Genomic DNA, 111,893 nt, shown 5'->3' with positions numbered 1-111,893 from the left:
GCAATCATTGAACTGGTTTCACGCTAGGGTTGGAAAACGCCAAAAACAAGGACAATCCTGCCTTTCCGCAGCCTGAACGGCGTCGTTTCGCCCCGCAGCGCGCCAAGTTTGCGTCTGTTAAGCTCGAATCAGAGGATTTTGCCGTGACAAATCCGTTAGGGCAGGTTGTCCCGAATCACTGCGATGCTCTCGCCGGAGCCCAGTTCGCCGACCGCTATGTGCTGGTCACTGAAGGTCTTTCTTTAACCGCACTCGGCGCGGCGGAACGCGCCTTGGGGCGAACACCGCCCTGGATCGGCAGGCTCATGGCGCTGCGCAACCTGGCCGTCAGGCCGTTCCGGCTGAAGACGGGCCTGGAAGCTGCGGTGTTGCCGTCGGGCCGGATCGGGATATTTCCGCTCATCAGCCAGTTTCCCGGCAAGGTTGTGCTTGGCCTCGACGACCGACATCTCGATTTCCGGGTCCTGGTCGAAGTCAGGGATCTCGGCATGGGCCGGCAGGAAGTGGCCGCGACGACGATCGTCAAGACGCACAATTGGCTCGGTCGCGCCTATCTCGCGATCATCATGCCGTTTCACCGGATCGTCGTTCCGGCGATGCTGGCCCAGATCAGATAAGGTTACAGGCCTACAGGCGTGACGGTGTAACCGGCCTTGCGGAAATCCTCGACGAGGCCTTCGGGACCGGGAAGGTGGAGGGCGCCGACCGCCATGAAGACGTTGCCCCTGGCAAGGATCGGTTCGGCATGCTCGACCATCACCTTGTTGCGGCTGGTGATCATGGTTTCCTCGAACGCCGCATAGCCCGCGGGGTCGTCCGTGCCATCGGGCATGGCCACGCGAAACAGCGGCCAGAACATGCCGGTGTCGCCGCGCTGGTAGAGCACGATCATGGTTTCGTTGATGTCGTTGATCTTATCGCCGAGCTTCAGCGTGTCGACGAGACCCTTCATGTGAAACGCCAGCGGCAGCGAGGCCATGGCCCGCAGCTGGCTTTCAGCCGTCTCCAATCCTTCCACCGGCTTGCCGGAAGCCTTCGCACCTTGGGCCAGCCTGACATCGAGCACCGGGGCGCCGCCTGACTGGCGGGCCAGCTCGCAGGCCGGCAGTGCCATCATGGCCGAGAGCATCCACGGCTTCATCTTGGCAACCGTTGCCGGAGGAATGCCGCGTGCGTCGAGCGCGGCGTTCATGGCCGCCGCATCGTCGGGCGACAGCAGCGACGCCAGCGTCGTCGAATCAGTGAACATCATCAGGTCCGGCTCCTGGAGCATCGCGACCATCATCTTCTGCTTGTCGAGCACGTCGGTGGTTTCGATGACGATGGTGCCGGCGGCGTCATAGGCTTTCTGCGCGTCGGGAGGCAGCGTGGTGACACGCGGGTCGGTCATATGCATGGTGCCGAACAGGAAGGACGGCTTCTCGCCGGGCTTTTCCAGCTTCCACAACAGGCCCTTGCCGTTCGGTGTCGCTGCGGCTTCCGCTTCGATCTTGCGGTAGGTCGCCGGATCGTTCTTCTGCAAGGCCGACAGCATGTCGGCGCCGGTGCAGGTCGGGATTCCGGCATGCGCCTTGCCGGCCGCGAACAGCAGCACGGCGAGGAACGACAGGAAGAACAGAACATTGAGTGCGACGAGCAGCTTCAGCGACACGGAAGCTGCACGGTCGGCGATGGCGATGACGCGTTTCATGGTTCTGTCTTCATGTTTGACCATGATCTTTTCCGAAAACCGGGTCCCACTTTTCGGGATCATGGTCAGTTCTAGAACCGAAAAGCGGCAAAACGGTTAATTGGTACTGCGAAATTGAAGGGTTCATGCCCGTGGATGGGCTGATTCGTAGATTTCGAGCAGCCTCGCGGTGTCGACGCCGGTGTAGATCTGCGTCGTCGACAGGCTGGCGTGGCCGAGCAGTTCCTGGATGGTGCGCAAGTCACCGCCGCGGCCGAGCAGATGCGTGGCGAAGGAATGGCGCAGCGCATGCGGCGTCGCGGTATCGGGCAGGTTGAGCGCCGAGCGCAGTTTGGCCATGTCGCGCTGGACGATGGCCGGGTTGAGCGGGCCGCCACGGGCGCCGCGAAACAGCAGGCCCTTGGGGTCGAGATGGTAGGGGCAGAGCCGGCGATATTCGGCGATCGCCCTGAGCGCCACCGGCAGCACCGGCACCAGGCGCGTCTTGCCGCCCTTGCCGGTGACGCGCAGCACCGTGTCGTCCGCCGACGCCAGATCGGCGCCCGCCAGACCGAGCGCCTCGGAAATGCGCAGGCCGGAGCCGTAGAGCAGTGTCAGCACAGCGGCGTTGCGGGCCGCGATCCAGGGTTCTTCCGCCAATTGGCCTTCGATGGAAACGATATGCTTGGCGTCGCTCGCCGTCAGCGGCTTGGGCAGCGATTTGGGCTGGCGCGGTGCGCGCAGGGCTGCCGCACCCGCCGCATTGGCAAGGCCGCGCCGCTCGAGGAAACGCAGCAGCGAGCGGATGCCGGCGAGACCCCGGCCCAGGGTGCGGGCACCGGCGCCGGCATTGCGCCGCGCAGCGAGGAAGCCGCGCAGGTCGGCCGGGCGCAGATCGGCGATGTCCGAAATGCCGGGCGAGCCGCCGCAATGGCCGGTGAGGAAATGCAGGAACTGGCGCGTGTCGCGCTCATAGGCTTCCACCGTCTTAGGCGACAGCCGACGTTCTCGCGCCAGCATCTTCAGCCAGCTTTCACGCGCCGCCTGGAGATCGGGTTTAGCCGGGATGAGGAATTCCTGCATGGCGTCTGATCCAGTTCGCCGCCATTTTCTCGCAGGCAGGTTAGAAAGCGGTGAAGAGTCCGTCATTGAAAAGATGGCCGGCTGGGGCTAGGAGATCGTCGATTGGCGGCAAGTCACAAACCTTGGTGATTGGCTGAAATCTGCGCAGTCGCTTCGCGCCTGCTCCGCCCGTGGATGACGAAGGTAAAAGCGCCATGAGCAAGCCCCAGAACCCTGTCCAGATGGCCGTGATCGGCGCCGCCCATGGCATCAAGGGCGAATTGCGGGTGAAGACCTTCACCGGTGAACCGCTGGCGCTGGCCGACTACGGCCCGCTCTACGCCCGTGACGGCCGCGCCTTCCAGATCATCGACATCAGGCCCGCCAACACCGTCGTCGTGGTCCGCTTCAAGGGCGTTGCCGACCGCAACGCGGCCGAGGCGCTGGCCGGCACGGAGCTGTTCGTCGACCGTTCGATGCTGCCGGACGACGGCGAGGAAGACGAGTTCTACCATGCCGACCTCGTCGGCCTCGAAGTCCGCGACGACACGGGTGCCGTGCTTGGCAAGGTGGTCGCGGTGCACAATTTCGGCGGCGGCGACATTCTCGACGTGACGCTGGGCGGGCGCAAGGGCGTGCTGATCCCGTTCACACAGGCTGCCGTGCCACAAGTGTCGATCGCGGAGGGTTTCGTCCGCGTCGACCCGGCGGCGGCCGGACTTGTCGAGGACGAGGATGGCGACGGCCCGCGAGAGGAAGACTTCGATCCGAAGGGCAGGCCGCGCGGACCGAGCGATGCCGGGGGCAATCGGTGAGTTTTTCCGCTTCGGTGCTGACGCTTTACCCCGAGATGTTTCCCGGCGCGCTCGGCCTGTCGTTGGCCGGCCGGGCGCTCGAGGCCGGCACGTGGTCGCTGGAGGCGATCCAGATCCGTGACTTCGCCACCGACCGTCATCGCACCGTCGACGACACGCCAGCCGGCGGCGGCGCCGGCATGGTGATGCGCGCCGACGTGCTGGCGAAAGCCATGGACCACACGTCGCCGCCGGGCGACGCGCGGCCACGGCTGTTGATGAGCCCGCGCGGCAAACCGCTGACTCAGGCCCGCGTGCGCGAACTGGCCGCAGGACCGGGCGCGGTCATCGTCTGCGGCCGTTTCGAGGGCGTCGACCAGCGGGTGATCGACGCGCGGGGATTGGAGGAAGTCTCGATCGGCGACTACATCCTCTCGGGCGGCGAGCCGGCAGCGCTCGTTCTGCTCGATGCGGTGGTGCGGTTATTGCCGGGCGTGATGGGTAACGCGGTGTCGGGCGAGGAAGAAAGCTTTGAGAACGACCTGCTCGAACATCCGCACTATACGCGGCCGCAGGAGTTCGAGGGCCGCGAGATTCCCGAGGTGCTGATCTCGGGCAATCACAAGAAGATCGCCGCATGGCGGCGGGCGCAGTCGGAAGCGCTGACGAAAGAGCGGCGTCCTGATTTGTTGGGCGCCGCCGCTCAGCCTTTCCAAAAGTAATAGAAAGCCAGAAACAGGCCGACGGCGACGACGAAGCCGCGCACCGCGTTTTGCGGCACGCGCTTGGCGATCCAGACGCCGGCATAGCCGCCGAGCGCGCCGCCCGGGATCATGATGATCGCCTGCGGCCAGGCGACGACACCGCCCGAGACGAAGACGACGATCGCGACAGCGGCGATGACCATGGCCAGCATGTTCTTCAACGCGTTCAGCCGGTGATAGTCGCCGGCTTGGGTGAGGCCGAGCGTCGCCAGCATCATCACGCCCATGCCTGCGCCGAAGAAGCCGCCATAGATGGCGGTGAGAAACTGCGCCAGGGAGCCGGCGAGCGAGCCCACCGCCGCTTCATAGCCGGGCTTCGGCACCGGTTTCAGCCAGGGGCCGGCGGCGAACAGGGCTGTCGCGGCCAAGAGCAGCCACGGCACCAGAGCGCGAAACGAGGGATTGTCGAGCGCCAAAAGGATCAGAGCGCCGGCCAGTGCGCCCACGGCCGAGATCAGACACAGCATCAGCGCGCCGCGCCAGAAATGCCTGATATCGGCCGAGTAGGCGAGGGTCGAGGTGATGTAGCCTGGAAATTGCGTCACCGAGGAGGTGGCGTTGGCGACGATCGGCGGCAGGCCGACCAACGTCATGGCGCCGAATGTGATGAAGGTGCCGCCACCGGCGACCGCATTGGCGGCGCCTGACAGAAAGCCCGCCAGAAAGAGCAGGATGGCATCGAAGACAGACATGAATTGCGGCCGCTCAAAACTGTGTTATTTCAGGCTTAGAAAGCCTGAACGACCGGCGCAACCCGGCACGGCAGGATTACGATGGTGCCATGCGAGCAGAAAATGCGCTGCCAAGGCGTGACAAAGCGGCGAAATAGCTGTATGTGCCCGCCCGTACCGGCCAGAAAGAATCTGCCGGACCCGTCAACAATGACGGTGTAGTCGCCCCTGCCTGATGTTTCAAAGACAAATCTCTTGGAGACAAAGGGCATAGCCAAGCGGTCAATGGAACTGCAAGGCGAGTGTCGGACGCTCTGACTGTCGGAAGAACAAGAAGTGGACTTTTGAGATGGATATTCTCCGTCAGCTCGAGGCCGAACAGGCCGCCAAGATCGAAGCCAAGCGCAAGCTTCCCGAATTCCAGCCCGGCGACACCGTGCGCGTCCAGGTCCGCGTGACCGAAGGCACCCGCACCCGCGTCCAGGCCTATGAGGGCGTCGTCATCGCCCGCGCAGGCGCCGGCTTCCAGGAGAACTTCACGGTTCGCAAGATTTCCTACGGCGAAGGCGTCGAGCGCGTGTTCCCGGTCTACTCGCCGATGGTTGAAGGCGTTGAAATCGTTCGCCGCGGCAAGGTGCGTCGCGCCAAGCTCTACTACCTGCGCGATCGTCGCGGCAAATCGGCCCGTATTTCGGAAAACACCGGCGTGCGCGCCCGCAAGCTGAACGACGAGGAGCGCGATGCTCTGAACGCCGAGAAGGCCCGCATCGAGGCCGAGAAGGTGGCAGCCGCCGAGGCCCTGGCCGTCGAGAAGGCCGCTCAGGACGCCGCCGAGAAGAAGGCCGCCGCCGAGGCAGCTGAAGCCGCAAAGGCAGCCGAAGCAGCCACCGCCGAATAAGTTTTTCGGCGAGCAAGTTTGAAAAGGCGGCTTCGGCCGCCTTTTTTCGTTTCCGGGGGCTGGCTGGCGGAAAAGTCGGCGGTTGACTCGATTTACATCGTGTACTAAACAATCGTGCACGATTTAAATGGAGAAATGAAATGCCTGCATTGTATTCTACCCAAGCCCGCGCCGTCGGCGGCCGCGCCGGCCATGTCCAGAGCGATGATGGCTTGCTCAGCCTCGATCTTGCCATGCCCAAGGAGCTTGGCGGCAAAGGTGGCGCCACCAATCCCGAACAGCTTTTCGCCGCCGGCTATGCCGCCTGCTTCGAAAGCGCCATGCGCTTCATCGCCGGCAAGCAGAAACTGCCGCTGCAGGATGCCTCGGTGACGGCAAATGTCAGCCTGCACAGCAATGCGCAGGGCGGATTTGTGCTCGGCGTTTCGCTGGCAGCGGAAACAAAAGGTCTTGATCAGGCGGCGGCGGAAGCGCTTGTATCGGCGGCGCACCAGGTTTGCCCCTATTCCAACGCCATCAAGGGCAACATCGAGGTGGCGCTTTCGGCTAAGGCGCTTCCGGCAAAGGCAGCATGAACACAAAACAGACGGACGATACCACGCAGGCCTCGGCGGATTTCGCCGGGGTGCCGAAACTCGACGACCAAATCTGCTTCGCCCTCTATTCGGCTAGCGGGCTGATGACACGGCTCTACCGGCCGTTGCTCGAACCGCTCGGCCTCACCTATCCGCAATATCTGGCGATGATGGCGCTGTGGGAGCGAGCGCCACGCACGGTGGGTGGGCTCGGCGAGGTGCTGGGTCTCGATTCGGCGACGCTGACACCCCTGCTCAAACGGCTGGAGGCGGGCGGCTTCATCACCCGCCGGCGCGACGCTGCCGACGAGCGCCGGGTGCTTCTGGAGCTGACAGCCAAGGGACAGTCGCTACGCGGGCCCGCCAAAGACGTTGCTGTCCAGATACTCTGCCAATTTCCCCGCCTCAGCGCGGTCGAACTGGATGGCCTGCACCGCATCCTGGCCAAGCTCATTGCTGGGCTGCGCGAGACGGACGCCAAGGCACCGGCGGCTGACTGACCGCCGGCCAAGGCACGGATCTCCCGGAATCTTCCGATCGAGAGCATTGGAATCCGATTTCGCCCCAGGCGACACGGCAGAGCGTCTTGCATGACGCTTGCGGAAAGCTAAAGTCGGCGCCGGATTTTCCTGCAAGCCCGGCCATGCCCGGGTCATCAATTCCCGGGGGGTGTGTCATGACCAAATCGAAACTGCTGCTGGCGGGCCTGCTTGCCCTCGTCCTGGCACCCGTTGCCGCCTTCGCGCAGGCGCTGCCCGACCTCGGCGGCAAGAAGGTGGTGGTTGTGACCGAAAACGCCTATCCGCCGCTGCAGTTCATCGATGCCAAGACCGGCAAACAGATCGGCTGGGAATATGACGCGATGAACGAGATCGCCAAGCGGCTCAATTTCACGGTCGAGTACCAGAACACTTCCTGGGACGCGATGATCCAGGCGGTTTCCGACAACCAGTACAACATTGGCATGACCGGCATCACCATCAAGGACGACCGCAAGGAGAAGGTCGATTTCTCCGACCCCTATATGCGCTCGGAACAGTTCATGCTGGTGCGCGGCGATGAGAGCCGCTTCACCGACGCCAAGACCTTCGGCGCCTTCAAGGACGGGCTGGTCGGCGCGCAGGCCGGCACCACGCCCTTCTACACCGCCGTCTACAGCGTGCTCGACGGCAATGAGCAGAACCCGCGCATCAAACTGTTCGAGACGTTCGGCGCGACCGTGCAGGCACTGAAATCAGGCGACGTCGATGTTGTTTTGACCGATGGCACCGCCGGCAAAGGCTATGTCGACGCCTCCGAGGGCAAATTGAAGCTGATCGGGGGGCCGCTCGGTACCGAGGATTTTGGGTTTATCTTTCCGAAGGGTTCGTACCTGGTGAAGCCGGTCAACGCGGCCATCGCGGCGCTGAAGGCCGACGGCACCCTCGATGCGCTCAACAAGAAATGGTTTCTTGATTACAAGATGGGGCAGTAGTTCGCTGAACCTCACGCAGACACGGCGCTTGAACACCCCCCTCTGCCCTGCCGGGCATCTCCCCCGCAAGGGGGGAGATCAGCTGTCCGCCCTGCCTTCGCGTACCTCCAGCATTGAAGAAAAGGCGCGGGCATTGAAGCTGCCAATCTCCCTCCTTGCGGGGGAGATGGCCGGCAGGCCAGAGGGGGGTGCCTTGGCGCAATCCTTCTGATGCAGGTCCCTTGCTCTTCCTCCAAAGCCGACTTCCCCTGGTGGCTCGTCGTTGCCGTAACCCTCGCGATCGCGGTGGCCGTCTTCGTCGCCACCAGCAACCTCTACACCCAGGTGTTCGCCACGGTCGCCAAGGGCATCGGCGTCACCATCTTCGTCACCGTGATTGCCTTCGTGCTGGCTTCGGCCATGGGTCTCGGCATCGCGCTGATGGGAATGTCCGGCTCGCGCTGGCTGCGCCAGATCGCGCGCTTTTATGTCGAGATCATCCGCGGCGTGCCGATCCTGGTGCTGTTGTTCTGGATCGCCTTTGCCGGTGCACCGGCCTTCGTCGCGGCTTGGAACGCGCTGACCGCGCCGCTGCAAAGTGCGGGCCTGTTCGGCGAGCTTTTGGTGCGCGACGTGTCGCTGCTCTGGCGCGCCATCATGGCGCTGACCATCGGCTATTCGGCTTTCATCTCGGAGGTTTTCCGGGCCGGCATCCAGTCGGTGGAGAAGGGCCAGATCGAGGCGGCGAAGGCGCTTGGGCTGACCCGCGCTCAGCGCTTCCGGCTGATCGTGTTCCCACAGGCAATCCGCACCATCCTGCCGCCGCTCGGCAATGATTTCGTCGCGCTGGTCAAGGATTCCTCGCTGGTCTCGGTGCTCGGCGTTGCCGACATCACGCAGATGGGCAAGGTCTACGCCGCCGGCTCCTTTCGCTTCTTCGAGACCTATTCGATAACGGCCTACATCTATCTCATCCTGACCGTCGGCCTGTCGCTGGCGCTCAGGGCGCTGGAGCGGCGGCTGCGCCGCCAGCACGAGGAATAGTTTTTCGGCCAAGGCAGCGCTACGATCCCCGAGCATTCCCGTTAAGGAGGTCCCCATGATCGTCGACAAAGCCAATGCAGCGCTGGATTCCGTCTACACGGCCGACACGCCGGAAGCGCTTGAGGAGGCCTATGCCGCGTGGGCTGCGACCTATGACAGCGAGACCGCCTCGCTCGGCTACCTCCTGCCTTTCCTGATCACCGCCTGGGTGGCGCGTCATGTGCCGGCGGGCGATGGCCCCTTGCTCGATGCCGGCTGCGGCACTGGCCTGTCGGGACCGTCGCTGAAGGCGCTCGGTTACCGCGACATTGCGGGGCTCGACCTCTCGCACGATATGCTGAAGATCGCCGGCAGCCGCAATGCCTACAGCGACCTGAAGCAGGCAATGCTGGGCGGTCCGCTACCGTGGCCGGACGGGTATTTCCGCGCCTTCTTCTCGACCGGCGTGTTCACCATCAGCCATGCGCCGGCATCCGGCCTGCACGAGTTGGTGCGCATCACCCGCAAGGGTGGCCATGCCATCTTCACCGTGCGTGACCAGGTGTTCGAAAGTGGCGGCTTTCAAGCCGTGTTCGATGAACTGGAGCAAGCTGGGAAATGGCGACCGGTCGAGGAAAGCCCGTGGTTCCGCTGCTATGCGATCGCCGAGCCCGAAGCGCTGGTGAAGACGTTTGTGTTTGAAGTGGTTTGAGCGGAGAGGTTTGGGTTCTGCGAAGACACGCCGCAATTGCCGAAAACCCAAAACATTGGTATGAGCCACGCCATGGAAGAGCTTTTTGGCGATCCGGCCTACAAGGGGTTCGTGCTGCAGGACAGGAAACGCCTGCCGTCGCGCTTTTTCGCGCGCGTGTCCGGGGCGCTGACCAGCCGACTATCCTAGGCCGACCTGTCCAGGTCGTTTTCACCGGGCCGGAGGTCCGGCACCTGCTCTTTCCCATTCTCATATCGACGGATTTACGCACATGAGCGCACCGCGCACCCTCTACGACAAGATTTTCGACGACCATGTCGTCGACCGCCAGGACGACGGCACCTGCCTGCTCTACATCGACCGCCACCTGGTCCATGAAGTGACCAGCCCGCAGGCCTTCGAAGGCCTGCGCATGACCGGTCGTAAAGTCCGGCATCCGGAAAAGACGCTGGCCGTGGTCGATCACAATGTCTCGACCTCACCCGAGCGCAAGTTCGGCATCAAGAACGAGGAAAGCCGTATCCAGGTCGAGGCGCTGGCCAAGAACGCCAGGGATTTCGGCGTCGAATATTATTCCGAGAACGATATTCGCCAGGGCATCGTCCACATCATCGGTCCGGAGCAGGGCTTTACTCTGCCCGGCATGACCATCGTCTGCGGCGACAGCCACACCTCGACGCATGGCGCTTTCGGCGCGCTGGCGCATGGCATCGGCACGTCCGAGGTCGAGCATGTTCTGGCGACACAGACGCTGATCCAGCGCAAGGCCAAGAACATGCTGGTGCGCGTTGACGGCCAGCTGCCGCAGGGCGTCACCGCCAAGGACATCATCCTCGCTATCATCGGCGAGATCGGCACCGCCGGCGGCACCGGCTATGTCATCGAATATGCCGGCGAGGCGATCCGTGCGCTGTCGATGGAAGGCCGCATGACGATCTGCAACATGTCGATCGAAGGCGGTGCGCGCGCCGGCCTTATCGCCGCCGACGAGACGACCTTCGCCTATGTCAAGGACAAGCCGCGCGCGCCGAAGGGCGCGTCCTGGGATGCGGCGCTCGAATACTGGAAGACGCTGCAGTCCGACGAAGGCGCGCATTTCGACAAGGTGATCGTGCTCGACGCGGCCAAGCTGCCGCCGATCGTCTCCTGGGGCTCCTCGCCCGAGGATGTGGTGTCGGTGCAAGGCATCGTGCCGAACCCGGACGACATCGCCGATGAAAACAAGCGCACCTCCAAGCAGCGCGCGCTCGACTATATGGGGCTGACGCCGGGCACCAAGATCACCGACATCACGCTCGATCGCGTCTTCATCGGTTCCTGCACCAATGGCCGCATCGAGGATCTGCGCGCCGTCGCCAAGGTGGTCGAAGGCAAGACGGTCAGCCCGCATGTCGATGCGATGATCGTGCCGGGTTCCGGCCTGGTCAAGGAACAGGCGGAAGCCGAAGGTCTCGACAAGATCTTCCTCGCCGCCGGTTTCGACTGGCGCGAGCCGGGCTGCTCGATGTGCCTGGCGATGAACGACGACCGGCTGAAGCCGCATGAACGCTGCGCCTCCACCTCGAACCGCAATTTCGAGGGCCGGCAGGGTTTCAAGGGCCGCACCCATCTGGTTTCGCCGGCCATGGCGGCGGCGGCGGCGATCGCCGGCCACTTCGTCGACATACGCGAGTGGAAGTAACCCGGATTTGAACAGAACCCGAGCCGCGTGGGCTCGGGTTCAAAGCTTCCCGTCACGGCGGACGAGTTCGTGGAACTCCTCGCGGCGTCCCGGCTGTTCGGCGGCGACCACAAGCGCAAGCTGTTGTTCCTCGAAGAGCTTGAACCATTCGTCCCATTCGACGAGTTCATAGCCTCCCGCATTGAGCGGCCGTTCAGGCTGGTCCTGATCCTGATAGGCGTGCTGGCCGAAGACCAGCCTCAACATGGGCTGCGTCCCCGCCTCCGGCGATATGTCGACGATTGCGGGAAAGCCGGCGCGCCCGGCAGCCCATGAGCGGATCGCATCGTGGTCGGTCAGTGTGATCGTGTCGGCCATGGGTCGCTCCAGATTGTGAACGGAGGAACGCTGACTGGGGACTGCGGTTCCCTGACATTATTTTGAGGCGGCGGTCCTGCTTGCCGCATGGCTTAACCGCTTGTTTGGGCTTGCCCTCTAAGCTCTTCCCTGACGTAAGCCAGGGGAAGTCACAGTCGGTTGGACACGGGTCTGCTCATTGCGCTGCTCAACCCGACGATCGCGCTGGCGCTCGGCGCGGCGTTCCTTGTGCTATGGTCCTATCAGCGCCACCGCCCCTATCTGGCCGTTCTGGCGATCAGCTACAGTCTCTCGGCGGCTGGCTTCCTGCTCCAGTATTTCACCTTGCCCATCGGGATGCCGCTGACCAAGCTTACGTCGAACATCTGCTTCACCATCGCTGCCTGCTGCCTGTCCAGCGCCGTCATCCACCGTTATGGCCGCAAGGTGCCCTCTGTGGGAATCGCCGTGTTGGCGGGCGGCGGCCTGGCGTCGTTATGCTGGTTCCTGTTCGTCGCGCCGGATCTCACCTGGCGCATCCTGGCGATGAATTTCGCATTCGGCGGCATCAGCCTTCTGGTTGCCGCCGAACTGCGCCCGGTACGCAACAACGGCCCGACCGAAAAAATCCTGTTCGTGCTGTCGCTGCTGTCGGGCGTCAATTTCTTCGTGCGCACCCTTGCCGTCGTCATCGCGCATGGGCCCTTCGCCAGCTATGACGGGTTCTATGGCTCGTCCTACTGGACGACGGCGCTGCTGTCGCACGCTCTGCTCTCGCTGCTCATCGCGCTGTGCCTGTTTTCCGCCGCGGCACTCGACGTGTTGAAGGCATTGAAGACCGAGACCTATACCGACCCCCTGTCGGGCCTGCTCAACCGGCGTGGCTTCGAGGAGCGAGGCATGCTGCTCTTGCAGCACTGCGCCTCGGCCCGGTTCCCGGTCGCGCTAGTGCTGGCCGACCTCGATCATTTCAAGGCGCTCAACGATGTGCATGGGCATGGGGCGGGCGATCGGGTGATCGCCGACTTCGCCGCCAAGCTTCGGTCGGCGGCCGGCGCGCGCGGTGTTGCCGGGCGTATCGGCGGCGAGGAATTCGCGGTGCTGCTGCCCCTCAGCGATCTTGCGGCGGCGCGGCTGTTCGCCGAAGCGGTGCGCACCGTCTATTCGGCCGGCCATGTCGACGGGCTTCCCCAGGGAACGAAGGTGACGGCAAGCTTCGGCGTGGCGGCCCGCAGCGGTGGCGAGGCGCTGGAGCCGCTGATGCGCCGTGCCGACGATGCGCTCTACAAAGCCAAGAAGAACGGCCGCGACAGTGTACGCCTGTCCTATGAGCGGCCGGAAACGGCGTTCCTGCCGGAGCCGCTCAAGACCGGCTGAATCTGTCCGGCCGGGACGGCGTTAACGTCTTCTTCGCCCGTCGATGATTAGCTGTCGGCGCGGGTGCGGGAGAACATGAGCGGCGCCAACTTCATCCTGTTGATCAATCTGTCGGTTGCCGGCCTGCTGGCGGCATCCTTCATGGCGGTCGCCTTCCACGATGTCGGCCGGGCGCCGGCGCGCTGGCTGGCATTTGGCTATCTGCTGGGCATGGCCTATTCGGCCATCGAATTCTCCATTCCCGCTTTTGCCGACGCGCGGCTCCCGGTCGTTGCCGCCTTCGCGGTCTTCCTTGGCGCCACGCTTGCGTTCAATGGCGGGCTTGCCCGCAAATACGGCGTGGCGCCGCCCTGGAAGCCGATGCTGTTTTTCCTGTTGGCCACCACCATAGCCGTGTATTTCGTGCAGGACCTGCCTCGCCAGTCGCTCATCCGCATCATGGCTTACCAGCTTCCCTATGCGGTCATGCAGTTCGTCGGGCTGGCCATCGTCTGGTCATCGAGGCAAAAGCTTGCCCGTCTCGATCGCATATTGATGGCCGTGCTGGCGGCGAGCGGCCTCCAGTTTGCCTCCAAGCCGTTCATCGCGCATGCGCTCGGCGGCTGGGGCGCCAATCCGCAGGCCTATCTGCAAAGCAACTACGCGCTGGTGTCGCAATCGCTCGGCACTGTCTTTGCGCTGGCGCTGGCGCTGCTGATGCTGGCCATCCTGGTTCGCGACGTGCTTGCCGAAGTGACGTCGAAGTCGGAGACGGACACGCTTTCGCGCCTGCTCAACCGCGGCGGCTTCACCCGCCATGCCGAGCTGGCGGTGCTTGGCGCGATGCGGCAAGGCGTGCCGGTCGCGCTGGTCATTGCCGACCTCGATCATTTCAAGAGCGTCAACGACAGTTTCGGCCATGCGTCAGGCGACCGGGTGATCGAGATTTTTGCAGGCTTCCTGCGCGAAGCCGCCGCCGCGCATCACGTTGCCGGCCGCATCGGCGGCGAGGAGTTCGCCATCATCCTGCCGGGAACCAACCTTGCCGCGGCCCGGCTGTTCGCCGAGGGCACGCGCAGCGCCTTTGGCGGGCTGCCCATCGACGGGCTGCCGGCTGACAACCGCTGCACCGCGAGCTTCGGCGTCGCCGAACTTCATCCGAGCGAAGACTTTGCCGATCTGATGCGGCGCGCCGACCAGGCGCTCTATCAGGCGAAGAATGCCGGGCGCGATTGCGTGCGCGTCTCCGCCGGGCCTGCCGGCAATTGGTCGTCAGCCGGAATGGAAGCCAGAGCAATTTCAGGAAAAGTGTGAAACGGTTTTCCCGGGAAAAGCGCATGGCGCCTTCCCTTGGGAATTGCGTCCAGACAAAGAGTCTAGCGGCAGGGGCTGAGCTCGGGCATCTCGCCGTCGGAGAGACCGTACATATAGGAGCGGCCCTTCACCAGCACCGGCGGCCGGTAGCAATCGCTGTATCCGCTGATTTCGTCGGCTTCGTTCTCGTAGATCACCTTGGGCTGGCCGGCGCTGGTGTAGTCGGAAAGCTGCTTGGCCAGCCTGCCTTCGCCGACGATGATGCGCTTGTAGCCAGCGGCGCTGTCGACGACGAGGTTGCCGAAGGAATCGGCGTAGACGCGATCCTGATGCCGCGCGCCTGCAAGCGCTGGCGCTGCAAGGCCGACGGCCGACGCCGTCACGATGAGCGCCGCAAGGCGCGATCTGCCCGAATTCGAACGCATGGCGTCCTCCGTGTCTTGAGGGAAAGCCTCCTCGAATCAGAAATTAACGTTTTCTTAACCTTTGTTAAGAGGCCGGTGCGTTTGGCGGCAATGTCTCGGTAAACATGGTTAATATCCGTTAATATCCGACTGGATGGAAAACCCGTTGGCCATCATTCGGCCATGCTCGGCCGCACCATCGCGGCTGGTGTCCGTCTCGGCGTCGGGATGACCTTGATCTTGGCAAAGCATCGCGGCTGGTTTGCCGCGCGGGAGGACAGCATATGGCGCTACGCCGGCCGAATTGGGTGTCCGTTTTCCCGTTGCTCGGGATCGCCGCTGGCTGTGTGCCGCAGGACAGCGCGCCGAAGGCGGCCAATACCGTGGTCGTCTCACCTGCACCGGCTCAGCAGTCCGTCGCAGCCGCGGCGCCTCCGGCAGCTGCAACCAAGATCATCACCGACCTTACCGCGCCTCGGTCCGGCATAGGCGCGGCCACCTACAGATGCGGCAACAACGGTATGATTTCTATCCAAAATCTCGGTACATCGTTGCGTGTGGTCGGGTCCGACGGCGCGACCGAGGAGTTTGCGGCGTCGCCCGCCAACCAGAGCAGCCGCTACCAGGCGGTCACGCATGACGCAATCGTGATCGACGGACGCGAGGCGTTGGTGATGAAGAAGGGGTCGACGCCGCAGACCTGCAAACGCTGACGCCAATCTCAACACCGCTGGGCCCTTGGGTCAGACATGTTGCACTGCAGCGATATCGAGCCGGCTTCGGGCCTCCCGGCCTAATCGATTGAAGCCCAAGCCGGCCTTTTAGTCAGACTAAATTACGTTTTCGAAACGGTTTTCTGGCTTTGACGCGGTGCAAAAAGAGCATTAGAAACCGGCTGTCCGAAGTCGCAACCGGAAGCGGCAATGCCGCATTTCCACCTGAGGCTCCAGAGAGACGCCGAACTGGGGGAGCCATGAGCAAATCACCAGCCACCCGCGAATTTGTCAGACGTGAACGGCCGATTTCGCCGCACCTCACCGTGTACCGGCCGCCGATCACCATGACGATGTCGATCATTCACCGCATCACCGGTGGCGCGCTGTATTTCGGCACGCTGCTGGTCGCCCTGTGGCTGATGGCGGCGGCAAGCTCGCAGGCGACTTTCGATTGGGCCAATTGGGCCTTCGGCACCTGGCTCGGCCGGCTCATCCTGTTCGGCTACACCTGGGCGCTGATGCACCATATGCTGGGTGGCGTGCGCCATCTGGTCTGGGACACCGGCGCGGGTCTGGAGAAGCATACCGCCTCGAAGATCGCCTGGGCGACGCTGGCCGGCTCGATCCTGCTCACGCTGCTGATCTGGATCGCCGGCACCATAGCGCGGGGAGCCTGATCATGAGCGGCAAAAACACCGACATGCGCACGCCGCTGGCGAAGGTCCGCGGCCTCGGCTCCGCCCGCGAGGGCACCGGACATTTCTGGCGCCAGCGCCTGACCGCGATCGCCAACATCCCGCTGATCCTGTTCTTCGTCGGCTTCCTGATCGCGCTCAACGGCGCCGACTACGCACATGTGCGGGCAGCTCTTGCCAACCCGTTCGTGGCGCTAGTGATGGCCCTGGTGCTCATTTCCGGGCTTACCCATATGCGGCTCGGCATGCAGGCGATCATCGAGGATTACGTGCATGGCGAAGGCATGAAGCTGGCGCTGATCGCGCTCAATACATTTTTCACCATAGCGGTCGGCGTCGCCTCGATCTTCGCCCTGCTCAAGCTGGCATTCGGAGGCTGAGTTGGCCAAGGACGCGAAACAAGCCAACACGGCAGGCTATACCTTTGTCGACCACAAGTTCGACGTGGTGGTCGTTGGCGCCGGCGGCGCCGGCCTGCGCGCCACGCTCGGCATGGCCGAACAGGGCCTGCGCACCGCCTGCATCAGCAAGGTGTTCCCGACCCGCTCGCACACGGTGGCGGCGCAAGGCGGCATTGCCGCCTCGCTGTCCAACATGGGTCCCGATTCCTGGCAGTGGCACATGTACGACACCGTCAAGGGCTCGGACTGGCTGGGCGATGTCGACGCCATGGAATATCTGGTGCGCGAAGCGCCGGCCGCGGTCTACGAGCTCGAACATTACGGCGTGCCGTTTTCGCGCACCGAAGAGGGCAAGATCTACCAGCGGCCGTTCGGCGGCCACATGATGAACTATGGCGAAGGCCCGCCGGTGCAGCGCACCTGTGCCGCCGCCGACCGCACCGGCCATGCCATCCTGCACACGCTTTACGGCCAGTCGCTGAAGAACAACGCGCAGTTCTTCATCGAGTATTTCGCGCTCGACCTGATCATGGAGCCGGACGGCACCTGCACCGGCGTTCTTGCCTGGAACCTGGATGACGGCACCATCCACCGTTTCTCCGCCAAGATGGTGGTGCTGGCGACCGGCGGCTATGGCCGCACCTATTTCTCGGCCACCTCGGCACACACCTGCACCGGCGACGGCGGCGGCATGGCAGCGCGTGCCGGCTTTCCGCTGCAGGACATGGAGTTCGTGCAATTCCACCCGACCGGCATCTATGGCGCCGGCTGCCTGATCACCGAGGGTGCGCGCGGCGAGGGCGGCTATCTCGTCAATTCCGAAGGCGAGCGCTTCATGGAGCGCTATGCGCCGTCAGCCAAGGACCTTGCCTCGCGCGACGTCGTCTCGCGCTGCATGACGCTGGAGATCCGCGAGGGTCGCGGCGTCGGCAAGAACAAGGACCACATCTTCCTGCATCTCGACCATCTCGATCCCGCCGTCCTGCATGAGCGGCTGCCGGGCATTTCGGAATCGGCCAAGATCTTTGCCGGTGTCGACCTGACCAAGGAGCCGATCCCGGTGCTGCCCACGGTCCACTACAATATGGGCGGCGTGCCGACCAATTACTGGGGCGAGGTGCTCAATCCGACGGCGCTCAATCCAGACCAGGTGTCGCCCGGGTTGATGGCTGTCGGCGAAGCCGGCTGCGCCTCCGTGCATGGTGCCAATCGGCTCGGTTCGAATTCGCTGATCGATCTTGTGGTGTTCGGCCGCGCGGCCGCGATCCGCGCCGGCCAGGTCATCGACCGCAAGTCGGCGATCCCTTCGCCCAACGAAGCCTCGGTCGAAAAGATCATGGACCGCTTCGACCGGCTGCGCCACGCCAATGGCTCGACGCCGACGGCGGTGCTGCGTGAAAAGATGCAGAAGGCGATGCAGGAAGACGCGGCCGTATTCCGCACGCAGGAGTCCCTCGAAAGCGGCTGCAAGCGGGTTTCGCAGATCTGGGGCGAGTTGAAGGACATCAAAGTGTCCGACCGCTCGATGATCTGGAACTCCGATCTGGTCGAGACGCTGGAGCTGGAAAATCTGATGGCCAATGCCATCACCACGGTCTACAGCGCCGAGGCGCGCAAGGAGAGCCGTGGCGCGCACGCACGCGAGGACTTTTCGGCGCGCGACGACGCGGTCTGGCGCAAGCATACGCTGGCCAGGCTGAGCGAAGACGGCAAGGTGGCCCTCTCCTACCGGCCGGTGCACACCGAACCGCAGCTGGCTGAAAAGGACGGCGGCATCAGCCTCGCCAAGATCGCGCCCAAGGCCAGAGTGTATTGAGGATCGAACATGGTTGAACTCACGCTCCCGAAGAATTCGCAGATCAAGCCGGGCAAGACCTGGCCCAAGCCCGAGGGCGCCACCAATCTGCGGGAGTACCGCATCTACCGCTGGTCGCCGGACGATGACGAGAACCCGCGCATCGACACCTATTTCGTCGACATGGACGATTGCGGGCCGATGGTGCTCGACGCGCTGCTGTGGATCAAGAACAAGATCGACCCGACACTGACCTTGCGGCGTTCCTGCCGCGAAGGCATTTGCGGCTCCTGCGCCATGAACATCGACGGTTCCAACACGCTGGCCTGCACCAAGGGCTGCGACGACATTTCCGGCGCGGTAAAAGTCTACCCGCTGCCGCATATGCAGGTGGTCAAAGACCTTGTGCCGGACCTCACCAATTTCTACGCCCAGCACGCGTCGATCCAGCCCTGGCTGAAGACGGTATCGCCGGAGCCGGCCAAGGAGTGGCTGCAGAGCCATGAGGACCGCGAGAAGCTCGACGGGCTCTACGAATGCATATTGTGCGCCTGCTGCTCGACCTCGTGCCCGAGCTATTGGTGGAACGGCGACCGCTATCTCGGCCCGGCAACGCTCTTGCAGGCCTATCGCTGGCTGATCGATAGCCGCGACGAGGCCACCGGCGAGCGGCTCGACAACCTCGAAGATCCGTTCCGGCTCTATCGCTGCCACACCATCATGAACTGCGCGCAGACCTGCCCCAAGGGCCTCAACCCGGCCAAGGCGATCGCCGAGATCAAGAAGATGATGGTGGAGAGAAGGGTTTAGGCTGGCGGTCGGTTGCCGGCGAAAGCAAATCCAATGAGCGATGACCTTCCCACTCTCTCCCCCGTCGAAGCGCGCATACTCGGCTGCCTGATCGAGAAGAAGGAGCTGACGCCGGATGTCTATCCGCTGACGCTCAACGCAGCACTGGCCGCCGCCAACCAGAAGACGGCGCGCGAGCCGGTGATGGCGCTGGAGCAGACCGAGGTGCATCGGGGGCTGAAGCTGCTCGAACAAAAGGGGCTGGTGAGGCAGATGTTCGGTTCGCGTGTCGAGCGCTACGAGCATCAGATGGCGCAGCGCTTCTCGCTGACCACGCCGCAGACCGCTTTGATCGGCCTGCTGTTGCTGCGCGGGCCGCAGACGGCCCATGAATTGTCGGCGCGCACCGAGCGCATGGCACGGTTTTCGTCGATCGAAGATCTGCGCGCCGAACTCGACATGCTGATCGGACGTCGGCCGCCACTCATCGAGGAAATCCCGCGAGGACCGGGCCAGCGCGAGGACCGCTACGTGCATCTGCTGAGCGGCCCGGTGGACGTTGCCGCCCTTTCGGTGCAGCGAAGTGCATCGGCCCTGCCTGCTTCCGACCTGGAGGCGCGGTTGGAGGCACTGGAGCAGGAAGTCGCCGCACTGCGTGCTCGCCTGGACGCGCTGGGAGCATAGGCCGGCGCGCGCCTGGCGTTCGCGCCGGGTCTTTACACGGATGCAGCGCTTTCAGCCGAGCCGGGCATCAAGCGATACGTTTATGGCGCCGAGCGCCTTCGAGACCGGGCATCCGGCCTTGGCCTTTTCAGCCAACTCCCCAAATTTCGCCGCATCGATGCCAGGCACCTTGCCGACCACGGTGAGTGCGCTCCCGGTGATCCCCGTGCCGGGAACCAGCGTCACCACGGCCTTGGCGTCGAGTTCGGCGGCGGGGGTGCCGTTCTCGGCCAGGAAATGCGAAAACTGCATGGCAAAGCAGCCGGCGTGCGCGGCGGCGATCAGTTCTTCCGGATTGGTGCCGGATTTGCCGCTTTCGTCCTCGAAGCGTGCCTTGAACGAATAGGGCGTGCCTTTCAGGGTCCCGCTCTGGGTGTCGAGCGTGCCTGTGCCCCCTTTCAGATCGCCTTTCCAGATGGCGTTTGCGGTGCGGTCCATGAATTCCTCCTTGTTACAGCGGTGGCGCCGGCCAGGCGGCGTTCCTCCCAACTATAGCGCGGGCGCGAGGGAAGGCCACCGCGCTGTTTGCGCGCGCATGCAACGCCGGCGGACCGCGCCGAATCTTTTTTTGAAAAAATGTGCGTGGAAAAATGTCGACTTGCATCGGCCCCGACCGTCCTGCGGGGACCACGGATTCTCGTGGCGGATGGAGGTTCGGATGAACAATCTGTTTTCTGCCCATTGGACAAGCACCGGCCGAAGGGCTGATCTAGGGGAACGCGACCCGCTGCATGTGCCGCCCTCCGGCTTCGGCCGGCTGCTTGCGGCAATTGCCATTATCGGCATTGCGGTCAGCCTTCTCGACCATGTTGCTGCCGGCAAGGACTCAACCGATACCGTGATCGCCTATGGTTCGTCACAGCAAGGGAGCTGGAAATGAAATATGTCTGTCTGGTCTATGGCGAGGAAAACGACCTCCATGCCATGACGCCGGAGCGTCTGGCCAAGCTCGATGCCGATTCGATGGCTCATGACCGCTCATTGGATCAGCGTGGGATGCTGATCGTCGCACAGGCGCTCCAATCGGTGAAGACGTCGAAGACGCTGCGGCGACGCCAGGGCAAGCGGCTGATCACCGACGGCCCGTTCGCCGAAACCAAGGAGCAGTTGCTCGGCTTCGTCATGATCGAGGCGGACAATCTCGACCAGGCGCTGGAGATCGCTGGCGAGATCCCGCTGGCCGAAATAGGCACTATCGAGGTGCGGGCGATCTACGATGTGCCGGGGTCATAGCCCCCGCCATGTGCTACAGCCACGCGGAAACCAAGACATTCGACTGAACGATCGTCCTGGTTCATTTCGTGCGCAACTTTTGCGTGTTGAAGCAAGGCGAGAGTTCTCCTATCGTCGCCGGGGTTCTTGGGGATTTCGACATGCCTTTCCTGATTGCTATCCTTGGCGTGATGGGCGCGGCAGCGTTCTGGTGGTACCGGATGAAGGCGATGAACGACGCGGCTCGTGAGGTTGCGGACGTTGTCGGGCGCGTACAGGGCAACATCCGCCGCAAGAAGCTGCGCAAGCAGGCGGCGCTGTCGCCGCTGACGGCGATCGATGATCCGGTCGTAGCGGCAGCTACGCTGATCACATCGATCGTCTCCGAGGATGGGCCCATACTGCCGCAGCGCGAGGCCGTCATCCGCGCCGTGATTTCCGAGATCGCCGACAAGAAGAAAACGGACGAAGCGGTGGTCTACGCCAAATGGGCGGCGTCACAGATCGACGACACCACAATCGTCATCGACAAGCTGGCGCCGTTCCTGCGCGAGCGTCTGGATGTCGCCGAGCGAAACGATCTGCTGCAGATGGTCAACCGCGCCGCCCAGGGCGGCGAGAAACGCCTCGAAATATCCGACCAGAGGATATTGCGGCTGCGGCAAAAGCTGGGTTTTGAGGTCAATTGATCGCATACCTTGGCGATTGGCGGAAACGCCCATCGCTTTCGTCATCCTGGGGCGGAGCAAGGAGCGAAGCGACGCGGCGCAGACCCCGGGATCCATGCCGCGACTCAAACGCGTCACCACGGTGCAGAATTCTGCTCCGCTGCATTCTTCAGCCAAGGTCGCGGCATGGATCCTTGGGTCTTCGCTCCGCTTCGCGTCGCTACGCCCAAGGATGACGACGTTGGGGATGCTGGCGGCGGCTCAAATCGCCTCGCCCTTCAACAGTCTTGGCGTGCCGGCGGACAGTCCCGACGCCTGGCGGATGAAGAATTCCTTCAGGCGCGGCATGCGTTCGACGAGGCCGAGGCCGATGTCGCGGACGGTGCGCAGCGGGCCGATATCGTTGGAAAACAGCCGGTTCAGCGCGTCGGTGGTGACACCCATCTGCACCGTGTCGAAGCGGCGCCACTGCTGGTAGCGCTCGAGCACGTCGAGCGCGCCGATATCCTGGCCGAGCCGGTCGGCCTCGACAATCACCTCGGCAAGGGCTGCGACATCCTTGAAGCCGAGATTGAGGCCCTGGCCGGCGATCGGGTGGATGCCGTGGGCGGCATCGCCGGCGAGCGCGATGCGGGGTGCGACGAAGGCACGCGCAATGGTCAAGCCGAGCGGCCAGGCGCGCGGCTTATCGGCAACGCGGATCTCGCCAAGCTTCAGGCCAAAACGCTGCTCGAGCTCGTGTTCGAAGAGGAGATCGTCACCGGCCACCAGCTTCTCGGCATCGGGCGTACGTTCGACCCAGACGATCGACGAACGGTTGGTGCCGTCCTCACCGGGCTTGAGCGGCAATGTGGCGAAGGGGCCAGCCGGCAGGAAATGCTCTTCAGCGCGACCATTGTGCGGGCGTTCATGCGCCACGGTGCAGACGATGCCGGACTGGCCATATTCCCACTTCACCGTCTTGATGCCGGCCATGTCGCGCAGCTTCGAGTTGACGCCGTCGGCGGCGACCAGCAGCCGGGCCTTCAGCGTCGCGCCGTCGGCAAGATGCACGGTGATACCACTGCCGTTGGGTTCGAAACCCTGCACGGCGACGCCTTCGATGATGTCGATGCCGAGCTTTTCGGCGCTGGCCCGCAAGGCGCCGTTCAGCACCTTGTTGGCGACCATATGCGCAAAAGGCTCGCCCGGCGCCACTTCGCCGTCGAAGGTCAGGAAGACCGGACGCACCGGATCGGCGGTGCGCGAATCGGTGATAATCATCTCGGTGATCGCCTGCGCCTGGGGCACGATCTCGGCCCACACGCCGAGCTGGTCGAGCATGCGGCAGGCGGCGGCGGCAATGGCCGAGGCGCGGCCATCCCTTTGCCAGGCGCCGGCAGGTGCGGCATCGACGAGAGCGATGGCTAGACCCGGTCGCGCCTGCTTCAGCGATACGGCGGCGGCCAGGCCGACATAGCCGGCGCCGGCGACCAGGACATCGAGCCCAGATCTTGTTTTCGCGTTTGCCCCGGTTTTCGTGTCCGCCTTGCGTTCCATCATCTTCGCTCCTGCGCGCCGCCGGGCCCTGCACCCTTGACTGCCTGTCCGTCCTGTCGGAAACCGCCATAACACTTCTACGACGAGGGCGCGAAATATGACGGCAGCCATGGACGAGCTTCTCGGCATTCTCGACCTCGAGAAGCTGGAACACAATCTGTATCGTGGTCGCAGCCCGTTGCTCGACTGGCAGCGCGTGTTCGGCGGCCAGACCATCGCCCAGGCGCTCGTGGCGGCGCAGCGGACAGTGGATCCCGATCGGTACGTGCATTCGCTGCACGGCTATTTCATGCGGCCCGGCGACACCAAGGTGCCGATCGTCTACGAGGTCGACCGTATTCGCGACGGCGGCTCCTTCACCACGCGGCGCGTGGTGGCGGTCCAGCACGGCCAGGCGATCTTTTCGCTCGAAGCCTCGTTCCAGCAGGACGAGGTCGGTCTCGAGCACCAGGTGCCGATGCCGCAGGACGTTCCGGGGCCGGACACATTGCTGTCGCAACGCGAATTGCTGGGCAAATTCGGCGAGGCGGTGCCCGATGGCATCAAACGCTACTGGGAGCGCGACCGGCCGATCGAGATGAAACCGGTGATGCTGAAGCATTACACCAGCCGCGAAAAGCTGGAGCCGAAGCAGAATATCTGGATCCGCACCACCGGTCCGGTGCCGGCGGACCGCGCCATCCAGGCGGCGGTGCTCGCCTATCTCTCCGACATGACGCTGCTCGACACATCGACCTTCGCGCATGGCCGCGCCATTTTCGATCGCGATATCCAGGCGGCGAGCCTCGACCACGCCATGTGGTTTCATCGCAGCCATGCGCTCGACGACTGGATGCTCTATACGCAGGACAGCCCGTCGACACAGGGGTCGCGCGGCTTTACACGCGGGTCGCTATTTGCCCGCGACGGCACGCTGATCGCCTCGGTTGCGCAGGAAGGGCTGATCCGGCTCAAGCGACCGCCTGCAGAGTAGGCATTTTTCAAAATTTGCCCAATTTTTAAGCAGATGCATCGCCGCAGCTATCAACAGGTTGCGTCGGAACGCTCCTCAATCTCTTTGTTTACAATGGGTTAACACACTGCTTCCGCACTTGGCACGGAGCTTGAATCCTCGTGGGCACTCTCCGGCTTTTTAGGATCGGTGAAGGTGTGCAAACGCGGGGGACCGCAACAGCGAAGGGTGAAACCTTATGAAAATTGTGATGGCAATCATCAAGCCGTTCAAGCTCGACGAGGTACGCGAAGCGCTTACCGCCGTCGGCATCCAGGGCCTGACCGTCACCGAAGTCAAAGGCTACGGGCGTCAGAAAGGGCATACGGAGATCTATCGCGGGGCGGAATACGCGGTCAGCTTCCTGCCGAAGATCAAGATCGAAGTCGCGGTCAGTGCCGACATGGTCGACAAGGCCGTCGAAGCCATCACCGCAGCCGCCAAGACCGGCCAGATCGGCGACGGCAAGATCTTCGTTTTCGGCATCGATCAGGCGGTGCGCATCCGCACCGGCGAAACAGACACCGACGCGCTCTGAGCGGCGATCACGTATTCCAATGGAGAGTTCAATGAATATTCCTTCCACCTTGAAGTCAGCGGCGCGCTCCGCGCTGCTCGGCTCGTTCGCGCTCGGAGCATTGGGCACGGTCGCCGCATTCGCGCAGGAAGCGGCTCCCGCCGCGGCCGCAGCAGCGCCAGCTTTCACCGTCGACAAGGGCGACACCACGTGGATGATGGTTTCCACCGTTCTGGTGCTGTTGATGACGGTTCCCGGTCTTGCGCTTTTCTACGGCGGCCTGGTTCGCAGCAAGAACATGCTGTCGGTGCTGATGCAGGTCTTCACCATCACCAGCGTGGTCATGATCATCTGGGTTTTCTACGGCTACAGCCTCGCCTTCACCCCGGGCAACGCCTTCGTCGGCGGCCTTTCCAAGATGTTTCTCTCCGGCGTCGATGTGACGACCCTGTCGGAGACCTTCACCAAGGGTGTCGCCATTCCTGAACTGGTGTTCGTCGTCTTCCAGATGACCTTCGCCTGCATCACGCCGGCCCTGATCGTCGGCGCCTTCGCCGAACGCGTCAAATTCTCCGCTTTGATCCTTTTCGTCATCCTGTGGGTCACTTTCATCTACTTCCCGATCGCTCATATGGTCTGGTTCTGGGGCGGCCCGAGCGCTTATAGCGATCCGACGGGCCTCATCTTCAGCTTCGGCGCTATCGACTTCGCCGGCGGCACGGTCGTTCACATCAATGCGGGCATTGCCGGCCTCGTCGGCGCGCTCATGATCGGCAAGCGCAGCGGCTACAAGAAGGATCTCATGGCGCCGCACTCGATGACGCTGACCATGGTCGGTGCTTCGCTGCTGTGGGTCGGCTGGTTTGGCTTCAACGCCGGTTCGAACCTTGAAGCGAACGCCTATGCGGTGCTGGCCATGATCAATACCTTCGTCGCCACGGCGGCGGCGGCGGTCACCTGGATCGTGCTTGAATCGCTGCTGCGCGGCAAAGCCTCCATGCTTGGTGCTGTTTCGGGTGCGGTGACCGGCCTCGTCGCCGTCACGCCTGCTGCCGGCTTTGCCGGCCCGATGGGCGCCATCGTGCTCGGCATCGTCGCGACCTTCGTCTGCTACTTCTTCGTCTCGGTGGTGAAGAACGCGTTCGACTACGACGACAGCCTTGATGTCTTCGGCGTCCACTGCATCGGCGGCATCATCGGCGCGCTCGGCACAGGCATCCTGGTCAATCCTGCCCTCGGTGGCGCCGGCATTGTCGACTATTCGACGGCCGACTTTGCTGCCGGCTATGCCGGCACGGCCACACAACTCCTGGCGCAGGCCAAGGGTGTCCTGGTGACCCTGTTGTGGTCGGGTATCGGCAGCGCCATCCTCTACAAGATCGTCGACCTGATCATCGGCCTGCGTCCGACAGCCGACGCAGAGCGCGAAGGCCTCGACCTCACCTCGCATGGCGAAGCGGCCTATCACTCGTAAGCCCTGTGCGAGGCGGCCTCGGCCGCCCCGCATTCTCCCATCCCGTCGTGACGCTCCCGAAAGGAGTTCACGCATTGAGGCCCGGATCATGTCCGGGCCTCTTTTTTTGGCAAGCCGTTCCGGCAATGCCCGGCTTCACGCAATCACGTTCGGGTGATCAGGTTTTTTGAGGAAACAACGACCGCTCTGGTTCCGAACAGTGGAGGCGATCGTCGTTCTGACGCTCGTGCCAACAACAGGGAAGGAAACCATCTCATGAACCTCAAGAACATCTGCCTCGGAGCGCTTGCTCTTTCCATGATCGGCGGCGTGGCTTTTGCCGGTGCTCTGGATGAGCCCGACAACATGGCGCCGTTCTTCACGGACTCCGGCATGAAAACCATGAAGCCGATGGCGGATTTCAAGACAGCCTTCATGGCCATGCCGATGGAAAAGCAGGAAGCGATGAAGAAGGAATGCCAGGATGCGGCGATGAGCAAGCCGCATGCGGAATTCTGCGCCAATGTGCAGGCGCTCGGCGGCGCCAACTGATTTGCCGCGATCGGGCCGAGACCCGATCTTTGTTCCAGACGACCAATGGCGGGCTGCCAGCCCGCCATTGTGTCGTTCGATGGAAGCTCCATCGGCCCGTCGTCCATCATTGCCTCATACGGCTCAACCGGCGGTAACGAGGTTTGATCATCTCAACCTCTTATAGTTAATGCGCCTTTAACCTTCCCACCGATAGTCTGAGACCCGAATCTGCCGGAGTGCGCCACGCACCCGGCGAGTCCACGACAGACGGGGAAGAGCATGCGTTCAGGGGCTTCAGCACCGCTCGCGCTGGCCGATACGGGGCACGGCATCCAGGCGTTCGCACGGCGTCAGGTCGGGCGGCTGGTTGGCGTCGGCCTGTTCGCGCTGGCCGCCTTTGGCGTTGCCAGCCTTGCCACCTGGAATGTCGCCGATCCGAGTTTTTCCCACGCGACGAACAACACCGTCACCAATGCCATGGGCTATGCGGGTGCCGTGTTCTCCGACCTGGCCATGCAGTTCTTCGGCCTCGCCGCCGTCGCCGCCCTGGTTCCGACGGTCATCTGGGGATTCCTGCTGTTTTCCGCACGCGGCGTCGACAGGCTGCCCAAGCGCGGGTTGTCCTGGTTCGGCTTCGCGCTGCTGGCCGCTGCGATGGTCGGCTGCGTGGTGCCGCCCAAGACCTGGCCGCTGCCCACCGGCCTCGGCGGCGTGTTCGGCGACATGGTGCTGAAGATCCCCGGCGTCGTCATCGGCGGCTATCCGACCGGGCTGATCGCCAGCATCATCGCCATCCTGCTGGCCGCACCCGCGCTGTGGCTCTTTGCCCATGGCTCTGCGCTGATCGGACGCAAGAACGGCTTCGCCGTCATGGAGGACGAGCCCGCCGTTGATCCGCGCGAGGACGACCTTTTGTTCGACAATGACGAGGACGAAGGCGACGAGGGTATCCTGGCGCTCGGCGCCATCACCCATTGGTGGCTGTCGCTGCGCGCGTGGATGCACCGCCGTGCCTTGCGCCGCAGGCAGGAGCGGGACGAGTACGAGCCGGAGATGGAGCAGCGCTCCACAGCCTGGCGGCGCGCCGCCGAACGGGTCGAATCGGCGGAGTTTGCCGAGCAGCGGATGAGCCAGGATGGCCGCGCCCGCGTCGAACCCGAATTCTTCGCCGCCATGGTCAATGACCGCAGCGCCTCGCTCGACCCCGACGATGCCGATATCTTCGACGGCCGCTTCGACAATGCGGGCGAGGATGCCGATTTCGACGATGAGCCTGTCGTGCAACGCCGCGGCGCGCCGACCGCCAAGGTGCAGCCGTTCCGCTCCGACGCAGCCACCCGCGTCGAGGCGCCGGCGGCGCGCCCCGTGCCCGGCGCCCGCGTCCAGCGCGAGGCGCAGACATCGCTGATCGGCTCGGAAAAATTCGAAATGCCGTCGCTCCACTTCCTCTCCGAGCCGAAGAACGTGGTGCGCGACGCCAGCCTGTCCAAGGACGCGCTGGAACAGAACGCCCGCCTGCTCGAAGGCGTGCTGGAGGACTTCGGCGTCAAGGGCGAGATCATCGCCGTCCGTCCTGGCCCGGTGGTCACGCTCTATGAGCTCGAACCGGCGCCCGGCATCAAATCGTCACGCGTCATCGGCCTGTCCGACGACATCGCGCGCTCAATGAGCGCCATCGCCTGCCGCGTCGCGGTGGTGCCAGGCCGCAACGCCATCGGCATCGAACTGCCGAACGCCAAGCGCGAAACCGTCTATCTCAGAGAGATCCTGGCCAGCCGTGACTTCGAGACGACGAAGGCCAAGCTGGCGCTGGCGCTGGGCAAGACCATCAATGGCGAGGCGGTCATCGTCGACATTGCCAAGATGCCGCACGTGCTTGTCGCCGGCACCACCGGCTCGGGCAAGTCGGTCGCCATCAACACCATGATCCTGTCGCTGCTCTACCGGCTGACGCCGCAGGACTGCCGGCTGATCATGATCGATCCGAAAATGCTGGAACTCTCGGTCTATGACGGCATCCCGCATCTGCTCACGCCCGTCGTCACCGATCCGAAAAAGGCCGTGGTGGCGCTGAAATGGACCGTGCGCGAGATGGAGGACCGCTACCGCAAGATGTCCAAGGTCGGCGTGCGCAACATCGACGGCTTCAACGCCCGCGTCAGCCAGGCGGACAAGAAGGGCGAGAAGATCTCACGCACCGTGCAGACCGGCTTCGACCGCCAGACCGGCGAGGCGATCTACGAGACCGAGAACCTCGATCTCGAGCCGATGCCGTATATCGTCGTCATCATCGATGAGATGGCCGACCTGATGATGGTCGCCGGCAAGGACATCGAAGGTGCCGTGCAGCGCCTGGCGCAGATGGCGCGCGCCGCCGGCATCCATGTCATCATGGCGACGCAGCGGCCGTCGGTCGACGTCATCACCGGCACCATCAAGGCCAATTTCCCGACCCGCATCTCCTTCCAGGTGACGTCCAAGATCGACAGCCGCACCATTCTGGGTGAGCAGGGCGCCGAGCAGCTGCTCGGCATGGGCGACATGCTCTACATGGCCGGCGGCGGTCGTATCCAGCGCGTGCACGGCCCGTTCGTCGCCGATGAAGAGGTCGAGAAGATCGTCGCGCACCTGAAGCTGCAGGGCGTGCCGGAATATCTCGACGCCATCACCGAGGATGACGGCGAGGACGACGACGAGCCGTCGGGCAAGGGTGGGTCCGGTGGCGGCAACAGCAATTTCGAGGATTCCGACGATCCTTACGATCAGGCGGTCTCCGTGGTGCTGCGCGATGGCAAGGCCTCGACCAGCTATATCCAGCGCCGGCTGGGCATCGGCTACAACCGCGCCGCCTCGATCATCGAGAAGATGGAAAAGGAAGGTATCGTCGGCCCGGCCAACCATGCCGGCAAGCGCGAGATCCTGGTGCCGACCGAAGAGGACAAGTTCTGACCAGAAAGGCTGACCCTTGTGACATCCCGGTCCGGCAACCTTGAACCTTTCAAGGCGTTGAAGCGACCAAGGGACGCCTGACCCGCCAAATTTCAGCCTAACTGGGGGTCCAAGCACAGAACAACTCAGGAATCAGATGAGAGTGACCGACATGAAAAACGATCTTTCAGCGCTCAGCACATTTGCTCCATCCCGGCGTCAGTTGCTGGGCCTCGGCCTGGCGTTTGCGGGGGCGGCAGCCTTCAACGCGGTGCCCGGCTTCCAGGTGCTGGCTTCGGCGCAGGCGGCTGTGCCGACCGCTGCGCAGAAGATCGCCGACCACTTTTCATCGGTCAAATCAATGAGCGGCGAATTCGTGCAGTTCGGCCCCAAGGGCGAGCAGACCGGCGGCAAGTTCTTCCTTGAACGGCCAGGCAAGATCCGCTTCAACTATGACGGCTCTTCGAATTTCCGGGTGATTTCAGACGGCCAGTCGGTGGTCATCCTGAACAAGAGGCTCAACACGTCCGATCTCTATCCGTTGTCGAAGACGCCTCTGAAGCTGCTGCTCGACACCAGGATCGACCTCTCCGGCGACCGCGTCAAAAGCGTCAAGCAGGAGGATGACCTCACCACCATCCAGCTCGCCGACAAATCCGTATTCGGCAATTCGAAGATCACCATGATGTTCGATCCGAAAACCTTCGATTTGCGGCAGTGGACGATCACCGACGCGCAGGGCAAGGATACGACGGTGATGATCTTCAACACCAAGGAAGGCGTCAGCTTCGCGCCGGATACTTTCGCCATCGACTACACGGCGAACCGCGAGCTCAACACCAACAAGGCGCGCTAACCCAGTTGTTATAGCTGTGGAAAGCACCGGGGCCGCGCCTCGTCGGGCGTGGCCCGGCTTGTCTTTGCGGCCCGCGGCTGGCAATTTCCCGGGCTGACTCCGTCAAAAGGCGTCTTCCCCGCCGGAACCCATCGGTTCTGGTCGGCCGCACGCTGTCCTGGATTGCCAATGCCCTTCTCCATCGCCACCTGGAACATCAACTCCGTTCGCCTGCGCATGCCGATCGTCGAGCGCCTGCTCGTGGAGCAGGCCCCCGACGTGCTGTGCCTGCAGGAAACCAAGGTTCCCGACGACCTGTTTCCCGAAAAGGCTTTCCGCAAGCTCGGCTACGAACACATCGCCTTCCATGGCCAGAAGGGCTACCACGGCGTAGCAACCGTGGCGCGGCGGCCGATCGAATTGGTCGAAAAGCGACGCTTTTGCGAAATCGAGGATAGCCGGCACCTCTCGGTGAGGGTGCGGGCCGGCGGCAAGGCGATCCTGCTGCACAATTTCTACGTCCCCGCGGGCGGCGACGAACCGGATCCCGTCATCAACAGGAAGTTCAAGCACAAGCTCGATTTCGTTGCCGAGATGAATGCCATCCGGGCAGAACATGACGAGGTGTCCGGCTCGGTGCTGGTCGGCGACCTCAACATCGCCCCGCTCGAGCATGACGTCTGGTCGCACAAGCAATTGCTCAACGTGGTCAGCCACACGCCGGTCGAGACAGAAAATTTCGAGGCGATGCGGCGCGCCGGCAACTGGGTCGACCTGATGCGGCTCAACGTGCCGGATGAGCAGAAGCTCTACACCTGGTGGAGCTATCGCGCGCAGGATTGGGAGTTGTCCAATCGCGGCCGCCGCCTCGACCATGTCTGGTCGTCGCCGAACCTGGTGCCCAGCTTTTCCGGCTACGAGATCCTGCGTCTGGCGCGCGGCTGGGAGCGCCCGTCGGACCATGTGCCTGTCATCGCGCGGTTCGATCTGGACTAGTCTGGTCGAAAATGCCCGCGTGCGGCAGTCAGTCGGTAGAGGTGGAGTCGGCTGGATCCACCCACGGACGGCCCAATCGTGTCACCATCGCCGCGTACCCAACGGCACCTGCCGCCCAAAGGAAGATGCCAAGCTCTTTGACGACGTCTTCGGCGATGGCGGCCGCAGAACCAGGGGTAGGAAACAGCTCTCCGATCTGGTCAATCGATGCTGACATCGCGAGCAGGAAGCCTGCGGCCACAAAGACGATCGTGCCGTCGAATGTCTTTCGTCGCAGCCGAAAGAACCAGAACAACCCGGCGGCGGCGTAGACAATCATCGGAACGATCTCCGGTATCCCTACAATGGGCAGCACGTCCTCATGGATCAACAACAGGTCATCGAGGCCCAAGAACAGGGTGAGGCCGCCGAGAAACGTGCAATCCCATCGATGCGTGAGCAGGCCAGCAAACAGGGTCGCAGCGCCGGTGCCGATCCATAGCGAAGCACCCAGGGACGAAATCCACCCCGTATAGAAGCCGACTTCGGCGGCTGCAGATGGATCTCGATAAAAGATCCAAGCGTCCAGGCCACGAATTTGCGCGATGAACAGCGCGGCTAAGAGCATCGCAACATTAATCGCCGTCGCCGCCAGTACGACCAAGCGCCAGGCTATTATCCATTCGCCGCCATGCTTTGTGTTCAGCGCGTTGTTCTCTGGCATTGCAATTCTCATTGAGGACTGAGAGGAACTCCACTGGAACCAAAGTACGACAGCCGCCAGATCTGCCGCCGAGAACTCCGCCTGCATTGTGCCGGTGGTCACCATGGTTGCAGCGCTTCGCCCCACCGAAACCATTGTACCATGGCGTCGATGTTCAGGTGAGGCTGGCCTGCAAATGGCCGACCTGAATCTCAACGCGCTTCGAAGCGCGCCAAATGAATTCAAGTTCAAACGGCGCGCTTCAAGTCCTCATGCATGTCGTTATCGCGAAATTGCTGGACTGACAGGCCTGCGAGATCCGCAGATGGGGATGGTCGCGGCGGCGCGTCGCCAGCATCCGTTGCGCCGCTTCGATGATTGTCGACGCAGGGACATTGGCGACCAGGCCGGTCGGGCTTGCAAGACGGGATTCGATCACGTCCACGCAGTTCGAAAGCGGCCTCCAACGGGCCATGTTGGCGCCGCCACTGAGGATAACCATCGGCGTCATCACGGTTGCCATGAGATGTGCGGTACCGCCTTCGGCGCCGATGTAAAGATCGGCAAACTCGCCGAGCGCCAGCAAGATGTCACCGATATCGACACCCTCGATCGCGGCGGAATCGACAAGCCGCAGCTTCGGTACGCGCTGAGCCAGTTCAGCCATATCGGGACCATCGCCGGGAGTTTTCACATAGAGAAGGTCCGCCCCGTCGGCGATCAGGCCGTCGGCGATCGCGGCAACCTGATCCGCCGACATGCGCTTGCTGGCGCTGCCGTGCGCCGCGATAATGATCAACGGAGCATGCTTGCCGTCCGCAAGGTCCCTGGCCGCCGCTCGCGCGGCCGGGCCAGGCTCCAGCCGATGATCGAAAGGCAGCCGCTTGCCGGCAAGGCGTTCGATGAGGCGGTGGTAGCGCCAGGCATTGTGCCCGGGTCGTGCTTCAGGCCTTTGGCCCAGGCGCCAGGAAAGGGCGAAAGCCGGAAAGTTTGCCTCATAGGCGATGCCGCGGCCGAGCAGTGATGCCGAGGCTTGAAGCAGCCAACGCGCCGAGATGCGGAAATCGACCACGGCCAATCGCCCCTTGCCGTTGCGGTGACCGGCGATCAGGCGCGCCAGGGGCGTCCGCACATTGATCGCATCGACCAAATGGCCGGCATGGCGATTGAGGCTATGTTCAAGGGACGACGACCGGGTGGTTCCGTAGACGATGAAACTATCGGGGAATGCCGTTCTGGCGGCGCGCAAAGCCGGAATCCGGATTAATCCGTCGCCGAACGCGTCATTGCGGGAATACAAGATAATCGTCTCGTACCGCCCTGATGGCATGGCTCGCTCCCCCCAGGAGCCTGGTGGTGATGGCGCCTGCTGTGCCGGCCGCCTTCGAGGTGCTTTAGGATTTCACCTCATGCCTGTCAACGGACCCTTGCCCCTGGATCCGGGCGTCCGGATGAACGAACCTTGGCGATTCCCGCTCCGGCCGCAGTGCGCCACGATCAGGTCATCGCGGCCAATGTCGTTGAAAAGCGCTGCCGCGCTTCCGCCTTTGGCCGCGACACAACAGCTTCGCAGGCGGGCAGCCTTCAGCCGGAGAAGCGCGGCGCCAGTTCCTCGATGCGGCGGATCATCGCCTGAAATTCCTCCGAGATGCGCTGGTGGAGCTTGACCGCGATCTCGGGATATTCCTCCAGGATGCGGCGGAACATCTTGCGGCTGAGCCGCATCACTTCCGAATCGATCTCGGCCGAGGCGCTGGTCAACCGGTTGGTGTCGGCGATCAACGCCAGTTCGCTCAGGATCGTGCCGGGGCCTGCCGTGCCAATCGGGATGCGTTCACCACCCTGCTCCCGGTAGAGCACGATGCGCCCACTGACGACGATATAGGCGGAATCGGCCTCGTCGTCCTCGCGATAAAGCTTGTGGTTGGCAATCAGCCTGGTGTTCTCGGCGCCAAAGGCGAGCAGGCGCAATTGTTCCTGCGTGAAGCCCTCGAAGAGCCTCACGGCGGACAGGACGCGGATGTCGTCATCCAGCGCCATCTAGCTATGTCCCCGAACCGACAGTCCGACTCCTCCTCTGCGAGTTCGATCCAAACCACCCTCCAACTGGATCGTACCCGAAAGCGGCCCCGCCCGACCGCTCATTGGATAATGAAATGTTTAAGGAACCAGCTTGTAGCCGCCGCTTTCTGTCACAAGAATTTCCGCATTGGAAGGATCGCGCTCGATCTTCTGGCGCAGCCGGTAGACATGGGTTTCCAGCGTGTGCGTGGTGACACCGGAATTGTAGCCCCATACTTCCTCGAGCAGCACGTCGCGCGTCACCACCTTCTGGTCGGCGCGATAAAGATATTTGATGATCGAGGCTTCCTTCTCCGTCAGCCGCACCTTGCCGCCGCGCGGGTCAAGCAGCAGTTTCTGGCTGGGCTTGAAAGTATAGGGCCCGACCGAGAAGGTGGCGTCCTCGCTCTGCTCATGCTGGCGCAGCTGCGCCCGAATGCGTGCCAGCAGCACGGCAAAGCGGAACGGCTTCGTCACATAGTCGTTGGCGCCGGCCTCGAGCCCAAGAATCGTATCCGAATCGGTGTCGTGGCCGGTCAGCATGATGATGGGCGCCTTGTAGCCGCCCTTGCGCAGGATCTTCACCGCTTCGCGGCCATCCATGTCGGGCAGCCCGACGTCCATGATGAGCAGATCAATGAGGCCGCCGCGCGCTGCGGCGACACCTTTTGCCGCAGTCGATTCCTGCAGCACGTCGAATTCCTCGTAAAGGGATAATTGCTCGACCAGTGTGCCGCGCAGGTCATCATCATCGTCGACGATCAGTATGGTGCGTGAAGTCATGGATCAATCCGTTGTTTTGAAAAGAAAATTCAGTTGACCGCTGCCTGTTTATGCGGAAGCTGACCGGCGCAACAGCCGTTCACAGTGATTTGTTCCGTGGCACGATCATACAAGAAAAAACACGATCGCAATGCAGCCGGCGCAATTTTGCGAAAAGGGCTGCGTGTGATGACCGTGCGGGCCAGGCCTGGGCATCCAAGCCAGGGCCTGCTGCAGGCCGGGAAAACGGTGTTTGCCTGTGCGTTGGGGCGCGGTGGCATCTCGGCCGGCAAGCGCGAAGGCGATGGCGCCACGCCGCTGGCCGCGATGCGGATACTGTCGGGGTATTTCCGGGGAGATCAGTTCTCCAGCGGCCGCAGGACCCGTCTGGCGATGACGCCGATCGGGCCCGATCTGGGCTGGTGCGAAGTGCCTGACGACCGCAACTACAACAGGCCCGTCAAGATACCCTATGGCGCCAGCCACGAACGCATGCGGCGCGACGACCGGCTCTACGACGCCTGTCTTGTGCTCGACTGGAACCTGTCGCCGCGCCGGCGCGGGCGCGGCAGCGCCATCTTCTTCCATCTGGCGCGCCCCGGCTTCACGCCGACGCAAGGCTGTGTGGCTGTCACGGCTCGTACGATGGCGCGACTGCTGCCGCTGCTGTCGCACCGGACGGTGGTGAGGGTGGTAAGATAGTAGGGGAATAGGGGAGTAGGGGAGTAGGGGAGTAGGGACAGTCCCGGCGCAGCCTTAATTTTCCTATTCCCCTATTCCCCTATTCCCCTATTCCCCTATTCCCCTATTCCCCTATTCCCCTACGACCAGGTTTCTGCCAGCCGATGTCTAGCAGGCCCAGCCGGCCCAGTTCTCTGTCCATTGCGCGAGCGACGTCGCGACGCTCGCCGCCGATATCGCGCAGTTGGCGATCGGAGAGATCCTCGACGTCCTGGTAGGCAATGTCGCGGCGGGCGAGGCGTATCGCGATCCGGGCGTGACGCAGCCAGTCGAGGGTTTCGGCCAGCCAGGCCGGGCGGGGTGTCGATGAATTCAAAACGATGATGGACATGGTTATGATCCGTTGTCTCCGGATATCAAATCCGGCTTGATGATGTGTCGATGATGGGATCATGCCAGATTGAAATCCCTGCGAGAAACGAGTAGTTTTCTCTGGATCATCAAGTTTTATTTGAGGATAGGATGGCTCGTCTTCTGCCCGGGACTCGTGCCTTGAGGACGCTGGAAGCAGCGGCCCGGCACCTCAATTTCACCCGCGCCGCCGACGAGCTCGGCCTGACACCGGCCGCCGTCAGCCATCAGATCAAAGAAATCGAGGATCAACTCGGGCTGGTGCTGTTCACACGCACCAGCCGCACCATCCGGCTCACCGAGGCGGGGACGGTGCTGTTCGACGCCTCGGCCGACGCGCTCGACCTGCTTGGCCGGGCCGTTTCGCGGGCGCAAAAGCTGGCGCGCGGCACCGCCCTTTTGAAGGTAACGCTCGACGCGCAGTTCGCGTCAAAATGGCTGATGCGACGCGTCGACGATTTTCGCAAGCATCACCCCGATATCGAATTGCGATTCGACATTGCCTATGAAGTGCGGGATTTCGAACTCGATGACATCGATGTCGGCATCCGTTTCGGCGCCGGTAAATATCCGGGTCTTCGCACCCACCGGCTGTTCGACAACATCCTCATTCCGGTGTGCAGCCCGAGCCTGTTGACTTCCGGTCCGCCGCTGCGTGAGCCGCGCGACCTCTTCAATCACACGCTTGCGCATATCGAATGGTCGCGGCAAGGCGTGACATGGCCCAACTGGCGGATGTGGATGGCGGCGGCCGGCATCAATGATTTCGACGACAGCCGGACCGTCGTCTTCGGAAACTCCACGGATGCCGTCCAGGCAGCGCTCGACGGCAATGCCGTTGCGCTCGCCGATTTCGCCATGGTGGCGAACGACCTTTCCCTGGGCAGGCTGGTGCAGCCTTTCGAACTCGGCCTGCGGGTGGCGCCCGAGTTCGCCTACTTCCTGGTCTATCCCGAAAATACCGGCGACGATCCGCGCATCGTCGCCTTTCGCGAATGGATGCTCGAGGAAGTCGCCAAGACGCGGACCACGGACAAAGGGCAGTAGGGCAGTAGGGCAGTAGGGCAGTAGGGCAGTAGGGCAGTAGGGCAGTAGGGATTGCAGTCGGTGCCGTTTGCCCCTATTCCCCTACTGCCTTACTGCCCTACTCCCTTCTTGATCAGGTTGCCGCCGCGCCGAACCAGCCGATCACGGCGCCGATGATCAGCAGCACGCCGAGCCAGTGGCCGCCGTCGATGAGGGTCAGGTCCCAGCCGAAATTCTCGTAGCGATGGTTGACCGAGAGCGTCGTGGCGACGAAACCCAGCCAGAGCACAAAGCCAAAGACTAGTCCGGCGATCCATGTCGGCTCGCCGCCGGTCATCGCGCCGACGACCAGGGCCAATGTGGTGGCCATGACCAGTTCGGCGATGAAGCTGATGACGAAGGGCAGCGGCGATTTTTTCATCGTCGCCGGATCGAGCTTGGCGGCCTTCAGCCACGGCTTGCTCAGGCCCATGTACCAAGCGGCGCCGAACAGCCACGCGGCGATCGCGGCAGCGACTACCGCCAGCCAGTTCACTGCTGAAAAATCCATGAGCTCCCCCTCTGATTTGTATGTGATGGAACGCCTGTTCGGCGATCGCGTCAAGCGAACCGCCAGACCGTCGTGCGCTTGACCAGCGCATCCTCCAGCGCCCGCGTGACGGCCACCTCATAGACAGAAAGCGGCTCCAGCCCTGCCTTCGGCAGATACGACCGTCCGGGATCGCCGACGAGGATCTCGGCGCCGCGGGCCTTCAGCGTTGCGAACCATGGCATCAGCCGGTCCGCGAAAGATTTGTCGTAGAAAACATCACCGGCCAGGACCACGTCCCAACCTGCATCGGTGCCGATGCAATCCGTGCCGAGGAATTCGGTCCCGACACCGTTGATCTCGCTGTTGAGCCGGATCGCGGTGGCACAGAACGGATCGATGTCGGTTGCGATCACCTTGGCGGCACCTGCCTTGGCGGCAGCGATGGCGACGAGGCCGGAGCCGGAAGCGAAGTCGAGCACGCGCTTGCCCCGCACCGTGCCGGGATTGTCCAGGACATAGCGGGCAAGGCCCTGGCCGCCGGCCCAGGCAAAGGCCCAGAAAGGCGGTGGCAGGCCGATCTCGACCAGCTCATCCTCGGTCCGCTGCCACAAATCATGCGCTTCGTCGGCAAGATGAAGCAGGATCTCCGGCACGTGCGGCGGCGCCATCAGCGCCGTGTTGTCGAGAATGAATTGCCTCGCGCTGTTGGGCGTCAGCGCCGTCACGGAGCCGGCGTCAAGCCGCCCATGCGGCAGACTTCCTTCCATTCGGCCGGCGTCACCGGCTGCACGGAAAGCCGGCCGAGCCGCACCAGCGCCATGTCGGCAAGCCTGGGATTGGCCTTGACCTGTTCCAGCGTCGGCGGGTTCGGCACATCCCTTACGGCGCGGATGTCGACGCATTCCCAGCGCGGATCGTCCGAGGTGGTGTCGGGATGGGCAAGCGCGCAGACTTCAGCGATGCCGACGACGTTCAGCCCTTCGTTGGAATGGTAGAAGAAGCCGAGATCGCCGATCCGCATGGCCTTCATGTTGTTGCGCGCGGCGTAGTTGCGCACGCCGTCCCATTGCGTACCGGCCTTGCCCTTGGCCTTCAGCATCTCGAAGGAGAACTTGAATGGCTCGGATTTGAACAGCCAGTAGTTCATGTCTTTCTCCTCCTAGGAGTCGCGCGGCGACCGGGATTAACTAGCCGCCGGCTTGTTGAACGTCCAGTTCCACGGGCGGATTTCGACGCTTTCGAACAGCCCGGCCTTGGCGTAGGGGTCGGCCGCCGACAGAGCCTGCGCACCTGCCAGGTCGGGCGCTTCGACGACCACGAGGCTGCCATTGGGCTTGCCCTCGGCATCAAGGAACGGACCAGCGAAGGCCAGCTTCTTGTCGCCGTTCAACCCTTCGAGAAAGGCAATATGCTCGGGCCGCGTGTCGAGGCGCACCTGCAGGCTTCCGGGCTTGTCCTTGCAAATCACAGCAAACAGCATGGTTCTCTCTCCTGGTCTCGGGTTCAAGGTTGGGGATCAATCGTTGGTTTCGGTCTTCAGCGGCCGGGTCATCAAGGCCGTCACAGCCTGCCGGACGGTGATGGCACCGTCCAGTATGGCGGCGACAGCGGCAATGATCGGCGCGTCGATGTTGCGCTCGGTGGCGATGCGGGCAGCGATCGCCGCCGTCGGCACGCCTTCGGCGAGCGGCAATCCGGCAAGCGGCTTGCCTTGGCCGAGCGCCAGGCCATAGGCGAAATTGCGCGACTGGGTGGACGAGCAGGTCAGCAGCAGGTCGCCAAGGCCGGAAAGCCCCATCAGCGTTTCGGGCCTGGCGCCGAAGGCAGCGCCGATGCGGCGCAGCTCGACAAAGCCGCGCGTCACCATTGCGGCCTGGGCGCTGGCGCCGAGACCCGCGCCAGCGACAGCACCTGCGGCAATGGCGAAGACGTTCTTCAAGGCGCCGCCGATCTCGACGCCGATCAGGTCGTCGTTCGAATAGCAGCGTAGGTTTTCGGCGGAAAAGCGGGCGGCGAGATCGGCGGCCAATGCCTCGTCGCGGGCAGCGACCACAACGGCCGTCGGCAGGCCGCGGGCGACGTCGGTGGCGAAGCTCGGACCCGACAGAGCGGCAACCGGATTTAGCGGCAGGATTTCTTCGACGATCGCCGACAGCAAGGCGCCGGTCTCGCTTTCGATGCCCTTGGCACACAGAACCAGCGGGACACCGGCCGGCATCTGGTCCTTCGCTGCCGCCAGCGTAGTCCGCAGCGACTGGGCCGGCGTCACCGCCAGCACGCAGTCGGCACCGTCGAGCGCGGCCTGGATGTTGCTCGTCGCCACGATGCCGGGCTGGAGCGCAATGCCCGGCAGATAGCGTGGATTTTCGCCGCGGTCGATCGCGGCGACGGTCTCCGGGTCGCGCGCGTAAAGGCGGACGAAATGGCCGGCGCGCAGCATGGCCAAGGCCAAGGCAGTGCCCCAGGCCCCGCCGCCGAGCACGGCAACGCGCCAGCCGGTTGGCGCGGTGTCGTTGCCGCTTGCCAGCTCGTTCATGCCTTGGCTCCGCGCCGGCCGGAGCCGACCATCGGCGCCGAGATGCTGTCCAGCGGCCAGCGCGAGCGCGGCACGAAATCGAAGCCGTTCTCCTGCGCCATGCCGGCGCGCAGCCGCTCGATGCCGGCCCAGGCGATCATCGCCGCATTGTCGGTGCAAAGCTTCAGCGGTGGCGCAATGAAGGTGAAGCCGGTCTCGGCACAGAGCCGCTCCAGCATGATCTTGATCGTGCGGTTGGCGGCGACACCACCGGCAACGACGAGGGCCGGGTTTTTCGTGCCGGGAAATGTCTCGCGAAAGCGCGTCAGCGCGCGGGAGACACGGTCGGCCAGCGCATCGGCCACCGCTGCCTGGAACGAAGCGCAGATGTCGGCGACGTCCTGGTCGCTCAGCGGCGCAATGGCGCTCGCCGCCTGGCGCACGGCGGTCTTGAGGCCGGAGAAGGAGAAGTCGGGCTGGGCCGAGCCCTTCATCGGGCGCGGAAAGGCAAAGCGCGAGGCATTGCCGGCCTGTGCCGCCTTCTCGACATTCGGTCCGCCGGGATAGGCCAGGCCGAGCATCTTGGCCGTCTTGTCGAAGGCTTCGCCGAGCGCGTCGTCGATGGTCGTTGCCCAGCGCTGGTAGTCGCCGACGCCGCGCACGGCGACGATTTGCGTATGGCCGCCGGAGACCAGCAGCAAGAGATAGGGAAAGTCGAGCCCGTCGGTCAGCCTTGCGGTCAGCGCATGGCCTTCGAGGTGGTTGATGGCGATCAGCGGCTTGTTCGCCGCCGCGGCGATTGCCTTGGCGGTCATCAGCCCGACGATCAGCCCGCCGACCAGGCCGGGACCGGCGGTGGCGGCAATCGCGTCGATATCGGCGAGCGCCGTGCCCGAATCGGCAAGCGCTGCCTCGATGATGCCGTCCAGCGCCTCGACATGGGCACGCGCGGCGATTTCCGGCACGACACCGCCGAACGCGGCATGTTCCTCGATCTGGCTGAGCACGATGTTGGACAGGATTTTTGGCGCGGCGTCGCCGTCGATGGCCACCACGCTGGCGGCGGTCTCGTCACAACTCGTCTCTATGCCCAGCACGCGGATCAATTCGTCGCTGTCCCTAAAGATTGTATCATTGGGCTTTCCCCGTTAGGAGAACCCCGGAAAAGCCTCGCTTGCCGGGGGGTTATCACGGACTGCGCGCCATGCAAACAATCTTGAGAATCGGAACACGCGGCAGCCCGCTGGCGCTGGCACAGGCGCATGAAGCACAGGCGCGGCTGATGGCCGCGCATGGCATGCCGGCGGAGGCGTTCGAGGTGGTCGTCATCTCGACCAGCGGCGACCGCATCCAGGACCGGCCGCTGTCGGAAGCCGGCGGCAAGGGCCTGTTCACCAAGGAGATCGAGGAGGCGCTGCTGGCGGGCCGGATCGATATCGCCGTGCATTCGTCGAAGGACATGCCGACGCAACTGCCCGACGGTCTCGAACTCTCGGCCTTCCTGCCGCGCGAGGATGCACGCGACGCCTTTGTCGGCAAGGCGGCGAAGACGATCGCCGAACTGCCGCGCGGGGCGAAAGTCGGCTCGTCGTCGCTGCGGCGGCAAGCGCTGATCCGCCGGATGCGGCCGGATCTCGACGTGGTGATGTTCCGCGGCAATGTGCAGACGCGGCTGCGCAAGCTCGAAGAAGGCGTCGCCGCGGGCACGATCCTGGCCTATGCCGGGCTGAAGCGGCTTGGGCTCGAGCATGTCGTCACCGATCTGATACCGCTCGATGTCTTCCCGCCGGCGCCGGGGCAAGGCGCGATCTGCATCGAAACCCGTATCGGCGACCGCGATGTCGAAAAGATGCTGGCAGCCGTCCATGATGTGCCGACCGGCCAGGCGCTGGCCTGCGAGCGTGCCTTCCTGGCGGCGCTGGATGGCTCCTGCCGCACGCCGATCGCCGGCTATGCGGCGATCGCGGCCGGAAAGCTGTCTTTTGCCGGGCTGATCATCTCGCCCGACGGGACGCAATCGTACACGGTCGAGCTGCAGGGACCGGCGCAAGACGCCGCCAGCATCGGCGGTGAAGCAGCCCGGAGCGTGCGTGCCAAGGCCGGCGAAAAGTTCTTCGACGGCTGGCTCTGAAATGCTTCGCGTCCTGGTGACCAGGCCGGAACCGGGTGCTTCGCGCACTGCGCGTCGGCTTGAGGAGACGGGCTTTCAGCCGGTTCTTTTGCCCCTGACCGAAACAAAGGCGTTGCCTGTCGCCGCCGGACTGATCCCGGACAATGCCGTCGCGGTGGCCGTCACCAGCGCCAATGCCGTGCGCCATGCGCCGGAAGAAATCATCGCGACGCTCGCCGCCTTGCCTTGCCATGCGGTCGGCAAAAGGACGGCGCAAGCGGCGCGTCGAGCGGGGTTTTTGTCGGTCAGTGAAGGCCCGGGCGATGCGGAGGCGTTGGCCGACAGTCTCGCCGCCGATTTTTCTGGAAAGACGATTGTCTATCTCTGCGGGCGCGTGCGTTTTCCGGCGTTCGAACAGAGGCTCGTGACGGCGGGCGTTCGGGTCCACGCCGTCGAGACGTATGACACGCTGACAATGGGCTATCCGGACGAAGTCATCCTCGAACGCCTGTCCGGGCAACCTGCCGACGCGGTGTTGCTTTATTCAGCCAAGGCGGCGGCGGCGATGCAAATCCTGGCAAGACGGCCCGCTCTGCGCGGACTCTTCGAGAAAACATGGGTTTTTGCGCTTTCCACTCGCATCGCCGCAGCCTTCGACGGTGTCGCCAGTGAAAGGATCCGCATCGCCGCACAGCCTGACGAGGACGCATTGCTGGCGCTTTTGCAGGGGCCGCGCTGAGCCGCGTCATCACACCGCCCCTTTTCACCGCTTGGTGATGTGCTAGACCCTTTCTGAACCATCATGCGCCGCCAGGCGTTGAGACGAAGCGAATTGTGCGGAGCCCAGGCATGGTCAAGACGCCGAAGATGCGACACTCGAAAAGCCGCCGCGAGCCGGTGACCATCGATCTCGAGCCGGGCGCCGTCTCACGCATCGCCGACGAGGACGCCGCCAGGCAGGAGGCCCGGACAGACGAGGCGAAGGCCGAGGAAGCAGCGAACGCTTCGTTGCCTGAGGTTCCCGAAGAGCCGGTACACGCCGACCAGACCGATCTCGAGCCCTGGGAGCATACCGACGCCCGGGCCGAACCGGAGCAGCCGCCGGCAGCGGCGACAAAGCCCGCTAGGGAGGCCGAGATCCCCTATCCCGGATCGTCCGACGAGCCCGGATCGTCCGATGCGCCGGCCGGCAAGACCAAAGCCTATGACTACAGTTTCGAGGACGCATCGGTGAAGCGCACGCAGACCGACGGCAACAAGGCAAAACCCGAGACACGGGACGGGAAAATGGCGCCACCACCGGAAAAGCGCGGCGGCCTCAACGGCGTCGCCGCCGGCATCATCGGCGGCGTCATCGCGCTGGTCGGCGCCGGCGGGCTGCAATTTGCCGGCCTGCTCGGCGCGCCGGGTTCCGGTGCCGGCGTCTCGCTCGATAGCGTCAACGGCGACATCGCCTCGCTGAAGACCGAAATCGCCGGTTTGAAGGACGCCGGCGGCAACGGCGATGGAGCGGCGAAGATGGTCGGGCTGTCCTCGGGCCTTGAACAGGTCAAGGCCGATGTGGCGGCGCTGAAATCGGCTGTCGAGAAAGGTGGAGCAGGCGACGCGGCTGGGGTCGCCGCACTGGGCGACAAGGTCGCGCAGATCGAGACGGCGGTCGCCGCCCTCGGCAAGGCCGGCAGCTCGGCGCCGGTCGATCTCGGTCCGCTCAACGAGAAACTGGCAGGCCTCGACGCGCTGGTGAAGTCGGCCGGCGAGGCGGCGACGGCGCAGGAGGGCCGGCTGACAGCGCTGGAGCAGTCCGTGTCGCAGCTGTCCGGCAAGGTCGAGGCGGCGGCGGGACAGCCGAAGATCGCGCTTGCCATCGCGGCGTCCGCCTTGAAGGCGGCGCTGGAGCGTGGCGGGCCGTTTTCGGCCGAACTCGAAACCCTTGCAGCGATTTCGCCCGATGCGCCGCAGCTTGCGGCACTGCGCCCCTATGCCGAAAAGGGCGTTCCGACCCGCGCCGAGATCGCATCGCAGGCTGATGCCGCCGCCAATGCCATGGTCACAGCCGCGACGCCCGTCGATGAGAATGCCGGCTTCGTTCAGAGTCTTCTGTCGAGCGCCGAATCGCTGGTCAAGGTCAGGCCGATCGGCGCCGTCGAAGGCGCCGGCGCACCGGAAACCGTCGCGCGCGTGGAGGCGGCGGTCAACCAGGGCGACTACGCCAAGGCACTCAGCGAGTATGAAACGCTGCCCGAGGCCGCCAAGGCGGCTGGCGCCGACTTTGCCGGCAAGCTGAAGGCACGCATCGAGGTCGAAACCCAGGTCGATGCGCTGATCTCGGGCGCGATGAAGGCATGAGGGCAACACAATGATCCGCCTGCTCGCCTTCCTCATCGTCGTTTTCGCGCTCGGGCTGGGCTTTGCCTGGCTGGCCGACCGGCCGGGCGACATGGTCGTCACTTTCAACGGCTATCAATACCAGGTCAGCCTAATGGTGGCGGCGGTGGCCGTCGTTGCCGTGGTCGCCGCGGTGATGATCCTGTGGTGGCTGCTCAAGTCGCTGTGGAACAGTCCCTACACCATCTCGCGCTATTTCCGTGTCCGCCGCCGCGACCGTGGCTATCAGGCGCTGTCGACCGGCATGATTGCCGCCGGCGCCGGTGATGGCGCGCTGGCCCGCAAGAAGACCAAGGAAGCCGCTAAGCTGATCCGTTCCGACCAGGAGCCGCTGATCCACCTGCTGGAAGCACAGGCGTCGCTGCTCGAAGGTGATCATGAAGGCGCGCGGCAGAAGTTCGAAAGCATGCTCGACGATCCCGAGATGCGGCTGCTGGGCTTGCGCGGGCTTTATCTGGAAGCCGAACGGCTCGGCGACCGCAACGCCGCCCGACATTATGCCGGCCGTGCCGCGGTGATGGCGCCGCAGCTGGCCTGGGCGGCGGAATCGACGCTGGAAGAGCTGACCGCGCGCAGCGACTGGGACGGCGCCCTGAAACTGGTCGACGCGCAGAAATCGACACGGCAGATCGAACGCGATGCCGCCAACCGCCGCCGCGCCGTGCTGCTGACCGCCAAGGCGCAGGCGCTTGCCGACAGCGATCCCGCCGCCGCCAGGACGGCGGCGATCGAGGCCAACAAGCTCAGGCCGGACTTCGCGCCCGCCGCCGTTGCCGCCGCGGCCGCATTGTTCAAGCAGAACGATGTGCGCAAGGGCTCGAAGATACTCGAGGCGGCGTGGAAGGCCGAGCCGCATCCGGAGGTCGCCGAGCTCTATACCCATGCAAGGCTGGGCGACGCCGTGCTCGACCGCCTCAACCGGGCGAAGAAGCTGCAGGAAATGAAGAAGAACCACGCCGAGTCCTCGATGACGGTGGCGCGCGCCGCGCTCGACGCGCAGGATTATTCGACCGCCCGCCGCGAGGCCGAGGCGGCGATCCGGATGGACCGCCGCGAGGGCGCCTATCTGCTGCTCGCAGACATCGAGGAGGCCGAGACCGGCGATCAGGGCAAGGTGCGGCAGCTGCTGTCCAGGGCGGTGCGGGCGCCGCGCGATCCGGCCTGGGTCGCAGACGGCGTGGTATCGGAACGCTGGGCGCCGGTATCGCCGATCACCGGCCGGCTCGATGCCTTCGAGTGGCGCGCGCCGATGGAGCGTCTTGGCCAGTTGATCGACAGCCATGATGACATGCCAGCCGGTGCGGCGCCGGTCATCGAAGCATTGGCAAAGCCGACGAGCGAAAAAAGGCCGATCGAGGTGATCGATGATGCCGGCCCTGACATGTCGTCGAGCAAGGATGCCGAGCGCCACGAGGATCATGTCAGGCCGATCACGGCAGCGGCCTTCGCCGCGGTGCCGAGCGATGCCGAGGGTGTCGAGCCGGCCGAGGAGCTTGCGCGGTTGCCGGACGATCCCGGCGTCGATCCGGACGAGGAAGCGGAAAAATCGCCGCGCCGGTTTCGGTTGTTTTGAGTTGGGCCGGCCGTCAGGCCGTTGGGGTATGGATCTATGTTTGAACGCGTTCTGTCGTTTCTCAGGGATTTGCCGGCCGGTGCCGGCACGCGTGCCAGCACGGACGATCCGCGCATCGCCGCCTCGGCGCTGCTCTACCATGTGATGAATGCCGATGGCGTGCGCCAGGATGTCGAGTGGGAGCGGTTCAAGGCGGTGCTGGCGGAGAGCTATTCGATCAGCGGCGCCGAACTCGAAGCGCTTGCCGCCGCCGGCGAGCGGGCCGACAATGAGGCGATCGATCTCTATGCCTTCACCAGCGTCCTGAAGCGCCATCTCGATGCCGATGCGCGCAAGGCCTTCATCGGCCTGATGTGGGAAATCGTCTATGCCGACGGCGAGTTGCACGAGCTCGAGGACAACACCGTCTGGCGCGTCGCCGAGCTGATCGGCGTCGAACGCCATGATCGCGTCGAGGCGCGCCGCAAGGCGGCGGCGCACGCGCCGGGCGCCACCGGAACATCGAGCGACGAATAGGATCTTCGCTTCCCATGCCGCGCCAAACGAGTTCGAAGCCAAAGATCCTGATCGTGCTGCATCAGGAGAGTTCGAGCCCGGGACGTGTCGGACACATGTTGCTGGAAGAAGGGTTCGATCTCGATATCCGCCGGCCGCCGCTTGGCGACGCCTTGCCCGAAACACTGGACGACCACGCCGGCACGGTGGTGTTCGGCGGCCCGATGAGCGCCAATGACGAGGACGAGTTCGTTCGCCGCGAGACCAACTGGCTGGAAATACCGCTGAGGGAGAACCGGCCATGTCTCGGCATCTGTCTCGGCGCGCAGATGCTGGTCAACTGTCTCGGCGGTAAGGTCGAGGGTCACGGTGAAGGGCTGGTCGAGGTCGGCTGGTATCCCCTGAAGGCGACCGAAGCCGGCAAGCAACTGATGCACTGGCCGGAGATGGTCTACCAGTTCCACCGCGAGGGTTTTTCGCTGCCCAGGGACGCGACGCTGCTGGCGACCGCCGAAACCTATCCCAACCAGGCCTTCCGCTACGGCGACAATGCCTGGGGCATCCAGTTCCACGGCGAACTGACCAGGGTGATGATGCAGCGCTGGGTGGTGCGCGGCGCGCATCGCTTCGAATTGCCCGGCGCCCAGCCCGGCCGCGACCATCTCGGCGGCCGGCTGATCTGGGACATGCATCTCAAGCGCTGGCTGGACGAGTTCCTGCGGATGATTTTCGGCAAGCCGAGCGATAGCTAATGCATGTCGCCCAAAAGTGACCTCTGTGTTGGGAAGACGACATGCATAAAACAAAGATCTAAAGCGCGGCGCGTGAATCTGTTTCGACGCGACGCCTTTTAAGGTTCGAGCACCGGCCGCAGGAAGCTGCGCTCGTAGCTGAGAATGCTGCGATTGCGTTTTTCCATTTCAAACACTTCCTGGCATTCCGGGTCGGCAGCCATACGCTTGCGATAGTCCTCGTAGGCGGCGAGGCTCGGGAAGCTGAACATGGCAAAAGCGACATTGTTAGCCCCCTCGCTCGGAAGGAAATAGCCGTGATGGTTTCCGCCGAGGCGGTTGACCAGGCCTATCCAGCGACGGCCATAGTCTTCGAACTCGGCAAGCTTGTAGGGGTCGATGACATATTTCAGGTAGCAAGTGATCATGGGAGCTCCTGTGTATAGGCGAGGCATGTCGGCTGTCAGCCGTAAGAGATCAGTTGCGTCCGTTGAGGTGGCGCACCTTGCGCAGTTGCGGGAACAGCACCATCCACAGGCCCGCGACGGCGATGGCGCCGATGCCGCCGATCACCACGGCCGGCACCGTGCCGATCAGTGCGGCCATCGTGCCGGCGCGGAATTCGCCGACCTCGTTGGAGGCTCCGACAAAGACCTGGTTGACGGCGTTGACGCGGCCGCGCACCTCGTCGGGCGTCCACAGCTGGATCAGGGTCTCCCTGATGTAGACGCTGAACATATCGGTGGCGCCAAGGAAGACCAGCGCCACGATCGACAGCCAGGTGATGGTGGAAAGGCCGAACAGCACGGTGAAGGCGCCGAACGAGGCGGCGGCGGCCAGCATGATCATGCCCGCGTGGTTGCGGAGCGGATGCCCGGCCAGCCAGATGGCGACGCAAATGGCGCCGATGCTGGGCGCCGATCGCAGCAGGCCGAGACCCCAGGGGCCGAGCTGGAGGATGTCGCGCGCATAGACCGGCAGCAGCGCCGAGGCGCCGGACAGGAGCACGGCGAACAGATCGAGCGAGATGGCGCCGAGCACGATCTTCTCGCTCCAGATGTAGCTGAACCCGCCGAGCAGGTGCTGCATCGTCGGCTTGTCCGACTCGGTGCGCTGCGACGGCTTCGGGATGGTGAAGATCAGCAGCCCGGACACGAGCATCAGGACGGCCGCGGTTCCGTAGGCCGCTTCCGGCGACACGCCGTAGAGCAGGCCGCCGGCTACCGGGCCGACGATGGTCGCCGTCTGCCAGGCCGATGAATTCCAGGCGATGGCGTTGGCGAAATCCTGAGGCGGCACCAGATTGGCGAACAGCGAGGCGGAGGCCGGACCGAAAAAGGCGCGGGCGACGCCGAACATGGCCAGCACGCAGAAGATCGGCAGCGGCCCGCTGATGCCGCGCAGCGTCAGGAACAGCAGCGCCAGCGCGCACATCGCCTCCACCACGACCGCCAGCGCCATGATCAGGCGGCGGCCGAAGCGATCAGCGACGACGCCGGTGACCAGCACCAGAAGCAGCGACGGCAGGAACTGGACGATGCCGACAAGGCCGAGATCGAGCGGGTCGCGGGTCAAATCGTACATCTGCCAGCCGACCGCGACAGACACGATCATGGTGGCGAATGTGGTGAGGAAACGCGCCGCCCAATAGCTCAGGAAGGAGCGATGGCGAAACGCGGCATAGCGCTGGTCCGGCGATATCTGTTCTGCTGTCATGATTTAAGAGGCCCCGTTGCAGTGACGTCAGCTGGCGGGGCACTTCCACGATGGGCGCTGGTCCGGCTGGCGGAACTTTTTAGCTCAGTTCGCAGCGGATATGCGTCAAAATCAGTGCTGGATCAAGGAATTTTCAGCCCGTTTCATCGCCGGCACGCGGTAGTTACTGCCGCAGCGCGGCGGAGATGGCATCAAGGCCGCCGCGCAATTCGGCTTCCGTCGGCCAGCCAAAGCCGACGCGGAAGAAGCGCTTCTCCATCTCGAACCAGTGGCCGGGCCCGACATAGGTGCCATGGTTTTCCAGCAGGTTCACATAGAACCGGTCGAGGTCGAAGCCAGGTTTGACATCGAGGCGCGGGAAGCCGACGACGCCACCTTCGGGCCGCACCCAGTCGACCAGCGGTTCGCGATCGATCCAGGCCTGGACGATGTCGCGGCGCCCCGCCATTTCGGGCAGCAATGTCGCCAGGAAGACGTCCCGGCGTTCGAGCATGCCGCGGGCGATGCCTTCGTCGATGACGCTGCCGCAGATGCCGATCTGCTCCTTGGCGGCGAGGAATTTTTCCTGAAGCTCAGCGTCCCTGGTGATCAGCCAACCGATGCGGATACCGGGAATGCCGAAGGCCTTGGACAATGACGAGACGCTGATCGCCTTCGGGCTCAGCGAGGCAGCCGTCGGCAGCCGCCGGCCGTAGGAAAGGTCGCGATAGGTCTCGTCGACCAGCAGACGGCAGTTGCTGCTTTCGGCAAGCGCCACCAGGGCATCGAGTTCAGCTCGGCTCATCATCGTGCCGGTCGGGTTGTGCGGGCAGGTGACGCTGATCAGCTTCGTGTCCGGCCGCATCGCCGCCTTGACGCGCTCGACATCGATGGCGAAGCCTTCCTCGAAGGCCAGGTCGACAAAGCTGATGGCGCAGCCGATCGCCCTTGGGGTTTCGATGTTGGTGGCGTAGTTGGGCCTGATGACGACGATATGGTCATTGGCCGACAAAAGCGAGGTCGAGATGATGAACAGCGCACCCGCGGCACCGGCGGTGACCAGGACATCATCCGGCGAAATGCCGGCATCCTGCGCCGAGATCAGGGCACGCAACTGCTTGTCGCCGCGATGCTCGCCATAGAAAAGCGTGAGATCAGGCAGCGACAGGCCGATGTCGGAGAGCTTCTGGTCGGCGATCGAACTTTCCGAAAGATTGTAGCGGATACGGTCGTAGCCGTATTCTTCCGGCGCTTCTTTCTCGATCACCATCCTGGTGTAGTTCATGGCTCGCTCCCCAAGGCCCCGTCCGTCCATCCAAGCCATAAAAACATGAAGCCTGCCAAGGCGGATTCGCCGGCAGGCTTCTGTTCCAGTCGTCCTAACTGTTGGCGCAGGACTGAACTAGGTCTTTGCTTTAGGCAGGTCGTTGTCCCAAAACCGCTGCGCACTTTTGGGCGACATGCCTCAGGCCGAGGCCTTGGCCTTCCTGCCCTTGGCGGGTGCCTTCACGGGGGCCGCCTTGCGGCCGAGGCCGATCGATTTCGCCAGCAGCGAACGCGAGGCCGCGTAGTTGGGAGCGACCATCGGATAGTCCGACGGCAAGCCCCATTTGGCGCGATAGGCGTCCGGCGTCAGGCCGAAATGCACGCCCAGGTGACGCTTCAGCGATTTGAACTTCTTGCCGTCTTCGAGGCAGATGATGAAATCGGGCGTCACCGACTTCTTGGGGTTGACCGCCGGGACCAAGGGGGCAGCCACCGGGACCGCAGGCTTGCCGAGCCCGTTTATCGAGGCGCTGACGCTGGCGATGAGGTCGGCCAGGCCGGAGGCGGGCAAGCGGTTCTTCTCGACGTAAGCGGACACGATGTGAGCGGTCAGCTCGAGCAGATCGATGTCTTTACGGGCACTGTTGCTATCGTCGGTCACTCTATTTCTCCGTCTACAGCGAATGACCTGAAAATCGGATTCGACTTCCGGAAAGGATCATGCGCGAAATCAAAATGCTATGGCGTCCTTCGTGCGTCCACGGGACGAATGGCGTTGGTGTAGCGCGGAATTCCTAGTCGGCAAATCTGCGTATTGCAACGACTTGATGGCATATCACACGTTATTTTGAACAACTATATTAAACAATAACAGTATCAGACTATCAGCGCCTTGTCGCGCCACAAACGAAACCCGCCTTCGAAGGCGCGTGTGTTGTCGCCGCGCCTGGAGTCGGCGGGCAATTCATCGAGCTTGTCGACGTTGCCGCCGCCAATCACGACATAGTCCGGCTGCATGGCGGCACGGAGCCGGTCGACGACGTCGAAGACGTATTTGCGCCATTTCTTCTTGCCGCGCTTTTCCAGGCCGCGTTCGCCGACATAATCCTCGAAACTCCTGCCCTTCTTGTAGGGCAAATGCGCGAGTTCCATCGGTTGGGCGACGTTGTCGGCAATCATCGCCGCACCGAGACCGGTGCCGAGCCCGAGGAACAGCATACGCCCGCCCTCGTAGCTGCCGATGGCCTGCATCAGCGCATCATTGACCACTTTCACCGGTTTGCCGAACGCACCCGCAAAGTCGAATCCAGCCCAGCCCGTGCCGAGATTGGCGGGGTCGGCGAGCGGCCTGTTGTGGTTGACCGGGCCGGGATAGCCCATCGAGACGACGTCGTAGGACAGGCCTTCGGCGAGCTTGTTGACCGTATCGATCATCTGCCGCGGCGTCAGGTCGGGCCCCGAATCGGCGCGGCGCTCCGCGCCGCCGGCACTGGTGAGGATCTTGACGTGCGAGCCGCCGATGTCGATCGTGAGCACGATTTTTTCAGTGTCCGGCTTCTCGGTGCCCGATGCTGGTTGCTTCACTTTCTTGGCCATCGTGTGGTCCTCTCACTTCACCGGATCGATCCAGCCATTGGGCGGCCCGAACCCGGCCATGACGTCCGCGGGTCCCCATGTGAGCGGCTCGTAGAGATGCGGCGGCGTGGTGTCGCCAAGCACCGGACCGACGATGCGCCAGGCCAGTTCGCTGGCGTCCTGGCGGGTGAACAGCTGGCCGTTGCCGTTCATGGCATCACCGATCAGCCGCTCGTAGGGCGGCATGTCGCTTTTGCTGTCGTCGAGCGCCGTCAATTCCACCTGCTCGCCGATCATGTCGTCGCCCGGCGCCTTGCGCTGTGCTCCGATGGCGATCACCACCTGCGGGTCGATGCGGAAGCGGACGTAGTTCTGGTCGGCGGGCTTGATCGGATCGAAGACATCGAGCGGCGGCCGCTTCAGCCGCACCACCACTTCGGTGACGTGCACCGGCATGTTCTTGCCGGCGCGGATGAAAAACGGCACGTCCTGCCAGCGCCAGGTGTCGACGAAGAAACGCACCGCCGCGAAGGTCTCGACCGGCGAGTTCGGCGCCACGCCCGGTTCGGCGAGATAGCCGGTGAACTGGCCACGCACGACATCGTCTTTTGTCAGCGTCCTGATCGCGCGCAGCACTTGCACCTTCTCGTCGATCAGATCGTCGGCGGAACGGCCGACAGGCGGCTCCATGGCAAGCAGCAACAGGATGTTGAGCAGATGGTTCTCGATGACATCCCTGATGCAGCCGACATCGTCATAGAAACGGCCACGTCCCTCGACGCCGAAATCCTCGGCCATGGTGATCTGCACGCTTTCGACGTAGTTGCGGTTCCAGATCGGCTCGAGGAAGGAATTGGCGAAGCGGAAATAGAGCAGGTTCTGGATCGCTTCCTTGCCCAGATAATGGTCGATACGGAAGATCGACTGTTCGTCGAACACCAGATGCAGGACGCGGTTCAGCCAGCGCGCCGATTGCAGATCGTGACCGAAGGGCTTTTCCACCATCAGCCGCGCGCCATGCGCGGTGCCTGATTGCTCCAGCCCCTGGACGACGGTCTCGAACATGGTCGGCGGCACCGCCATGTAGTGCAGCGGCCGCTGTGCGGTGCCGAGCGCGCTCTTCAGTTTCTCGAACGTCGCTCCATCGCGGTAGTCGCCGCTGACGTAGCGCAGCAGCGAGGCGAATTTGGCGAACGCTTTTTCGTCGATCTTGCCGAGCGCATTGATGATGCCGTCGCGGGCGCGCGCCTGCAATTGCTTGAGGTCCCAGGCATCGAAGGCAACGCCGATCACCGGTTCGGTGAGCGTGCCCTTGGCGACCATCTGGTAAAGGGCTGGAAATATCTTCTTGTGGGCGAGGTCGCCGGTTGCCCCGAAGAGCACCAGCGTGTCGGATCGTTCCTGGCTCATGCGCGTGTCTTTCCCCGTGTCGTCACTTGCCGGCCTTCGGCTTCTCGACATGGCCGCCAAAGGCATAGCGCATGGCGGAGAGCAGCTTGTCGGCGAATTCGGATTCGCCCTGCGAGGAGAAGCGGTCGAACAGCGCCGAGGACAGCACCGGAGCCGGCACGCCGGTGTCGATCGCCGCCTTCAGCGTCCAGCGGCCTTCGCCGGAATCCGAGACGCGGCCGCCGAAATTCACCAGGCCCGGATCGCTTTTCAAGGCGCCGGCCGTCAGGTCGAGCAGCCAGGAGCCGATAACGCTGCCATGCCGCCAGACCTCGGCCACCTGGGGAAGGTCGATGTCGAACTGGTAGTATTGCGGGTTTTCCAGCGGACTGGTCTCGGCGTCCGCCGTCCGTTGCCGCTTGCCGGCATTGGCCGACTTCAGGATGTTCATGCCTTCGGCATAGGCGGCCATGACGCCATATTCGATGCCGTTGTGCACCATCTTGACGAAGTGGCCGGCGCCGCTCGGTCCGCAATGCAGATAGCCGAAGGGTGCAGTCCCGGCATCCCTGGGCGGATTGGAGCCGGCATCGGCGCCCGGTGCCAGCGTGGCGAAGATCGAATCGAGGTGCTGCACCGCCACGTCTGGACCGCCGATCATCAGGCAGTAGCCACGTTCCAGGCCCCAGACGCCGCCACTGGTGCCGACATCGACAAGATGGATACCCTTGCCGGCCAGTTTCGCGGCCTGGTCGACGGCGTCGTGGTAATAGGAATTGCCGCCGTCGATGACGATGTCGCCGGGCTCCATCAGGGCCGCCACCTGGTCGATGATCCTGCCGGTGATCGCCGCCGGCAGCATCAGCCACACACAGCGCGGCTTGGCCAGCTTGCCGACGAATTCTTCCATCGAGGCCGCCCCTGACGCGCCGTCGGTCACCAAGGCGGCGACGCTCGCCGGGTTGATGTCGTAGACGACGCATTCGTGGCCGTCGCGCATCAGGCGCCGGACCATGTTGGCGCCCATCCGGCCCAGTCCCATCATTCCGATCTGCATGGTTTCGTCCCTGTTTCCTAAGAGATTTGCGGGGTTTATCGAGGGAAGGTCTACTGGCTGTCCTGGTCGCCTGATATGACGGAGAAGTCGACATTCTCCCAATCGCCGGTCCCGGGCCAGAAAAAAGTGAAGATCAGCGTGCTTCCCTCGGAGAGGCTTGCCGCGGGCAGATCGGCAAGATGGATGCCGAAGGCGTTCTCCACCGTCTGGCTGTCATGGGCGGTTGCCCAGTTGTCAGTGCTCCAGTGGACTGTAGCCGGGTCCAACAATTCGACACGCAGCGTCTTGCCCTCCGGCATGGTGCGGATCTTGTTGTTGAACCGCCAGGTTCTGAACGGCGATACGGTCTTGTCTTCGATGTAGCGCTGGACGCCTTGCGACGGCATGTCGAAGACCGCGCCGTCGCGCAGGGAGCGCAGCAGCTTGATATGCTCCGAATGCGCCCAGACCAGCGGCATGGCGCTGCCCGAGGGGCGGCCGTGCAGCAGTTCGCGTTCCGGCAGATCGGCGCCGTCCCAGACCTGCTCCGGCAACAGGCCCCCCGATCCGGCCGAGCCTTCCAGCGCTGCCAGCAGGCTGGCTGCCTTTTCCCTGCGCCCCGCTGCCAGCTCATAGTGGGCGCGTTCGCCGGCCAGCAGCGGCCAGGGGCGACCCTGGCCGGTGCCATCGAAAGCTGCGCCGTCTTCGTGCTCGCCATAGCCGTCGCCGTTGTAGCGGTACCAGAGCGGCCCTTGCGGCAGATCGCAGCGCAATTGCGCGTCGATGACCTTGACCGTGTCTGTCATGCGCGGGTCGCCGGCTGCCCGCAGGCCGAAGCGCACCAGCGCCAGCGCGTCCGGGCTGACGATCTCCTTGGCGGGCCGATCCGTGTCGCCGGGCGGCCGGTTCTTGATCGGGACATAGCCGTCCTTCGGCGAACCGGCCTCGGCGCTATCGGGCGACGCGATGCGGACATAGTAACCGTCGACGCCGACTTGACTGCAGGTCGCCGTGCCGGTGACGTATGTCCAGCGCTCGACCTGGTCGTTCCAGACGTCTGATGTCTCGCGCAGATAGGTCGCGGCGTCTGTCTTGCCGCAGGCGTCGAGCAGGTCTGCCGCGGCAAGCAGTGCGGCGATTTCGACCGCCAGCGTGAACGGGCTGTAGCCGGCATCCTCTTCCCAGCGATCCTCGCCGGTGACGGGTCCGTTGCGCACGACATAGCCGGCGGCGCGCTCGATCATCGGCAGGAAGGTCATGAGCCTGGCGCGCGGCAAATGGCCGGCGCGGCGCAAAGCATCGGCCAGCAGCAGCGGAAAGGCGCATTCGTCCATCTGGATGCCGGGCCAATAGGCCGATCCGTCGAGCCAGGCGTTCTGCGGCCAATGGCCGTCCGGCTGCTGGATGGAGCTGAGGTAATCGAGGATTTGCAGGGCCGAGGCAGCATCGCCGGCAGCAAGAAAGCCGCCCGCCGTCTCGACCAGATCGCGCGGCCAGACCAGATGGTAGCCGCCGAGGTCGTCGTCACCCTTGTTGAAGCCCCACGGGATCGACAGGCTGGCGACCGCGGCGCCCGGTGTCGCGATCGACCGGTGCGTCGCCAGTACCGCGGTGCTGGTGCGATAGCTGTTGATACCCGATGATGCCGTGTGTCGATCTAGCGGCAGCAGGCCAGTCTGCCATTGGCGCCAGTTCTGGAGGTAGGATTTCGCCGCGGGTTCAAAACCCTGCTTCAGGCTGGCGAAAGCATGTTCCGCGGCCTCGTCTGAGGTCGCGCCGAACCCAAGCGCCAGCAAGGCCTTGGTCTCTGTGGCGGAAAAGCCGATCTCGCCCGTCAGCGCGACATTGCCGTCCTCGGCCCGTTGGTACGCAGCATCGAGCTCACCGGTGTTGTGGAGTTGCTGCCAACCGTCGGAAAAGCCGACATAGCCGGCCGAGCCGGTGCGCCAGGGCTGCGACGAGGCCAGCGCCAGGCAAGAGCCGCGCCCGGAGGCGAACAGCACGGGCTTTCCCTCGTGCTCGCCGACCCATGCGGTGTTGCCCATGCCGGCATTGACCAGATGCGGCGCCAGAAGCGCGTAGACGCGGTAGTCACCGGGCACCCCTTTCAGCGCCGTGAAGGTGATTTCCTGCAGCAGCGCCGGGCGCGCCGGGTCGGCGAGGATGCGCTTTTCGATCCGCCAGGCGCCGTCGCTCGCCGTGTTGACCAGCCGGTAGGCGGGCACGCCGTCCTCGAACGGTTCGATCGTATGCACGGCATCGCGTTTCTCTTCCGAGAAATAGCCGCCGGGACCGGTGACGATCAAGCCGAGGTCGCGGGTGCAGGCGCTGTCGACGCGCGGATAGTAGACTTCGTTGAGGATGCCGTGGCTGATCGTGAACCAGATCCGGCCGGCCGGCGAAAGCGACGTTCCGACGCCACTCTTGGCGCTTGATGTCCAGCGCGCCGGGATTCCCGGGGCGCCCGGAGCAACGTTTTGCGTCACTGGCATTCTGTTTCGGTCTCCTGGCCTCCTCCCTAGACCAGGACGCGAACCCTTTACAATCATTGCACCGCAAGTTGATCGGGCGGGCCAACGGCAGGGCAACGAACTCGGGCTGACGGGTTTCTTCGGAGCCTTCGCCCGCGCGTAGCTGACGAAGCATCAAACGAAAAACCCGCCTGTGCGGCGGGTCACTGGCGCAAATCAGCACCATCGACAAAAATGTACCATAGCTGAGGGCACGCAGTCAAGAAAAAATTCCTATACCGCCACAAGGCTGCCGACACCGCCGAGCTGTCGTCAGCTCTTTTGTCAAGCTGAGTGCGGGACCTATGGCCAACGGCGCCCTCGTTGACAGCGGTGGCGGCATGCGTCCACTATTTCGCGGCACGGGAGGATCGTGAAAACAATGGCGGAAGTGTCCCTGGTCCTGATCGACCGGCTGCTGGCGATATCGCGGGCGCTTGCCGGCCATATCGATCCCGGCACGGCGTTCCGCGCGACCGCCATCGAGATCGGCTCGCTCATTCCGCACGACCACATGGATCTGGCGGTGCTGTCGCATGACGGGCGCCGGCACGCCTGTTACGAAGCCGGCTTCCACACCAGCTGGAGCGAGCTTGCCCAGCATCCGCTGCCGACCGAAGTCAGCCCGATCCGCTCGGTGCTGTGGGGCGAAGTCCCCTATCTGCTCGCCGACGACGCGTTGAGCGACGAGCGGTTCCATTTCGCCACCGCTATCGACGGCCCGATCTTCGCCGCCAGGCTGCGCAGCCGCATCGTCGTGCCGCTCAGGGCGCGGGGCGGCATCATCGGCGCGCTCAACATCAGCCGGCACGAGGTCGACTGCTACACGCTTGCCGATGTCGCGGTCGCCCAGCAATGCGCCGACCTGATCGCGCCCTACATCTTCGCGCTGATCCAGACTGAGGAGGCGCGCCGCGCCATGCTGGCCGAGAGCGAGGCGCGCAACCGCGTCGAGCTGCTGCGCGTCGGCGCCTCGCAATTGACCGAAGGCATGGAGCGCGAACGCCGGCGCATGGCCATGGACCTGCATGACCAGACGCTTGCCGATCTCGCCCGCATCGCGCGCCAGCTTTCGGCGCTTCGCGGCCAGGGCGTGGCGCGGGCGGCACAGCTTGCCGATCTCGAAAAGGAGGTCGCCGGCTGCCTGACGGAACTGCGCCACATCGTCGACGACATGCGGCCGAGTGTGCTCGAACTGTTCGGCCTGCGCGACGCGGTCGAGGCGCATCTCAACCGCAGCGTCGCCAGGGCCAAGCCGCCGATCGCCGTGCGCATCGCCGACACCAGCGACGGTGGCGCCGACAGCCTGTCCGAGCCAGTGCGGACCGCGCTCTACCGGATCGTGCAGGAAGCGATCAACAATGCCGTGCGCCATGCCGCGCCGCACCGCATCGACGTGCTGCTGGCGTCGACCGCGAGCGTGCTGCGGGTGATCGTGACGGATGACGGCCAGGGCTGCGGCACCGTCGACCCGGCCGCGTATGGCGGCATCGGCCATATGCACACGCGGGCAGCCCTTATCGGGGCGCGGCTGCGTATCGGCCAGGCCGGCCGCAAGAACGGCGGCACCCGTGTCGTCGTCGAGATCGACCGCCAGCCGTCGCGAGACCTGGCGGCGGCTGCAGCGGTTCCTGGCGAGCTCGCCGTATCGGAGGCCATGTGATGCTTGTGATGATCGCCGAGAATGACGGGCTGCACCGTAGCTTCGCGCGGCGAACGGTGGAGCAGTTGTGGCCCGGCGACGTCGAGGTCATCGAAGCGAGTGACGGCGAGGACGCCATCAACCTGGCGGCCGAACGCGAGCCACTGCATGTCGTGCTCGATTTGCAGATGCCGAAGGCGACGGGAATCGAAGTTGCCAAGGCGATCTGGAACCGTCGCGCCGGCACGCACATCCTGTTCTGGTCGAATTTCGCCGACGAAGCCTATGTGCGCGGCGTGGCGCGCATCGTGCCGCCGGGCTCGGTCTATGGCTATGTGCTCAAATCGGCGACGGAGGAGGGCATGCGGTCCGCCCTGCGCGGGGTTTTCCGCGAAGGCCACTGCATCATCGACCGCGAGATCCGCGGCATCCAGCACCGCGTGCAGGACAAGTTCGAGGGCATCACCGACGGCGAATATGAGAGCCTGATCGACATCGCGCTCGGCCTGACCGACCGGGCGATCGCGGCGCGGCGCGGCCTGTCGATCCGTGGTGCGCAGAGCCGCATCAAGCACTGCTACGACAAGCTCGGCATCGTGCCGGCGGAGGACGGTGCCGGCGATGCTTCCGTGTTCAACTCGCGGACGCGGGCGATCTATCTCGCCATGGCGCGCGGCCTGATCAACATCGACGCACTGCGCCGCGAACAGGACCGGCTCGATGCCTGGCTGGCGGAGCACTGAAACAGCGGCGGCCACGCCCCGGAACTTCGGAAGGTCCGGCGCATTGCTAGTGAACGCCAACTCGATGCCTGCGGACCCGAAGTGCGACCCTCAATCACAGATTCATGGCACCTGGTGCGTGAAAGCATAGTCGGCTTCATCAACGATAATGCGCTTAGTCATGGTGCGGCGATGGCTTTCTATGCCACCACCTCGCTGGCGCCGATCTTGCTGATCGTGGTTGCGATTGCTGGACTCGTCTTCGGCCACGATGCCGCACAATTGGCCTTGTCCGCGCAGATATCAGGGCTGATGGGACCGGAAAGCGCCGATCTCCTGAAGACTGCGCTGGAAAGTGCATCCGACAGTCTGTACGGCACCTGGGCCGCGATCATAGGGCTGGTCACCTTGCTGGTGGCCGCGTCTGGTGTCTTCGGCGAAATGCAGCAGTCGTTGAACACAATCTGGAAGATCGAACCGCAAGGCAACTCCCTGTCGCGTCTGGTGCGGGCGCGGGCCGCCAGTCTGGGGTTGGTGGCCGCACTCGGGTTCCTGTTGCTGGTCTCTCTCATCGCAAGCGCCGCGATTTCGGCACTGGGCGCTTTCATCAACGCCTATCTGCCGTTCGGAACGATCATACTCAGCGGGATCAATGGCGTCGTTTCGTTTGCGCTTATCTCCGTGATGTTTGCCGCCATTTACAAGGTTTTACCCGATCGAACTTTGGAATGGCGCGATGTGGCAATTGGCGCTGTCGGGACCGCGGCCCTGTTCACATTGGGAAAATCGCTTATCGGCTGGTACATCGGCACCAGCGCGATTGCGTCTTCGTATGGCGCCGCCGGCGGCCTCCTCGTCATATTGCTCTGGGTTTACTACTCGTCGGAAATTTTCCTCCTCGGTGCCGAGTTCACGCGCGCCTATTCCGTTCGGCACGGCAGCCGGTCCGATCTGAACACCTTGGTTCACAGCCCTCAACCCACGCAGCAAGACCCATTTCGCGCAGGGCAAAAATCCAACGCTGCCGGCGTGGTCGTGCTTGTGGCGGTGGCTTGCGCGAGCGCAACCTTGACCGCGCTTTTGCGGCGTGTTCGCCGGCCCTGATCTGGCGTCGCCCTATTCTATGCTCGATAGGCAGGGCCGACTGTGCAAACGCACAGTCAGCCCTGCGCTTTGACCCGTATCGGCTCGTCGGGACCGCGCCTACGCTCTACTCCAACAAGAAGACTGTATCGGGAAGCGCTCATGCCATTCGTCACCATGCGGAGTAGCACGGCTGTTCGCGCCGGGAGCCGATGATGTCGGTGTCGGCGCGTGCGCGCCATTCCGGCTTCGACGACGTCGTCGGCGATGCGACCATTGAGACGCTGGCGAGCGGCTTCGGCTTCCTCGAAGGGCCGGTCTGGCACCCCTACGAAAAATGGCTGGTCTTCTCCGACATTCCGGAAAGCCGGATGTATCGCCGCAATGCCGAGGGCGAGATCGAGCTGTTCCGCGCGCCGAGCCACAAGGCCAATGGCAACACGCTGGACCGCCAGGGGCGGCTGGTCACCTGCGAGCATGCGACGAGCCGGGTGACCCGCGCCGAGCCCAACGGCAGCGCGACGGTGCTTGCCACGCACCATCAGGGCAAGCAGCTCAACAGCCCGAACGACATCGTCGTCGCCACCGGCGGATCTATCTACTTCACCGATCCGGGCTATGGCCGGAAGGAATTCTATGGCGTGCCACGCCCGCAGGACCTGCCGTTCCAGGGCGTCTACCGCATCGATGGCGACGGCGCCCGGCTGACATTGCTGGCCGACGATTTCGGGCAGCCGAACGGGCTGTGCTTTTCGCTGGACGAGTCGCGGCTGTTCATCAACGACACCGAACGCGGGCACATCAGGGTGTTCGGCGTGGAAGCCAATGGCGACCTCAATGGCGGCGCGGTGTGGGCAGTGACCGAGGGCGAGGGGCCGGGAGCGCCCGACGGCATGAAGATCGACAGCCGCGGCAATCTTTACTGCACCGGTCCCGGCGGCATCCACATTTTCGACGCGTCGGGCGCCATTCTTGGCGTCATCCGGACGCCCGAAGATTGCGCGAATTTCACCTTCGGTGACGACGATCTGCAAAGCCTCTACATCACGGCGTCGACGTCGCTGTACCGGCTCAGGGTGCGCGTGCCGGGATTGAGACTGTTTTGAGCTCGCGACAATCCGTGCTCAAATCAGAGTTGAGGCCGGGGTCAAAGCCGGTGGGAATGCAGCAGTCAACACATCTGGGAGGATAACGACATGAAGAAACTGTTCGTTCTGGGCGCTCTGGCGGCAATGCTCGCCTCGGGCACGGCGCTGGCCGACACCAGTGGCAAGAAAATCGCTTTTTCCAACAATTATGCCGGCAATTCCTGGCGGCAGGCGATGCTCGACAGCTATGGCATCGTCACCAAGAAGGCGGTCGCCGACAAGATCGTCGGCGCGGCCGACATCTTCACCACCGCCGACAAGGAGGTGCCGACGCAGGCAGCACAGGTGCAGAACCTGATCCTGCAGGGCTATGACGCAATCGTCATCAACGCCGCCTCGCCGGATGCGCTCAACGGCGCCATCAAGCAGGCCTGCGATGCCGGCATCGTCGTCGTCTCCTTCGACGGCACGGTGACCGAGCCTTGCGCCTACCGCGTCGTCGTCGACTTCAAGGACATGGGCAAGCAGGAAATCGAGCAGATGGCCAAATTCCAGCCCAAGGGCGGCAATCTTCTGGAAATCCGTGGGCTTGCCGGGACCTCGATCGACGATGCCATCCATGCCGGCATCCTCGAAGGCGTCGCCGCCCATCCCGAGTTCAAGATCGTGGGTTCGGTGACCGGCGACTGGGACCAGACGACGGCGCAAAAGGCGGTGGCGACCATCCTGCCGTCGCTGCCCGACATCGTCGGCGTCGTCGACCAGGGCGGTGACGGTTACGGTGCGGCCCAGGCCTTCGCCGCCGCCGGCAAGCCGCGTCCGACCATCATCATGGGCAACCGCCAGGACGAGCTGCAGTGGTGGAAGGAACAGAAGGACAAGGACGGCTACCAGACCTGGTCGGCCTCGATCGCGCCCGGCGTCTCGTCGCTCGCCTTCTGGGTGGCGCAGCAGGTGCTCGACGGCCGCACCGACATTCCGCACGATCTGCTGGTGCCGTACCTGGCCTTCACACAGGACGATTTCGAGGCCGAGCTGCCGAAGATCCCCAAGGGCGGCGTCGCCAGCCACGAATACACGCAGGAAGACGCGATCGCGGCCATTAAAGCCAACATCAAGTGAATGTCACGGCAGCGTTGCCGTCCGTATCGCCGAGCGGATATCGTTGAGCATGCCTGAAGGGAACGCTGACATCATCAGACTGAACGGCGCCGAAAAGCATTTCGGCGCCGTTCGCGCACTGGGCGGCGTCGATTTTCACGTCAGCCCCGGCGAGTGCGTCGGTCTCGTCGGCCATAATGGCGCCGGCAAATCGACGCTGATGCACATGGTGGCGGGCACGCTGGTGCCCGACAGCGGGCAGATCGGCGTGCATGGCGACACCGAGGACAACTACTCGGTGTCGCGCGCGCAGCAGCTCGGCATACGCTGCGTGTTCCAGGAACTGTCGCTGTGCCCCAATCTCAGCGTCGCCGAGAACACGCGCATCAACCACGCTTCGCTGCGCGGATTTGGCTGGCGGCGCAAGGCGGCCGAGTTGATCGCCGCCAAGCTCGACGAGATCTTTCCGGGCCACAGCATTTCGGCGGCGGACATCGTCGGCGACCTGTCGATCGGCCGGCGCCAGATGGTCGAGGTGGCGCGCGCCTTCACCGCCACTCAGGACCGGCTCGACCTCGTCATCCTCGACGAGCCGACCTCGTCGCTCGACGCGCATACGGCGGGCCAATTGCTGGCCTTCGTGCGCCGCTTCGTTGCCGGCGGTAAAAGCTGCATCCTGATCTCGCATGTGCTGGGCGAGGTGCTGCGCAACGCCGACCGCATCGTGGTGATGCGCGACGGCAAGGTGGTTGTCGCCGACGCCGCCAGCGCCTTCGACCGCGACCGGCTGGTGACGGCGATGGGCGGCGCGGAAGCGCGCCAGAAGATCGCGGCGCAAATCGCGGCTGCCAAGCCCGCCGCCAGTCCACTGCGGGTCCGGGCGCGGCCCGCTGCGCAGAAGGACGGCACCGACCTTGTCGCCTGTGCCGGGGAGATCATCGGCCTTGCCGGGCTGGCGGGACATGGCCAGACCGATCTGCTGCTGGCGATCTTCAGCGCGGCGTCGCGCGCCCGGACCGGTATCGAGGTGACGGCACCTGTGGCGCTGGTCGCCGGAGACCGTCAGTCGGACGGCATTTTTCCGCAATGGTCGATTGCTGAGAACATCGGCATCCGCTCGCTGGCGCGGCTGCGCAGCGGGCTGTTGATCTCGCCGCAGCGCGAGGCCGAGCTTGCTGCATTTTGGCAGAAGAAGATCGGCATCCGCACGCCTGATATGAACAACAACATCTTTTCACTGTCGGGCGGCAACCAGCAGAAGGCGCTGTTTGCGCGTGCGCTCGGCTCGGACGCGCAGATCGTACTGATGGACGACCCGATGCGCGGCGTCGATATCGGCACCAAGCTGGAGGTCTATGATCTCGTGCGCGAAGAGGCTGCCCGAGGCCGCACCTTCCTCTGGTACACCACGGAAACCGAAGAGCTCGACAATTGCGATCACATCTATGTCTTCAAGAACGGCCGCATCGTCGCCAATCTGCGCCGCGACGAGTTGACCGAAGAGAAGATCATCCAGTCCTCCTTCGGCGACGCGGCCTGAGATGACGACCGCCAGCCTCGACACCGCCGCCGGGACATCCGCCGAACGTGGCGCGCTGGCCCGTGCCCGCCTGCTGCGCGGGCTGCTGCCGGCGCTGTCGCTGGCGCTGGTGCTGCTCGCCATCGCCTGGCTCAACCCGCGCGCCATCAGCTATTTCGGCTTCAGCCTGATGCTGAACCTGGCAATCCCGATCGCGCTGGCGACGATCGCGCAGATGTTCGTCATCGCCGGAAACGAGCTCGACCTGTCGATAGGGACCTTTGTCGGCTTCGTCGGCTGCGTCACGGCGACCTGGCTGAAGGACGCGCCGCTCATCGGTGCCGTCATCCTGCTCGGATCGATCGGTGTCTATGCGCTGCTCGGCGCGCTGATCCATCTGCGCAATTTGCCTTCCATCGTGGTGACGCTCGGCATGAGCTTCGTCTGGCAGGGCCTCGCCATTCTCGTTTTGCCCAAACCCGGCGGCAAGGCGCCGGACTGGCTGCTCGGGCTGATGGCGTTCAAGCCGCCTTTCGTGCCGTTCCCGATCATCGCCGCGCTGCTGATCGGCCTCATCGTTCATTTTGGCCTGATGCGCACCTCCTACGGCGTGATCCTGCGCGGGTCCGGCGGCAATCCGGCGGCACTCGGGCGCGCCGGCTGGTCGCTGCTCAAGACCAAGATCGTGCTGTTTGCGCTCGCGGGTCTGTTCGGCGTGCTGTCCGGCATGGCGCTGATCGGCATCACCACCTCGGCCGATGCCAATATCGGCAATGGCTACACGCTGCTGGCGATCGCCGGCGTCATCCTCGGCGGCGGCGAATTCGTCGGCGGCCGCGTATCGCCGATAGGTGCTGTGATCGGCGCGCTGACGCTGGCGCTGGCCGCATCGCCATTGCTCACCTTCATGCACATCCCGCCCGACTGGCAGGTGGCCGCCAACGGCGCCATCCTGATCATCGTGCTGGCGGCGCGGGTGCTGATCAGCCGCAAGGAGAGGTGAGCGATGACATCGGTGAAATCGCTGCTCACCAAACCCTGGATCTGGTCGTTCATTGGCGCGCTTCTGGTGTGGCTGGCGACGATCGCCTTCACCGGCGGTTATGGCGCCGGCGGCATGGTCACTGCGGCCCTGTCGCTTGCGGTGTTCACCGTCATTGTCGGCGTCGGCCAGATGTTCGTCATCACGCTGGGTCCGGGCAATGTCGACCTGTCGCTGCCGGCCAATATCGGCCTTGCCAGCGCCGTCGCGATGAAAGTGATGGACGGCAACGATTCCATGATCGCGGTCGGGCTGCTGGCGGCGCTTGCCTGCGGGGCGGCGATCGGCGCCGCCAACTATCTGCTGATCTGGGCGCTGCGCATCCCGCCGATCATCGCCACTTTGTCGGCCAGCTTCATCATCCAGTCGATCGACATCAGCTACGGACGCGGCTTGCAGATCAAGCCGCCGCCGGGCTTCGCCGATTTCGCCAACCGGCAGGTGCTGGGCATTCCGGTGCTGGCGATCCTCACCGTGCTGTTCACCATCGGTGCGGCCGTCGCCCTGCAGCGTATGATCTATGGCCGCTCGGTGCTGGCGATCGGCCAGAACATTCGGGCGGCGTGGCTCGCCGGCGTCAATGTCGGCCGCATCCGCTTCCTCACCTACACGCTGTCGGGCGCGCTCGGCGGCATCGACGGTGCGCTGCTCGCCGGTTATTTCCGGGGCGCCAATGTCGATATCGGCAATGAATATCTGCTGGCCTCGATCGCCGTCGTGGTCATCGGCGGCACGTCGGTCGCCGGCGGCAAGGCCAATGTGCCTGGCGTGTGGGGCGCGGCGCTGTTCCTGGTGCTGCTTTTGACCATGCTCAACACGTTTGGGGTGAGTGCCGGGGTGCGATTGCTGCTCACGGGGCTGATCATTGTCGGGGTGATCACGGCGGCGGGCGGGCAGAAGGCGCCGCGGTAGCGGGAGCAGACGCCGACGCTGGCGGGACAGCACCCCCCTCTGGCCTGCCGGCCATCTCCCCCGCAAGGAGGGAGATCGGCAGCTTCGCCGTTTCGCCCGCCCTCCAGCGTTGAAAATTGGCGAAGGCCGTCGTGACGTCCAATCTCCCCCCTTGCGGGGGAGATGCCCGGCAGGGCAGAGGGGGGTGTGAAGGATCTCTACTTCGGCGATGATGGCGGCCGGTTCGGCGATGATGGCGGCCGGGCACCTCGAGCCGCTAATCATTGTGCCAAGCCTCCCTCTGGTTTCCATCCACGTCATAGCGCTGTAAATCCAATCGCGCGGCTGCAGGCCGTTCACCATTGTCCGGAGGTTTGCGTGTCCGATTTTGTGAAGGTCAGCCGCGACGGCAACGTCGCCGTCGTCACTATCGACAACCCGCCGGTCAACGCGCTGAGCTTTCATGTCCGCGAACCGCTGATGCAGGCACTGGTTGAGCTGCGGGATGATGCTTCGGTTGCCGCCATCGTCATTGCATGCGCCGGCCGGACCTTTGTCGCCGGCGCCGACATCACCGAATTCGGCAAGCCGATGCAGCAGCCCGAGCTGCGCGCCATCGTGGCGACGCTGGAGACCATCGCCAAGCCGACGGTCGCCGCCATCCACGGCACCGCGCTCGGCGGCGGGCTGGAGCTGGCGCTCGGCTGCCATTTCCGCGTCGCCGATGCCGGCGCCAAGCTCGGCCTGCCGGAGGTCAAGCTCGGCCTGCTGCCGGGCGGTGGCGGCACGGTGCGGTTGCCGCGCCTGGTCGGCGCGCTGAAGGCCTTGAAGATGGTCGTTTCCGGTTCACCGGTCGGTGCGACCGAGGCGCATGCCGCCGGTCTCGTCGACGCCGTCTTTGAAGGCGATCTGGCCACCCATGCCGTGAACTTTGCCAGGGAAATAGCCCGCAAGGGTGGTCCCTTCACGTCGGTGCGCGATCGCAATGAGGGGCTTAAGGAGACCGACCTCGCGGCTTTCGACGCCGAGGCTGCGGATCTTGCCAGGAAAGCGCGCGGGCTCGAGGCGCCGATCGCCTGTGCGCTGTCGGTGCGCAATGCCGTCACACTGCCCTTCGACGCGGCGCTGGCGGCGGAGCGTGCGCTGTTCGTCAAACTGGTCGCCAGCGACCAGTCGCGAGCGCAGCGGCATTTGTTCTTCGCCGAACGTGAGGCGGCAAAGCTTGCGGGCAAGGACACCGTCAAGCGCCGGATCGCCCGCGTCGGCGTCATCGGCGCCGGCACGATGGGCGGCGGCATCGCCATGGCTTTCGCCAATGGCGGCTATCCCGTAACCTTGCTGGAAACCAGCCACGAGGCCCTGCAGCGCGGCCTGGCGACGATCGACAGGAACTACTCGGTGTCCGTCACGCGCGGTTCGCTAAGCGAAGTCGCCAAGCGCGAGCGGCTCGCCCAGTTCAAGGGCTCCACCGACTATGCCGATCTCGCCGATTGCGACCTGATCGTCGAGGCGGTGTTCGAAGACATGGCGGTCAAGAAGGAGGTTTTCGGCAAGCTGGAAGCCGTGGCCAAGCCAGGCGCGATCCTCGCCACCAATACCTCCTATCTCGACATCAACGAAATCGCCGCCTCGACCTCGCGGCCGCAGGATGTGCTCGGCCTGCATTTCTTCTCGCCGGCCAATGTCATGAAGCTCTTGGAGATCGTGCGCGCCGACAAGACCGCGCCCGATGCGCTGGCGACCGTCGTCGACTTGGCGCGGCGGATCGGCAAGGTGGCGGTCGTCGTCGGCGTCTGCCACGGCTTCGTCGGCAACCGCATGCTGGCCGCGCGTGGCTCGGAATCGGAAGCGCTTCTTCTGGAGGGTGCGACGCCCAGCCAGATCGACCAGGCCTTTACCGATTTCGGCTGGCCGATGGGGCCTTTCCAGATGGGCGATCTCGCCGGTCTCGACATTGGCTGGCGCAACCGCAAGGCACGCGGCCTGTCGGCCGTGATCGCCGATACGCTGTGCGAACAAGGGCGTTTCGGCCAGAAGACCGGCTGGGGGTTCTATCTCTACGAGAACGGTTCGCGTACCCCGGCCCCGGATCCGGAGGTCGAGGTGCTGATCCGCGACAAGGCCGCCGAGAGGGGCATCGCGCCGCGCGCGATCAGTGCGGAAGAAATCATCGAGCGCACGCTTTACCCCCTGATCAATGAGGGCGCCAAGATCCTGGAGGAAGGCATAGCGGCCCGCGCGTCCGACATCGATGTCGTCTGGGTCAATGGCTACGGCTTTCCCGTGGGCAAGGGCGGACCGCTGTTCTGGGCTGGCCTTGAAGGCCCGGCCAGGCTCATCGAGCGGCTCGAGTACTGGCATCAGCGGACGGGCAAGGACGTGTTCAAGCCCGCGCCGTTGCTGAAGCGGATGGCCGAGACCGGATCGTGGGAAGCCGGCGGTTAGGGGTCCTGCCGGATCCGCGCGTCGATGATCTCGACGAAACGTGCGAACAGGCCAGCCTGCGACTTGATCTTGAGCTTGCGATAGATGTTGCGTCGATGGACCTTCACGGTGCCCGGCACGATGCGCATGGCCCTGGCGATCGATTCCGTCGAATGCCCCTGCAGCACCAGGTCAACGACATGTTTTTCGCGCGGCGTCAGCGACAGGCTTTGCCAGATATGGGCGCGGTCGAACTCGTTGACTGGAGCGGTCGTCTCGTCCTGCTGCGCCTCTGCCGGTTCGTCGGCCGGAAGGGCGGGCCAGCGCAGCCTGGCGAAGCTGATCACCGCCGGCGCCATGTCGCGCAGCAACCTGGCATCGGCGGTGCCGAACGGGCCTGAAGCGCGCAGCCGCATCAGCGACAACACCAGCGCATCCTTGCCCGGCAGCGGCACGAAGAAGCCGACCTCCTCGGCCAGCCTGGTCTGGCTGTAGTAGGAGCGGAAATACTCGCTGGCATAGAAGCGGTCCGGCGCCAGTTCGCGCATGCGCCAGAACCCTTCCTTGCGCTCGACCGCAGCGTGGTGGAACGGGTCGAGCAGATACGGCCCCTCCTGATAGAGCGCGACGAAGACGTGGCTTTCGGCCGGCGAGAAGGTTTCGAACAGCAGCGGCGGGCGCGCCGCGCCGCGATAGCCGAACACCACGCAGTGGTCGAAGCTGACATGGAGCCGCAGCCAATCGACCAGCGCATTGCCGAACAGGTCGCCGCTGGTCTCCCGCGTCCCCGCGACGAGCGTGGCGAGCTGGCTGAATTCGTCGCTGCGGGACAATCCATACCCCCTTAAACGAGAAAATAGATCAGATATACCACCTGAGAGGTATATACTAGCCGCCATTGGCTCTGGTAGCGTCCCGATATTGCCCTGTTGCTGGAGCCATCAGCCTTGACCGCAGTGCCCGACATCGAGTTTCGCGGCGTCACCAAGCGCTATGGCGCGGTGACCGCGGTCAGCGGCATCGATCTCGCTGTCCCGCCCTCCGCCTTTGTCGCCTTGCTTGGACCATCCGGCTGCGGCAAGACGACCTGCCTGCGCATGATCGGCGGTTTCGAACAGCCGAGCGAAGGCCAGGTGTTCATTCGCGGCCAGGACATGGCCGGCACGCCGCCCTACCGGCGGCCGGTCAACATGGTGTTCCAGCAATACGCGCTGTTTCCGCATCTCGATGTCGAGGACAACGTCGCCTACGGGCTGCGTCAGGCGCGGCCAAGGCTGTCGTCGCGCGAGATCGCCTCAAGAGCGGGGGAAGCGCTGGAAATGGTGCGGCTCGCCGGCTATGGCCGCCGCAAGATCCATGAACTGTCGGGCGGCCAGCAGCAGCGTGTGGCGCTTGCCCGCGCCCTGGTCAACAAACCGGCGGTGCTCTTGCTCGACGAGCCGCTGGCGGCGCTCGACAAGAAGCTTCGCACCGACATGCAGATCGAGCTGCAGAACCTGCAGCGCGAGATCGGCATCACCTTCGTGCTGGTCACGCACGACCAGGAGGAAGCGCTGTCGATGAGCGATTTCGTCTGCGTCATGAATGGCGGCCGCATCGTCCAGCTCGGACAGCCAAGCGAGATCTATGACGAACCGGCCGATTTGTTCGTCGCCGATTTCGTCGGCAAGACCAATCTCTTGAGCGGTACCGTCGCCGGACATTCGGGCGATCTGGTGGAGGTGGCGCTCGCGAATGGCACCGTCATTGCAGCGCGCAAACGAACCGCCCTGCAGCAAGGCGAGGCCGTTTCGGTCAGCCTGCGTCCTGAATCGCTCAGTCTCGGCGCTCAGACAGGCGGCCCATTCAAGGGCGTCGTCCGCAACCGGATCTTCCTGGGCTCGACGGCGGAATACGCGATCGAGGTCCAGGGCATCGGAACGCTGCTGGCCAAGGCCGATCACCTGATCGGCCACGGCAATCTCTTCAAGCCGGGTGAACCCGTCGCCATCGGCTTTGCCTCCGGAACGCCGCTGGCGTTTGCGGAGACCAAGAACAACGGGGCCAACCAGAGGGTAGATAAACATGTCGAAATCATATCGTGACGGACTGCCGATAAGCCCCAAGAATTTTGTCGATCAGCTGATGCGTTTGAAGCGCGGCTCGATCGGCCGACGCGACTTTCTTGGCCTCACCGGCCTTGGCATTGCCACGGCGGTGATGGCGCGCGAGATCGGCATCATGCCGACACCGGCCTTTGCCGCCGAAAGCCTTGGCGACCGCATGTCGATCGCCACCTGGCCGAACTACCATGACCCGGCGACGTTCGAGAATTTCAAGAAGGACACCGGCGTCGCCGTCGAGGTCAACGTGTTCGGCTCCAACGAGGAGATGCTGGCCAAATTGCAGGCCGGCGCCTCGGGCTGGAGCCTGTTCGTACCGACCAACTACACGATCTCGACTTACAAGAAACTCGGCATCATCGAGCCGCTGGAGATGGCGAAGCTGCCGAATTTCGATGGCTCGCAGGAGGATCCGCGCTTCACCGGGGAAGGCACGATCGAAGGGGTGACCTACGCGGTGCCGAAGAACTGGGGCACCACCGGCTTTGCCGTCAACACCAAGAAGCTGACCAAGCCGATGACGAGCTGGAAGGAGTTCTGGGACACCGCCATGGCCGAAGGCGACAGCCGCACCATGGTGCACGACTACCAGCTGACCACGATCGGCAATGCGCTGAAATATTACGGCTACTCGTTCAACTCGCTCAAGCAGGACGAACTGGCCAAGGCGGAGGAACTGCTGCTGAAGGTCAAGCCGCATCTGTTCGCGGTCTCCTCCGACTACCAGCCGGGCATGCGCGCCGGCGACGCCTGGATGACGATGTGCTGGACGAACGATGGCGCGCAGCTGCATCGCGACATTCCGGAGATCGCCTATGTGCTGGGCAAGGAAGGCGGCGAGATCTGGACCGATTTCTACGCCATTCCGAAGGATGCGCCGAACAAGCCGGCCGGCTACGCCCTGCTCAACTATCTGATGAATCCGCAGGTGGCGGTGAAGGAGCACCTGGCCAATGGTGCGCCCTCGACCGATGCGCGGGTCAACAAGCTGCTGCCGAAGGAAGTGCTCGACAATCCGATCCTCTATCCGGCGGCCGACCTGTTGACGCCGCTGGAATTCGGCGCGGCGGCAACGCTGACGGATCCCGGCCGCGCCGAGCTGATGGCGCGCTTCAAGTCGGCCTGAGCGACGGCCTCAAATTCTTTTCGGATAATTTGACCGGCGGGTTCATACCCGCCGGCACGGGGCAAATCTCTCCATGCACGGCAGCCGTCTTCGCAGGAATTTTCTGACCGCCATGCTGCTCGGTCCGGCGACTGCGTGGCTGGTGGTGTTTCTGGTGCTGCCGTTCATCGCCATCGCCGTGTTCAGCGTCGGGGAGCGGGCGCCGGAAGGCGGCTATCAGGCGGCTTTTACCTTCGCGCAATATGCCAATCTTCCAGCGCGGGCGACCGCCTTCTGGAACACGATGGTGCTGGCGCCGATAGGGGCGCTCGCCTGTCTGCTCGTCGCTTATCCCGTTGCCTATTATCTCGCCTTGCGCGCACCGCAGCGCTGGCGGCTGATCCTGCTGGCGCTGGTCGTCATCCCGTTCTGGACCAGCCTCCTGATGCGGACCTATGCCTGGATGTATATCCTGGGCGGGCGCGGCATCCCGGCTCTGCTGTCCTATATCGGTTTCGAGGATATCAGGCTGATCAACACGCCGGGCGCGGTGCTGCTCGGCATCGTCTATGGCTACTTGCCGCTGATGATCCTGCCGATCTATGTCAGCCTCGAGCGGCTCGACCGCAGGCTGCTGGAAGCCTCCGCCGATCTCGGCGCGACGCCGCTCTCGACCTTCCTCGGCGTGACCCTGAAACTGTCGTTGCCGGGCGTGATGACCGGCTTCTCGCTGGTCATGATCCTGCTGCTGGGCGAATATCTGATCCCGACGCTGCTTGGCGGCGGCAAGGTGTTCTTTATCGGCAATGCGCTGGTCGACCTGTTCCTGCAATCGCGCAACTGGCCGTTCGGTTCGGCCATCGCGATCACGCTGGTGCTGGTTTCGGTGGTGGTGCTGATTGCCGCCAATCGCATTTCGACCCGGGTTTCGGGCGCCCGCCGGGTGGATCTGATCTGATGCGCACCTTCGTCATTGCCGTCTTCGCCTTCCTCTATCTGCCGATCGCCCTGGTCGTGCTGTTCTCCTTCAACGCCGGCCACCATGCCAGCGAGTTCACCGGCTTTTCGGTGCAATGGTACGGCAAGGCGCTGGCGAACCCGTTCCTGGTCGAAGCGCTGAAGAACAGCCTGTTCATCGCCACCACCAGCGCCTTGCTGGCGGCGTTCTGCGGCACTGCGGCGGCACTCGGCCTGGCGCGTGTCGGCATCAGAACACGCGCGGTCTTCGATGCGCTTCTGGGCGCCGCGATCGTCGTTCCGGGCGTCGTCATCGGCATTTCGACACTGGTCGCGCTCGTCCAGCTGTTCACGGTCGTCAATCCGTTCATCGCCTCGATCTGGCCCGACGACCAGCCGCCGCGCCTGGCGCTCGGCTACGGCTCGATCATCGCAGCGCACGGCCTGTTCTCCATGGCGCTGGTGACGATGATCGTCGGCACGCGGCTAGGCAGCCTCGACCGCAATCTGGTCGAGGCGTCGAGCGATCTCTACGCCACGCCGTTGACGACGTTCCGCTCGATCGTGCTGCCGCAGATCATGCCGGCCATCGTTGCCGGCTTCCTGCTCGCCTTCACCTTTTCCTTCGACGATTTCATCATCGCCTTCTTCGTCGCCGGCGCGCAGACGACGCTGCCGATCTATGTCTTCGCGTCGATCCGGCGCGGCGTGACGCCGGAGATCAATGCCATCGCGACGATCGTGCTCGTCGCCTCCGTGCTGCTCGTGGTGCTTGCCCAATGGCAATTGCGCCGGCGCAAGCCGTCGAACTGAAAGTCGCATCATGATCCTCAAAGACCGCATCGCCGTGGTGACAGGCGCCGGCTCCGGCATCGGGCGCGCCGGCGCCATGATCATGGGCAGGGAAGGCGCGGTGGTCGTCATCGCCGACAGGGATGAGGCCGCCGGCGAAGCAACGGCTTTGGACATAAGGGCAGTGGGTGGCCAAGCCGAGGCAATCGCCACCGATGTCGCCGATGACGCAGCGGTCGAGCAACTCATTGCCGGCACGCTGGACAGGCATGGTCGCATCGACATCCTGCACAATCACGCCGGCATCCAAGTCGGCGGAACGCTGACAGAGGTCGAGGTCGGCGGCATGGACGCGTCATGGCGGGTCAATGTGCGGGCGCAGTTCCTGGCGGCCAGGATGGTCATGCCGTCGATGATCGCACGAGGCAACGGCGTCATCCTGAACACCGCCTCCAATTCGGGTGTGTTCTACGACCGCGAGATGATTGCCTACGCCACCTCCAAACATGCGGTGGTGGCAATGACGCGGCAGATGTCGCTCGACTATGCCCGGCACAATGTCCGCGTCAACGCGCTCTGTCCGGGCTGGGTCGACACGCCGTTCAACGAACCGTTCATCGCCCAGATGGGCGGACGCGAGGCGATCGAAACCTATGTCCGCACCAAGATTCCGATGGGGCGCTGGGCCAGCGCCGATGAGATCGCCGAAGCGATCCTGTTCCTCGTCTCCGACCGCTCATCCTTCATGACCGGCCAGGCGCTGGTGATCGACGGCGGTGAAAGTATCGGCTGAGACTTGTGCTTTCGTCACCAACCTCCTTTATTTCAGCGCCTTTCCAATACACTGCTCTACGACCTTCCTGGTGCCGCTGGTCGGCTGATAGGACTATGGTCCGGCCGGCATGGGACTTCAGTGCCATGGCCGATCAAGAGCGTTGATTTGTGTTTAATATCAAATGGTTATGGTGCCGGCGGGTTGTCAGATCGCGTATTGAGACAACATTTGTCTAAAGTTTACTCTGTACAATTAGTAATTCCTCATACGACGGTCGCCTAGCGGTTGGGCGAAGGGCGGCGATTCCCCGAGGAGATTACCATGACAAACCGAAAAACTCTGTTCGCGGCGCTTGCCGCATTGGCGCTTCTGGCATCTCCGGCGATAGCCGGCGGCAACGGCCACGGCGGCGGCAATGGCGGTGGCAATGCCGGCGGCAACGGCAACGGCGGGGGAAATGCCGGCGGTAACGGCGGCAATAGCAATGGCAAGAGCGGCGCTTCGCACGGCAAGTCTTCCTCGGCTCGGGGGCAGGTGGCAAAGGCCAAAACGGATGACACCACGGTCGACAAGACCACAAAGGTCTCGTCGGTTCCCAAGGAGAAGAACATCCACGCCAAGCTCGGCCGGCTGAACTCGCTTCAGCGCAACATCAACGCCTATATGAACTCGAAGAGCAAGAAGTTCGCCGCCATCCAGGCTTTCGTGACGCAGTCCGCGAAAGCCAAGGTCGCCGAGGCCGCCGCTGAGGCGGCCCAGGAGAAGCTGGATGCGCTGAATTCTCAGTTGACCGCGCTGACGTCGCTGACGCCCGAGCAGATTGCCGCCATGACGCCCGAGGATCAGGCGGCCTTGCCTGGGAAGATAACGGATCTGCAGGCCGAAATCACTGCCCAGGAGGCAGAGGTCACCGCCGCCAATGAGGCGGCTGCCGCGGCAGAGGTCGGCACCGATGATGCATCGCTCGACGCGGCGCTGACGGACATGGCCAACAAGCCGGTCGACGACGACGTCACGGCCTGGGCCCAAGGGGTCCTTGCCGGCAAGATCGACCAGACGGCTGCCGCGATGGAAGCAGAAACGACGCCGTAACGACTTGCCGTTGAAACGGCAGTAGCCAATCGAAGAAAGATGCCGCCGGACTTCGCCCGGCGGCATCTTTCTTTTTCCCGGCCATGGACTGGCATCCGGAGCTGGCGAGGTTCGAAACACTCAGACGTGCTTGCGGCCGCCGGTCGCGCGGAACCAGCTGTCGGGATAGGGATACCACCATTCCTGGATTGCCGGTTTGTGGTCGATGATCACCATTTTGGAGCGGCGGAAGGCATCCAGCCCCTGGCGGCCAAGCTCGCGGCCAAGGCCCGAGGCCTTCCAGCCGCCGAAGGGCAGAGCGTCATTGTCGATCAGCGGGTTGTTGACCCAGACCATTCCGGCCTCGAGCCTTTCGGCTGCCTCATGCGCCTCGGCCAGATCGGTGGTGAACACGGAGGCGCCGAGCCCGAACGGGCTGTCATTGGCAAGCCGGATCGCCTCGTCGAAATCCCTGACCCGGCAGATGGCGGCGACCGGTCCAAAGCATTCCTCGCGCACGATCGCCATGTCCGGGGTGACGCCGGTCAGGATCGTCGGCTCGTAGAACCAGCCGACATTGTGCGCAGGCGGGATGCGTCCGCCGGTGATCGCCTCGGCGCCGTGGGCAATGGCATCGTCGACAAGACGCATGACCTTGGCCCGCGCGGCTTCGCTGACCATCGGGCCGATCTCGGTCTGGTCCATGCCATTGCCGACACGCAGGGCACGCGTCTTTTCGGCGAACAGCGCGACGAAACGATCATGAACGGCATCGACCACGAAGAAGCGCTCGGCCGAGGTGCAGACCTGGCCGGTAAGGTGGAAGGCCGCGGTGACACTGCCGGCCGCCGCTACATCGAGCGGCGCGTGTTGGCTGATGATAAGCGGATCGCTGCCGCCGGCCTCGATGACGCAAGGCTTCATGCGTTCGGCGCAGGCCACCGCCACCGCCTTCCCGGCGGCGACCGAGCCGGTGAAGGCAACCGCGTGGGTGCGTTCGGAGGCGATCAGCGCTTGCGCCGTGGTCGCTCCACCAGGCAGGCAGGAGACCAGCCCCTCCGGCAGCGAGCGGAACACGGTCATGTAGTCCAGCGTCGACAGCGTCGTCGCCTCGGCCGGCTTGATGATGCAGGCATTGCCGGCGGCGAGTGATGCGGCGACCGTCCAGCACATCAGCAGGATCGGAAAATTGTAGGGCATGATGTGGACGGAGACGCCATAGGGCTCGTAGCGCGCATACTGGAACGAACCGGCCTGTGTCGTGCCGGCGATCTTGCCGGCATCGTCGCGCGCCATCTCGGCGTAGTAGCGGAAGATCGGCGCGCAGTTGGCGATCTCGCCGATCGCTTCGGGGTAGGGCTTGCCCATCTCGCGCACCATCAGCTCGGCGCAGCGGGTGAAGTCCGCCGCCTCGATGGCGTTGGCGACGGCATGCAGGTGCTTGGCGCGGCTCTTGGCGTCGAACTTTTTCCAGGCGGCCTGCGCCCTGGTCGCCGCCGTGAGCGCGGCATCGATCTCGCCGTCGGTGGCCGCAGCGATCGCCCCGACGGTTTCCAGCGTCGCCGGATCGATCACCGGTTTGCTCGCGCCGGCCATCGGCTGGTAATCCGGATTGACGAAGAAGGTCGGCCGGTCAGGGGAGAAATCCATGGACATCCTCTCGGATCCGCTCAGCGGATCATGTAGACCTTCTTGATCGTCTCATGGACGGTGCAGACGCCCTTCCAGTCCTGCGGAAAGAAGGCCGCCGTGTCCGGTTCGATCTCGATGACTTCGCCGGATTCATGCACATAGGTGCAGCGCCCTTCGAGGAAGTGGCAGAACTCGTCGCGGGTGACATGGCAATGCCATTTGCCTGGTGTGCAGACCCAAAGCCCGCATTCGGAGCGGCCCTCCGGCCCCTTGTGCAGCAGCTTGCCCGATGTGTGGGACTGGCCCTCGATCATGGTCGGGATGACACCCCAGTCGACGAGGTCGGTAATAGTGAGCGGGGATTTCATGATGGGTGTGGTCATATCGATTTCCTTGAAAAGGGGGCTCACCGGCACATGAAGGCCTTGGTCAGCGTTTGCGTGATGATGGAGATGCCGGTCCAGCCGGCGGGAAAGAACACAAGCGTGCCGGCCTCGACCGGGATCTCTTCGCCGTCGTCATGGATATAGCTGCCACGGCCTGAGAGGAAATGGCAGAACTCGTCGGCGCCAAACGTGACCTTGCGCGTGCCCGGCGTACACGACCACAGGCCGCATTCGCTCGATCCGTCCGGGTTCTGGGACAGGATCCTGCCCGAGGCGCGCGGCGAACCGGAGAGCGTGTTGCTGCCCGCGCCCCAGTCCTCCAGTTCCACGCTCGAGGCCTTCGGCCAGTGCGGTGTCGGCATGTCGTTAAGCTCCGTGGTCAGGCCAGCATGTAGACGTTGCGCATGGTCTCATGCACGGTGCATTCGCCTGTCCAGCCAGCCGGGAACATGACCACAGTCCCGGCGGAGATTTCTATCAGCTCACCGACATCTGACCGGTAGGTCGCGCGGCCGGTGACGAAATGGCACAATTCGTCGCGCGGGATATTGAGGCGCCAGCGCCCCGGCGTGCACACCCAAATGCCGGATTCCGGCTGGTTGTTCGGGCCCTTGTGCACGAGCCTGCCGGTCGAGTGCGAAGTGCCTGACAATGCGTCGGGTTGGGCGCCCCAGTCGACGAGATCGGTTCGGGTGGAGGCGTGGTGGAGGTGTGGTGCGGAGGAGGTCATGCGGAGGCTTCTGCGCGATGGTTGCTATTCATATGCTGCGCCAGGGCACCCCCCTCTGGCCTGCCGGCCATCTCCCCCGCAGGGGTGGAGATCGGATGTCGTCTCGACTTTCGCCAATCACCGGGATTGCAGAGTGAGACCCTGTGGCGAAGCTGCCAATCTCCCCCCTTGCGGGGGAGATGGCCGGCAGGCCAGAGGGGGGTGCTCAGGCTCGGCGTATCAACGACTTCAATCACAGCAGCGCCTCCAACAAACCCGCCGCCTTTTCCGGCCCATTCTGCCCCTGCATCTGTGCCGATGTCTTGGCCAGCTTTGCCTTCATCTTCGGGTCGGTCAGACAGGCCTCGATCATGGCAACCAGCTCGGCATCGGTCCAGTCGTAGCGCGGCATGCCGAAGCCGTGGCCGGTCTCCTCGACGCGGGTGGCGTTATCGTGACCGTCCCAGACATAGGGCATGATGATCGCCGACTTGCCGAAATAGAGGCACTCTGTGAACGAGTTGTTGCCGCCGTGGTGAATAACAGCGTCGACCTGCGGGATGACCGAAGGCTGCGGGAACCAGCTCTCGACGATGACATTGCCGGGCACGTCCGTGTACTGGTCTTTGTAGCCGCCGACATTGACCAGCGCCCGGTAGCGCGTCATGCCCAGCGTCGCGATGATGCGCTTCAGCAGCTCGACATCGCCGGCGCCGAGACTGCCGAAGGAGACATAGAGCAGCGGCCCGTCGTTATTTTCAGCGAAGGTCGGCACCGTGTAAGGCTTCTCCTGCCGCACGCAGCCTTCCAGGTACTGAAACTTGGCCGGGTCGAGTGGATGGCGGCGCTTGAACTTTGCCGCTTCGGGATAGAGCAGCAGGTTCAGATGGGGCGAGGCCTCAAAGAACTGGCCGATCGGATAGGACGCCTCGTTGTTGGCAGTCAGGAAGGCGTTGAAGTCCTCATGGATCGGCTCGATCACCGCGTTGAAATGGTCGCGGTAGCGCTGATGCCCGGCATGGTCGTTTTCGCCGCAGCCGGAGAGATGCGGCGGGATGTCCTCGTCCTCGATTTCGTTTTCCGAGCAGGAAATGACCCGCACCCACGGCTTGCCGTACTGCTTGATAGCCGGGAACAGGATGACGTTGTCGACGCAGATCACATCCGGCTTGATGGCTGAGAGAACGTGCGGCAGATCCTTCTGCGCCCATTTGGCGCTGTCGACGATCGCCGTCCAGCAATCCTTGACGTAATTGTCGACCTGGTCGTAGGGCGATTTGCGGAAGTTGGGGATGTGGCCGTTGATGAAATCCTCCCAGAATTTGGCCATCTGCTCTGGCGGCATCGGCTCGGACAGGTTCACCGGATGGGCCTCGAAGCCGTAGCCCTTGTAGACGTCGACGAAGCCGGGATCTGACAGGAACACCGCTTTGTGGCCGCGTGCCTCGACCGCCTGGGCGATGCCGACGGAATTGAGCGCCGGGCCATAAGCTGCTTCTGGAAAAAACGCGATCGTCTTCTGCGCCATCAGGCCTCTCCTTTATTCTGCGAAAACTCTGACATCGGCGGCGTCCCAGCCGAGTTCGACCTGATCGCCCGATGCGACCGGCCGGCGGTCTGCGGCATCAGCGGTGACGCGCACCAGGAACGGCTTTGGCGACAGGCCCGTGCGGACATGCAACTGCAGGTCGAGCCCCTGATAGGCCAGCGCCTCGACCGTGCCGGTGGTGCGGTTGGCGGTTTCACCCGACGGGAACAGCCGGATGCGTTCGGGCCGCACCGACGCGACAGCGGATGCGCCGATGGAGAGCGCGGCAGGAACCTTGCCGGATATCCGCGTGCCATTCGCGGCGACAACCCCATCGGTGGCGGCCTTGCCCGGCACAAAATTCATCACGCCGATGAAGTCGGCGACGAAACGGTCGGCCGGATGCTCATAGATCGCGTGCGGCGTGTCGCATTGCAGCAGCTTGCCGTCCTTGAGCACCGCCATGCGGTCGGCCATGACGAGCGATTCTTCCTGGTCGTGGGTGACGATGACGAAGGTGATGCCGACCTCGTGCTGCAGGCGCTTCAATTCCAGCTGCATGGCGCCGCGCAGTTTCTTGTCGAGCGCGCCAAGCGGCTCGTCGAGCAGCAGCAGACGGGGCCGTTTGACCAGCGCGCGGGCGAGCGCGACGCGCTGCTTCTGGCCGCCCGACAGCTGCTCCGGCTTGCGGTCGGCGAAGGGGACCAGCTCGGTTGTCGCCAGGATGGCGTCGACGCGGGAGTGGATTTCTGGCGCCGGCAAGCGCTCCATCTCCAGGCCGTAGGAGACATTGGCGCGGACGCTCATATGCGGAAACAGCGCGTAAGACTGGAACATCAGATTGACCGGCCGCTTGTTGGGCGGGGTTTTCGCAATGTCGTGACCGTCGAGCAGGATGCGCCCGCCACTAGGCGTCTCGAAGCCGGCCAGCATGCGCAGCAGCGTGGTCTTGCCGCAGCCCGACGGGCCGAGCAGTGCGAAGAACTCATTCTCGCGGATGTCGAGCGAGATGCCGTCGACAGCCGTCACCCGGCCGAAATTCTTCGACACCTTGTCGATGGCCAGCAGCGTGCGCGGTTCGCTCATTGGCCTATGATCCCACGGTTGAGCCGCTGCGACAGGGTCAGCGCGGTGATCGAGACCGCCATGACGATGGTCGCCAGTGCGTTGATCTCCGGCGTGATGCCGAAGCGGATCATCGCGTAGATCTGCATCGGCAGCGTCGTCGAGGAGCGGCCGGCGCCGGCGGTGAAGAAAGCGATGATGAACTCGTCGACCGAGAGCGTGAAGGCGAGCAGCGCGCCTGCGATCACCGCCGGCGCGATGACCGGCAATGTCACCCGCCTGAAGGTGGTGAGCGCGGAGGCGCCGAGATCGGCGGAAGCCTCGACGATCGACCAATCAAAACTCTTCAGCCTGGCGCGCACCACCGAGCAGACAAAGGCAAGGTTGAAGACGACATGGGCGAGGATGATGGTGTGCAGGCCCATGGTCAGGTTGAGCATGGAGAAGAACGAAAGCAGCGCGATCGCCAGGACGATGTCGGGAATGATCATCGGTGCGAAGATCAGCGCTTCGAGTCCCCTGCCATATTGCCGGCGCATCTCGATGCCGATCGCCAGCAGCGTGCCGAGCAGAGTGGCGATCGCGGTCGAGACCAGCGCCACGATCAGCGTGTTGAGCGCAGCGGAGAGGATCGCCGAATTGCCGGCCAGCGAGGCATACCATTTCAGCGAAAAGCCCGACCATGCCGTCGGCAGCCCGCCTTCGTTGAAGGACAGCGCCACCAGCACGGCGATCGGGATGTAGAGGAAAGCGAAGACGAGGCTGAGCACGAGCCAGAGCGTGCGCCGCGTGGCGGGAGAGCGCTCAGCCATCGGTGTCTCCGCCGGCTTGCGCGGCGTGGCCCGAGGCGCGATTGGCGGCGAGCGCCTGCGCCATCAGCACCAGAAGCATGATGGCGATCAGCGCCATCGCGAGCGCGGCGCCGAACGGCCAGTCGTTGGCGGTCAGGAACTGGTCGTAGACGAGGTTGCCGATCATCTGGAAGCGGCCGCCGCCGAGCAGCGCGGGCGTGACGAAATTGCCGATCGACAGCACGAAGACGAACACCGCGCCGGCAGCAATGCCGGGCACGGTCAGCGGCAGGATGACACGGCGGAATGTGGTCATGGCGGAGGCGCCGAGGTCGCGCGAGGCCTCGGCGAGTTCCGGGTTGAGGCGAGACAGTGGCGCGTAGCAGGCGAGGATGACAAAGGGCAAATAGTTGTAGATCAGGCCGGCGATAACGGCGCCTTCGGTGTAGAGCATCGACGGTGGCTCGCCGGTGTAGCCGAACCAGCGCAGCAACTGGGTGATCAATCCTTCGCGGTTGAGCAGCACGATCCAGGCATAGGTGCGGATCAGGTAGTTGGACCAGAAGGGCAGCACGGCGAAGAACAGGAACACCGGCTGCAGCCGGCGGGGTGCCGCTGATATCGCATAGGCGGCGGCGTAGCCGATCACCACCGCGATCAGCGTCGCGGTGCCGGCGATGCGCGCCGAGTTGAGGAAGATGCCGGCATAGAGCGGGTCGAAGACCAACCCGAAATTCTCCAGCGTAAAGGTGTATTCGATGCCGCCATAGATACCGCGCCGGAAGAAGGCGAGCGCCAGCACCAGCGCGCACGGCACCACCATCAGTGCGGTCAGCCAGACCAGCGCCGGGGCCATCAGCAAGGAGGAGCGAGAGGGTAGGTGCTTCACGAAGTGCCCCCCTCTGCCCTGCCGGACCCGGCCTTTCGCTTTCGCTTCGGGCGTTCGTCGTTCGGAAAGCCAAGCAATTGGCTTTCCGTCCGTTGCGCGGACCACTTCTCACCCCCTTCAAGGGAGGAGATCGGCAGTTCCAACCTTTCGCTTACTTTGAAAAATCGAAGATTGGCGAAAGCAATGCCACAGCCAATCTCCCCCCTTGAGGGGGAGATGGCCGGCAGGCCAGAGGGGGGCGACACGGAACGCAAGCTTGATTCCAAGATGCTGCTGGAACAGTCCCTACTGCGCCGCCTTGATCTCGCTGACGATCTTCGAATAGTCGCGCTGGGCGTCGCCGACGTCACGCAATTGCTCGAACTTGACGAGGTCGGCCACCGGCATCGCCATGTTGGGGAATTTGGCCAGGAAATCGGCAGGCAGGCTTTCCATGGCCGGCTTGTTCGGCACCTTGTAGTCGATGTTCTGCGCTGCCCAGGCGTGGTTCTTGGCGTCGAGCATGAAGTTGATGAACTGGAAGGCGGCGTCCTTGTTGGCGGAGGCCTTCATCACCACCATCGTGTCGACCCAGAGGTCCGAACCTTCCTTGGGAATGACGTATTTGATCTCGGGTTTTTCGGCGATGCCGTAATTGCACCAGCCGTCCCAGGCCTGCACCATCAGCGCCTCGCCGGACACCAGCTTGGAATAGAAGGTGGTGTCGTCATAGGCGAGCAGGGTCTTCTTGGCCGAGATCAGCAGATCCTTGACCTCAGCCATCTTGGCCGGGTCGGTTTCGTTGACCGAATAGCCCTTGTCGAGCTGGCCGGCGGCCAGCAGCCAACGGTCGGTCGCCAGCATGGTGGTCTTGCCCTTCAATTCGTCGGAGGGCGCGAGCAGGTCGCTCCAACTGGTTGGTGCGACCTTCATCAGGTCCGAGCGATAGCAGAGGCCGGTGGTGCCCCAGGTGTAGGGCACCGAGAATGCATTGCCGGCATCGTGAGGCAGCTTGGTTGCTTCCGGATAGAGGTTGGCGAGGTTCGGTATCTTGGTGTGGTCGATCGGTTCGGTCAGGCCGAGCTTGTTCAGCACCTCGGCGAAGGGCGAGGAGACAAAGACCACGTCATAGCCCTTGCCGCCGGCGGCGATCAGCTTGCCCATGATCTCTTCATTGGTGGCGTGCACCACCACCTCACCCGAAACGCCGGTCGCGGTCTTGAAGGCGGCCATCGCGTCGGGCGCCATGTAGCCATCCCAGTTGGAAATGACGAGATCAGCAGCCATCGCCGGCGCGGACAGCGCCAAGGCCAGGCCAAGTGCGAGCGAAGATGTTTTCAGCGCACGGCGCCGCAGGCTGGTAGCGGTCATGACAGACTCCCATTCCGGTTGATCGTCAAATTTCATTCGCCGGACCAACGCCTGCGACCTTGCCGCTGCCTCGATCCTGTTCCCTCGGTCTTTTTCTCGCCGATTGTCCTGACAGTACTATTGCAGAAAAAAGTACGTCAATCCATAATTTGTCAAGCGACCGAGGAAACTGGCCGATTGCGTCCGTGCGGGCGATCGGTCAAATCAATGCGGTCATGTCGTTTTCCACTGGACCAGTCATGCAAGCCGTAGCCAGACGACCTCGCACCAACCATCTCGATCTGGCGCAGCGCATCCTGGATGTGGCGCGGCAGCGCGGCTTTGGGCCCGGCGCACGCTTGCCGGAGCAGCAGATCGCCTCGCTGTGCAATGTTTCCCGCACACCGGTGCGGGCAGCGCTCGGCCTGCTTGCGGAGCGAGGCGTCGTACGCTGGGAGGCGGATTCCGGGTATCATCTGGCCATCGACCTCACCGCGCAGGCTTCGGTCGCCACGGAATTGCCCGCTGCCGAGGAGGACGAGCTGGCCGAGGCGATCCTGCGCGACCGGTCGGCGCGGCGGCTGGACCAGACAGTGACCGTTGCGGGGTTGATGCGGCGCTACAGTTCCGACCGAAAGACGGTACTAAAAGCGCTCAACAAACTGACCGAAGAGAACTTGTTGGACCGTGCGCCCGGCCAGTCCTGGCTGTTTCGACGCACGCCAGACGATCCGGAGGCGCAAGGCGACAGTTATGAATTCCGTCTGCTGCTGGAGCCCGCGGCCATCCTGACGCCGGGTTTCCGGCTGGATGGCGCGCGGGCGGCGACGTTGCGCCAGGGCATGGAAGCGCTGGTGGCGCTGCCGGACGCCGCCTTCGACACACGCGAGTTCCAGCGGCTGGACATCGATTTTCATGGCATGCTCGCCGAAGGCTGCGCCAACCGCTTCGTGGCCGACGCACTCGCCGATCACCTCAGGCTGCGCCGGCTGCCGGGCATCTATGCCGGCGTCAACGTCTTCCGGTTGCGGCAATCGCTGCGCGAACACCTTGTTATACTCGACCATCTTGAAAGCCTGCAGTATGAGGTGGCTGCCGATCTACTGCGCATCCACCTGCGGCTCTCCCGCAACCAGCGACCGCAAGCGGCCAGTCGCGGGGCGCCTGCCCTGTTCGGCATGATCAGCCGGCCGGATTGACGAGGATTAATTGACGCGTAAAGCCAGCCCGACCATCGCGCTGTTCCCCGAAGCAAGCTTCGGCGCGGCGTTGAATTGCGTCGGCATCGCGCAGGCGTTGCGCGCGAGAGGCGCTCGGCCCGTCTTCATCTGCCATGCCGGCTTTTCCGGCGTCTTTGCCGACTATGGTTTCCAGGAATACCAGTTGCCGACAGAAGAGCCGCTGAGCGACAGCGAACGCCAGAGCTACTGGCAGGCTTTCGTGCGCCGGCACCTGCCGCATTTCCGGCTGAGCCCGATCGACCAGCTGGAAACCTATGTCGCGCCGACCTGGCAGGCCATCGTCGACACCGCGGTCAATGCCGAGGCGCCGCTGCGCCAATTGCTGGCGCGGCTGAAGCCGGACGCGGTGGTGCTCGACAATGTCATCATGTTCCCGGCGATCGCCGCCGCCAGCTGCCCCTGGGTGCGCGTCGTCTCCTGCGCCGAGACCGAGCTTCCGGATGCCAATGTGCCACCCTATCTGTCGGGACTTGGCGCCGACGACCCGCAACGCGCGGCGTTCGAGGCCCGCTATCTCACGGCCTCGGCACCGGCGCATGACCGCTTCAACCGCTTTCGGATGGATGCCGGCCTGGCGCCGCTGCCGAAGGGCCTGTTCCTGGAGACGTCGCCCGACCTCAATTTGCTGCTGACGCCTTCGATCGTGCGCCGCGAGCGCGCCGAGCCGCTCGACCCGGCCCGCTTCGTCTATCTCGAAGGCTGTGTGCGTTCGGAAGGGCCGTTCGAGGTGCCGGTTTTTCCGCGCAATGGCGGGCCGCTGGTCTATGTCAGCTTCGGCAGCCTCGGCGCCATGGATGTCGGGCTGATCGAGCGCATGCTGGCGGTGTTCGACAGGCTGCCGGCCCGCTTCATCGTCAATGCCGGCGGCCTGCGCGACGCCTATCGCGCGGTGCCCGACAATGTCTATCTCGACGCCTGGTTTCCGCAGCCCTCGGTCGTGGCGAAGTCGGATCTGTTCATTCATCATGGCGGCAACAACAGCTTTTGCGAGGCGCTGCGCTTCGGCGTGCCGTCGCTGATCATGCCCTATTGCTGGGATGGGCACGACAATGCGCGGCGCGCCGGAGAGACCGGTGTCGGAGACCATATCGGCCGTGACGCCTGGACCGAAGGAGTGTTGGAGAGAGCCATTCTCGGCCTGCTGGCCGACGATGCCATGCGCACCCGCCTCAAGGACAATGCAGCCCAAATGGCGCTGAAACCTGGAACGGATGCGGCCGCGCAAACCATACTCTCTCTGATACGGACGTGAACGAAATGCCTGACAACAACACGAACATCTCGCTCTCCAGCGGTACCGATGCCAAAGCCTGGCTGGTCCGGCACGGCATCAACGAAGTCGAGTGCCTGGTGCCCGACATGAATGGCGTCCTGCGCGGCAAAGCGCTGCCTACGGCCAAATTCCTCCAGGCGCTTGAAGACCGCGCGCTCTATCTGCCGAGCAGCGCTTTCCTGGTCAGCATCGACGGCCGCTACTCCGGCTCGATCGACGAGGGTTTTGCCTATTCGGATCCGGACATGCGCATGGTGCCTGATGTATCGACGCTCTGCCTGGCGCCGGGTGCCGCTCCCGGCAAGGCCTATGTCTTTGCCGATGCCTTCCATATGGACGACCGGCCTTGGATGGCCTCGCCGCGCCATGTGCTGCGCGCCGTGCTCGATCTCTACGCCAAGCGTGGCTGGCGGGCGGTGGTGGCGCCCGAGCTGGAATTCTATCTCACCGCGCCCAATCCCGATCCGGACCGTCCGCTGACCGCGCCAGTCGGTGGCAACGGCCGAGCCGAGACAGTGCAGCATCCCTATGACATGGCCGCGCTCGAGGAGTTCGAGCCGGTGATCCGCCGCATCTATGACTACGCTGCGGCGGCCGGACTGCCGCTCGACACGCTGATCCACGAATCAGGTACGGCGCAGCTTGAGATCAACTTCCTGCATGGCGATGCGCTGCCGCTGGCCGACAAGGTGCTGCTGTTCAAGCGGCTGACGCGACAGGCCGCGCAGCAAAGCGGCATGCACGCCACCTTCATGGCCAAGCCGATCGCCGCACAGGCCGGCAGCTCGATGCATCTGCACATGTCGGTCATCGACGAGGCCGGCAGGACGTTGTTTGCCGGCAGCGACGATGCCGACACCGCAATGTTCGGCCATTTCATCGGCGGCCTGCAGAAATATGTCCCGGAAATCATGCCGCTGTTTGCGCCCAACGTGAACTCTTTCCGCCGCATCAGGCCGAACCACAGCGCGCCGGCCAACATCGAGTGGTCGCATGACAACCGTTCCTGCGGCCTGCGCGTGCCGGCCGGCGGCCGCTCCGCGCGGCGGGTCGAGAACCGGCTGCCGGGCGCGGATTCCAATCCTTACCTGGCGATAGCCGGCTCGCTGCTTGCCGGCTATCTCGGCGTCGAACAGAGACTGGCGCGGTCGGCCGAAGCGTCGGGCAATGCCTACAAGATCAAGAGCACGCTGCCGAAAACCATGGAGGAGGCGCTCGATCGTTTCGAGGCTTGCGGCCCGGTGCGTGAACTGCTGGGCGAGGATTTCTTCCAGACCTATCTGCGCGTCAAGAGCGTCGAGCTCGACCTTTTCCAGGGCGTGGTGACCAGCTGGGAACGCGACCACCTTCTGCTGAAGGTGTGACTATGGCTTGCAGTTCAACGGGCTTCAATTCGGGCCTCGATATCGCCAAATCCTATTATGTCGCCACCGCCAATCCAGCGCCGGACCATCCGGCGCTCGCCGGCGATGTCGATGCCGACCTGGTGGTGGTCGGCGGCGGGTGCACAGGGTTGTCCGCCGCCCTTCACGCCGCCGAGCGTGGGTTGAAGGTGGTGCTGCTCGAAGGCGGCAAGATCGGCTGGGGGGCGTCGGGGCGCAATGGCGGCCAAATGATCCCCGGCCTGCGCAAGGGCGCCAAGGGACTGGTCAAACTCTACGGGCCGGAGCGGGCAAAGGTGCTGTTCGATCTTGCCTTCGAGGCGCGCGGGCTGGTGCTCGATATTATCGAGCGGCATGCCATCGACTGCGATCTCAGGCTGACCGGCCATCTGGTCGGCGCGGTCAACGGCTCCGACCTTAGGGATCTCGAGGAAGAGGCCGAGTGCCTGGCCACGGTGATGAAGTTCCCGCATGCGGAAATCCTATCGGCGGCTAAAGCCCGAGCCAAGGTCGATACACCCTACCATGGCGCGATGTACGAGCCGCTCGGCGGCCACATGCACCCGCTCAACTACACGCTCGGCCTCGCCCGCGCCGCGGTTGCTGCGGGCGTCACCATCCATGAGAATTCGGTCGCCGTGCGGCTGGAGCGCGAGCCTTCGGTCCGGGTCTCGACATCAAAGGGTTCGGTGCGTGCCAGACATGTCGTGCTGGCGGGTGACGCTCTGCTCAACGGGCTGGAGCCGCGCGTCAACAGCCGCATCATGCCGGTCGGCAACTACATCGTCGCCACCGAGCCGCTGGAGGGCAAGCGCAATGTCATCCCGGCCAATGTCGCGGTGTCCGACACGCGCTTCGTCGTCAACTACTACCGCATGTCTGCGGATGGCCGCCTGCTGTTCGGCGGCGGCGAACGCTACACGCCGTCACCGCCGGCCGATATCGCCGGCTTCGTGCGGCCGCATATGGAAAAGACCTTTCCGCAGCTCAAGGGCTGCCGCATCGATCATGCCTGGGGCGGGCTTGTGTCGGTGACGACATCGCGGCTGCCGCACGTCGGGCACTATGGCGAGGTCTATTTCGCGCATGGCTATTCCGGCAAGGGCGTCATCCTGTCGACGCTGTCCGGTAAGCTGCTGGCCGAAGCGATCATGGGCGACGCCTCGCGGCTAGATTTGTTCTCGACACTGACGCCGATGCCGTTTCCGGGTGGGACGGCACTGCGTGGGCCGCTCTATGTGCTCGGCATGCTGTGGTACGCGATGCGGGATCGGATCAAGCATTGAAGTCGCGTTGCTGCAACGGCACAAAATAGTACCCGTAGCGATCCTTCACACCCCCCTCTGTCCTGCCGGACATCTCCCCCGCAAGGGGGAGATTGGCAGGTTCAGCGCTGCGCTCGCCCTACAACGGTGTAGATTTGGCGAAAGCCGAGATAACAGCTGATCTCCCTCCTTGCGGGGGAGATGGCCGGCAGGCCAGAGGGGGGTGCTGTCCCGCCGACTTAGATCACGAAAAAATCCTCGATGCGCTGCCTGGCCTCCAGCAGCACGGGCAGGATCTCCCGCTCCATCTCCGCGACAGAAAAACGCGCGGATTGCGTCGAGACGTTGATGGCCGCGACCGTGCGCTCTGCCCGGTCGCGGATCGGCACGGCGATCGAGCGCAGGCCGAGTTCCAGTTCCTCATCGACGATGGCAAAGCCGTCCGCTTTCGCCTTGCCGATGGCGCCGGCCAGCAGCCTGACGTCGATGATCGTCTTCGGCGTCCGTCTCTCGATGGTCGCCTGGTCGAGGAATGCGTCCAATTCCTGAGGCGTCAGGCCCGCGAGCAAGATGCGCCCCATCGAGGTGCAATAGGCAGGCAGCCTGGTGCCGACATCGAGTGACACGCTGAGAATGCGGCGGCCGGGAATGCGGGCGACATAGACGACATCCTCACCCGACAGGATGGCTGCCGAGCAGGCCTCGTTCAGCTGTGCGGCGACCGCGCGCATGATGGGGGCGGCGAAGGCCCATAGCGAGGCGCCGCCGAGCCAGGTGCGGGCAACCGTCAGCAGGCGCGGCGACAGCGAGAACACGCGGCCGGCCTGTGTTGCATAGCCGGTGGCGGTGAGTGTCAGCAGGAAGCGGCGGGCGCCGGCGCGGGTCAGGCCCGCTTCCTCGGCCATTTCAGTCAACGTCATGCCCGAGGGATGGCGGGCCAGGATCTCCATGACGGCAAGGCCGCGTTCAAGCGAGCCGACATGATCACGGGAAACAGCCTCTTCGTCCATCTTGTCTCCGCAGAACGACATCGGCGTCAGGATTGACTCCACGCCTCTGCTCAGCATAGAAAGTATCGCATATAAAACATATGTTCGCAATACGAACTTTCTCAGCCTGGAGCCGATGCGATGGTCAAGTTCCTGCCGCTCAAACAGGCCGTGGCCGAGAATTTGAAAGATGGTGACACGGCTGCCTTCGAGGGCTTCACCCATCTGATCCCGACGGCGGCGGCGCATGAGGCGATCCGCCAGGGTTTTCGCGACCTGACCTTGATCCGCATGACGCCGGACCTCATCTACGACCAGATGATCGGCATGGGCATGGCGAAGAAGATCGTCTTCTCCTATGTCGGCAATCCCGGCGTCGGCCTGCTGCGCCGCGCCCGCGATGCCATCGAGAACGGTTTCCCGCGCTCACTTGAAATCGAGGAGCACAGCCATGCCGGCATGGCCAACGCCTATGAAGCGGGTGCTGCCGGCCTGCCCTGCGCGGTGTTTCGCGGCTATCGCGGTGCTGGCCTCGCGGCGGTCAACCCGAACATCAAGTCTGTCACCTGTCCGTTCACCGGCGAGGTGCTGGCCGCTGTTCCTTCGATCCGGCCTGACGTCACCTTCATCCATGCGCAGAAGGCCGACAAGAAAGGCAATGTGCTGGTCGAAGGCATCATCGGCATCCAGAAGGAAGCGGTGCTGGCGGCCAAACGCGCGGTGGTGACGGTCGAGGAAGTGGTCGACAATTTCGACGATCTGCACCCCAACCTGACCGTGCTGCCGCGCTGGACGATTGCCGCGATATCGGTCGTGCCCGGAGGCTCGCATCCGTCCTACGCGCATGGCTATTATGCGCGCGACAATGCCGCCTATCTCGAATGGGACGAAATCGCCGCCGACCGCGAGAAATTCCAGGCGTGGATGCGGGCCAACGTCATCGAGAAGAGTGCCGGCGATTTCGAGGCCCGGGTCGAGCATCTGAGGAAAGCGGCATGAGCGACAATCAGGGCTTCACCCCCAACGAGATGATGACGATCGCCGCCAGCCGCGCGCTGCGCAATGACGATGTCTGTTTCGTCGGCATCGGCGCGCCATCCGCCGCTTGCAATGTGGCGCGGCTGACGCATGCGCCCGACATCACCTTGATTTACGAGAGCGGCACGATCGGCACCGCGCCCGACGTGCTGCCACTGTCAATCGGCGATGGCGAATTGTGCGAAACCGCCGTCACCACCGTCGCGGTGCCGGAGATGTTCCGCTACTGGCTGCAGGGTGGGCGCATCTCGATCGGCTTCCTCGGTGCGGCGCAGCTCGACAAGTTTGGCAACATCAACACCACGGTCATCGGCGATTATTTTCACCCAAAGACCAGGCTGCCCGGCGGCGGCGGCGCGCCAGAGATCGCGACGTCGTCGAAGGAGATCTACATCACCATGGCGCAGACCAAGCGCGGCATGGTCGAGAAGATCGATTTCTTCACCTCCTTCGGCCATGGCGAGGGCGGCGATCATCGAAAGCGTCTGGGCATCGACACCGCCGGCCCGACCTTGCTGATCACTGATCTCGCCATCTGGAAGCCGGATCCGGTGAGCAAGGAATTCACCGTCGTGTCGCTGCATCCAGGCGTCACCCGCCAGCAGGTGCAGGAGAGCTGTGGCTGGGTGGTTAAGTTCGGCGAGGCGCTTGACGAAACGCCGGCGCCAAGCGAACTCGAACTCAAGACATTGCGCGACCTGCAGGCCCGCACCAAGGCGGCGCATGAGGGAACCGGAAAAGCAAAGGCTGCATGACATGGCCGAGGCCTACATCTGTGACTACATCCGCACGCCGATCGGCCGCTTCGGCGGCTCGCTGTCTTCCGTGCGTGCCGACGATCTCGGCGCGATACCGCTGAGGGCATTGGTCGAGCGCAATCCCGGCATCGACTGGCAGGCTGTCGACGATGTCGTCTATGGCTGTGCCAACCAGGCCGGCGAGGACAACCGCAACGTGGCGCGCATGGCGCTGCTGCTGGCAGGCTTGCCGAAGGAGATTACGGGCTCCACCGTCAACCGCCTGTGCGGCTCCGGCATGGATGCGCTGACCATCGCAGCCAGGGCCGTCAAGGCAGGCGAGGCGGAACTGATGATCGCGGGTGGCGTCGAATCGATGAGCCGGGCACCCTTCGTCATGCCCAAGGCCGACACGGCGTTTTCGCGCAATGCCGAGATTTACGACACCACCATCGGCTGGCGCTTCGTCAACCCACTGATGAAGAAGCAGTATGGCGTCGATTCGATGCCGGAGACCGGCGAGAATGTCGCGGAAGAGTTCGCCATCTCCCGCGCGGACCAGGATGCCTTTGCCGTGCGCAGCCAGGACAAGGCGGTCGCCGCGCAAGCCAATGGCCGGCTGGCCAAGGAGATCACGCCAGTGACGATCCCGCAGCGCAAGGGCGATGCGGTTGTCGTCTCGAAGGATGAACATCCCCGTGCTGGCACGACGGTCGATGCGCTGGCCAGGCTGCCGACACCGTTCCGCCAGGGCGGCACGGTGACGGCCGGCAATGCCTCCGGCGTCAATGACGGGGCGGCGGCCCTGATCGTTGCCTCCGAGGCAGCCGTGAAAAAGTATGGCCTGACGCCGATCGCCCGCATCCTCGGCGGCGCTGCCGCCGGTATTGCGCCGCGCATCATGGGCATCGGCCCGGTGCCGGCGACGCAAAAACTCTGCGCGCGGCTTGGCCTGACACCAAAACAGTTCGATGTCATCGAGCTCAACGAAGCCTTTGCCTCGCAAGGCATCGCCGTGCTGCGCCAGCTCGGCATTGCCGAGGATGCACCGCACGTCAACCCGAATGGCGGAGCCATCGCGCTTGGCCATCCCCTGGGCATGTCGGGTGCCCGCATCTCCGGCACGGCGGCGCTGGAGCTTCGCGAACGTGGCGGCCGTTATGCGCTTGCCACGATGTGCATCGGTGTCGGCCAGGGCATCGCGGTCGCGCTGGAACGGGTTTGATCGGCGGCCCTTGCTTGGCCGGCTAAGATCAAGAATCCGGTGCGCGGTTCAAATTTGACCACGTGGACAAAAGTCTGGCGTCGTTCCATACTTCCCCGTCTGACATTTTCACGAACAGCCGGCTCGACACGGCTGTCGAACAGAGGGGAATGCAATGGAAAACCGGAACAATAAATCGCAGACAAAACGCGAAGGGCTTTCGCGACGCAATGTGCTGGAGCTGGGCGCGCTTGGTTTGGCGGCAACGATGCTGCCGGGCGCCGCCTTCGCGGCGGACAAGAAGCTGAAGGTGGCGGCGATCTTCGCCACGCCGATCGAGGAGCCGTGGGACAACCAGATCCATGTCGCCTTGCAGAGGGCCGAGAAGGAACTCGGCATCGAATACAAATGGTCCGAGAAGGTGCAGACCGCCGATTTCAGCCGCGTCATGCGCGAATATGCGCAAGGCGGCTACCAACTGGTGCTGGGCGACGCCTTCGCCGCCGAGCGCGAATCGCGCCGCACCGCCAAGCAGTTCCCGAAGACCGCCTGGCTGTTCGGCTCCGGCGCCGGCCCGGCGGAACCCAATTTCGGGGTGTTCGACAACTGGATCCACGAGCCCGCCTATCTCTCGGGCATGATCGCTGGCAAGATGTCGAAGTCGGGTACGATCGGCGCCGTCGCGGCGATGGGCATTCCGGAGGTGAACCGGCTGGTCAACGCCTTCTTCGCCGGCGCCAGGGAGGTCAATCCCAACATCAAGAAGAAGGTCGCCTTCATCGGCTCGTTCTTCGATCCGCCCAAGGCCAAGGAAGCGGCGGTCGCGCAGATCGACGCCGGCGTCGACGTCATCTACGCCGAGCGCTTCGGTGTCATCGAAGCCGCGGTGGACAAGAAGATCCTCGCCATCTCCAACATGTCCGACCAGTCGAGTCTCGGCCCCGACACGGTCATCACCGGTCCGGTCTGGGACATGTATCCGACGGTCGAGCAGGCGATCAAACTGGTCAGGGCCGGCGTCTTCACCGCGCAGGACTATGGCGATTTCTCGCGCATGGCCAAGGGCGGCTCGCATCTGGCGCCCTACCACAAGTTCGACAAGACGCTGCCGGCGGACGTCAAGGAGCTGGTCGAAAAGAAGAAGGCGGAGATTCTGGAAGGCAATTTCCGGGTGGATGTGGACGAGAATACGCCGGTTTCGGATTGATTTCTTTACCCTCCCCCTTGTGGGGAGGGTCGATCCGCGAAGCGGAGCGGGGTGGGGGTCCTCGTAGGGCGCATCCCCACCCCGTCTCGCAATCTCCGCTTCGCTCCGACTGCGAGCCGACCCTCCCCACAAGGGGGAGGGTGAAGCAGAGCCTCTCTCCGCAGGAGCATCCTTGTCCGCCCCACTCATCGAAATGCGCGGCATCACCAAGAGCTTTGGCGCCGTCAAGGCGAACGAGGCCGTCGATCTCAGCGTCGCGCCCGGCGAGATCCTCGGGCTACTGGGCGAAAACGGCGCCGGCAAGACGACGCTGATGAATGTGCTGTTCGGCGCCTATGCGCCCGACGCCGGCGAGATTCTCATCCAGGGCCAGACGGTGCGGATCACCAGTTCCGCCGATGCGCTGGCCGCCGGCATCGGCATGGTGCACCAGCATTTTCACCTCGCGCCGCGGCTGACGGTGCTGGAAAACCTGCTCATCGGCATTCCCGGCAAGACAGGACGGATCGACCGCGCCGGCGGGCTGGCGCGGCTGGCCGAGATCGGCCGCCAGCATGGGCTGGTGCTTGACCCGGACCTGCCGGTCTCGGCGCTGTCGGTCGGCGAGCAGCAGCGGCTCGAAATCGTCAAGGCGCTGTTTCGTGGCGCCAGGCTGCTGATCCTCGACGAGCCGACGGCGGTGCTGGCGCCAAGCGAGGTCGACGGGCTGTTTTCGGCGTTGCGTTCTATGGCGGCGCAAGGTCTCGGCATCATCTTCATCTCGCACAAGCTCAACGAGGTGCGGGCGCTGACGCATCGCTGCACGGTGCTGCGGCATGGCCGCGTTGCCGGCCGCGTCGATGACCCGGCCAACACGACATCCTCGGAGATGGCAACACTGATGTGCGGCCATGAGATCGTGCCGCCGGCGCGGGGACCATCGGCGCCGGGTGCTGATGTGCTGACGCTCGACGGTATCTCAACCTCGCATCATTCGGGCACGGCGCTGCGCGACGTATCGCTTGCCGTCCGTGCCGGCGAAATCCTCGGCATTGCCGGGGTGTCGGGCAATGGCCAGCGGGCGCTGGCGGAGGTGATCTCCGGCGTGCGGGCGCCCGATGCCGGCCGGATGACGATTGCCGGCCAAAAGGTCTCGCGGTTCTCGCCGCGCGAGGTGCAGGCGCTCGGACTTGGCCGTATCCCGGAAGACCGCATGACGACCGGACTGGTGACCAATCTGCCGCTGGCCGATTCGATGGTGCTGCCGCGCATCGGCACCACAGCGTTCAGCAGCAGGGGCCTGCTCAAGCCCGATGCGGTCCGCGCCTTCACTGAGGCGCAGATCAAGGCCTATGATATCAGGTGCCCCGGGCCGATGACCCGCGCCGGGGCGCTGTCCGGCGGCAATCTGCAGAAGGCGTTGTTGGCACGCGAGCTTGCCTTCGATCCGAAGGTGCTTGTTGTCTCGCAGCCGACGCGCGGCCTTGACATCGGAGCCGCCCGCTTCATCCACGAAAAATTCCTCGACATGCGCGCCAAGGGCTGCGGCATCGTCGTCATTGGCGAGGATCTCGAAGAACTGCTGGTGCTCTGCGACCGCATCGCGGTGATGTATGAGGGCCGCATCGTCAGCACGCTCGACAGCGCCGATGCAACGATCGCACGGCTCGGCCTGATGATGACCGGGGCGGAGGGCCACAGCTGATGTTTCGCCTGGAGGTCCGCAGCTCGACGCCGACCTGGTTCAACCTCGCTCTGCCATTGCTCGCGATCGGAGCAACGCTCATCTTGTGCAGCGGCCTTATTGCGCTGGCCGGCGCCGGCGTGCTCGAAGCTTATGGCGTGATGTTCACGGCGTCGCTGGGCGACAGCTATGCGATCACCGAAACGATGGTGCGTGCAACACCCATGATCTTCACCGGACTGGCGGTCGCGGTCGCCTTCCGAGCAAAATTCTGGAACATCGGCGCCGAAGGGCAATTGCTTGCCGGCGCGGTGGCCAGCTGCTTTGTCGGCGCCATTCCAATGCCGGGGCCGCTCGCCATGGTCTTGATGGCGGTGGCGGGCGCCGCAGCGGGAGCCGCAGTCGCGTTGGTGCCGGCGACGCTCAGAGTAAAATTCAAGGTCGATGATGTCGTCAGTTCGCTGTTGCTCAACTCGGTCATCTATTACGCCTTGATGGCGCTGATCGAGGGGCCGTGGAAGGACAGTTTCAGCGGCTATCCGATCTCGCCGCCGATCGAGGATTCGGCCAATTTCCCGGTGCTGCTCGAAGGCACGCGGCTGCATCTCGGCGTCGTCGCGGCACTGATCGCGGCGCCGCTGATCTGGTTCCTGATCGTGCGCACGACGCTCGGCTTCAGGATCAGGGTCACCGGCGAAAACCCGGAAGCCGCCAGATATGGCGGCATCCACGTCGAGCGGGTGCTGATCTCGACGGCGCTGCTGTCCGGCGCGCTGGCCGGATTGGCCGGCGTCGGCGAGGTCGGCGGCGTGCATTTCCAGGTGATGAGCGACATCTCGCCGGGCTACGGTTATTCCGGCATCGTCGTTGCGATGCTGGCGCGGCTCAATCCGCTCGGCGTCGTGCCGGCGGCGATCTTCCTTGCCGCCGTGATGACCGGCGCCGAGGCGATGTCGCGGGCGACCGGCGTGCCGGCCTTCCTCAGCGACGTCATCCAGGGCACCGCATTGCTTGCCATGCTTGTGGCGCTGCTGTTCACCGCCTATCGCATCCGCCGCGTCGGAGTTGCCCGATGAGCGCGGTGTTCGAACAGATATTCCAGGTCGGCTTCCTGGCCGCGATCATCCGCATTGCCACGCCGCTGGCTTTCGCGACGCTCGGCGAAATGTTTTCCGAGCGGGCCGGCGTGCTCAATCTCGGCATCGAAGGCATCATGCTGTTGTCGGCGATGACGGGCTTCACCGCCGCCAGCCTCACCGGCAGCCTGTGGCTTGGCGTGCTGGCGGCGGTGCTCACCGGCATGCTGATGGGCGCGCTGCATGCGCTGTTCACCGTGGCGCTCGGCCTCAGCCAGCACGTCTGCGGCATCGGCGTGACGCTGTTCTCGTCGGGCCTCGCCTATTTCCTCTACCGGCTGATCTTCGGCCAGCAATCGGTGCCGCCCAGCATCAAGGGTTTTCAGACGCTGTCGATCCCGGTCCTCTCCGACATTCCAGTGCTCGGGCCGGCGGTGTTCAACCAGTTCGCGCTGGTCTACATGGCGATCCTCGCCATTCCGCTCGCCGCCTTCGTGCTCTACCGCACGCCATGGGGCCTGTCGGTGCGCATGGTCGGCGAAAACCCGCGCGCCGCGGATTCGGCGGGGGTCAGTGTCACCGCCACGCGCTTCCAGGCAGTCATCCTCGGCGGGGCGCTGATGGGGCTGGCCGGCGCCTTCCTGTCGATGGCGCAGTTCAACGCTTTCACCTTCGGCGTGGTGTCGGGGCGCGGCTGGGTGGCGATCGCGCTGGTCGTGTTCGGCCGCTGGGATCCGTGGCGCTCGGCGGGTGCGGCACTGCTGTTCGCCTTCGTCGATGCGCTGCAGCTGCGCATGCAGGCCAGCGGGCTCGGACACATCCCCTACGAGGCGTTCCTGATGCTGCCGTTCATCTTCACCATCGTCGCCATGGCGGTGATGTCGCGCAACGCGGTGGCACCGTCGGCGCTGCTCAAGCCGTTTCGGCGGGAAGAGCGGTAGCAAAGCTTGGGTTCCTCGCCCCGCAAAGCGGGGAGAGGTGGCCGCGAAGCGGTCGGAGAGAGGCCTGCGACGCTGGCGAGTTGTCGCCGAAGCAAGGCAAGGTCGAGCCATTCCCCCTCTCCGTCTCGGCTTCGCCGAGCCACCTCTCCCCCCATTCGTGGGGGCGAGGAACCCGCATCCTGCCAAGTTCGCGCCTTCTTTGAGCGTCTCACATCGCGGTAAAGCCGTTATCCACAAACAGATGCGTGCCGTTGACGAAGCTCGACTCGTCGCTGGCCAGGTAGAGCGCTGCCCTCGCCACCTCTTCCGGTTCGCCGATGCGGCCCTGCTGCGCGGCCAGCGCCGCGTCGGAGACGTCGACGCCGAGCCTGCCGAGGTCGGCGACCTCGCGCAGGCCGTGCGGCGTGCGGATGAAGCCGGGGCAGACCGCATTGCAGCGGATGTTGCGGTCGCGGAACTCGACGGCGATGGCGCGGGCGAACATGTGGCAAGCGCCCTTGGTGGTGTCATAGAGCACTTCGTTGGGAGTCGCCGCCACCGCCGAGATCGACGAAGTACAGACGATCGAGCCGCCGCCGGCCGCAATCATGCCGGGCAAAACGGCGCGCGTCATCAGGAACATCGAGCGCACATTGACGGCATGCAGCCAGTCCCATTCCTGGACCGTCGTCTCCAGGAAGGGTTTGATGACGATGGTGCCGGCGTGGTTGAACAGCACGGTGACCGGTCCGAGTTTTTCGATAGCACCCTTCACCGCCGTTTCGACCTGGGCTTCGTCGGAGACGTCGGCGATGAAATGCTCGGCTATCTGTCCCCGCGCGCGTATCGCCGCTGCGGTTGCGGCGGCCGCCTCGCCGTTGCGGTCGATGATCGCCACCTTGGCGCCTTCGGCGGCGAACAGCTCCGAAGCCGCTCCGCCCATTCCCGTCGCTCCTCCCGAAATGATGGCGACCTTGCCGGCCAGTCTTGTGCCCATTTTTCTGCCCCTGTGTGACGATTTCGCTTTGCTGGTTGGGCGATGCTACCGCGCCCGTGCCGGGCGGCCAATCCACGAATTGAGCGCAGCGAGGGCAAGGCCATAGGTCCATTCGGACGCAGAAGCAAAAAACGGACGCGCCATATGGATCGGCCGTCCGAGCGCTCCCTCTAAGCAAGTGCCTACCAACTTCCGGCATCATAGGAGAAAATTATTCTGTCTTTAGCCCAAAAATAGCAATCGACAAAGTCTACCAGTTTTATAGATTAATCGCCGAGACGGAGGTCGATATGTCCTACATCCAGAACGCCCAGACGGATCGCAGCGCTCAGCGGTCGGCCAATGCCCAGGCCTTTCGCCCGGCCTATGCCGGGGCTTTCGCCTATCTCGTCTTTGCCCTTGCGTTCGTGTTCACCGGGGCAGTTGTTCTGGGCCTTATTCCCTGAGTCGTCAGATCGACCGGGGTTAGCTGCCCACCGCTTTCAGGCAATCGGAGTTGAATGAACCGAATCCTCGGCGTGCTTTCGCGCGCCCGACACAACGGAGGACATGGCAATGCCGATCGAGTTCACGCATATTCCGGGTAAGACCGCCGATGCCGCGGTTCCCTTTTTCTACGACTTTGCCGAGACCGCGACCAAGCTCGGGCTGATCGAGGATGGCGGCTTCCGCAAGATCGTCGTCGACGATTCGGCCGGGCTGCTGACCAACATGGATCTTGCGGCCCAAGTGCTCGATCGCACCTCGTCGCTGGAAGTCGTGCTCACCCATTGGGCGGGCGTGGTCGAACCGACCGTGGCAGCCCGCCAACTGGCGTCGATCGACAGGAAAAGCGGCGGACGCCTGGCGCTGAGGATGATCAGCGAGCCGCTGAGCGACGCCGACGCCGAAACACGGCCGGTCGGGCACACCGTCATTTGGCAGCGCATAGACGAATATCTGGTGTTGCTGAAGCGGCTGTGGTCGAACGACCGGCCCTTCGACCACGAAGGAACGTTCTACAGCATCAAGGGCGGCTACGTGCCGCACAAGGGACCGCACGGCGCCGACCTGGTCATCCGCATGGGCGGGCAGTCCGGAACGGCACTCAAAGTTGCCGGCCGGCATGCCGATGTCTTTGAATTGGCACCGGGCTCGATCGATGAGATCCGGCAATTGATGGAGCGGGTGCGCCGCTCGGCCGCCGAACATGGCCGGGCCGGCAAGCTGCGCTTCGCGCTTCCGGTCGGGATTCACCAAGGTGCTTCCGCCTCCGGCCACAAGGCGATCGATGTTGCCGGGCCGCCAGCCCAGGCCGCCCTGTCGCTGCTTGCCTATGCAGCCCTCGGGATCGATGAATTCATGATTGTCGGCGTCGACACGCCGCGTGAGATCGCAACGGTCGGCCGGGAAACCATCGCCCTGCTGCGCAATTCGCTGGCGCGTCGCGAACACGAGGCATTCCAGCCTGGGGCATATGCGTCTCGTGCAGGATTGGAGACGCGCGCAACGGGCTGAGTTCTGGCCTACGGAATGAAAGCTATTCCGGTAACGCCGAGATCCTTCACACCCCCCTCTGTCCTGCCGGACATCTCCCCCGCAAGGGGGGAGATCGACAGCTTCACCCGCAGCGCTCGTCTTGCCACGTTGGCGATTAGTGAAAGCCGAGATGACAGCCAATCTCCCTCCTTGCGGGGGAGATGGCCGGCAGGCCAGAGGGGGGTGCTGTCCCGCCGGCATTGATCTTGGCGCCCTAACTCGCCATGCCCGACAATCGCGACAAGCCTTCAATGACAGCGCTGGAATCAGCGAGCGCGCCAAAGACGCCATCCTCAACCGTCACCATGTGAAGCGCTGCTTCGTGCGCTTGTCTGTCGCCGCTGGCGCAAGCGTCCGAGATCGTCAGGCATTGGAAATTCCGGTCGCAGGCTTCGCGCAGCGTGGTGTGGACGCAGACATCCGTCGTGCATCCGGAAAACATGAGATGCGTGATGCCTTGCGCGCGCAGGACAAGCTCGAAATCCGTATAAATGAAGGCGCTGTTGCAGGTCTTGTCGACAATGATGTCCTGCGGCGCCACATCGATCTCCTGAACGATCTGGAACCCCGTGCCCGAGCGCAGCAGGATATCGGTGCCGTCGAGACCGGCGCGCTTGCGGCGCCATTTTTCGTAAGGCGTCATATCGGCCATATCGGCCCGCTAGCCCTGCCTCGTGTGGATGACCCTGACGCCGGCCTTGCGCGCGGCCGCGATCAGCCGGCTCACCGTCGGCAGGATCGCCCTTAGAGGCGACGGGTCATAGCCCTGCCTGGCGAAGTAGCCTGATGTCGAAAGGAAATCCTGCTGCAGGTCGATGACGATCAGCGCGGTGTTTTCGGCCACCAGCCTGCCGTCATAGGGGAAATCGAAGGGCGTTGCCTTGATCATCCGGGGCTCCCTGCTTTGGGCCGCCACCATAGTGGATCAGCGCGACGACACCAGATGCTGGGCGTCGTGCAGGCGCCGATAGATGCCGCCGGCGCGGAGCAGTTCGCTGTGCGAACCCTGTTCGACGACGCCGGACTCCGAGACGACGACGATGCGGTCGGCGCCGCGGATCGTGGCCAGCCGGTGTGCGATGACCAGCGTGGTCCGACCCTCGGCAAGTTCGGCCAACGACTTCTGGATTTCGCGCTCGGTCTCGGTGTCGAGCGCCGACGTCGCCTCGTCGAGGATGAGGATCGGCGGGTTCTTCAGGAACATGCGGGCGATCGCCAGCCGCTGCTTCTGGCCGCCGGACAATTTTACGCCGCGCTCGCCGATGATCGTGTCAAAGCCGGCCGGCAGGCCCGATATCATGCCGTCTAGCTGCGCCCGCCGCGCGGCATCGGTGATGGCCTCGTCGGAGGCGCCGAGACGGCCATAGGCGATGTTTTCGCGGATCGAGCCGCCGAACAGGAAGACATCCTGCTGGACGATGCCGATCTGGCCACGCAGCGAAGCGAGCGTCATGTCCCTGATATCGATGCCGTCGATGCTGATCCGCCCGGCGCTGACTTCGTAGAACCGCGGCAGCAGCGAACATATGGTGGTCTTGCCGGCGCCCGACGGGCCGACGAAGGCGATGGTTTCGCCGGCGTGAATGGCGAGATCGATATCCCTGAGCACCGGCTTGCCGTCACCATAACCGAAGCTCACACCGCGATATTCGATGTCGCCCTTGAGCCCGCTGGCGGTAACGGCATCAGGCCGGTCGGCGATGTCGGGTTCGGTGTCGAGCAGCTCGGTGTAGCGGCGGAAGCCTGCAATGCCTTTTGGATAGGTCTCGATCACCGAATTGATCTTTTCGATCGGCCGCACGAAGACGCCGACCAGAAGCAGGAAGCCGACGAAGCCGCCATTGCTCAGGCCTCCCGTAATGACGAGGTAGCTGCCGGCGATCATGACCACGAGCTGGATCAGCCTGATGCCCATATAGTTCAGGGAATTGCTGGCCGACATGATGCGGTAGGCGTCGAGCTTGGTCTGGCGGTAGCGCTGGTTGTCATGCGCGAAAAGCGTGCGCTCATGCTCCTCATTGGCGAAGGCCTGGACGACGCGCATGCCGCCGACATTCTCCTCGATGCGGACGTTGAAATCGCCGACACGCCGATAGAGCGCCTGCCAGTTGCGCTCCATGCGGTCGCCGTAGCGCATCGTCACCCAGGCGATCAGAGGCACGATCACCGCCGTGATCAACGCCAGATGCATGTTGACCGTGAACATCAGCACGAAGGCGCCGGCGAAGGTCATGATGGCGATGAACAGGTCCTCGGGGCCATGATGCGCGATCTCGCCGATCTCCTCGAGATCCTTGGTGACGCGGCCGACGAGATGGCCGGTCTTGTGATTGTCGTAAAAGCGGAACGACAGTTTCTGCAGATGATCGAAGCTCTTGCGCCGCATCTCGGTCTCGATGTTGATGCCGAGCATGTGGCCCCAATAGGTGACGACCGCCATCAGCACCGTGTTGAGCAGATAGATCACCAGCAGCCCGGTCGAGGCGATGATGATCAGCGTCCAGTCCTGCTGCGGCAGCAGCTGGTCGACGAAGGTGCGGACCGCCATGGGAAAGCCGAGTTCAAGCAGGCCGGCCAGCACCGCGCAGGAGAAGTCGAGCGCGAACAGCCCCTTCCAGGGCGCGTAGTAGGAAAGGAAACGTCTGATCATCGAGGTGAACCGCAAGCTGTCTTGACGGGCGCGGTGAGCGCGCCGGCCGTCATCGGTGGGCGCTGCTTACAATCGGCAGCGCAAGGGCGGCAATATGCCAGGACGGACTTCATTGCCTGCCTTTCCACATCAGCGCCATGAAATAGGGGCCGCCGACGAAGGCGGCGATGAGGCCGGCAGGCACTTGCCAGGGAAAGATCAGCGTCCGCCCTGCCCAGTCGGCGGCAACGAGGATCAGCCCGCCTGTCATGGCCGAAGCCAGAAGCTGCGGCACGGCGCGGCGGAAGCCGAGCATGCGTGCGAGATGCGGCGCCATCAGGCCGACGAAGCTCAACGGGCCGATGACCAATGTTGCGGTTGCGGTGGCCAATGCGGTGAGCGCAAGTAATGTGGCGCGAACACGTCCCAGTCGCAGGCCAAGGCCACGCGCGGCGGTTTCGCCGAGCGGCAGTATATCGAGCCAGCGCGCGGTCAGCGGCGCCAGCGCGAGGACGGTGACCGCGACCGTTGCGGCGGTGAAGGCATCCGTTGGCGTTGCGCGATAGGTCGATCCCGACAGCCAGGTGAGCAGGAAGTCCATGCGCGGATCGCCGCTGGCCAGAAGCAGCGCGGCGAAGGCGGACGCGACGGTCGCCACGGCGACGCCGGCAAGCAGCAGCCGTTCCGGCGACAGGGCATTGCGCCGCCCGGCCAGAACAACGATCGTCAGCGCCAGCAAGGCGCCGGCGAGGGCGGCGCCGAGCATTGCCGCGCGGTCGAAGCCGTCGCTGAGCAGCAGCAGCGCCAGCACGCCGAAAGAGGCGCCGCCGGAAATGCCCAGGACCTCGGGTGCGGCCATCGGGTTGCCGGTCATGCGTTGCATCAGCGTGCCGGCGACGGCGAGCAGGACGCCCGCCGACAGGGCGACGACGACGCGAGGCGCGCGCAGGGCAAGCAGCTCGGTCAAATCCGCGGATGCGATCCAGTGCCAACCGCCTACGCCACGGCCAAAGCCGATGGCGAGGACAACCGCGAGGATGAGCGCCAGCAGGCCCGCGATCAACGGCAGGCCGTTTGTCGGCAGGCGTATCGACGACACCATGTCGGCCTGCCTTTCGGGGGTGGTTCGCATTCGCGGCAACAGGAACAGCAGCAGCGGCGCGCCGAGCAAAGCGGTCGCGGTGCCGGCGGGAATTTCGCCGGCGAACGGCAGATGCTGCACCAGACGGTCGGTGAGCCAGAGCAGGGCGCCGCCGACCAGCGGCGACCAGACCAGGCGGCGGCCAAGCGTGCGCGCTCCGGCCAGCCGCGCCAGCGCCGGGGCGGCGAGCGCCACGAAACCGATGACGCCGATTTCGGCGACGACCAGCGCGCTAAGCGAGACGGCGACTGCCATGCCGGCAAGACGGATGACGGCCGGCCGGGTGCCGAGCGATGCCGCGCCGTCGTCGCTGAGATCGAGCAGGCGGAGCGGTCGCCAGAGCAGGAACGCGGCGCAGATGCCGGCCAGCAGCCACGGCGCCAGAACAACGACCGCCGCGTCGCCATTCTGCACCAGCGAGCCGCTCTGCCAGATGAACAGCTCCTCGGTGTATTCGCGGTTGAGCGCCATCAGCAGCGCGCCGGCGGAGCCGAAAGTGAGGCTGACGACGAGGCCGGCGATGATGATCGACACTGGCGAAAAGCTGCGCCCGCGCGCCAGTGCGAAAACGGCTGATGTGGCGAGAGCGCCGCCAGCCAGCGCCACGCCTTCGCGGCCGCCTTCCAGCAGCCATGGTGCGTAGAGGGTGGCGGCCGCCAAAGCGAGGCTCGCTCCGGCATTGGTGCCGATCGTGGTCGGCTCGGCCAGCGGGTTGCGCAGCACATGCTGCATGACGACACCGGCGAGACCGAGTGCCGCGCCGGCCAGCACGCCGACGGCAACACGCGGCAGGAAGGCATAGCGATACAGCAACTGCACTGGATCGGATGTATCGGGGGCGGTGAGCGCCTGCCACCACAGGTGCGTCGGCAGAATATGGATGAGATCGAAGACGGTCAGCATCAGCGCCAGGCCCGCGGGCACGGCCACCAGCAGGATGAGCGCGCCGATGCCGTCGCGCTGTCGCGGCAGGGACATTGCCTGGGAAATCATGCCGCTGCCACGAATTCGGCGAAACGCGCGGCAGCAGTGAGACCGCCGAACGGCCAGACCGGCGGAATGGTCCGCACCTGGCCGTTCCGGACGCAGGGCAGATTGGCCCAGAGCGAGCTGCGGGCAATCCTGATCCTGACGTGCGGCGGGATCGGATCGAGCGAGATCAGTTGTGCCTCGCCGACGGCGACCAATTCCTCGATGCCGACCGTGGAGAAGCCCCATTCATTGGTGGCGCCGGTCCAGGCGTTGACGAGGCCGAGCCGGTCGAGGACATCCTGCAGCAGGCTGCCGGCGCCGTAGACGCGGACATGCCGATCATCGAACATGCTGACGACGCAGACCGGTTTTTGCACCGCCCGCTCCAGCCTGGCACGCGCTTGGGCGATCGAGGCTTCGATGCGCCCGACAAGGTTTTCCGCTTCCGTCCTGCGGCCAAGCATGTCGCCAAGCTGCAGCGTCACCTGTTGCGCCTGCGCGTAAGGTGGAGCCTTGCCGCTGTAGAACGGCACGTTGAAGGTCGGCGCCAATCTGGTGAAGCTGTTCTCGTCCAAGCCATAGCCATAGGCGCCGACGATCAGGTCGGGCCGCAATTCCCGAAGCAGTTCGAGATTGGGTTCGCTGCGCGATCCCAGGTCGATGGTGGCCTGCGGCAGTGCCGGGCCCTGGACCCAGTCGTCATAACCCCTGATGTCGCCGACGGCGAGCGGCGACAGGCCGAGCGAGACCACCATTTCGGCCGATGTCCATTCCAGGCAGACGACGCGGGCAGGTGCCGCGCGTGCCGTGCCGCCGGGCAAAGCGAGACCGGTCGCGGCGAGGCCGGCAAGACACTGGCGCCGTGTCAGCGCCGCCATTTTGGGCCGGCCCGCCACACTGCTTCTACCATGTGTATTTCACCGCGCCGTTGATCCTGCGGCCCTCGCCATAGAAGCAGCCGAAGCCCGAGGAGAAACAGGAGGCGACATAGCGTTTGTCGAACAGATTGCTGACATTGAGGCTGAGTGTGGCATTCTGCCAGGTGTAATGGACCGCCGCATCGGCGAGCACGACCGATGGAACCTTGAAGGTGTTGGCGTCGTCGCCATAGGTCGAGCCGACATAGCGGACGCCGGCGCCCAGCCCCAGGCCCTCCAGGCGGCCGCTGCCGAGGGTGTAATTCGCCCACAGCGACGCGGAATGCGTCGGTACGCCGAAGGGTGTGTTGCCCTCGTTGCTGGAGCCGTCATCGTTGACACTCGTCGGGCTGGTGATCTTGGTGTCGAGATAGGTGTAAGCCGCTCTCAGATCGATCCCCGCATCGAGACTCGCCACTGCTTCCAGCTCGATGCCACGCGAACGGATCTCGCCGGTCTGGAAGATGTCGTCGGGGCGACCGGTGCCGCCATAGCGCACGACATTCTGCCGCGTCAGGTCGAAGGCCGAGGCGGTGATGAACGAGTTCCAGCCGATCGGTTGGTATTTCAGCCCGATCTCGTACTGCCTGCCGGTCTCGGGCACGAACAGATTGCCGTCGCTGTCGGCGCCCGCCACTGGCTGGAACGATTCGGAATAGCTGACATAGGGCGCAAGTCCGTTGTCGGCGAGGTAGACGAGCCCCGCCCGGCTGGTGAAGGCGTTGTCCTTCTGCTCGGGAATGTAGCCGCCGGCCAGATTGTCGTAGACCTTGGCGTCCGACCAATCCTGGCGACCACCCAGCGTCAGCCGCCAGTTGCCCAGCTTGACCTGGTCCTGCGCATAAAGTCCGATCTGCTGCTGGGTGGTGTCGGTATCGGTGTAGGGCGTCAAACCGGTCACCGGGCTGCCATAGACCGGGTCGAAGATGTTGAGGTTGTCGACAGCCCCTTCGGACGCATAGTCGCGATAGGTGTAGCGCTTGTAGTCGAGACCCATCAGCAGCGTATGGGCGAGCGGTCCAGTGTCGAAATCGGCCTGTGCCTGGTTGTCGATGGTCACACCGCTGAGCTTGGTGCCGCCGGCATCGGCATAACGGGAATAGTCGCCGGCATCGTTCAGAAGACCGCCGCCGAAGACGCCCTCCTCGGTATGGGTGAGATGGACGTAGCGGGCATGCTGGCGGACCTGCCAGGTCTCGTTGAAACGATGATCGAATTCGTAGCCGATCGACGCCTGGTCGTTGTTGTAGCTGTCGAATCCGGGCTCACCGACGAACATGCCGTTGGGCAAGAACTTGCCATCCTTGCCCGGCGTGATCGTGCCGTATGCCGGCAGATATTGCATCGCCCATCCGGAGCGGTCGCGCTGGTAGTTGGCGAGGATGGTCAGGCTGGTGTCGGCATCGGGCTGCCAGGTGATCGCCGGGGCGATGAAGATGCGATCGTCCTTGACGAAGTCGGTCTGCGTGTCGCCCATGTGAGCGGCGCCGGTGAGGCGAAACAGCAGCGACTTGTCGGCGTTCACGGCACCGCTGAAGTCGAACTTGCCTTGATAGTGATTGAAGCTGCCGCCACCGAATTCGACCTCGCGCAGGTTTTCCTCGGTTGGCCGTTTGCTGACATAGTTGATGATGCCGCCGGGGCTTGCCTGGCCGTAGAGCACCGATGCTGGTCCACGCAGCACTTCGTAGCGTTCGGCGCCATAGGAATCGAGCGCGGTGAACAGGGTGAAATTGCTCTCCTTGAGCTGCAGGCCGTCCTTGTAGAAGACGCCGTTGGCGTTTGAAATGCCGCGCAACTGCAGGCCGAGGCCGCGATTGTCGGTGCCGTAGAGATTGCCGGTGGCGCCGGGTGTGTAGCGCAACGCGCTGTTCAGGCTGTCGACGGCCTGCGCTTCCATCTGGTCTCGGGTGATGACCGATATCGACTGCGGCGTCTCGACCAGCGGCGTGTCGGTCTTGGTACCGGTGGAGCCCTTGGTGGCTACGTAGCCCTTGACCGGCCCGAAGGCGCTTTCGACACGTTCCTGGACGTTGATCGGGTCGAGGGTGGTGGTGACCGTCTCCTGGGCCAGGGCATGGCCGCAGCCAAGCAGGGCCGGCAGCGACACCGTCGCGATCAGCAGGCGCTTTCGCGCTATCCGGTCCTGCCAAATCAGTCCATGTCCCGAAATCATCCTGCGCGCCCCCTGTTTCCAAATTTTCGTGCCGATATTGCCGGTAGCGACGATTTGTTGATCGTTGCAGTCATCTTCAATGTTGACTAGTAAGGTCATGTTTCATAGTCAACCGGGCATGACCCGTCGAAAGCCGGAATCTGGAAATGCGGGCGGCCGCACTGGAGAAAAGCCATGAGCATGGCTGAAATTGATGCCCAGACTGCCTTCCATATCGACGCGGTGCGCTTTGCCGTCGGCGAGCGGACGCTGCTCGGTCCGGTCTCGCTCGAACTGCAGCGCTCGCGCGTCTATGGGCTGATCGGCCACAATGGTTCGGGCAAGTCGACGCTCATCAAGCTCATGGCGCGCCAGCAGCCGGCGAGTTCAGGGGCTATCACCTTCGCCAGGCGTCCGCTGCCGCAATGGGGCGCCCGCGAATTTGCCCGCGCGCTTGCCTATCTGCCGCAGACGACACCGGCGGCGACCGGCCTGACCGTGCGCGAACTGGCGACATTGGGGCGCTATCCCTGGCATGGCGCGCTTGGCCGTTTCCGCGCCGAGGACAGGCAGCATGTCGACGAGGCGCTGGCCCTGACCGACATGGAAGATTTCGCGGACCGGCTGGTGGACGAATTGTCGGGCGGCGAGCGCCAGCGCGCCTGGCTTGCCATGCTGGTGGCGCAGAACGCCGGCGTCATGCTGCTCGATGAGCCGATCTCGGCACTCGACATCGCCCATCAGGTCGAGGTGCTCGGGCTGGTCAAGGAGCTCAGCCGCAAACGCGACCTATGCGTTGTCGTCGTGCTGCACGATCCCAACATGGCTGCGCGCTACTGCGACGAGCTGATCGCGCTCAAGGACGGCAAGCTGCTGACGCGCGGCACGCCCGGCGAAATCATGCGCAGCGATGTGCTGAAAGGCATTTTCGGCGTCGAGATGGGCGTGTTCGCGCACCCCGTCACCGGCCAGCCTGTCGGCTATGTGCAGTGACGAGATTTGATGCGGCGGCGGGAAATAGAAGGCGGCTGGCCGCTGTGAGAACAAGGAAGAAGCTGTTGTCGAGAACTGGTTTGTTGGCGGCGTTGGTCGCATCCGTCATCCTGTCGGCCGGCAGCGCGATGGCCCAGGAGCAACCCGCCGGTGCCGCGCCGGCGATCGAAGCCCCCACTCCGGCCGCTCCCGCGGCCCCAGCGCCGATTGCGCCGGCTCCCGCCGCACCGGCAGGCGCTCCGCCGGCCATGATGGCGCCTTCGCAGCCAGGCACCCAGCCGAACACGGCCGCGCCGGCCGAGGCCGGACCTTCGACGGCGATGGAGCTGACCTTGCCGCATGACCTGTCGCCATGGGGCATGTTCATGGCGGCCGACATCGTCGTCAAGGCGGTGATGATCGGGCTGGCCTTTGCCTCCCTCGTCACCTGGACGATATGGTTGGCCAAGTCGCTGGAGCTTTTGGGTGGCAAGCTGCGCATCCGTCGCGCCGTGCGGGCGATCGGCGAGGCCGCCACGCTGAAGCAGGCCAGCCGTACCCTCGACCGCAGCGGCGGTCCCGGCGTGCTGCTGGTGCGGGCGGCCGAGGAGGAGACCGCACTCTCAGCCGGTGCGCTCGATCATGTCTCGGGCGATGGCCTCAAGGAACGGGTCACGTCGCGCCTGTCGCGCATCGAGGCAGCGGCGGCGCGGCGCATGTCGCGCGGCACCGGCGTACTGGCGACGATCGGCTCGACCGCACCCTTCGTCGGCCTGTTCGGCACGGTCTGGGGCATCATGAACGCCTTCATCGGCATCTCGCAGGCGCAGACCACCAATCTCGCCGTGGTCGCACCGGGCATCGCCGAAGCGCTGCTGGCCACCGCGATGGGCCTGGTCGCGGCGATACCCGCCGTCGTCATCTACAACGTCTTTGCACGCTCGATAGCCGGCTATCGGCAGATCCTCGCCGATGCCTCGGCCGGGGTCGAACGGCTGGTCAGCCGCGACCTCGACTTCCGCACCGTGGCGCCTGCAACGCCACTGGCTGCGGAGTAGCGCCATGGGAAGCAGAATCCGACAGACCATGGATGACGATCTCGAGGAAAGCCACGAGATCAACGTCACCCCGTTCATCGATGTCATCCTGGTGCTGTTGATCATCTTCATGGTCGCGGCACCGCTGGCCACGGTGGATGTCAATGTCGACCTGCCTGGTTCGACCGCAACGCCCGCGCCGAGGCCCGAGACACCGCTGTTCCTGACGCTGAAGGACGATCTGACGCTGGCGATCGGCAATGACAGCGTGCCGCGCCCGGCTTTCGCCACGACGCTGGACGGCAAGACCAAGGGCGACAAGCAGACGCGCATCTTCCTGCGCGCCGACAAGGCGGTCGCCTATGGCGACCTGATGGAGGCGATGAACCTGTTGCGCGGTGCGGGCTATCTGAAGATCGCGCTGGTCGGCCTGGAGACGGCGCCTGCGTCCAATGCCCCGGCGCCCGCAGCCACTGGCGCGGCGACGCCATGACGCAAGCGGTCGCCGTCCCCTCGGTCCAGTTGTCGCGCTTCGGTTGGCGCGACCTTGGCTTGTGGGCCGGTGCTGCCGCGCTGGTCCTTGGAGCCCATGTCGCGGTCGCCTATGCAGTGCAGAATCTCACCATGGTCACCGAAGCGGATGGTGGTCCGCCACCGGCCCAGGTGATCGAGATGGCGCCGATGGTGGTGATGCCGGCCGTGGAAGAACAGGTCGCCGCGCTGGACGCGGTGACGCCAGACCAGACCGAACCGACACCGACGACCGAACCGACACCTGAAGAACCGGTCGAAAAGACGGAGCCGGTTGTCGAGCCGCCGGAAGCGGTCGCGCCCGACGAGACAGAACCCACCCAGGCCGAACCCACCCAGGCCGAAACGGCCGAACAGGTCGATCAGCCGCCGCCGGATGAGGCCGTCCCGGATGTTGTCGAGGCTGTCACGCCAGACGTCGTCATTCCCTTGCCGCAGCCGAAACCTGTCGAAATTGTCAAAGACAAGAAACCGGCCGCGGCCAAGGCGAAGAAGCCTGTCGAGAAGCCCAAGCCGCGGCTTAAGAAGGAGAAGGCGGCTCCGCCGAAGACGGCAACCGTCGCCAGCGCCGACGCACGGCCCGCGACCAGGACCGCGGCGCCGAAGGCGGCGGAATCGACGTCGCGCTCCGGCGACTCCAGCAAATGGGACTCCCGTCTGGGCGCCTGGATCAAGCGGCACACGCGCTATCCCAGCTCTGCCAAGGCCCGAGGCGTGGAAGGCAGGCCGTATGTCGCCTTCACGGTCGACTCGTCCGGCCGGGTCCTGTCCGCCAGGCTCTCTCGTTCCTCCGGGGATGCGGATCTGGACCGTGCGGCGCTCGCCGTGCTGCAAGGCGCCACGGTGCCGAAACCGCCACCGGAACTCGGCTCGCGTCTGAGCCGTACAGCGCCGTTCGTGTTCAGCCTGCGCAACTAGGACCGAATTTGATCGAACCGGCCTGTCAGTAGGTCAGCGACACGCTCAGGGCCTCGACCTGTTCGAGATAGAAACGGCATTTCGTGCGCAACAGCCCGAGGCTCGGGTCATCGGCTCCGTTGATCTCGATGGTCTGCATCATGAAGTCGAAATGCGCGTGGAAGGCGTCCACTGTACCCCAGAGACTGTCGGCCTGGCAGCTGTCGGCAATCGCCATCGAGACGAGTTGGCGGGCCTCGACCCGCGCGGCGTCAGGCGATGGCGGTCGCCTGGCGATCAAGACGTCGAGCCGGCTGAAAATGCTTTCCCTGGCATCGACGCCTCTGATGTTGGCTATCATGTTCATGTGCAGGTCCCCCTTGGCATTCCAGGCGCGCAATAGGCTCCGGTCTGGAATTGCCTGAAAAGCTGGTGATCAGAGCGGGTTCAGCGGCGCTGAACCACTAAGCGCGTGGCGTTTGGGCGGGCGACTTGCATCAAGCCTGAGCGACCGGACGCCGGTCCTGCGGGCAGGATGCAATCAGGGCCG

112 protein-coding genes and 1 pseudogene (1 of these 113 only partly in view) are annotated in these 111,893 nt (G+C 64.2%); 68 read left to right on the top strand and 45 right to left on the bottom strand.

The window, feature by feature from the left end:
• The first annotated feature begins 143 nt into the window (after positions 1–143).
• Positions 144–617: a DUF2867 domain-containing protein gene (locus NKI66_RS02515; RefSeq protein ID WP_050592690.1), complete on the top strand. Its 474-nt coding sequence runs from the start codon at positions 144–146 to the stop codon at positions 615–617.
• Between the two features lie 2 nt (positions 618–619).
• Here the strand turns inward: NKI66_RS02515 and NKI66_RS02510 are convergent, their stop codons facing one another.
• Entirely contained in the window at positions 620–1,690 is a 1,071-nt protein-coding gene (locus NKI66_RS02510) for a TraB/GumN family protein (RefSeq protein ID WP_023811275.1), read from the bottom strand.
• Between the two features lie 123 nt (positions 1,691–1,813).
• Positions 1,814–2,752: a tyrosine recombinase XerC gene (locus tag NKI66_RS02505; RefSeq protein ID WP_352677512.1), complete on the bottom strand. Its 939-nt coding sequence runs from the start codon at positions 2,750–2,752 to the stop codon at positions 1,814–1,816.
• Positions 2,753–2,946: 194 nt separating this feature from the next.
• Here NKI66_RS02505 and rimM point away from each other — a divergent pair, with 194 nt between their 5' ends.
• Together rimM and trmD are read left to right on the top strand one after the other, a co-directional pair.
• A complete protein-coding gene (gene rimM / locus NKI66_RS02500) occupies positions 2,947–3,546 on the top strand; it encodes a ribosome maturation factor RimM (RefSeq protein ID WP_023811273.1) in 600 nt (199 codons plus the stop codon).
• The gene (gene trmD, locus NKI66_RS02495; RefSeq protein ID WP_352750700.1) at positions 3,543–4,247 is read left to right on the top strand and encodes a tRNA (guanosine(37)-N1)-methyltransferase TrmD; all 705 of its coding nucleotides are present in this window, start codon (positions 3,543–3,545) and stop codon (positions 4,245–4,247) included. Before rimM ends, trmD begins: the two co-directional genes overlap by 4 nt.
• On the opposite strand, the gene NKI66_RS02490 is transcribed toward trmD, so the two are convergent.
• Complete coding sequence (locus tag NKI66_RS02490; protein ID WP_023811271.1) at positions 4,229–4,981, bottom strand: sulfite exporter TauE/SafE family protein; 753 nt, start codon at positions 4,979–4,981, stop codon at positions 4,229–4,231. The two genes, trmD and NKI66_RS02490, sit on opposite strands and share 19 nt — an antisense overlap.
• Before the next feature lie 328 nt (positions 4,982–5,309).
• On the opposite strand from NKI66_RS02490, the gene rplS reads away from it, so the two are divergent.
• From rplS to leuC, 7 genes are all read left to right on the top strand, one after another.
• Positions 5,310–5,858: a 50S ribosomal protein L19 gene (rplS, locus tag NKI66_RS02485; RefSeq protein ID WP_023811269.1), complete on the top strand. Its 549-nt coding sequence runs from the start codon at positions 5,310–5,312 to the stop codon at positions 5,856–5,858.
• A 140-nt stretch (positions 5,859–5,998) separates the two neighbouring features.
• Complete coding sequence (locus NKI66_RS02480; protein ID WP_023811268.1) at positions 5,999–6,433, top strand: organic hydroperoxide resistance protein; 435 nt, start codon at positions 5,999–6,001, stop codon at positions 6,431–6,433.
• A complete protein-coding gene (locus tag NKI66_RS02475) occupies positions 6,430–6,933 on the top strand; it encodes a MarR family winged helix-turn-helix transcriptional regulator (RefSeq protein WP_023811267.1) in 504 nt (167 codons plus the stop codon). Before NKI66_RS02480 ends, NKI66_RS02475 begins: the two co-directional genes overlap by 4 nt.
• A 176-nt stretch (positions 6,934–7,109) precedes the next feature.
• Positions 7,110–7,907, top strand: coding sequence for a transporter substrate-binding domain-containing protein (locus NKI66_RS02470; protein WP_023811266.1), 798 nt, complete (start codon positions 7,110–7,112; stop codon positions 7,905–7,907).
• Positions 7,908–8,117: 210 nt separating this feature from the next.
• Positions 8,118–8,930, top strand: a complete 813-nt coding sequence (locus NKI66_RS02465; RefSeq protein WP_023811265.1) for an amino acid ABC transporter permease — start codon at positions 8,118–8,120, stop codon at positions 8,928–8,930.
• Positions 8,931–8,985: 55 nt separating this feature from the next.
• Complete coding sequence (locus NKI66_RS02460) at positions 8,986–9,621, top strand: class I SAM-dependent DNA methyltransferase (RefSeq protein WP_023811264.1); 636 nt, start codon at positions 8,986–8,988, stop codon at positions 9,619–9,621.
• Between the two features lie 271 nt (positions 9,622–9,892).
• Positions 9,893–11,302: a 3-isopropylmalate dehydratase large subunit gene (gene leuC, locus NKI66_RS02455; protein WP_023811262.1), complete on the top strand. Its 1,410-nt coding sequence runs from the start codon at positions 9,893–9,895 to the stop codon at positions 11,300–11,302.
• A gap of 39 nt (positions 11,303–11,341) precedes the next feature.
• On the opposite strand, the gene NKI66_RS02450 is transcribed toward leuC, so the two are convergent.
• Positions 11,342–11,659: a hypothetical protein gene (locus NKI66_RS02450; RefSeq protein ID WP_023811261.1), complete on the bottom strand. Its 318-nt coding sequence runs from the start codon at positions 11,657–11,659 to the stop codon at positions 11,342–11,344.
• Between the two features lie 159 nt (positions 11,660–11,818).
• On the opposite strand from NKI66_RS02450, the gene NKI66_RS02445 reads away from it, so the two are divergent.
• Entirely contained in the window at positions 11,819–13,015 is a 1,197-nt protein-coding gene (locus NKI66_RS02445) for a GGDEF domain-containing protein (protein WP_023811260.1), read from the top strand.
• A 75-nt stretch (positions 13,016–13,090) separates the two neighbouring features.
• Positions 13,091–14,308, top strand: coding sequence for a GGDEF domain-containing protein (locus NKI66_RS02440; protein ID WP_023811259.1), 1,218 nt, complete (start codon positions 13,091–13,093; stop codon positions 14,306–14,308).
• Between the two features lie 62 nt (positions 14,309–14,370).
• Here NKI66_RS02440 and NKI66_RS02435 read toward each other — a convergent pair whose 3' ends face one another.
• The gene (locus NKI66_RS02435) at positions 14,371–14,733 is read right to left on the bottom strand and encodes a hypothetical protein (protein ID WP_023811258.1); all 363 of its coding nucleotides are present in this window, start codon (positions 14,731–14,733) and stop codon (positions 14,371–14,373) included.
• Between the two features lie 263 nt (positions 14,734–14,996).
• Between NKI66_RS02435 and NKI66_RS02430 the strand changes: the two genes are divergently transcribed.
• The 6 genes from NKI66_RS02430 (at position 14,997) to NKI66_RS02405 (ending at position 19,792) form a co-directional block, all read left to right on the top strand.
• Positions 14,997–15,425: a hypothetical protein gene (locus NKI66_RS02430; protein WP_023811256.1), complete on the top strand. Its 429-nt coding sequence runs from the start codon at positions 14,997–14,999 to the stop codon at positions 15,423–15,425.
• A 260-nt stretch (positions 15,426–15,685) separates the two neighbouring features.
• Entirely contained in the window at positions 15,686–16,105 is a 420-nt protein-coding gene (gene sdhC / locus NKI66_RS02425; protein ID WP_023811255.1) for a succinate dehydrogenase, cytochrome b556 subunit, read from the top strand.
• A 2-nt stretch (positions 16,106–16,107) separates the two neighbouring features.
• Complete coding sequence (gene sdhD / locus NKI66_RS02420; RefSeq protein ID WP_023811254.1) at positions 16,108–16,503, top strand: succinate dehydrogenase, hydrophobic membrane anchor protein; 396 nt, start codon at positions 16,108–16,110, stop codon at positions 16,501–16,503.
• Between the two features lies 1 nt (position 16,504).
• Positions 16,505–18,340, top strand: a complete 1,836-nt coding sequence (gene sdhA / locus NKI66_RS02415; RefSeq protein ID WP_023811253.1) for a succinate dehydrogenase flavoprotein subunit — start codon at positions 16,505–16,507, stop codon at positions 18,338–18,340.
• Between the two features lie 9 nt (positions 18,341–18,349).
• Entirely contained in the window at positions 18,350–19,129 is a 780-nt protein-coding gene (locus tag NKI66_RS02410; RefSeq protein ID WP_013528877.1) for a succinate dehydrogenase iron-sulfur subunit, read from the top strand.
• A gap of 33 nt (positions 19,130–19,162) precedes the next feature.
• Complete coding sequence (locus NKI66_RS02405; protein WP_023811252.1) at positions 19,163–19,792, top strand: YceH family protein; 630 nt, start codon at positions 19,163–19,165, stop codon at positions 19,790–19,792.
• 51 nt (positions 19,793–19,843) lie between these two features.
• Here NKI66_RS02405 and NKI66_RS02400 read toward each other — a convergent pair whose 3' ends face one another.
• The gene (locus NKI66_RS02400) at positions 19,844–20,269 is read right to left on the bottom strand and encodes an OsmC family protein (RefSeq protein ID WP_023811251.1); all 426 of its coding nucleotides are present in this window, start codon (positions 20,267–20,269) and stop codon (positions 19,844–19,846) included.
• Positions 20,270–20,489: 220 nt separating this feature from the next.
• Between NKI66_RS02400 and NKI66_RS02395 the strand changes: the two genes are divergently transcribed.
• From NKI66_RS02395 to NKI66_RS02385, 3 genes are all read left to right on the top strand, one after another.
• Positions 20,490–20,711, top strand: coding sequence for a hypothetical protein (locus NKI66_RS02395; protein ID WP_023811250.1), 222 nt, complete (start codon positions 20,490–20,492; stop codon positions 20,709–20,711).
• Positions 20,708–21,064, top strand: a complete 357-nt coding sequence (locus tag NKI66_RS02390) for a YciI family protein (RefSeq protein ID WP_023811249.1) — start codon at positions 20,708–20,710, stop codon at positions 21,062–21,064. Before NKI66_RS02395 ends, NKI66_RS02390 begins: the two co-directional genes overlap by 4 nt.
• Positions 21,065–21,204: 140 nt before the next feature.
• A complete protein-coding gene (locus tag NKI66_RS02385) occupies positions 21,205–21,732 on the top strand; it encodes a hypothetical protein (protein ID WP_023811248.1) in 528 nt (175 codons plus the stop codon).
• A gap of 240 nt (positions 21,733–21,972) precedes the next feature.
• On the opposite strand, the gene NKI66_RS02380 is transcribed toward NKI66_RS02385, so the two are convergent.
• The gene (locus tag NKI66_RS02380) at positions 21,973–23,250 is read right to left on the bottom strand and encodes a ubiquinone biosynthesis hydroxylase (RefSeq protein ID WP_352750722.1); all 1,278 of its coding nucleotides are present in this window, start codon (positions 23,248–23,250) and stop codon (positions 21,973–21,975) included.
• Positions 23,251–23,347: 97 nt separating this feature from the next.
• On the opposite strand from NKI66_RS02380, the gene tesB reads away from it, so the two are divergent.
• From tesB to NKI66_RS02345, 7 genes are all read left to right on the top strand, one after another.
• Positions 23,348–24,223, top strand: coding sequence for an acyl-CoA thioesterase II (gene tesB / locus NKI66_RS02375; protein WP_352442082.1), 876 nt, complete (start codon positions 23,348–23,350; stop codon positions 24,221–24,223).
• 217 nt (positions 24,224–24,440) lie between these two features.
• Entirely contained in the window at positions 24,441–24,779 is a 339-nt protein-coding gene (locus NKI66_RS02370; protein ID WP_013528889.1) for a P-II family nitrogen regulator, read from the top strand.
• Between the two features lie 31 nt (positions 24,780–24,810).
• Positions 24,811–26,232, top strand: coding sequence for an ammonium transporter (locus tag NKI66_RS02365; RefSeq protein ID WP_023811246.1), 1,422 nt, complete (start codon positions 24,811–24,813; stop codon positions 26,230–26,232).
• Between the two features lie 255 nt (positions 26,233–26,487).
• Positions 26,488–26,763 carry a hypothetical protein gene (locus tag NKI66_RS02360; RefSeq protein WP_013528891.1) on the top strand — a complete coding sequence of 92 codons (276 nt, stop codon included), beginning with the start codon at positions 26,488–26,490 and terminating at the stop codon, positions 26,761–26,763.
• 261 nt (positions 26,764–27,024) lie between these two features.
• A complete protein-coding gene (locus tag NKI66_RS02355; protein WP_352750697.1) occupies positions 27,025–29,694 on the top strand; it encodes a DNA translocase FtsK in 2,670 nt (889 codons plus the stop codon).
• 151 nt (positions 29,695–29,845) lie between these two features.
• Entirely contained in the window at positions 29,846–30,529 is a 684-nt protein-coding gene (locus NKI66_RS02350) for an outer-membrane lipoprotein carrier protein LolA (protein ID WP_127330241.1), read from the top strand.
• 168 nt (positions 30,530–30,697) lie between these two features.
• On the top strand, positions 30,698–31,504 hold the full coding sequence (locus tag NKI66_RS02345) for an exodeoxyribonuclease III (RefSeq protein ID WP_352750696.1): 807 nt from the start codon (positions 30,698–30,700) through the stop codon (positions 31,502–31,504).
• Between the two features lie 28 nt (positions 31,505–31,532).
• Here the strand turns inward: NKI66_RS02345 and NKI66_RS02340 are convergent, their stop codons facing one another.
• From NKI66_RS02340 to NKI66_RS02325, 4 genes are all read right to left on the bottom strand, one after another.
• Positions 31,533–32,312, bottom strand: a complete 780-nt coding sequence (locus NKI66_RS02340; RefSeq protein ID WP_352750694.1) for a DUF8692 domain-containing protein — start codon at positions 32,310–32,312, stop codon at positions 31,533–31,535.
• Between the two features lie 136 nt (positions 32,313–32,448).
• Positions 32,449–33,435 carry a glycosyltransferase family 9 protein gene (locus NKI66_RS02335; RefSeq protein ID WP_352750693.1) on the bottom strand — a complete coding sequence of 329 codons (987 nt, stop codon included), beginning with the start codon at positions 33,433–33,435 and terminating at the stop codon, positions 32,449–32,451.
• A 335-nt stretch (positions 33,436–33,770) separates the two neighbouring features.
• The gene (locus NKI66_RS02330) at positions 33,771–34,226 is read right to left on the bottom strand and encodes a cyclic nucleotide-binding domain-containing protein (RefSeq protein WP_023811239.1); all 456 of its coding nucleotides are present in this window, start codon (positions 34,224–34,226) and stop codon (positions 33,771–33,773) included.
• A 120-nt stretch (positions 34,227–34,346) separates the two neighbouring features.
• Entirely contained in the window at positions 34,347–35,030 is a 684-nt protein-coding gene (locus NKI66_RS02325) for a response regulator transcription factor (protein WP_013528898.1), read from the bottom strand.
• A gap of 84 nt (positions 35,031–35,114) precedes the next feature.
• On the opposite strand from NKI66_RS02325, the gene NKI66_RS02320 reads away from it, so the two are divergent.
• Positions 35,115–35,711, top strand: a complete 597-nt coding sequence (locus tag NKI66_RS02320) for a L,D-transpeptidase family protein (RefSeq protein ID WP_352750691.1) — start codon at positions 35,115–35,117, stop codon at positions 35,709–35,711.
• Between the two features lie 103 nt (positions 35,712–35,814).
• Here NKI66_RS02320 and NKI66_RS02315 read toward each other — a convergent pair whose 3' ends face one another.
• On the bottom strand, positions 35,815–36,081 hold the full coding sequence (locus NKI66_RS02315) for a hypothetical protein (protein WP_352442088.1): 267 nt from the start codon (positions 36,079–36,081) through the stop codon (positions 35,815–35,817).
• 131 nt (positions 36,082–36,212) lie between these two features.
• On the opposite strand from NKI66_RS02315, the gene gcvA reads away from it, so the two are divergent.
• On the top strand, positions 36,213–37,148 hold the full coding sequence (gene gcvA, locus NKI66_RS02310; protein WP_023811236.1) for a transcriptional regulator GcvA: 936 nt from the start codon (positions 36,213–36,215) through the stop codon (positions 37,146–37,148).
• Positions 37,149–37,260: 112 nt separating this feature from the next.
• On the opposite strand, the gene NKI66_RS02305 is transcribed toward gcvA, so the two are convergent.
• The 6 genes from NKI66_RS02305 to tsaD are packed head-to-tail and all read right to left on the bottom strand — an operon-like array spanning position 37,261 to position 41,277.
• Positions 37,261–37,677, bottom strand: a complete 417-nt coding sequence (locus NKI66_RS02305; protein WP_023811235.1) for a DUF1761 domain-containing protein — start codon at positions 37,675–37,677, stop codon at positions 37,261–37,263.
• Positions 37,678–37,727: 50 nt separating this feature from the next.
• Complete coding sequence (locus NKI66_RS02300) at positions 37,728–38,426, bottom strand: class I SAM-dependent methyltransferase (RefSeq protein WP_352750689.1); 699 nt, start codon at positions 38,424–38,426, stop codon at positions 37,728–37,730.
• Positions 38,381–38,806, bottom strand: a complete 426-nt coding sequence (locus NKI66_RS02295; protein ID WP_352722588.1) for an EVE domain-containing protein — start codon at positions 38,804–38,806, stop codon at positions 38,381–38,383. The genes NKI66_RS02300 and NKI66_RS02295 overlap by 46 nt, the downstream gene beginning before the upstream one ends.
• 36 nt (positions 38,807–38,842) lie before the next feature.
• A complete protein-coding gene (locus tag NKI66_RS02290) occupies positions 38,843–39,139 on the bottom strand; it encodes a YciI-like protein (RefSeq protein ID WP_127296565.1) in 297 nt (98 codons plus the stop codon).
• Between the two features lie 36 nt (positions 39,140–39,175).
• Positions 39,176–40,195 carry an NAD(P)H-dependent glycerol-3-phosphate dehydrogenase gene (locus NKI66_RS02285; RefSeq protein ID WP_352555151.1) on the bottom strand — a complete coding sequence of 340 codons (1,020 nt, stop codon included), beginning with the start codon at positions 40,193–40,195 and terminating at the stop codon, positions 39,176–39,178.
• Positions 40,192–41,277 (bottom strand): tRNA (adenosine(37)-N6)-threonylcarbamoyltransferase complex transferase subunit TsaD, encoded by a 1,086-nt coding sequence (tsaD, locus tag NKI66_RS02280; RefSeq protein WP_196815327.1) that lies wholly within the window; start codon positions 41,275–41,277, stop codon positions 40,192–40,194. The genes NKI66_RS02285 and tsaD overlap by 4 nt, the downstream gene beginning before the upstream one ends.
• A 101-nt stretch (positions 41,278–41,378) precedes the next feature.
• Between tsaD and hemC the strand changes: the two genes are divergently transcribed.
• The 6 genes from hemC to NKI66_RS02250 all read left to right on the top strand — a co-directional run bounded on the left by hemC (position 41,379) and on the right by NKI66_RS02250 (position 47,489).
• Entirely contained in the window at positions 41,379–42,305 is a 927-nt protein-coding gene (gene hemC, locus NKI66_RS02275) for a hydroxymethylbilane synthase (RefSeq protein WP_352750687.1), read from the top strand.
• A 1-nt stretch (position 42,306) separates the two neighbouring features.
• Positions 42,307–43,023, top strand: coding sequence for a uroporphyrinogen-III synthase (locus NKI66_RS02270; protein ID WP_352750685.1), 717 nt, complete (start codon positions 42,307–42,309; stop codon positions 43,021–43,023).
• A gap of 110 nt (positions 43,024–43,133) precedes the next feature.
• On the top strand, positions 43,134–44,630 hold the full coding sequence (locus NKI66_RS02265; protein WP_023811227.1) for a COG4223 family protein: 1,497 nt from the start codon (positions 43,134–43,136) through the stop codon (positions 44,628–44,630).
• Between the two features lie 10 nt (positions 44,631–44,640).
• Positions 44,641–46,242 (top strand): heme biosynthesis protein HemY, encoded by a 1,602-nt coding sequence (locus NKI66_RS02260; protein ID WP_352750683.1) that lies wholly within the window; start codon positions 44,641–44,643, stop codon positions 46,240–46,242.
• 36 nt (positions 46,243–46,278) lie between these two features.
• Entirely contained in the window at positions 46,279–46,758 is a 480-nt protein-coding gene (locus NKI66_RS02255; RefSeq protein WP_023811225.1) for a tellurite resistance TerB family protein, read from the top strand.
• Between the two features lie 14 nt (positions 46,759–46,772).
• Complete coding sequence (locus tag NKI66_RS02250; protein WP_023811224.1) at positions 46,773–47,489, top strand: glutamine amidotransferase; 717 nt, start codon at positions 46,773–46,775, stop codon at positions 47,487–47,489.
• Positions 47,490–47,587: 98 nt separating this feature from the next.
• Here NKI66_RS02250 and NKI66_RS02245 read toward each other — a convergent pair whose 3' ends face one another.
• From NKI66_RS02245 to NKI66_RS02210, 8 genes are all read right to left on the bottom strand, one after another.
• Positions 47,588–47,896: an NIPSNAP family protein gene (locus NKI66_RS02245; protein ID WP_023811223.1), complete on the bottom strand. Its 309-nt coding sequence runs from the start codon at positions 47,894–47,896 to the stop codon at positions 47,588–47,590.
• Between the two features lie 49 nt (positions 47,897–47,945).
• Positions 47,946–49,184: an MFS transporter gene (locus tag NKI66_RS02240; RefSeq protein ID WP_023811222.1), complete on the bottom strand. Its 1,239-nt coding sequence runs from the start codon at positions 49,182–49,184 to the stop codon at positions 47,946–47,948.
• A gap of 163 nt (positions 49,185–49,347) precedes the next feature.
• The gene (locus NKI66_RS02235; protein WP_352750680.1) at positions 49,348–50,448 is read right to left on the bottom strand and encodes an aminotransferase class I/II-fold pyridoxal phosphate-dependent enzyme; all 1,101 of its coding nucleotides are present in this window, start codon (positions 50,446–50,448) and stop codon (positions 49,348–49,350) included.
• A 180-nt stretch (positions 50,449–50,628) separates the two neighbouring features.
• Positions 50,629–51,090, bottom strand: a complete 462-nt coding sequence (locus tag NKI66_RS02230) for a Ros/MucR family transcriptional regulator (protein ID WP_023811220.1) — start codon at positions 51,088–51,090, stop codon at positions 50,629–50,631.
• 215 nt (positions 51,091–51,305) lie between these two features.
• The gene (locus tag NKI66_RS02225) at positions 51,306–52,025 is read right to left on the bottom strand and encodes an ROK family protein (protein WP_352750679.1); all 720 of its coding nucleotides are present in this window, start codon (positions 52,023–52,025) and stop codon (positions 51,306–51,308) included.
• 12 nt (positions 52,026–52,037) lie between these two features.
• Positions 52,038–53,414, bottom strand: a complete 1,377-nt coding sequence (zwf, locus tag NKI66_RS02220; protein ID WP_352750678.1) for a glucose-6-phosphate dehydrogenase — start codon at positions 53,412–53,414, stop codon at positions 52,038–52,040.
• 22 nt (positions 53,415–53,436) lie between these two features.
• The gene (gene gnd / locus NKI66_RS02215) at positions 53,437–54,450 is read right to left on the bottom strand and encodes a phosphogluconate dehydrogenase (NAD(+)-dependent, decarboxylating) (protein WP_023811217.1); all 1,014 of its coding nucleotides are present in this window, start codon (positions 54,448–54,450) and stop codon (positions 53,437–53,439) included.
• Positions 54,451–54,500: 50 nt separating this feature from the next.
• Positions 54,501–56,921, bottom strand: coding sequence for a glucan 1,4-alpha-glucosidase (locus NKI66_RS02210; protein ID WP_352750677.1), 2,421 nt, complete (start codon positions 56,919–56,921; stop codon positions 54,501–54,503).
• A gap of 400 nt (positions 56,922–57,321) precedes the next feature.
• On the opposite strand from NKI66_RS02210, the gene NKI66_RS02205 reads away from it, so the two are divergent.
• The 9 genes from NKI66_RS02205 (at position 57,322) to NKI66_RS02165 (ending at position 68,472) form a co-directional block, all read left to right on the top strand.
• Positions 57,322–58,602 (top strand): sensor histidine kinase, encoded by a 1,281-nt coding sequence (locus tag NKI66_RS02205; protein WP_352750676.1) that lies wholly within the window; start codon positions 57,322–57,324, stop codon positions 58,600–58,602.
• Positions 58,602–59,324, top strand: a complete 723-nt coding sequence (locus NKI66_RS02200) for a response regulator transcription factor (protein ID WP_127318792.1) — start codon at positions 58,602–58,604, stop codon at positions 59,322–59,324. Before NKI66_RS02205 ends, NKI66_RS02200 begins: the two co-directional genes overlap by 1 nt.
• 114 nt (positions 59,325–59,438) lie before the next feature.
• On the top strand, positions 59,439–60,407 hold the full coding sequence (locus tag NKI66_RS02195) for a YihY/virulence factor BrkB family protein (protein WP_352750674.1): 969 nt from the start codon (positions 59,439–59,441) through the stop codon (positions 60,405–60,407).
• Positions 60,408–60,601: 194 nt separating this feature from the next.
• Positions 60,602–61,492: an SMP-30/gluconolactonase/LRE family protein gene (locus NKI66_RS02190; RefSeq protein WP_023811212.1), complete on the top strand. Its 891-nt coding sequence runs from the start codon at positions 60,602–60,604 to the stop codon at positions 61,490–61,492.
• A gap of 90 nt (positions 61,493–61,582) precedes the next feature.
• A complete protein-coding gene (locus tag NKI66_RS02185; protein WP_023811211.1) occupies positions 61,583–62,596 on the top strand; it encodes an ABC transporter substrate-binding protein in 1,014 nt (337 codons plus the stop codon).
• A gap of 49 nt (positions 62,597–62,645) precedes the next feature.
• Complete coding sequence (locus NKI66_RS02180) at positions 62,646–64,115, top strand: sugar ABC transporter ATP-binding protein (protein WP_352750672.1); 1,470 nt, start codon at positions 62,646–62,648, stop codon at positions 64,113–64,115.
• Between the two features lies 1 nt (position 64,116).
• Positions 64,117–65,097 carry an ABC transporter permease gene (locus NKI66_RS02175; RefSeq protein WP_352750671.1) on the top strand — a complete coding sequence of 327 codons (981 nt, stop codon included), beginning with the start codon at positions 64,117–64,119 and terminating at the stop codon, positions 65,095–65,097.
• Positions 65,098–65,100: 3 nt separating this feature from the next.
• Positions 65,101–66,048 carry an ABC transporter permease gene (locus NKI66_RS02170; RefSeq protein ID WP_023811208.1) on the top strand — a complete coding sequence of 316 codons (948 nt, stop codon included), beginning with the start codon at positions 65,101–65,103 and terminating at the stop codon, positions 66,046–66,048.
• A gap of 357 nt (positions 66,049–66,405) precedes the next feature.
• Positions 66,406–68,472: a 3-hydroxyacyl-CoA dehydrogenase NAD-binding domain-containing protein gene (locus tag NKI66_RS02165; protein WP_352750669.1), complete on the top strand. Its 2,067-nt coding sequence runs from the start codon at positions 66,406–66,408 to the stop codon at positions 68,470–68,472.
• Here the strand turns inward: NKI66_RS02165 and NKI66_RS02160 are convergent.
• Positions 68,469–69,284: a helix-turn-helix transcriptional regulator gene (locus NKI66_RS02160; protein WP_352750667.1), complete on the bottom strand. Its 816-nt coding sequence runs from the start codon at positions 69,282–69,284 to the stop codon at positions 68,469–68,471. The genes NKI66_RS02165 and NKI66_RS02160 overlap by 4 nt on opposite strands.
• 114 nt (positions 69,285–69,398) lie before the next feature.
• Here NKI66_RS02160 and NKI66_RS02155 point away from each other — a divergent pair, with 114 nt between their 5' ends.
• The 6 genes from NKI66_RS02155 to NKI66_RS02130 all read left to right on the top strand — a co-directional run bounded on the left by NKI66_RS02155 (position 69,399) and on the right by NKI66_RS02130 (position 75,274).
• A complete protein-coding gene (locus NKI66_RS02155) occupies positions 69,399–70,535 on the top strand; it encodes an ABC transporter ATP-binding protein (protein WP_127296589.1) in 1,137 nt (378 codons plus the stop codon).
• The gene (locus NKI66_RS02150) at positions 70,516–71,679 is read left to right on the top strand and encodes an ABC transporter substrate-binding protein (protein ID WP_128304130.1); all 1,164 of its coding nucleotides are present in this window, start codon (positions 70,516–70,518) and stop codon (positions 71,677–71,679) included. Before NKI66_RS02155 ends, NKI66_RS02150 begins: the two co-directional genes overlap by 20 nt.
• A 73-nt stretch (positions 71,680–71,752) precedes the next feature.
• Entirely contained in the window at positions 71,753–72,616 is an 864-nt protein-coding gene (locus tag NKI66_RS02145; RefSeq protein ID WP_352750666.1) for an ABC transporter permease, read from the top strand.
• On the top strand, positions 72,616–73,428 hold the full coding sequence (locus NKI66_RS02140; protein ID WP_352750664.1) for an ABC transporter permease: 813 nt from the start codon (positions 72,616–72,618) through the stop codon (positions 73,426–73,428). Before NKI66_RS02145 ends, NKI66_RS02140 begins: the two co-directional genes overlap by 1 nt.
• 10 nt (positions 73,429–73,438) lie before the next feature.
• Positions 73,439–74,200, top strand: a complete 762-nt coding sequence (locus NKI66_RS02135) for an SDR family NAD(P)-dependent oxidoreductase (protein ID WP_352555545.1) — start codon at positions 73,439–73,441, stop codon at positions 74,198–74,200.
• Positions 74,201–74,503: 303 nt separating this feature from the next.
• Entirely contained in the window at positions 74,504–75,274 is a 771-nt protein-coding gene (locus NKI66_RS02130) for a hypothetical protein (protein ID WP_023811201.1), read from the top strand.
• A 120-nt stretch (positions 75,275–75,394) separates the two neighbouring features.
• On the opposite strand, the gene NKI66_RS02125 is transcribed toward NKI66_RS02130, so the two are convergent.
• The 9 genes from NKI66_RS02125 to NKI66_RS02085 all read right to left on the bottom strand — a co-directional run bounded on the left by NKI66_RS02125 (position 75,395) and on the right by NKI66_RS02085 (position 83,603).
• Positions 75,395–76,903, bottom strand: coding sequence for an aldehyde dehydrogenase family protein (locus tag NKI66_RS02125; RefSeq protein ID WP_352750662.1), 1,509 nt, complete (start codon positions 76,901–76,903; stop codon positions 75,395–75,397).
• Between the two features lie 20 nt (positions 76,904–76,923).
• The gene (locus NKI66_RS02120; protein WP_136618026.1) at positions 76,924–77,268 is read right to left on the bottom strand and encodes a cupin domain-containing protein; all 345 of its coding nucleotides are present in this window, start codon (positions 77,266–77,268) and stop codon (positions 76,924–76,926) included.
• Positions 77,269–77,291: 23 nt separating this feature from the next.
• Positions 77,292–77,633: a cupin domain-containing protein gene (locus tag NKI66_RS02115; protein WP_352442114.1), complete on the bottom strand. Its 342-nt coding sequence runs from the start codon at positions 77,631–77,633 to the stop codon at positions 77,292–77,294.
• 17 nt (positions 77,634–77,650) lie between these two features.
• Positions 77,651–78,001, bottom strand: a complete 351-nt coding sequence (locus NKI66_RS02110; RefSeq protein ID WP_352442115.1) for a cupin domain-containing protein — start codon at positions 77,999–78,001, stop codon at positions 77,651–77,653.
• A 232-nt stretch (positions 78,002–78,233) separates the two neighbouring features.
• Positions 78,234–79,508, bottom strand: coding sequence for a glycosyltransferase (locus tag NKI66_RS02105; RefSeq protein ID WP_352442116.1), 1,275 nt, complete (start codon positions 79,506–79,508; stop codon positions 78,234–78,236).
• 12 nt (positions 79,509–79,520) lie between these two features.
• Positions 79,521–80,594: an ABC transporter ATP-binding protein gene (locus tag NKI66_RS02100; protein ID WP_352442117.1), complete on the bottom strand. Its 1,074-nt coding sequence runs from the start codon at positions 80,592–80,594 to the stop codon at positions 79,521–79,523.
• Positions 80,591–81,385, bottom strand: coding sequence for an ABC transporter permease (locus NKI66_RS02095; protein WP_023811194.1), 795 nt, complete (start codon positions 81,383–81,385; stop codon positions 80,591–80,593). Before NKI66_RS02095 ends, NKI66_RS02100 begins: the two co-directional genes overlap by 4 nt.
• The gene (locus NKI66_RS02090) at positions 81,378–82,220 is read right to left on the bottom strand and encodes an ABC transporter permease (RefSeq protein WP_352442154.1); all 843 of its coding nucleotides are present in this window, start codon (positions 82,218–82,220) and stop codon (positions 81,378–81,380) included. Before NKI66_RS02090 ends, NKI66_RS02095 begins: the two co-directional genes overlap by 8 nt.
• A gap of 318 nt (positions 82,221–82,538) precedes the next feature.
• Positions 82,539–83,603 (bottom strand): polyamine ABC transporter substrate-binding protein, encoded by a 1,065-nt coding sequence (locus tag NKI66_RS02085; RefSeq protein WP_023811192.1) that lies wholly within the window; start codon positions 83,601–83,603, stop codon positions 82,539–82,541.
• A 239-nt stretch (positions 83,604–83,842) separates the two neighbouring features.
• On the opposite strand from NKI66_RS02085, the gene NKI66_RS02080 reads away from it, so the two are divergent.
• Genes NKI66_RS02080 through NKI66_RS02065 form a run of 4 tightly spaced genes read left to right on the top strand, consistent with a single transcriptional unit; the run spans position 83,843 to position 88,764 of the window.
• Positions 83,843–84,781: a GntR family transcriptional regulator gene (locus NKI66_RS02080; protein ID WP_023811191.1), complete on the top strand. Its 939-nt coding sequence runs from the start codon at positions 83,843–83,845 to the stop codon at positions 84,779–84,781.
• A 10-nt stretch (positions 84,782–84,791) separates the two neighbouring features.
• Positions 84,792–86,075, top strand: a complete 1,284-nt coding sequence (locus tag NKI66_RS02075) for a glycosyltransferase (protein ID WP_352442118.1) — start codon at positions 84,792–84,794, stop codon at positions 86,073–86,075.
• Positions 86,076–86,080: 5 nt separating this feature from the next.
• Positions 86,081–87,460 (top strand): glutamine synthetase family protein, encoded by a 1,380-nt coding sequence (locus NKI66_RS02070; RefSeq protein WP_352750660.1) that lies wholly within the window; start codon positions 86,081–86,083, stop codon positions 87,458–87,460.
• A 2-nt stretch (positions 87,461–87,462) separates the two neighbouring features.
• Positions 87,463–88,764 carry an NAD(P)/FAD-dependent oxidoreductase gene (locus NKI66_RS02065; protein ID WP_352750658.1) on the top strand — a complete coding sequence of 434 codons (1,302 nt, stop codon included), beginning with the start codon at positions 87,463–87,465 and terminating at the stop codon, positions 88,762–88,764.
• Between the two features lie 218 nt (positions 88,765–88,982).
• Here NKI66_RS02065 and NKI66_RS02060 read toward each other — a convergent pair whose 3' ends face one another.
• Positions 88,983–89,753, bottom strand: coding sequence for an IclR family transcriptional regulator domain-containing protein (locus NKI66_RS02060; RefSeq protein ID WP_352442121.1), 771 nt, complete (start codon positions 89,751–89,753; stop codon positions 88,983–88,985).
• 120 nt (positions 89,754–89,873) lie between these two features.
• Here NKI66_RS02060 and NKI66_RS02055 point away from each other — a divergent pair, with 120 nt between their 5' ends.
• From NKI66_RS02055 to NKI66_RS02025, 7 genes are all read left to right on the top strand, one after another.
• Positions 89,874–90,731, top strand: coding sequence for a CoA transferase subunit A (locus NKI66_RS02055; RefSeq protein ID WP_023811186.1), 858 nt, complete (start codon positions 89,874–89,876; stop codon positions 90,729–90,731).
• Positions 90,728–91,525, top strand: coding sequence for a CoA-transferase subunit beta (locus NKI66_RS02050; protein WP_352442122.1), 798 nt, complete (start codon positions 90,728–90,730; stop codon positions 91,523–91,525). The genes NKI66_RS02055 and NKI66_RS02050 overlap by 4 nt, the downstream gene beginning before the upstream one ends.
• Before the next feature lies 1 nt (position 91,526).
• Positions 91,527–92,732 (top strand): 3-oxoadipyl-CoA thiolase, encoded by a 1,206-nt coding sequence (pcaF, locus tag NKI66_RS02045; RefSeq protein ID WP_352750719.1) that lies wholly within the window; start codon positions 91,527–91,529, stop codon positions 92,730–92,732.
• Between the two features lie 154 nt (positions 92,733–92,886).
• Positions 92,887–93,918, top strand: coding sequence for a BMP family protein (locus NKI66_RS02040; protein WP_352613373.1), 1,032 nt, complete (start codon positions 92,887–92,889; stop codon positions 93,916–93,918).
• Positions 93,919–94,090: 172 nt separating this feature from the next.
• Positions 94,091–95,602 carry an ABC transporter ATP-binding protein gene (locus NKI66_RS02035; protein ID WP_502900908.1) on the top strand — a complete coding sequence of 504 codons (1,512 nt, stop codon included), beginning with the start codon at positions 94,091–94,093 and terminating at the stop codon, positions 95,600–95,602.
• Positions 95,602–96,657, top strand: a complete 1,056-nt coding sequence (locus tag NKI66_RS02030; RefSeq protein WP_127329777.1) for an ABC transporter permease — start codon at positions 95,602–95,604, stop codon at positions 96,655–96,657. The genes NKI66_RS02035 and NKI66_RS02030 overlap by 1 nt, the downstream gene beginning before the upstream one ends.
• A complete protein-coding gene (locus NKI66_RS02025; RefSeq protein WP_023811181.1) occupies positions 96,654–97,598 on the top strand; it encodes an ABC transporter permease in 945 nt (314 codons plus the stop codon). The genes NKI66_RS02030 and NKI66_RS02025 overlap by 4 nt, the downstream gene beginning before the upstream one ends.
• Before the next feature lie 208 nt (positions 97,599–97,806).
• Here NKI66_RS02025 and NKI66_RS02020 read toward each other — a convergent pair whose 3' ends face one another.
• On the bottom strand, positions 97,807–98,574 hold the full coding sequence (locus NKI66_RS02020) for an SDR family NAD(P)-dependent oxidoreductase (protein ID WP_023811180.1): 768 nt from the start codon (positions 98,572–98,574) through the stop codon (positions 97,807–97,809).
• Positions 98,575–98,864: 290 nt separating this feature from the next.
• On the opposite strand from NKI66_RS02020, the gene NKI66_RS02015 reads away from it, so the two are divergent.
• Together NKI66_RS02015 and NKI66_RS02010 are read left to right on the top strand one after the other, a co-directional pair.
• The gene (locus tag NKI66_RS02015) at positions 98,865–99,020 is read left to right on the top strand and encodes a hypothetical protein (RefSeq protein ID WP_023811179.1); all 156 of its coding nucleotides are present in this window, start codon (positions 98,865–98,867) and stop codon (positions 99,018–99,020) included.
• Positions 99,021–99,129: 109 nt separating this feature from the next.
• On the top strand, positions 99,130–100,071 hold the full coding sequence (locus NKI66_RS02010; RefSeq protein WP_023811178.1) for an LLM class flavin-dependent oxidoreductase: 942 nt from the start codon (positions 99,130–99,132) through the stop codon (positions 100,069–100,071).
• A 235-nt stretch (positions 100,072–100,306) separates the two neighbouring features.
• Here the strand turns inward: NKI66_RS02010 and NKI66_RS02005 are convergent.
• The 5 genes and pseudogenes from NKI66_RS02005 to NKI66_RS01985 all read right to left on the bottom strand — a co-directional run bounded on the left by NKI66_RS02005 (position 100,307) and on the right by NKI66_RS01985 (position 107,927).
• Positions 100,307–100,981, bottom strand: a pseudogene (locus NKI66_RS02005) (cysteine hydrolase family protein).
• Between the two features lie 36 nt (positions 100,982–101,017).
• Positions 101,018–102,742 carry an ABC transporter ATP-binding protein gene (locus tag NKI66_RS02000; protein ID WP_352442124.1) on the bottom strand — a complete coding sequence of 575 codons (1,725 nt, stop codon included), beginning with the start codon at positions 102,740–102,742 and terminating at the stop codon, positions 101,018–101,020.
• 109 nt (positions 102,743–102,851) lie between these two features.
• The gene (gene fhuB, locus NKI66_RS01995; protein ID WP_352750654.1) at positions 102,852–104,855 is read right to left on the bottom strand and encodes a Fe(3+)-hydroxamate ABC transporter permease FhuB; all 2,004 of its coding nucleotides are present in this window, start codon (positions 104,853–104,855) and stop codon (positions 102,852–102,854) included.
• Positions 104,852–105,712, bottom strand: coding sequence for an ABC transporter substrate-binding protein (locus NKI66_RS01990; RefSeq protein ID WP_352750652.1), 861 nt, complete (start codon positions 105,710–105,712; stop codon positions 104,852–104,854). Before NKI66_RS01990 ends, fhuB begins: the two co-directional genes overlap by 4 nt.
• A gap of 25 nt (positions 105,713–105,737) precedes the next feature.
• The gene (locus NKI66_RS01985; RefSeq protein ID WP_352750650.1) at positions 105,738–107,927 is read right to left on the bottom strand and encodes a TonB-dependent siderophore receptor; all 2,190 of its coding nucleotides are present in this window, start codon (positions 107,925–107,927) and stop codon (positions 105,738–105,740) included.
• A 174-nt stretch (positions 107,928–108,101) separates the two neighbouring features.
• Between NKI66_RS01985 and NKI66_RS01980 the strand changes: the two genes are divergently transcribed.
• From NKI66_RS01980 to NKI66_RS01965, 4 genes are all read left to right on the top strand, one after another.
• The gene (locus tag NKI66_RS01980) at positions 108,102–108,899 is read left to right on the top strand and encodes an ATP-binding cassette domain-containing protein (RefSeq protein ID WP_502900907.1); all 798 of its coding nucleotides are present in this window, start codon (positions 108,102–108,104) and stop codon (positions 108,897–108,899) included.
• Between the two features lie 65 nt (positions 108,900–108,964).
• The gene (gene exbB, locus NKI66_RS01975; RefSeq protein ID WP_352750649.1) at positions 108,965–109,936 is read left to right on the top strand and encodes a tonB-system energizer ExbB; all 972 of its coding nucleotides are present in this window, start codon (positions 108,965–108,967) and stop codon (positions 109,934–109,936) included.
• Between the two features lie 4 nt (positions 109,937–109,940).
• The gene (gene exbD / locus NKI66_RS01970; protein WP_352750647.1) at positions 109,941–110,408 is read left to right on the top strand and encodes a TonB system transport protein ExbD; all 468 of its coding nucleotides are present in this window, start codon (positions 109,941–109,943) and stop codon (positions 110,406–110,408) included.
• The gene (locus tag NKI66_RS01965) at positions 110,405–111,364 is read left to right on the top strand and encodes a TonB family protein (protein ID WP_352750645.1); all 960 of its coding nucleotides are present in this window, start codon (positions 110,405–110,407) and stop codon (positions 111,362–111,364) included. The genes exbD and NKI66_RS01965 overlap by 4 nt, the downstream gene beginning before the upstream one ends.
• 25 nt (positions 111,365–111,389) lie before the next feature.
• Here the strand turns inward: NKI66_RS01965 and NKI66_RS01960 are convergent, their stop codons facing one another.
• Both NKI66_RS01960 and NKI66_RS01955 read right to left on the bottom strand, forming a co-directional pair.
• Positions 111,390–111,710 (bottom strand): hypothetical protein, encoded by a 321-nt coding sequence (locus NKI66_RS01960; RefSeq protein WP_352750643.1) that lies wholly within the window; start codon positions 111,708–111,710, stop codon positions 111,390–111,392.
• Positions 111,711–111,840: 130 nt separating this feature from the next.
• Positions 111,841–111,893, bottom strand: the 3' end of a protein-coding gene (locus tag NKI66_RS01955) for a hypothetical protein (protein WP_352750642.1). 208 nt of this gene lie beyond the right edge of the window; 53 of the gene's 261 nt are visible here — the last part of the coding sequence; its start codon lies off the right edge, out of view; it ends in the stop codon at positions 111,841–111,843.

The sequence above is a fragment of the Mesorhizobium sp. M0518 genome, from assembly GCF_040321125.1.
GTDB lineage: Bacteria > Pseudomonadota > Alphaproteobacteria > Rhizobiales > Rhizobiaceae > Mesorhizobium.
This window is presented reverse-complemented; position numbering and strand designations above follow the sequence as displayed.

Coding starts and splice junctions, on each gene's coding strand:
- NKI66_RS02510 (WP_023811275.1), bottom strand. CDS start 1,690: ATGAAACGCGTCATCGCCATCGCCGACCGTGCAGCTTCCGTGTCGCTG.
- NKI66_RS02505 (WP_352677512.1), bottom strand. CDS start 2,752: ATGCAGGAATTCCTCATCCCGGCTAAACCCGATCTCCAGGCGGCGCGT.
- rimM (WP_023811273.1), top strand. CDS start 2,947: ATGAGCAAGCCCCAGAACCCTGTCCAGATGGCCGTGATCGGCGCCGCC.
- NKI66_RS02490 (WP_023811271.1), bottom strand. CDS start 4,981: ATGTCTGTCTTCGATGCCATCCTGCTCTTTCTGGCGGGCTTTCTGTCA.
- rplS (WP_023811269.1), top strand. CDS start 5,310: ATGGATATTCTCCGTCAGCTCGAGGCCGAACAGGCCGCCAAGATCGAA.
- NKI66_RS02480 (WP_023811268.1), top strand. CDS start 5,999: ATGCCTGCATTGTATTCTACCCAAGCCCGCGCCGTCGGCGGCCGCGCC.
- NKI66_RS02475 (WP_023811267.1), top strand. CDS start 6,430: ATGAACACAAAACAGACGGACGATACCACGCAGGCCTCGGCGGATTTC.
- NKI66_RS02470 (WP_023811266.1), top strand. CDS start 7,110: ATGACCAAATCGAAACTGCTGCTGGCGGGCCTGCTTGCCCTCGTCCTG.
- NKI66_RS02465 (WP_023811265.1), top strand. CDS start 8,118: ATGCAGGTCCCTTGCTCTTCCTCCAAAGCCGACTTCCCCTGGTGGCTC.
- NKI66_RS02460 (WP_023811264.1), top strand. CDS start 8,986: ATGATCGTCGACAAAGCCAATGCAGCGCTGGATTCCGTCTACACGGCC.
- leuC (WP_023811262.1), top strand. CDS start 9,893: ATGAGCGCACCGCGCACCCTCTACGACAAGATTTTCGACGACCATGTC.
- NKI66_RS02450 (WP_023811261.1), bottom strand. CDS start 11,659: ATGGCCGACACGATCACACTGACCGACCACGATGCGATCCGCTCATGG.
- NKI66_RS02440 (WP_023811259.1), top strand. CDS start 13,091: ATGAGCGGCGCCAACTTCATCCTGTTGATCAATCTGTCGGTTGCCGGC.
- NKI66_RS02435 (WP_023811258.1), bottom strand. CDS start 14,733: ATGCGTTCGAATTCGGGCAGATCGCGCCTTGCGGCGCTCATCGTGACG.
- NKI66_RS02430 (WP_023811256.1), top strand. CDS start 14,997: ATGGCGCTACGCCGGCCGAATTGGGTGTCCGTTTTCCCGTTGCTCGGG.
- sdhC (WP_023811255.1), top strand. CDS start 15,686: ATGAGCAAATCACCAGCCACCCGCGAATTTGTCAGACGTGAACGGCCG.
- sdhD (WP_023811254.1), top strand. CDS start 16,108: ATGAGCGGCAAAAACACCGACATGCGCACGCCGCTGGCGAAGGTCCGC.
- NKI66_RS02410 (WP_013528877.1), top strand. CDS start 18,350: ATGGTTGAACTCACGCTCCCGAAGAATTCGCAGATCAAGCCGGGCAAG.
- NKI66_RS02405 (WP_023811252.1), top strand. CDS start 19,163: ATGAGCGATGACCTTCCCACTCTCTCCCCCGTCGAAGCGCGCATACTC.
- NKI66_RS02400 (WP_023811251.1), bottom strand. CDS start 20,269: ATGGACCGCACCGCAAACGCCATCTGGAAAGGCGATCTGAAAGGGGGC.
- NKI66_RS02395 (WP_023811250.1), top strand. CDS start 20,490: ATGAACAATCTGTTTTCTGCCCATTGGACAAGCACCGGCCGAAGGGCT.
- NKI66_RS02390 (WP_023811249.1), top strand. CDS start 20,708: ATGAAATATGTCTGTCTGGTCTATGGCGAGGAAAACGACCTCCATGCC.
- NKI66_RS02385 (WP_023811248.1), top strand. CDS start 21,205: ATGCCTTTCCTGATTGCTATCCTTGGCGTGATGGGCGCGGCAGCGTTC.
- NKI66_RS02380 (WP_352750722.1), bottom strand. CDS start 23,250: ATGGAACGCAAGGCGGACACGAAAACCGGGGCAAACGCGAAAACAAGA.
- tesB (WP_352442082.1), top strand. CDS start 23,348: ATGACGGCAGCCATGGACGAGCTTCTCGGCATTCTCGACCTCGAGAAG.
- NKI66_RS02370 (WP_013528889.1), top strand. CDS start 24,441: ATGAAAATTGTGATGGCAATCATCAAGCCGTTCAAGCTCGACGAGGTA.
- NKI66_RS02365 (WP_023811246.1), top strand. CDS start 24,811: ATGAATATTCCTTCCACCTTGAAGTCAGCGGCGCGCTCCGCGCTGCTC.
- NKI66_RS02360 (WP_013528891.1), top strand. CDS start 26,488: ATGAACCTCAAGAACATCTGCCTCGGAGCGCTTGCTCTTTCCATGATC.
- NKI66_RS02355 (WP_352750697.1), top strand. CDS start 27,025: ATGCGTTCAGGGGCTTCAGCACCGCTCGCGCTGGCCGATACGGGGCAC.
- NKI66_RS02350 (WP_127330241.1), top strand. CDS start 29,846: ATGAAAAACGATCTTTCAGCGCTCAGCACATTTGCTCCATCCCGGCGT.
- NKI66_RS02345 (WP_352750696.1), top strand. CDS start 30,698: ATGCCCTTCTCCATCGCCACCTGGAACATCAACTCCGTTCGCCTGCGC.
- NKI66_RS02340 (WP_352750694.1), bottom strand. CDS start 32,312: ATGGTGACCACCGGCACAATGCAGGCGGAGTTCTCGGCGGCAGATCTG.
- NKI66_RS02330 (WP_023811239.1), bottom strand. CDS start 34,226: ATGGCGCTGGATGACGACATCCGCGTCCTGTCCGCCGTGAGGCTCTTC.
- NKI66_RS02325 (WP_013528898.1), bottom strand. CDS start 35,030: ATGACTTCACGCACCATACTGATCGTCGACGATGATGATGACCTGCGC.
- NKI66_RS02315 (WP_352442088.1), bottom strand. CDS start 36,081: ATGTCCATCATCGTTTTGAATTCATCGACACCCCGCCCGGCCTGGCTG.
- gcvA (WP_023811236.1), top strand. CDS start 36,213: ATGGCTCGTCTTCTGCCCGGGACTCGTGCCTTGAGGACGCTGGAAGCA.
- NKI66_RS02305 (WP_023811235.1), bottom strand. CDS start 37,677: ATGGATTTTTCAGCAGTGAACTGGCTGGCGGTAGTCGCTGCCGCGATC.
- NKI66_RS02300 (WP_352750689.1), bottom strand. CDS start 38,426: ATGGAAGGAAGTCTGCCGCATGGGCGGCTTGACGCCGGCTCCGTGACG.
- NKI66_RS02295 (WP_352722588.1), bottom strand. CDS start 38,806: ATGAACTACTGGCTGTTCAAATCCGAGCCATTCAAGTTCTCCTTCGAG.
- NKI66_RS02290 (WP_127296565.1), bottom strand. CDS start 39,139: ATGCTGTTTGCTGTGATTTGCAAGGACAAGCCCGGAAGCCTGCAGGTG.
- NKI66_RS02285 (WP_352555151.1), bottom strand. CDS start 40,195: ATGAACGAGCTGGCAAGCGGCAACGACACCGCGCCAACCGGCTGGCGC.
- hemC (WP_352750687.1), top strand. CDS start 41,379: ATGCAAACAATCTTGAGAATCGGAACACGCGGCAGCCCGCTGGCGCTG.
- NKI66_RS02270 (WP_352750685.1), top strand. CDS start 42,307: ATGCTTCGCGTCCTGGTGACCAGGCCGGAACCGGGTGCTTCGCGCACT.
- NKI66_RS02265 (WP_023811227.1), top strand. CDS start 43,134: ATGGTCAAGACGCCGAAGATGCGACACTCGAAAAGCCGCCGCGAGCCG.
- NKI66_RS02260 (WP_352750683.1), top strand. CDS start 44,641: ATGATCCGCCTGCTCGCCTTCCTCATCGTCGTTTTCGCGCTCGGGCTG.
- NKI66_RS02255 (WP_023811225.1), top strand. CDS start 46,279: ATGTTTGAACGCGTTCTGTCGTTTCTCAGGGATTTGCCGGCCGGTGCC.
- NKI66_RS02250 (WP_023811224.1), top strand. CDS start 46,773: ATGCCGCGCCAAACGAGTTCGAAGCCAAAGATCCTGATCGTGCTGCAT.
- NKI66_RS02245 (WP_023811223.1), bottom strand. CDS start 47,896: ATGATCACTTGCTACCTGAAATATGTCATCGACCCCTACAAGCTTGCC.
- NKI66_RS02240 (WP_023811222.1), bottom strand. CDS start 49,184: ATGACAGCAGAACAGATATCGCCGGACCAGCGCTATGCCGCGTTTCGC.
- NKI66_RS02235 (WP_352750680.1), bottom strand. CDS start 50,448: ATGAACTACACCAGGATGGTGATCGAGAAAGAAGCGCCGGAAGAATAC.
- NKI66_RS02225 (WP_352750679.1), bottom strand. CDS start 52,025: ATGGCCAAGAAAGTGAAGCAACCAGCATCGGGCACCGAGAAGCCGGAC.
- zwf (WP_352750678.1), bottom strand. CDS start 53,414: ATGAGCCAGGAACGATCCGACACGCTGGTGCTCTTCGGGGCAACCGGC.
- gnd (WP_023811217.1), bottom strand. CDS start 54,450: ATGCAGATCGGAATGATGGGACTGGGCCGGATGGGCGCCAACATGGTC.
- NKI66_RS02210 (WP_352750677.1), bottom strand. CDS start 56,921: ATGCCAGTGACGCAAAACGTTGCTCCGGGCGCCCCGGGAATCCCGGCG.
- NKI66_RS02205 (WP_352750676.1), top strand. CDS start 57,322: ATGGCGGAAGTGTCCCTGGTCCTGATCGACCGGCTGCTGGCGATATCG.
- NKI66_RS02200 (WP_127318792.1), top strand. CDS start 58,602: ATGCTTGTGATGATCGCCGAGAATGACGGGCTGCACCGTAGCTTCGCG.
- NKI66_RS02190 (WP_023811212.1), top strand. CDS start 60,602: ATGTCGGTGTCGGCGCGTGCGCGCCATTCCGGCTTCGACGACGTCGTC.
- NKI66_RS02185 (WP_023811211.1), top strand. CDS start 61,583: ATGAAGAAACTGTTCGTTCTGGGCGCTCTGGCGGCAATGCTCGCCTCG.
- NKI66_RS02180 (WP_352750672.1), top strand. CDS start 62,646: ATGCCTGAAGGGAACGCTGACATCATCAGACTGAACGGCGCCGAAAAG.
- NKI66_RS02175 (WP_352750671.1), top strand. CDS start 64,117: ATGACGACCGCCAGCCTCGACACCGCCGCCGGGACATCCGCCGAACGT.
- NKI66_RS02170 (WP_023811208.1), top strand. CDS start 65,101: ATGACATCGGTGAAATCGCTGCTCACCAAACCCTGGATCTGGTCGTTC.
- NKI66_RS02150 (WP_128304130.1), top strand. CDS start 70,516: ATGTCGAAATCATATCGTGACGGACTGCCGATAAGCCCCAAGAATTTT.
- NKI66_RS02145 (WP_352750666.1), top strand. CDS start 71,753: ATGCACGGCAGCCGTCTTCGCAGGAATTTTCTGACCGCCATGCTGCTC.
- NKI66_RS02140 (WP_352750664.1), top strand. CDS start 72,616: ATGCGCACCTTCGTCATTGCCGTCTTCGCCTTCCTCTATCTGCCGATC.
- NKI66_RS02135 (WP_352555545.1), top strand. CDS start 73,439: ATGATCCTCAAAGACCGCATCGCCGTGGTGACAGGCGCCGGCTCCGGC.
- NKI66_RS02130 (WP_023811201.1), top strand. CDS start 74,504: ATGACAAACCGAAAAACTCTGTTCGCGGCGCTTGCCGCATTGGCGCTT.
- NKI66_RS02125 (WP_352750662.1), bottom strand. CDS start 76,903: ATGGATTTCTCCCCTGACCGGCCGACCTTCTTCGTCAATCCGGATTAC.
- NKI66_RS02120 (WP_136618026.1), bottom strand. CDS start 77,268: ATGACCACACCCATCATGAAATCCCCGCTCACTATTACCGACCTCGTC.
- NKI66_RS02115 (WP_352442114.1), bottom strand. CDS start 77,633: ATGCCGACACCGCACTGGCCGAAGGCCTCGAGCGTGGAACTGGAGGAC.
- NKI66_RS02110 (WP_352442115.1), bottom strand. CDS start 78,001: ATGACCTCCTCCGCACCACACCTCCACCACGCCTCCACCCGAACCGAT.
- NKI66_RS02105 (WP_352442116.1), bottom strand. CDS start 79,508: ATGGCGCAGAAGACGATCGCGTTTTTTCCAGAAGCAGCTTATGGCCCG.
- NKI66_RS02100 (WP_352442117.1), bottom strand. CDS start 80,594: ATGAGCGAACCGCGCACGCTGCTGGCCATCGACAAGGTGTCGAAGAAT.
- NKI66_RS02095 (WP_023811194.1), bottom strand. CDS start 81,385: ATGGCTGAGCGCTCTCCCGCCACGCGGCGCACGCTCTGGCTCGTGCTC.
- NKI66_RS02090 (WP_352442154.1), bottom strand. CDS start 82,220: ATGGCCCCGGCGCTGGTCTGGCTGACCGCACTGATGGTGGTGCCGTGC.
- NKI66_RS02085 (WP_023811192.1), bottom strand. CDS start 83,603: ATGACCGCTACCAGCCTGCGGCGCCGTGCGCTGAAAACATCTTCGCTC.
- NKI66_RS02080 (WP_023811191.1), top strand. CDS start 83,843: ATGCAAGCCGTAGCCAGACGACCTCGCACCAACCATCTCGATCTGGCG.
- NKI66_RS02070 (WP_352750660.1), top strand. CDS start 86,081: ATGCCTGACAACAACACGAACATCTCGCTCTCCAGCGGTACCGATGCC.
- NKI66_RS02065 (WP_352750658.1), top strand. CDS start 87,463: ATGGCTTGCAGTTCAACGGGCTTCAATTCGGGCCTCGATATCGCCAAA.
- NKI66_RS02060 (WP_352442121.1), bottom strand. CDS start 89,753: ATGGACGAAGAGGCTGTTTCCCGTGATCATGTCGGCTCGCTTGAACGC.
- NKI66_RS02055 (WP_023811186.1), top strand. CDS start 89,874: ATGGTCAAGTTCCTGCCGCTCAAACAGGCCGTGGCCGAGAATTTGAAA.
- NKI66_RS02050 (WP_352442122.1), top strand. CDS start 90,728: ATGAGCGACAATCAGGGCTTCACCCCCAACGAGATGATGACGATCGCC.
- pcaF (WP_352750719.1), top strand. CDS start 91,527: ATGGCCGAGGCCTACATCTGTGACTACATCCGCACGCCGATCGGCCGC.
- NKI66_RS02040 (WP_352613373.1), top strand. CDS start 92,887: ATGGAAAACCGGAACAATAAATCGCAGACAAAACGCGAAGGGCTTTCG.
- NKI66_RS02030 (WP_127329777.1), top strand. CDS start 95,602: ATGTTTCGCCTGGAGGTCCGCAGCTCGACGCCGACCTGGTTCAACCTC.
- NKI66_RS02025 (WP_023811181.1), top strand. CDS start 96,654: ATGAGCGCGGTGTTCGAACAGATATTCCAGGTCGGCTTCCTGGCCGCG.
- NKI66_RS02020 (WP_023811180.1), bottom strand. CDS start 98,574: ATGGGCACAAGACTGGCCGGCAAGGTCGCCATCATTTCGGGAGGAGCG.
- NKI66_RS02015 (WP_023811179.1), top strand. CDS start 98,865: ATGTCCTACATCCAGAACGCCCAGACGGATCGCAGCGCTCAGCGGTCG.
- NKI66_RS02010 (WP_023811178.1), top strand. CDS start 99,130: ATGCCGATCGAGTTCACGCATATTCCGGGTAAGACCGCCGATGCCGCG.
- NKI66_RS02000 (WP_352442124.1), bottom strand. CDS start 102,742: ATGATCAGACGTTTCCTTTCCTACTACGCGCCCTGGAAGGGGCTGTTC.
- fhuB (WP_352750654.1), bottom strand. CDS start 104,855: ATGATTTCCCAGGCAATGTCCCTGCCGCGACAGCGCGACGGCATCGGC.
- NKI66_RS01990 (WP_352750652.1), bottom strand. CDS start 105,712: ATGGCGGCGCTGACACGGCGCCAGTGTCTTGCCGGCCTCGCCGCGACC.
- NKI66_RS01985 (WP_352750650.1), bottom strand. CDS start 107,927: ATGATTTCGGGACATGGACTGATTTGGCAGGACCGGATAGCGCGAAAG.
- NKI66_RS01980 (WP_502900907.1), top strand. CDS start 108,102: ATGAGCATGGCTGAAATTGATGCCCAGACTGCCTTCCATATCGACGCG.
- exbD (WP_352750647.1), top strand. CDS start 109,941: ATGGGAAGCAGAATCCGACAGACCATGGATGACGATCTCGAGGAAAGC.
- NKI66_RS01965 (WP_352750645.1), top strand. CDS start 110,405: ATGACGCAAGCGGTCGCCGTCCCCTCGGTCCAGTTGTCGCGCTTCGGT.
- NKI66_RS01960 (WP_352750643.1), bottom strand. CDS start 111,710: ATGAACATGATAGCCAACATCAGAGGCGTCGATGCCAGGGAAAGCATT.